A 115,343-nucleotide genomic window follows, 5' to 3' on the forward strand; every position below is an offset into this window, starting at 1 on the left:
CGGAGTCGGTGGAGCTGTAGCCGGGTTCACGAACAGTGGCGTTGGTGTTCCTCCCTGGCGCACAGGGAGGGGCAGCCGAAGCCTCGTGCACGCCGAGACCCTGAAACGAGGGAAGACATGATTCGTACCCATGCCGTTTCCACCGAACTCGCCCCCGAAGGAGCCTGGTTCAAGTCGTCCTACAGCACCCAGGATGGCGGCAATTGCGTTGAGGTCGCTGACTTGAACCCCGAGGGAGCTTGGTTCAAGTCCTCGTACAGCTCCCCCGAAGGTGGCAACTGCGTCGAGGTTGCCGACCTGAACCCCCAGGTCGGCGTCCGGGACTCGAAGAACGTGGCGGGTCCCGCGTTCGCTGTCCGTGCTGGGGCGTGGTCCGCGTTCGTCGGTCTGGCTCGGTCGGAGTCGGTGGAGCTGTAGCCGGGTTCACGAACAGTGGCGTTGGTGTTCCTCCCTGGCGCACAGGGAGGGGCAGCCGAAGCCTCGTGCACGCCGAGACTCTGAAACGAGGGAAGACATGCTCCGTGCTCATGCCGTTTCCACTGAACTCGCCCCCGAGGGCGCCTGGTTCAAGTCGTCCTACAGCAGCCAGGACGGCGGCAACTGCATCGAGGTCGCTGACTTGAACCCCGAGGGAGCTTGGTTCAAGTCCTCGTTCAGCACCCCCGAAGGTGGCAACTGCGTCGAGGTTGCCGACCTGAACCCCCAGGTCGGCGTCCGGGACTCGAAGAACGTGGCGGGTCCCGCGCTCGCCGTCCGCGCCAGCGCCTGGTCCGCGTTCGTCGGTCTGGCCCGGTCGGAGTCGGTGGAGCTGTAGCCGGGTTCATGGACAGGGGCGTCGATGTTCCTCCCCGGTACAGAGCGGGGGAGCATCGGCGCCCTTTGCGTACAGCAGCGACTCCAGGGAGGGACACGTATGCGTGTCTGTATCACCGGGCATCGAGGGCTCCCCGTGCCCGTCGAGAAGCAGGTTCGGGCCGTGCTTGCCGCGAGGGTCGAAACGTTCGACGCCCGTGACCTGGTCGGGATCAGCTGTATCGCGGACGGGCCGGACGCGTGGTGGGCGGAAGCGGTGCTCGACGCGGGCGGACAGATCGAGGTCGTCGTCCCGGCCGAGGAGTACCGCCAGGGCCTGCCGGACTGGCACCACCCCGTCTACGACAGGCTCATGCGGAACGCCTCCGGGGTGCACCGCACGGGGCTACGGGAATCGACCTCCGAGGCCCACCAGGCGGGCAGCGAGATCCTGGTCGGCCTCTGCGACGAACTCACCGCGGTCTGGGACGGTCAGCCGGCCCGCGGCTACGGCGGCACAGCCGACGTCGTCGCCTACGCGCGGCGGACAGCCGTCCCGGTGACCGTGCTCTGGCCGGAGGGCGCCGCCCGCTAATGGGCGGGCTGGAGCAGGCGGTCCAACGGTTGGTTGAGAACAGCCAGGGCTGGCCCCACTCGCCCGATCACTTCAGAGGGGGGTAGGTCTGGGGGTATCCGCCGGTCCGCATACCCAACGACTGGGTGTTCTGGTGCATGGCCGGTTCAGACAAGATGGTGGCCCCGTAGCGCAGTTGGGATGGGCGGGGCTTTTTTGCCGTCTGGTCGGTCGTAGAACGACGCCTTCACGGCGGTCAGGATCGGGATCGATATCGAGGTGAGCGACCTCACCGTGAACCGTCCGATTCCCTCTGAGTCCTCGTTGATCCGGCGATGGGGCGCGGCACGGGACACCGCCCTCTGACCCCGACAGTTCCCCGGCCCGCCGTAGTCCCGCCCGTGCGCCACTTGGAGCAACACGCGGGCGGGACCGGCTAGTTGAGGGCCTACGCGGTGAGGTCTGGTGCGAAGTAGCTCGGGGTGCGGAACAGGCCTGCGAAGGTGCCGGGGCCGTGGCGGTCGTCGAGCCATGACGGTTCCGAGGTTGCGGGTGTGGCGGCTTCCGCGTTGGTCGGTGACTGAGCCAAGTTCAGGCAAACCGAGCACGGGATGAGGCTGTCATGGCGCTACGGTTCGTCGGGATCGACCCGGACACCGATCACGACCACTGCCCTACCGTCTGGGCTGACGAGGAAGCGGGAGAACTGGTCATGCAGGGCTGGAAGGCCAGTCCTGAAATCCGCGCGGCCTGTGAATCAAACACTCCGGCCAACGGGCCGATCCCGGACACCGAAGAAGTCATCAGGATTCCGGCGCGCATGGTACCGATGATCCGGAAAGCGTGCGATGCAGTCGAACGTTCCGCCGTTCAGTGAGCTACTGGCCAACACGCGCGAATCCGCCGTTCATCTGGAAATGCGGGATGCCTACGGCACCAACCCACGGCTAGAAGCATGGCAGCGCGGGGAACGCGTCGACTGGAGTGACCGCGCATCCTGGTGGCATCCATTCCACCAGACCGTTGCGGACGCTGTCGCCCGGGGCGTGGTCGTTCGGCGGGCACGCGTGGTGTCGGAGCCTGTCAGCGCATACATCCGCTGGGAGCACGACGCGACGCAAGGCAACATCGCCGCCGGGGAAGACGTCCGATGGCTTCCGCGGAGCCGGGCAACGGGTTTCCTGATGCCCGCCAACGACTTCTGGCTCTTCGACGGCAATCTGCTCCGTGTGCATCACTTCGCGGGGGATGGACGTCACGTCACCGATGAACTCAGCACGGATGCCGGGACGCTGGAACTCTGCGCTTCGGCCTTTGAGACCATCTGGCAGCACGCGACCCCGCACAGCGAATACACCATCTGAGCGCGACCGGACAGCCAACTCTTGTCATCTCCTTCGTCCAAAGCCCAAGAAGCCAGGGTGGCCGTAGCCGTCCGGTTGCGGGAGATGAGGCTGGACGCAGGAATCACCGGACGTGAGTTGGCTGTCCGGTGCGGATGGGGCGAGTCCAAGTCGTCGCGCATCGAGCACGCCAGGACTCCACCCAGTGACGCAGACATCAGGGCCTGGTGCGCGGCATGCGGCGCACCGGAACAAGCTGACGACTTGATTGCTGCCAACCGGCAAGCGGATTCCATGTATGTCCAGTGGAAGCGGCTACAGAGGACAGGGCTACGGCGACTCCAGGAATCAAGCGTCCCGCTCTACGAACAGACCCGGCAATTCCACGTCTACTGCTCCAACGTGATACCCGGCTTCTTCCAGACTCCCGGCTACGCAGCCGCCCTGCTGACTTCCATCGCACGGTTCCGCGGAACACCGGACGATGTGTCGGATGCCGTGAACGCACGCATGCGCCGATCACACGTCGTCCGCGAAGGTGACCATCAATTCGCGGTGCTGGTCGAGGAATCCGTGTTGCGGTACCGGATCGGCGGACCCGAAGTGATGGCCGCTCAGCTGGGCCGGCTGCTGTCCGTCATGGTGCTGCCGTCGATCTCGCTGGGCGTCATTCCGTTCACGGCGCCCCGGCAGGCGTGGCCGCTGGAAACGTTCACCGTCTTCGACCGCCAGCGTGTCCACGTGGAAACCCTGTCAGCGGCCATCAAGGAAACTCAGCCCAGTGACGTTGCCCTGTACCTCAAGGCGCTCGGGAACCTGAAGCAAGTCGCCGTCTACGGAGCGGAAGCCCGCTCGCTCATCACAGCGGCCATCGACGCCGTGGACTGAGCCGAGGCGGCATGAACTCGTCCCCCGTTGGATACCGGCCTGGACGGCCTCGTCCTCGAACGCCGGAAAGGCTGGCCACTCAGCCCCTCCGGCGTTCGAGGAGCGGGGGAGGGCGGGGGCCAGCCCCCGGCCCCGTCAGCCCTTCAGTTCCGCTGCTACCAGTTCCGCGATCTGGACCGCGTTCAGCGCAGCGCCCTTGCGGAGGTTGTCGTTGGAGACGAAGAGGGCGAGGCCGTGGGCGACGGTTTCGTCGGCGCGGATGCGGCCCACGAAGGACGGGTCCTGCCCGGCCGCCTGCAACGGGGTGGGGATGTCGGAGAGGGCGACGCCGGGGGCGCCGGCCAGCAGCTCGGTCGCGCGTTCCACGGAGATCGGGCGGGCGAAACGGGCGTTGATCTGGAGGGAGTGGCCGGAGAAGACCGGGACTCGCACACAGGTGCCGGAGACCTTCAGCTCGGGGATCTCCAGGATCTTGCGGGACTCGTTGCGGAGCTTCTGCTCCTCGTCGGTCTCGTGCTGACCGTCGTCGACGATGGACCCGGCCAGCGGCAGCACGTTGAACGCGATGGGCCGCTTGTAGACGCCGGGCTCGGGGAAGTCGACCGCGGAACCGTCGTGCGTCAGCTTGTCGGCGTCGGCGATCACCTTCTGCGCCTGCCCGTGCAGCTCGGCCACGCCCGCGAGGCCCGACCCCGACACCGCCTGGTAGGTCGCCACGACCAGCGCTTCGAGGCCCGCCTCGGCGTGCAGCGGACGCAGCACCGGCATCGCGGCCATCGTCGTGCAGTTCGGGTTGGCGATGATGCCCTTGGGGCGGTCGGCGATGGCGTGCGGGTTCACCTCGGACACCACGAGCGGCACCTGCGGGTCCCGGCGCCACGCCGAGGAGTTGTCGATCACGACCGGGCCCTGCGCGGCGACCTTCTCGGCCAGCGCCTTCGAGGTCGCGCCACCGGCGGAGAACAGCACGATGTCGAGGCCGCTGTAGTCGGCGCTCGCCGCGTCCTCCACCGTCACGCCGTCCAGGACCGTCCCCGCCGAGCGGGCCGACGCGAACAGGCGCAGCTCGGCGACCGGGAAGTCCCGCTCCACCAGGATGCGGCGCATGACCGTTCCGACCTGACCGGTGGCTCCGACGATTCCGACCCTCACGGCGACTCCTTCGTGTGTACCTGCGGATGGGGATGTCCGGCGGACGAGGCGTGTCCCGTTCGCGCGACATGTTCTCTGTAACGGACTGCGGCTTTTTCCATCATGCTGCCGGTTCCGGTCCACCTGTCCAATTCTTTGCGTCCCATGCCCGGGAGCCGAGGCACCCGGTCCATCGCGCCTCTCACGAAACTCTCGCCCGGACCCCCACTGACATGCAGATATTCACTCTGCGCGGCTCCTCGACCGCAAGCTGTGCTGCCTCGCGACGCCGATGTGACGTACACCTCTGCCGCCGTTGCACGCGTGCGCCCGAACGTTTTCGAGGGCCCCGGCGTCCAAGAGGAAACGTTGGTGACGGGGGTGGCTGGTGCTGCGTGGAAAGTCCCGCCGCGTCCCGGAGGGCGACGACCCTCTGGACGCGGCCCAGGAACGCCGGGTGCGTGCGGTGCTCGCGCTCGGCGGCGTACCGCGGACGGACCTGTCGGACGGGGTGCAACAGGTCCGTCTGCGGTTGCCGGAGCGTGCGGCGAAGGGCGACGAGGCGCCGCGCGACGTCTCGGCGTGGGCGGCGGTCGTCGCCTCCCACCTCGCCATGGACGGGCACCGCGCCAAGCGCCGCCAGGAACGGATCGGGGAACGGCTGGCCGCCCTGCGCCAGCTCGCGCACCCCTCCGGCGAGGAGACCAGCGTGCTGTCCGTGACCGTCGCCCAGGGCCTGGACGAACTGACCGACCAACAGCGCCAGGTCCTGGTCCTGCGCTTCTTCGCCGACCTGCCGGTCCGCGACATCGCCGCCGAACTGGGTCGAGAGCGCCCTGACCGACCCGGACGCGGGCGAGGCGGACTGCCCCTGACGGAGGACGACGGACGGAAGGAGGGGTGGGAGCCCGCACGGACACCCACCCCTCCCTGTCAGCAGGCCAGTTGGCCCACCCGTCAGCCGAACGAGTCGACCAGTCCGGCCAGTTGGCCCACCCGGCAGCCGAGCCGGCTGACCCGGCCGGTCACTCCGTCAACCCCTCCGGCTCACTCCGTGACTTTGTCGATGCGGACGTTGCCCACGCCCGCTGCCGTGCCGTTGGCGTTGACCAGTCGGACGCGGCCGAAGAACTCGCGGCCGGTCGGGGCCGGGGCGGCGGCGGTCACCGTGCCGGTGAAGGTGCCCGACTGGCCGGTGGCGAGCTGGACGGACGTGGACTCGTCGACGTCGATGGTGCCGAGCTGCGTCGAGAAGTACACGTCCCGGTAGTCGAACTCCGTGGTGCCGGCCGGGATCGAGTAGCCGATGACCTTCACGGTGTACGTGCCGGCGGCGGGGGAGGTGAGGGAGACGGACTCCTCCGAGTCGGCGTCGGCGGAGGTGCCGACGACCTTGCCGCTCGCGTCGGACACGGTCAGGTCGAGGTCGGCGGAGGCGTCGGAGACGTTGCCGATGGCGACGTCGAGGGAGGTGGCGCCGGTCGGCACCTCGACCGTGATGCTCCGCGTCGCGCCCTGCGTGATGCTCGGCCGGTCCGACCTGGCCGAACCCAACGCGCCGCCGCTCAAGTGGCCGTCGAACGCGGCCAGTTGATTGGTGGCCGTCCAGGACACGGCGGCCGGGGTGCCGACCTTCGCCTCGGGGACGGTCACGGTCGCCGGGTCGAAGTCGGCGCCCAGGACAGCGGCGTCGAGCCGGTAGGGGTTGTCGAGCAGCGGCGACGTGCGGCGCGACTCGACCTCGATCTCCCAGACGCCCGGCAGCGGGTCGGCGTAGGAACGGACGTCGGGGCGGCAGCCGTTGCCGTTCTGGTAGTTGCTGTAGCAGCTCGGCGTGGAGGTGACGTCGACGGGGATGCCGTACGGGTTGATGGCGATGAACCGGGTCTGGCTGGTGGCCTTCAGCCCGCCGAGCGCGACCTCAAGCGACGTGGCGCCCTCGGGCACCGTCACGAAGTACGACCGCGTGCTGTTGCGTTGGACCGAACTCGCCCCGGAGTAGGTGTACTTGAGCGGCTCCGAGACGATGACCGTGGTGAGGATCTGTCGGTCGACGCCCTCGGTCCTCGGGTCGTCCAGTTCCAGGATGGCGCTCTTGAGGCCTGCGGTACGGGGGTTGGCCTGCACCTTGACGGACACCGGCTGGTTCAGGGGGAGTTGGACGACGTCGTCACCGAGGACCTTGAAGGTGTTCCCGGCGTTGTTCTCGATGTGCAGCTCGTGCCGGATCGGCCGGTCGGCGCCGGTGGTGCGGGTGATCGTGAGGTCGTACACCTTCTTCTGCCCGGCCTTCAGACCGCCCTCACGGTCGTAGAGCCCGGTGCCGAAGCCCGGCGTCTTCAGCGCGTCGTCGATCGCGGTGTCGACCGGCGCCCTGACCGCGTACTCGTGGGCGCTCGCCCCCTTGCGGATCGACTTCCACGCGTCCGGGACGTTGATGAGACCCGCGCCCTCCTCGTACGCCTGCACGCCCTTGATGTGGTCGGCGGTCGAGGTCAGCGCGGTGCGCAGGGTCGCCGGGGTCAGCGCGATGTCCTTCTGCCGGGCGGCGGAGATCAGCAGCGCCGAGGCGCCCGCGGCCTGCGGGGACGCCATCGAGGTGCCCTGGAGCATCGAGTAACCGGCCGGAAGCTGGTAGCCCGCCTCGGCGACCGGGCCGCCCGGCAGCCAGGTCTGCGTGGTGTTGATCGCGGAACCCGGCGCGGACAGGGTCGGCGTGAACCCGCCGTCCTCACGCGGCCCGCGCGACGAGAACGGCATCATCGCGTACGTACTCGCCACCACGGAACCGTAGTTGGCGGCCCACGTCTCCTTCGAGATCGTCGCGCCGACCGAGATGACCTTGTCGGCGAGGCCGGGGTCACCGATGGTGTTGGTGCCGGGGCCCGAGTTGCCCGCGGAGATCACCAACTGGACGCCGTAGGTGTCGATGAGCCGCGTGTACAGCTCGGCGCGCGCGTTGTTGCCGTCGTTCAGCGCGGGCAGCCCGCCGATCGACATGTTGACGATGTCGACGCCACGGTTGGCGACGATGTCGATCATGCCCTCGGTGAGCGCGACGTTGGTGCAGCCGCCGCTCCAGGTGCAGGCGCGCGAGGAGACCAGCTTCGCGCCGGGGGCCGCGCCGTTCATCGCGCCGCCGAACAGGCCGTTCGCGGCGGTGATCCCGGCCACGTGGGTGCCGTGCTCGGACTCGATGACCCCGATGTTGACGAAGTCGGCCTTGGCGCCGGCGGCGTTGTGGACGACGTCCTTGCGGATCTCGACGACGAACGGCTGGCGCTCCACGACATCCGTCGCCGGGTCGTCGGTGCCGAAGTACCCGACCTGGAAACCGTCCTTGTACGGCTTCATCGGGGTGTCGTCGGTGAAGTCGTGGTTGTTGTTCAGGTCGACGCGGACGGTGCCGGTCGCCGCGTCGTAGAGGATGCCCCAGGAGTCGGTGGTGTCGCCGTCGCGGTTCGCGTTGCCCGCCGCGTCACCGCCGGTCGTGTACGACTCCAGGAACGTGCTGACCTGGTACGAACCCGTCGGCGCCGTCCACGTCCGGCCGCCGTAGGTGAACGACGGTCCGGAGACCGATGTCGTCATCGGACGCCACGTCTGGTCGCCGTCGACCAGCGGGTCGGTCGCCGTCACCCAGTCGACGATCTTCCGCTCGCCCGTGGTGGTCCGCTGGAGCGCGGGGTGGCCGAGGTCGACGCCGGAGTCGAGGATGCCGATGGTGACGCCGCGGCCGTCGGCCTTCGGGTTGTCCCGCACGAAGTCCACGGCGCCGGTCTCGAAGGACGGGTTGTACGGGTTCTCGGCCGGGGTCTTCTTGCCGGGGGCCGGGTAACTCGCCCTGCTGGTCGAGGACTTGGCCGAGGATTTGGCCGATGATGTGCCGGTCGACTGGGCGCCCGAGGCCTTGACGCCGGGCGACTTGTCGGGGTCGGCGGAGGGGGACGGGTCGTCCAGGGGGATGTCCTTGCGCAGGTCGATGCCGTGCACGGAGGACAGTTTCGCCGCTGCGGCGATCGCCGACTCCGCCTTCGAGGTCGGGACGGTGGCACGGACATAGCCGAGCTTGTCGTACGCCTTGCCGACCGAGCCGCCCTTGACGGCGTTCAGCTGGTCGGTGACCTGGGCGGTCGCGCCGGGCGCGGTGGCGATCATCATCGTGACGTTCGCGGCGCCGTCGGCCTCGGCCTCGGCGAGCAGAGCGGCGTCGTCGCTGCCGAGCTTGTCGTGCGCGGACTTCACGGCGGTGTCGGCGGCAGGGGCGGTGGCGGGTCCGTCGGCGGCGAGGGCCAGCGGGATCGGACCGGCCGCGGCGAGGGCGGCCACCAGACCGGCGGCCACGGCTATGCGGGCCGTGCGTCTCGCGGCCGGTATCGGTTCGCGCTGGGGGGTGAAGGTCATCGGCATCCCTTGAACGTCATCAGGACGGGAGTGAAGCCGCCGACGTTCCGGAACTGATCGTTCAAGTCCGGTCGTTGTCGGCGGAGGAACGATCAGCTTTACCCAAACGACAGTTGTTTGGCGAGTGTTGACCCGGATGAGATGAACTCATGGGGAAAACCCGCGATCGGCCGTGCCACCGCCCCGGCGCCGGACTCTTTGCTTCCGATTGCCTCCGAGGTACCGCCGCCCCGTCACGACTCGCCTTCGCGACTCGCCTTCGCGAACGACCGCCTACCCCGTCAGATGAACACCGAGTGACCGACTCCCGGCCGGTGGCGGAGCGGCCGTGGACGCGCGGGGTGGCCCAAGATCGACGTACGGTGATGGGCGTTGCGCGTTGCCGTCTCGTTCACGCGCAGGTCATTCCCGATGCGAAGCATCCAGAGCGAGCGGGAAAGTTCGCGACAGCGACCGACCCCGCGACCACAGCCGACGCGTTCGTACTCGGGGAGACCGCGCCATGTCGCGCACACGCTCTGTCGCCAGCAACACGCTGGGCATCAACCGTCGTACCGTCCTCGCCGCCACCGGCGCGGCGGCCGTCACCGCGGGCGTCGGCTACGCCCTGCGGCCCACCGACAGCGAGGCCGCCACCTCGACCGGCGCGAGCACCGACGTCGTGGCCCAGTCACGCCAGGCCGCCGCCGCGCCCCTCGCCCCCTACACCAAGGGCACCACCCTCGCCACGGTCGCCACCCCGCGCACCTCCTCCGGCTACCGCCGCCTCGGCGACGGCCCCGGCTGGACCCGCGTCGTGCGCGGCGAGCTGGCGGCCGCGAAGTCCGGCCGGGCCGCCCGCAGGACCGCCCTCGCGTCGTTCGTGCAACTCACCGACCTGCACCTGATCGACAGCCAGCACCCGATGCGCCTGGAGTACCTGCGCTCCACCGACCGGCATGCCTGGCGCCCGCACGAGGCGCTGACCGTGCAGGGCGCGGTGTCGCTGGTCGAGCGCGTCAACGCGCTGCGCGGCGCGCCCGTCACCGGAGCGCCGTTGCACTTCGCGATCACGACCGGCGACAACACCGACAACAACGCCAAGACCGAGCTGGACTGGTTCCTCACCATCATGAGCGGCGGCCGGATCACCCCCAACTCCGGTGACCCGCGCCACTACGAGGGCGTCCAGAACAGCGGCCTCACGGAGTACTGGCAGCCCGACTCGGCGGTCCGCGACTCCGACAAGAAGGTCGGTTTCCCGCACCTGTCCGGCTTCCTGGCCGCCGCCATCCGCGAGGTGCGCAGCCCCGGTCTCAACCTGCCCTGGTACTCGACGGTCGGCAACCACGACGCCATGCCGCTGGGCTGCTACGGGCACGGCGACTCCTGGCTCGCCGAGTACGCGGTCGGCGGCAAGAAACTGATGTCGCTGTCCGCGACCGAGGCGGCCAAGCTCCAGAACGCCATCAAGAACGGCGCCGACCCGCAGGGCAAGGCCTTCCGGGACCTCCTCAAGTCCCAGTCCCGCGCGATGCGTTCGGTCACGCCGGACGAGAAGCGCGCGCCGTTCACCCCGGCCGAGTTCCTCAAGGCGCACCTCGACCCGGCCCACCAGGGCATCGGCCCGGTCGGCCACGGCTTCACCGCCGCCAACCTCGCCGCGGGCACCCAGTACTACACCTTCGGCATCTCGGACGACGTCGTCGGCATCAGCCTCGACACCACCGACCCCGGCGGCCACTACGACGGCTCCATCGGCTCGGCCCAACTGCGCTGGCTCGACCAGCAGTTGACGGCGCACAAGGACGCCCACGTCGTCGTTTTCAGCCACCACACCAGCAAGACGATGACCAACACGTCGATCGTCGACCCGGCCCACCCCACGGAGCGCCGCCACAACGGCGACGAACTCCTCGCCCTCCTCGGCAGCCACCGCAACGTCCTGGCCTGGGTCAACGGCCACATCCACCGCAACGACATCACCCCGCACTCGGCGCCCGACGGCGGCTCGTTCTGGGAGATCTCCACGGCGTCGCACGTCGACTACCCCCAACTCGCCCGCGTCATCGAGCTGGTGGACAACAAGGACGGCACGATCTCGCTGTTCACCACGCTGGTCGAGTCGGCGGCCCCGCACCGCACGGACTTCTCCGACCTCTCCCAGACCGGCCTGGCCGCCCTCTACCGCGAGCTGTCCTTCAACGCCCCCGGCGCCAGCACCACGCTCAGCGGCGACCCGCACGACCGCAACACGGAACTGGTCCTGAAGAAGGCCTGACCCCGGCACGACCACTCCGGTGAGCGGAGGCGGGGAGCCCTACGGGGCCCTCCGAGACTCTGCGGGGCCCGGTGAGGCCCTGCGGGGCCCTCCACGGCCCGTCCCGCCCCGGAGCGTTTCCGCACGCCCACGCGACACAAATGACGTAAATGCTTCGGACAGCGACCTGATATGTCGCGTTCATTCGCCTGAAACGTCCGTACCGCCTGATATCGGCTAACCCGCTGATTCACGGGGATGGCTCGATCTGGTGCAAGGCGGGTGGTCGTGTGCGTGCGAGGCGCGGGCTGCGTGTGCTCTCCCTCTACGAGGGGTTCTTCTCCGGGGGCGCCCGGATCGTGCACAGCGATGTGCTCCTCGGCCTGGTGGAAGGCGGCCGACAACGGCACCGGGTGCTGAGCCTGCACAGCGAGGTCCACCGCGAGACCACGGCCCAGCACATGCGCGACGACCCCTGCTACCGGTCGCTCACCGGTGCCGGGATCGACATCACGTCCCTGGGCCGCACGGCGCCCCTCACCGACGGCACGCTGGCCGCATCCGCGTTCACCGGGCCCGAACTGGCCGACACCGCACGGGCGTTGGCGGGCGCCGATGTCATCCTCTCCCTGAAGGAACAGCCCCTCGCGCTGCTCAACCAGGCGGGACTGCCGCGCCGCCCGATCGTGGTCTGCCTGCACCGCTCCGACCCGGAGAACCAGGGCCCGGCCCTGGACGCGCTGCGCACCGCGATCGCCGACGGCAAGGTGGTGGCCTGCGTCTGCTGCGCCGACTCCACCCGCGACGCGTACGCGGCCGCCGGCATCCCGGCCGACCTCCTGCACGTCATCCCCAACGGCGTCGACCTGCTCCGGTTCCGCCCGGACCCGGTGGCCCGGCTGGCGTTCCGCCGCTCCCTGGGCATCCCGGCGACGGCACCCGTGGTGGTCTTCGCGGCCCGCTACGCCCCGATGAAGAACGTCCCGCTCTTCCTGCGCGCCGCCCGTACCTGGCTGGCCCGCGAACCCGCCGGGCACGTCGTGATGTGCGGCGCGGGCATGACGGAGGCGAACGGGGCGCTGCGCGCCGAGGTCACCGACCGCGTCCATCTCCTGGGCGTCCGGCGGGACATGGAGGCGGTGTACGCCGGTTCTGACGTCGTCGCCCTCACCTCCTCCTCCGGCGAGGCGGCCCCCCTGTGCCTCATCGAGGGCATGATGTGCGACGCCGTCCCGGTCACCACGGACGTCGGCGACAGCGCGTCCATCGTCGCGGGCCACGGCATCGTGACCCCGGCCGACCCGGCCGCGATCGCCACCGCCTGGTCGGCGGCGGTGACCCACCGCGCCCACTACACGGCCACGTTGCCGAGGGCCCGGGAACGCTTCAGCCGAACCCGCATGATCGCCTCCTGCGCGGCCCTGCTCGACACGGTGACCACCGAGACCCGCGACGAACTCCGCCCAGGCCTCAGCGGATAACGCCGGCCCGGCCACCCCGTCGGGAGGTCCAGCAGGACGGTCCGCGCCCGGCTCACGGGGCCTCGACGCCGTTGGGCCTCGCACACCCGGTCCGCCAGCCGGTCGCCGAACTCCCTTACCAGGAACCGGAGTTCGCCGGGGAGTCCGATGATGAACGGGCGGTCGAGAAAGGCGAGCGCCCCGTCGTCGCTGAGCGTGAGCGGGGGCGCCGCCTCCACCGGCGCAGCGAGGTCGGTCAGGTGATCCACGTGCCGCCGGACTGAAGCGGTCCGAGCAACGTCAGCACGCGTCCGGTGGGTCGGGACATGCGCCGGACCCCAACGGCGATAGCGGACCGAATCTGTCCTCCATCGGCGCTAACGTGCGCAACGCGGCACCGCACAGGACGCCGCGCACATCCCCTGGGAGGACACCATGGACCTCGTCTCCGTCCGCATCATCACCGCCGACCTCGCCCGCTCCGTCGCCTTCTACGAGCGGGCCACGGGGGCGAAGGCGACCTGGGCCACCGAGGACTTCGCCGAGATCACCACCCCGAGCGCCACCCTCGCCCTCGCGAGCACCCGCACCGTCCCGATGTTCGCGCCGGGCTCCGCCCGCCCGGCGGAGAACCGCAGCGTGATCATCGAGTTCCGCGTCGACGACGTGGACCGCGCCTACGCCGACCTCAAGGACACCGTCCCCGACCTGGTCACCGAGCCCACCACCATGCCCTGGGGCAACCGCTCGTTCCTCTTCCGTGACCCCGACGGCACCCTCGTCAACTTCTTCACCCCGGTCACCCCGGCCGCCAGCCAGAAGCACAGCCGCCCGACCCCGTGACGCGGGCGCCGTGGGGGAGGGGCCCGCACCGGCGGGTCAGCGCGGGTCGGGGCGCGGTGGCCGGGGCTTGCGGTGCCTGCCGGTCCCGGTGCCGAGTCGCGGGGCCGGGCCCGGGGCGGGAGGGTCGGCGGCCTCGGTCTCGTCCGTGGCGTACAGCACCCGTTTCGCCTCCGCGAGGTCGGACGCGAAGGCGTAGGGCTCCCAGAGATGGCCGTTCCACCGTTGGATGATGCGCGGTGCGTCCGGGTTGACGTGGAAGCCCCGGGGGTCGCCCTCCCCGGCGGTGAGATGAACCGCGCGGAGCCGCCCGACCTTGGCGTCACGCCGCTTCGCCCACTCCGACAGCGGTTCGTCGTCCATGTCGTTCCCTCGCACGTTCGGCGGCTGCTCGGCAGGAGGGTAACGGGCCCGCGGGGGTGATCGCTCCGCGTGGAGACGTCCCACGGGTCCGACGGCGCCCCGCACGAGGAGGGACCGCCGGTCCCCCCGCCCCGGCGGCCCCTCCTCTCCCCTCCTGGCGCCGCCCCGTTCGTCCTTACCGGGGCAGCACCACGACATACGCGGCCGGGTCGCGGTCGTTGGACGCCATCAGTGCCGTGCGCACGACCACCGCCTGCTGCTCCAGCGCGTCCCGCAGTTTCCGTGGGGACAGCAGGACGACCGTGATGCCCAGCCGCTCCAGATGTTCCCTCTTGCGGGCATGCTCCGACCAGAGGGCGTCCTCGTCCTGGCGGGGCGCGCGGGTGTCCAGCTCGACCGCGACCGCCTGCTCGGGCCAGTACGCGTCGAGGCTCCCGAGGTGCGGCCCGCCCGGCAACCGCAGGTCGACGTTCCAGACCGGCTCGGGCAGATCGTGTTCGTGGACCATCCGGTAGAGGCGGGCCTCCGCGAGCGAACGGCTCTCGGCCAGCAACGAGTCCACCGCGTCGACCACATGCGGTCGGCCCAGCAGTTTCGCCGCCGTCAACTCCCGTACCACCGCCGCCGGTTCGCAGTGCCCACCGCGCACCGCCTCCGCCAGCAGCCGCCGTACCGTGTCCGCGTCCGACACCTCGGCCACCGCGTCCGCCAGCGCCCGCGCCACCGGCGCCACCGGAACTCCCTTCACCTGTACGGGAGTCGGGAGCTGCGCCGCCCGCACGATCCGCACGCACCCCGTGGAACGCAGTCGGCGCCGACGCGGCACCAGGACGTCGATCCGGTTCACGCAGGAGACCGGCGGGGTGGTGGTGAACCCGTGCAACGACAGCGCCGCGACCCCCGTGATCTGGGCCTCCGGGTAGGCCTCGGCGTGCGGTTCGCCCGCTGCCGGTTGCGTCGGGACCCCCGGTGCCGGTTCCCGTGCCGCGTACAGCAGCACCGCGTGCAGCCGGTCCTCACCGGTCGGCGGGCCCGTGTGCAACAGGAAGACGCCGGGCAGCAGCTGCTGCCAGGGGCCACCGGGACGGCACCGCTCGTTGGTCTGTGCCGACGGCACGCCCCGTGACCGGAGTTGGGCCGCCGTCAGGACCCGGCTGTGCACGTCGGTGAGACGCGCGGGGCGCGGTGCGGCGGGCCGTGGGGGGAGGGGGGTGTTGTGGGTCATGACACCGGTATGCCGCACCCGAATCGCCCTGTAACCGCTGTTACATGCCCGTCGACAAATGCGGACAAGGGGAAACTAAAGGGTGAGGTCGCGGATGCCGAGTAGGCGCCCGAAACCCCTGGTCCCTCACGGGTGGGCCAGGGGTTACGGGGACGAATGACCGCGTTTCGTAACGGTCACCGGCGGCTCAGGCGTTGGCCAAGGCTCGCGTCCCGCGCTTCCTCAGAAGTCCACCGCCTCCTGGGCCCGCAGCGATCGGGCCAAGTCGTCGCGGGCCTCCAGGACCAGCCGCCGCAGGGCCGGGGCCGCGTTCTCGTGGGACGTCAGCCACGCGTCCGTCGCCGCCAGCGTCGCGTGCGCGTCCTCGGGGGCCGGGTGGGTCGGGAAGAGGCCACGGACCACGTCCATGCCGATCTGGATCGACCGCTCGGCCCACACCCGCTCGATCGCCGCGAAGTACTTCTCGGTGTACGGCGCCGTCAACTCCCGTTGCGACGGCTGCGCGAAGCCCCCGATCGTCGCCTCCACCAGCGCGTTGGACAGCGCGTCCGACTCCACCACCTGCGCCCACGCCTGCGCCTTGACGGCGGCCGACGGGCGGGCGGCGAGGCAGCGGACCTGGTGGCGCTTGCCGGACGCCGTGTCGTCACGGGCCAGTTCGGCCGCGAGGACCTTCTCGTCGGCCAGCCCGTGCGCGGTGAGCGGCTCCAGGAACGCCCAGCGCAGCTCCTGGTCCACGTCGAGCCCCTCGATCTCCTCCGTGCCGTCCAACAGGCCCCGCAGCAGCGCCAGATCCTCCGGCGTCGACGCCACCGACGCGAGGAAACGCGCCCACGCCAGCTGCTGTTCGCTGCCCGGCCTGGCGCCCCGCAGGTCCCGCAGCGCGATGTGCGCGAGCAGCTTGCCGCCGGTCGGACGCCATGCCGGAGGCGCGTAGTTGACCAGCGCGGAGTTCGCCCACATGTGCAGCATCTGGAGGACGCCGATGTCGCTCTCGCGGCGCGCGAAGCGCATCACCAGGTCGATGAAGTCCGGCGCGGGCAGCAGCGCGTCCCGCGTCATGTTCCACAGCGCGGACCAGCACAGGGCGCGGGCCAGCGGGTCGGTCATCGCGCCGAGCCGCTCACCGAGGGTCTCCAGCGAGGTCGTGTCGAAGCGCGTCTTGCAGTACGTGAGGTCGTCGTCGTTGACCAGGACCAGTTCGGGCGCGGACGCTCCGGCCAGCTCCTTCACCACCGTGCGCGGACCGGCCACGTCGGCCTCGGCACGCGCGTAGCGGACCAGGGCGCCGTCCTGGAGGCGGTAGAGGCCGATCGCCACCCGGTGCGGGCGCAGCTCGGGATACGCCTCCACGGCCTCCTGGAGCACCGTCAGTTCGGCGACGCGGCCCTCACCGTCCAGGGTCACCTGCGGGGTCAGCGCGTTGACCCCGGCGGTCTGGAGCCAGGAACGCGCCCAGGTGTCCATGTCCCGGCCGCTGGTCTCCTCCAGCACCGCCAGCAGATCGCCCAGGCGGGTGTTGCCGTACGCGTGGCGCTTGAAGTAGCGCCGGGCGCCCTCCAGGAAGGCGTCCTGGCCGACGTACGCCACGAGCTGCTTGAGGACGCTGGCGCCCTTGGCGTAGGTGATGCCGTCGAAGTTGAGTTTGGCGTCCTGGAGGTCGCGGATGTCGGCCGTGATCGGGTGCGTGGAGGGCAGCTGGTCGGCGCGGTAGGCCCACGCCTTGCGGCGGTTGGCGAAGGTGATCCAGCCGTTCTCGAAGCGGGTCGCCCCGACCAGCGCGAACGCGCCCATGAAGTCGGCGAACGACTCCTTGAGCCACAGGTCGTCCCACCACTCCATGGTGACCAGGTCGCCGAACCACATGTGCGCCATCTCGTGCAGGATGACGTTGGCCCGGCTCTCGTACGACGCCCGCGTCACCTTCCCGCGGAAGATGCACTCCTCGCGGAACGTCACCAGGCCCGGGTTCTCCATCGCCCCGAGGTTGTACTCCGGGACGAACGCCTGGTCGTACTTGCCGAACGGGTACGGGTAGTCGACGTGCTCGTGGAAGAAGTCCAGGCCCTGCTTGGTGATCAGGAAGATGTCGTCGGTGTCGAAGTAGGGCGCGAGGCCCTTGCGACAGAGCGCGCCGAGCGGGATCTCCAGGGTGCCGCCGTCGGGCAGCACGCGCGTGTAGGAGTCCGTCACGTAGTGGTACGGGCCCGCGACCACACACGTGATGTACGTCGAGATCGGCTTCGTCTCCGCGAACCGCCACACCCCGTCGGCCTGCTCGCCCACGCCGTTCGACCACACCGTCCAGCCCTCCGGCGCCCGCACCTCGAAGCGGAACGGCGCCTTCAGGTCCGGCTGCTCGAAGGTGGCGAACACCCGCCGGGCGTCGGCCGGTTCGTACTGCGTGTAGAGGTAGACCTCGCCGTCCTCGGGGTCGACGAACCGGTGCATGCCCTCGCCGGTGCGGGAGTAGGCGCACCGCGCGTCGACGATCAGTTCGTTCTCCGCGGCCAGGTCCTCAAGCAGCACGCGCGTGCCGTCGAAGACCGCACCGGGGTCGAGGTCACGGCCGTTCAATGACACCGATGTCACGCCCGGCGCGATCAGGTCGGCGAAGCTCGCCGCGCCCGGTTCGTTGCAGCGGAAGCGGATCGTGGTCACGGAACGGAACGTGCGCGGGCCCTCACCGGCGTGGTCGCCCACCGCCGAGCGCAGGTCGAGGGAGACCTCGTACCCGTCGACGGACAGCAGCGCGGCCCGCTCCCGGGCCTCGTCACGGGACAGATTCTCACCGGGCACGGGGGCACTTCCTCTGCGTGGGGAGCGTGGATCTGCGGACATCACCGATCCTGCCACGCACCACTGACAGCGGGTAGGCGCGACCGTCCCGCGACCGCGGAAACCGGAACCGTCCCGGGCCGGCGGGACACCGGAATCCGGCCCCGGCGGCGGGCGGCCGGGAATGGGGTGAGCGGCGTCCGGTGTTGTCCTCAGAGACACCTGATCACCGAGGAGAACCATGTCCGAGAGCGCGACCACCTCCGCGAAGACCCCCGTCGACTTCTGGTTCGACCCGCTGTGCCCGTGGGCCTGGATGACCTCCCGGTGGGTCCTGGAGGTGGAGAAGGTCCGCGACATAGAGGTCCACTGGCACGTGATGAGCCTCGCCGTCCTCAACGAGAGCCGCCTCGACGAGCTGCCCGAGCAGTACGCCGAGAACATGCGCCCCGGCGGCAAGTCCTGGGGCCCGGTCCGCATCGCGATCGCCGCCCAGCAGCTCTACGGCGACGACGTCGTCGGCACCCTCTACACCGCCTTCGGCACCCGCTTCCACAACGAGGGCCTCGGCGTGAACCCCGAGTCCATCGCCCTCGCGATCGCCGACGCGGGCCTCCCGGCCGAGCTGATCGAGTACGGCGCCAAGGACACCTACGACACCGAGCTGCGCGCCTCCCACAAGGAGGGCATCGAGAAGGTCGGCCAGGACGTCGGCACCCCGGTCATCGCGGTGCCCGGCGCCGACGGCGAGCAGGTCGCCTTCTTCGGCCCCGTCGTCACCCCCGCCCCCAAGGGCGAGCTGGCCGCCCGGCTCTGGGACGGCACCGTCGCGGTCGCCTCGGTCCCCGGCTTCTACGAGCTGAAGCGCTCCCGCTCGGTCGGCCCGGACTTCAGCAACCTGTGAGCCTCAAGAAGACGTCGGCGAACTGCAAGCCTTAAGGAGACGTCGGCGAACTGCAAGCCTTAAGGACGTCATCCAGGCCTTGAGGACGTCCGCCTCGCCTCAAGGACGTCATGCACTCCCGGTGAGCTTCCCCGGTCTCGCGAGCGCGGCGAGGTCGGGGAAGTCGGTCACCACCGCGTCCACCCCGAGCCCGTAGGAGAGCGCGTACTCGGCGAACGCGTCCCCGAAGTCGTTCGCCCCGCTGCCGCGCCGGAAGTCCACCGGCAGGAACCGGTTCTCCGCCCGGAAGGTGTACGGGCCCACCCGCAGCCCCGCAGCCCCGCAGCCCCGCAGCCCCGCAGCCCCGCAGCCCCGCAGCCCCGCAGCCCCGCAGCCCCGCAGCCCCGCAGCCCCGCAGCCCCGCCGCGTGCGCGAGCAGCGCCGTCGGCGTCCCCAGCCGCCCGTCCGCGCCGACCGGCACCAGCGACGACTTGTCCGGACCGATCCACTGCGCGTACCCGGCGATCTCCGCGAGGCCCGCCGGGGTCATCATGTCCGCGTACGTCGTCGGATCGCCCGCCGCGACCAGGTCGTAGGGCCCGCCCGTGGTGCCGAGCGCCTGCCACAGCGGCAGCCCGAGCCGCGCGGCCGCGATCCTTTTCAGGCGGCCGAGGCGAGCGGCACGGTGGCGGTGGCGGTGGCGGTTGCGGCGAGGAGCAGGGCGCGGCGGTTCGGCTCCATGGAACTCCCTTTCGGCCTGTCGATGGAACTCCCTTGGCAGGCAAGGGAGTTGGGTCAGGAGTGCGGGGCTCGGGCGCGGGCCGCCGCCAGCCGGGTCAGATGGTCCGCGTACCCGTCCGTGTAGTACGCGGCCCGCACCGGGTCCGGCTCCACCACCTCCGTCGGCCGGGTCCACCCGGCCACGTCCAGCGCGACCCCGTACCGCTCCGCCGCCGCCAACACCGCGCCCCGCGCCCCGACTTCACCCTCGACGACCCGCAACGGGCGCCCCAGGACATCCGCCAGCAGCCGCATCCAGGCATGCGAACGGGTGCCGCCGCCGCACACCGCGAGGGACCCCGTCAGACCGGCCGCCGCCAGACAGTGCCGGGCCGCGTACCCGATGCCCTCGCAGGTCGCCCGGATCAGATCGCCCTTCGTCGACTCCAGGGACACGCCCGTGAGTTCGGCCCGCAACCCTGGCTCGACGAACGGCGCCCGCTCACCCGACGGCGCGAAGTACGGCAGCACCCGAACGCCGTGCGCACCGGGCGGCGTCGCGGCGAGCAACGCGTCAACCTCCGCGTGCGCGACGCCTGTTGTCGACAGCACCCAGTCCAGGGCCGCCGTTCCGACCATCGCCGGCATCGCGCGCAGCCGGTGTCCCGGCCGGTCGGTCGAGAGGTACACGCCCGCCGGTTCGCCGGTCAGGTCGAGGTCGGTGGTGGCGACCAGGCTCGCCAGACAGGTGCCGACGATCAGCAGCCCGTCGCCCGGCGCGGTGACCCCGGCGCCCAGCGCGCACGCGGGCAGATCGTAGGGGCCGTTGGCGATCCTGGTGCCGGTCGGCAGGCCCTCGCCGCGCGCCGTCGCCGTCGTCACCGGGTCGCCGATGGGGGCGAGCAGACCCCGGCGGTGGGTGAGGCCGAGGAGTTCGACGACGCGGTTGTCGTAGGCGCGGGTGCGCGGGTCGAGGAACGGCATCGACGCGTCCGAGACATCGGTGCTCGCCGGGGCGCCGGTCAGCCGCTGGAACACCATGTCCTTGCAGTACAGGGCGGTCGCCGCCGCGTCCAGGGACCGCGGCTCGTGCCGGTCGAGCCAGGCCAGCAGGGGCCCTGGGCAGCCCGGGAACATCGCGCTGCCGGTGCGCCGGAACACCGCCTCGAACGTGCCGTCCGCCAGCCACTGGTCGACCAGGCCGTGCGCCCGCCCGTCCATCCAGGAGGCGGCGGCCCGCACCGGCAGCCCCTCGGCGTCCACCAGCCACACCCCGTCGCCCTGCCCGGTCAGCCCGGCCAGCTCCACGGGCCCGGGGCAGCGCGCGGTGAGCGCGTCGAGCACGGCGACGACGGCCCCGTACACCTCCGTCATGTCCTGCTCTGCCGCGCCCTCGTGCAGCGTGAGCCCCACCGGCCGTGCCTCCACGGCGAGTTCGGCACCGGACGCGTCGAACGCGGCGGCCTTCACGGTGGACGTTCCTACGTCGATCCCGATGAACATGGCGGCACGCAACTCCTCGGATTCGCAGGGGACTTGGGGTCAGGTGAGGCAGTGCGCCAGGGGTTCGCCCCGGGCCCAGCGGCCGACCTCCGCCGCCGCGATCCGGGCCGCCTTCTCCGCCACCGCCCGGCTCGCGCCCCCCAGATGCGGGGTGAGGACGACCCGGTCGGCCAGCGCGAACAGCCGGGAGTCGGCGGGCAACGGCTCCCGGTCAAAGGTGTCGAGGGCCGCCGCCGACAGGGTCCCGCTCTCCAACGCGTCACAGAGCGCCGCCTCGTCGAGGAGGGGACCCCGGGCGACGTTCACCACCACCGATCCCCGTGGCAGCAGGGCGAGTTCACGCGCGCCGAGCAGCCCTTGGGTCTCCGGGGTGAGGCGGGCGTGCAGGGAGACGACCCGGGAACGGGTCAGCAGGTCGTCCAGGGTCGGCAGGCGCAGGCCGTGGATCTCGCCCCGGGCATACGGGTCGTAGACCATCACCTGCGCGCCGAACGCCGCCAGCGCCCGCGCCACCCGGCTGCCCACCGCCCCGTACCCGACAAGCCCGACCGGCAGATCCTCCAGCTCAAGCCCGCTGTGCTCATACGTGTAGTACGTCGCGCCCCGCCAACTCCGCTGCCGGGCAAGGGAGTCGTGGGCCTGCGGGATGCGCCGCAGCGCCGCCAGCAGGAGCCCCACGGTGAACTCGGCGGTGGCGGCGGCGTTGCGCCCCGGCGCGTAACAGACCCGCACGTCATGGCGTGTGGCCGCGTCCAGGTTGACGTTCACGGGGCCGCCCCGGCAGACGACGACCAGCCGCAGGTCGGGACAGGCGGCCAGGACGCGTTCGGTGACCGGCGCCATCTGGGTGACCAGCACCTCACGGCCGTCGAGCGCCTCGATCACCGCGTCCTCGGCATCGCTCGCCTCCCGCACCTCGGCCACAGGGCCGAACGGCTCCATCGGCCAGCCGAGCGTCAACTCCCGCACATCCAGGGGACGTTGGATCACCTCGTCGGTCAGGGCACGGTCGATCAGCGTGGGCAGTACGAAATGGTCACCGGCGGCCACCACACGGACAGGGGTGTTCATCGCAGGGAGACTCCCGTCTCGGCGTCGAAGACATGGGTCAGTCGGACATCGGCGCTCACCCGCACGAGGTCGTCGTGGGCGAGCCGGACCTCGGGCCCGGTGAGCACCACCACGGGGTCGGTGACCCCGTCGAGGGTGAGGGTCGCCACGCCCGCTTCGAGGAGCGGCTCATGGGCGAGGACCCGGGCGGACATTCCTCCCTCACCGGTGAGTCGGAGGTCCTCGGGGCGGATGCCGACGACGATCTCCCGGCCGGGCGGCAGCGGCACCGGGAGGGGGAGGTGGGCCTCGGCGGAGAGGCGGGCCCGGCCGTCGGGGACGGTCGTCGCGGGCAGCAGATTGATCGCCGGTTCCCCCACGAAGTCGGCGACGAAGACCGTCGCCGGGGAGTCGTAGATCTCGTAGGGCGTGCCGAGTTGCTCGATCACCCCGTCCCGCATCACCGCGATCCGGTCGGCGAGCGAGAGGGCCTCCTCCTGGTCGTGCGTGACGAGGATGGTGGTGTGGCCCAGCTCGCGCTGGATGCGCTTCAACTCCCGGCGCGTGGTGTCCCGTTGCGCCGCGTCGAGATGCGACAGCGGCTCGTCGAGCAGCAGCACGTCCGGCTCCCGCACCAACGCCCGTGCCAGCGACACCCGTTGCTTCTGCCCGCTGGACAACCCCGCCGGACGGGCGTCGAGAACGGCGGTGAGGTCGACGCGTGCGGCGATCTCGGCGACCTTGCGGTCCACGTCGCCCCGGGCCGCCCGGCGTCTGGCCCGCAGCCCGAAGGCGAGGTTCTCGCGGACGGTGAGCGGCGGATAGAGCGCGTAGTTCTCGAACGCCACCCCGATGTTGCGGTGCCGCGCCGGACGGCCGGCCACCGACGCCCCGCCCACCAGGATGTCCCCGCCGCTCACCGTCTCCAGACCGGCGATCATCCGCAGCGTGGTCGACTTGCCGCACCCCGACGGGCCCAGCAGGCCCAGGAGTTCACCCGAGCGCAGCCCCAGATCGAGGCCGCGCACCGCGTCCACCGGGGCCCGCCCGCGCGCCCGGTAGGTCTTGCGCAGATCACGTAGCTCCAGCTCGGTCATGGCCGCCCTTCGTCGCGCAGACCTCGTAACGGACCGTGTGTTCGTCCAGATCCCGCAGCGCCTCGGCCGAGGCCCCGTCGTCCACCAGCAGGGTGTCGAACCGGGAGAGCGGGGCCACCCGGTGCAGGGCGGGCCGGGCGAGCTTGGTGTGGTCGATGAGCAGCACCCCGCGCGCGGCCGAGTCGAGCATCGCCCGCTTCACCGACACGATGTGCTGCTCCTGGTGGTAGGCCCAGCCGCCGTGCACGGCCGACGTCGACGCGAAACAGACGTCCACCCGCAGCGACTGCACCGCCTCCACGCAGGACACCCCGAGGAACGAGGCGTGCAGCGGGTCGTAGTCGCCGCCCAGCGCGATCAGATGGATGCCCCGCTGGTCGGCGAGGAGGTTGAGGGCCTCCAGGAAGTTGGTGACCACCGTGAGTGGCGTGATCTCGCCCATCCGCAGCCGCCGGGCTATCTCCAGGGTCGTCGTCGAGTCGTCCAGCATGATCGCCATGCCGGGCTCGATGGAGCGCACGGCCCGCTCGGCCACCGCCTCCTTCGCCGCCCGCATCGCCTTGAGCCGGTACTGCACGTTCGACTCGAAGACGGCCGACGGCTGCGCGGTCACCCCGCCCCTGAACTTCCGTACGATGCCCTGCCGTTCGAGTTCGTCGAGGTCCCGGTGGATGGTCATCAGGCTCACCCCGAACCGCTCGGCCAGCTCGGCCGCCGTCGCCGAACCGTCGGCGAGCACCCGCTCGGCCATCGCCGCCTGCCGGGCCGCGGGGCCCTGCTGGTGGGGCCCGTGGTGCGGGTGGCTCTGCTGGTGCGGTGCGGCGCTCATCGTGTCCCGATCCGTCGTCCTGGGCGCTGGGGCCGGTCGGCCTCGAACAGCAGCAGGTTCTCAGGCCGGAGGGTGACCCGGACCGGATCGTCGGGCCGCAGCCCGTGCGTGTCGGCGCGCGGGGCCACCAGGGACAGGGGCAGAGCGCCGACCGTCACGGTCACCTCCACCGAACGGCCCAGCACCTCCGTGACATACACCGTGCCGGTCAGCTCGTGTCCGGGCGCGGTGAGGGAGAGGTCCCGGGGGCGGATTCCGGCCAGCACCTCGGTGCCGGGCGGCGCCTCGGCGCGCAACGGCAGCTCGACCGCGCCGTCGGCCGAGCGGAAACCGCCGTCCGCCGTGACCGTGCCGGGCAGCAGGTTGATCCGGGGGCGGCCGAAGGCGCGGGCCACCTCGGTGTCGTGCGGCCGGTACCAGATCTCCTCCCGGGTGCCGGTCTGCACCAGGCGCCCGTCGCGGATCACGCCGATCCGGTCACCGAGCGCCAGCGCCTCCACCGCGTCGTGGGTGACATAGAGGGTGGTGGTGCGGCGGACCGAGCCGATCGCCTTCAGCTCGGCACGCATCTGCTGGCGCAGTTTGGCGTCCAGGTGGGAGAGCGGTTCGTCGAGGAGGAAGGCGCGGGCGGGCCGCACCAGCACCCGGCCGAGCGCCACCCGCTGCCGCTGCCCGTTGGACAACGCCCCCACCGGACGCTCCAACAGGGCGGAGATACCGAGGAGTTCAGCGATCTCCCGCACCCGCGCGCGGGCCTGCTCGGCGGGCAGCCGGTGCCGCGGTGAGCGCAGCGGGGAGGCCAGGTTGTCGTAGGCCGAGCGGTGCGGGTAGAGGGCGTAGCTCTCGAAGCACATCGCCACGCCCCGGTCGTACGGCTCGACCCCGGCCATGTCCCGCCCGTCCAGCTCGACCGTCCCGGCGTCCGGCGGCTCAAGTCCCGCCACCGTCTTGAGGGTGGTGGTCTTCCCGGCACCGGAAGGGCCGAGCAGACAGAAGAACTCCCCTTCCGCCACGTCCAGTTCGAGGCCGTCCAACGCCGTCACAGACCCGTACGCCTTGCTGACCCCCCGCAGCCGGATCACGACTTCACCGCCCCGAACGACAGCCCGCGCACCAGGTACCGCTGGATGGTCAGGGCCAGCAGCAGCGGCGGGACGACGGAGACCAGGGCGGCCGCCGCCGTCAGGTTGTACTTGGGACGGTCGCCGCCCAGGAACGACAGCGCGCCCACCGTCACCGTCTGTGCCTGGCTGGAGGTGAGGATCAGCGGGAAGACGAAGTTGTTCCAGGCGAAGATGAACGCCAGCAGCGACACCGCCGCCACCCCCGGCTTCACCAGCGGCAGCGCCACCTTGAAGAACGCCTGGGTGCGCGAGTACCCGTCCAGCAGCGCCGCCTGCTCCAACTCCGGTGTCAGATCGGCGAAGTAGGACCGCATGATCCACACGATGAGCGGCAGCGTGACCAGTTGCAGCACCCAGATCATGCCGACGTACGTGTCGAACAGACCGAGCTTCTGGTAGAGCACGAACAGCGGGATGATCACGGTGAGTTCGGGCGCGAACCGGAACGACAGCAGCGTGAACATCAGGTTCTCGGAGCCCTTGAACCGCCACCGCGCCGACGCGTACGCGGCAGGCAGCCCCACCAGCAGCGACAGCACGACCGCGCCCACCGACACGACGAGGCTGTTCACGAAGAACCGCGTGAACGGGATGCCCTCGCTGTCCCCGAGCACGGTCCGGTAGGAGTCGAGGGTCGGCGTGAACGAGAAGTAGGTGGAGAAGAGTTGGTCGGCCGGCTTCAGCGACAGGATCAGCATCCAGGCGATCGGGAACAACGCGAAGACGAAGTAGAGAACCAGCGCGAGATCGGCAGCCCACCCCAACAGCCGTGCTCTGAAGCCTAGTTGGCCTTCCTTACGCACTACCTGCCCACCACCGCAAGCTACTTGACCATCCTCGGATGCCACCCGTCCCTCTCTCAGGCTCACTTGGCCTCGGCCGCCTTCCGCTGTATCCGGCCCAGATGACGCACCAGGACCATCGCCGCCAGATACACCACCGCCCACAGCACGATCGTGTAGCTGATCCCGAACGAGTAGCGCTGGAAACGGATCGCCTCCAGATAGGCGCGGATCTGAAGCACCACCGTGGAGTCCCCGGGCCCGCCCTCGGTCAGCGCGTAGATGATGTCGAAGACCTTCAGCGAGTCCATGAACCGGAAGATCACCGCGACCAGCACATACGGCCACAGCATCGGCAACGTCAGCCGCCGGAACGTGTACCACCACCCCGCCCCGTCCACCGCCGCCGCCTCGAACGGCGAGGTCGGCAGCGACCGGAGCCCGGCCAGCGCGAGGATCGCCACGAACGGCGTGTACACCCACACGTCCACCGCGATCGACGACAACAGGGCGCCGGTCGGGGTGTCCGTCCACTGCACCCCGCCGAGCCCGAAGGGCCGCAGCAGATGGTTGACCACCCCGACCGACGGCTGGAGCATCAGCTTCCACATGATCGCCGCGATCACCGGCGCGATCATCAGGGGCAGGATCAGGATCTTCTCCAACACCCGTCCCACCAGCGAGGACCGGTGCAGCAGCAGGGCGACCGAGACGCCGAGGAGGGTCTCGGTGGCGGCGGCGCCGACGGCGTACAGCACGGTCACCCAGGCCGAGTTCCAGAACGCGCCCTCGGTGAACACCGTTCGGTAGTTCTCGAAGCCCACCAGGTCCGGCTGCGGCTTGCTCGCCGAGAAGTCGAACAGCGTGTAGTACAGGCCGAGTCCGAACGGGTAAAGGATGCCGCAGGTGAGCAGCAGCGCCGGCACGATCAGCAGGTAGGGGCGCAGGGTGCCCCGCCGGCCCATCGCGGTCAGCGCACCTTTCGGGCGAGGGAGCCCGCGAGGCCGTTCAGCACCGAGTCCGCGTTCTGGCCGCCGTAGATCTCCTGGAGGGCGGCGGCCCAGCTGGTGGTGGCGTCGAAGAACTGTGCCTGCGGGGTGAATTGGACCCTCGTCCGGTCGACGACGGCGTCGAAGGTCTCCAGGAAGCCTGGCAGATGCCGCATCTTGTCCTTGTACGCGGCGTCCTCGCTGATCGACCTGCGCACCGGGTCGATGTGGTCGTGGTCCAGGGCGCCGCGGCGCAGATGCTCCTTGCCGGTGGCCCACTGGAGGAACAGCCAACTGGCGCTCTTCTTCTTGCTCTTGGCGTTCATACCGAGCGACCAGATCCACATGTTGGTGGCGAGCGACCCGTCGGGCCCCTTCGGCCCCGGATGGAACGCGATCTGCCCGGAGGCGGGCGAAGCGCCCTTCACCGCCTGGAAGTAGGCGGCGGTGTCCGCGTCGAAGAGCATCCCGGCCTTCTTCGCCCCCAGATCGCTGGAGCACTGGTACCAGGTGTACGACGTCCAGGACGGCGGCCCGCCCCGCTTCACCATGTCCGCCCAGTCCCGCGTGAACGCCACCGCCTTCGGCGCGTTCATCGCGGGCTTCAGCACGGAACCGTCGACGGTGAAGTCGCGCAGCCCGTTGCGGGCGTACATCGTCATGAAACCGGGGTGGATGGTCGCCCAACTCCGCGACCCGCGAACGGCGATGCCGTACATGCCGTCCCAACCGGCCCCCGGCGCCTTCTGCTTGACCGCCTCGGACACCTCACGCAGCTCGTCGAAGGTCTCCGCCGGTCTCAGCCCCAACTTCCTGAAGACCGCGGTGTTGTAGGCGACGACGTTGGTCTCCCAGCCCCACGGCAGCGCGTACTGCCCGCCCTGGCCGAGCGGCGCCCCGTCCTTCAGCGACCACTGGTCGGCCTGGAGCAGGTTGGGATAGAAGTCGCCCTGGTCCCACTCGGCGCCGGTCGCCGAGGAACTGCGCATCCACGGGCCGAGATCCTCCAGCCACCCCGGCGGCCCGTACTGCCACACCATGTAGGCGCCCAGCATGAACACGTCGTAGGAGGCACGCCCGCTGGACAGGTCGACGGTGAGCTTGTCGAAGTAGTTGTCCTCGGGGAAGACGTCGTACTCGACCTTGATGCCGGTCTTCTCGGTGAACGACTTCAGGTCGGCGATCAGCGCGTCCGCGTACGGATGCTTGTCGAGCAGGGCTCTGACGGTGGTGCCCTTCTCCCGCTTCCAGTCGAAGGAACCGGTGACGTCGTCGGCGGCCGAACCGTCGCTGGTGCCCCCGCCGCCCCCGCCGAACCCGGCGCCACAGGCCGCGAGCAGGGGAGTCGCGGCGGTCGCGGCGGTCAGGGCGAGAAAGCGGCGTCGGTCGTGCGCGTGCGTGTCCATCCGTGACCTCCACGTGGGGCTCGGTCCGGTGCTCGGTCTCAACACGTCGAGTCGACTGACAACTGAGGTTGTAACGAAGGAAGTTGGGCGTCAATCCCCCGGGAGGGAGAAAATGCGGGTTCGATATCGGCGACAGGTGTGAACTTCACAGCGACACACAGCGCGAAGACGGTTCGCGGACGGGCCCGGCGGAGACGGTTCAGGAAGGACGTCCACGCGGGGCGTCCCGACGACCCTTCCCGGCGACCGTCGACGGAGGGCGGCCATGACGAGCGGTCGCGGAGACGCTCCGCCGAGACGAGCACGGGAGGTCCGGATGGTGGCGCGCGACAAGGGCGACGGACAGGCATGGCTGGGCGTCGACCTGGGCACCCAGAGCGTCCGCGCGCTGCTGGTCACGGCCGACGGCACGGTCCTCGGCAGCGGCACCGCGCCGCTGACCGGACACCGCGAGCCGGGCCGCCACGAACAGGGCCCGGCCCGCTGGTGGACGGCCGTCTGCACGGCCACCCGGCAGGCACTCACCGGTCTCCGCAACGGTGTTCAGGGCCCCGGACCGAACGTGCGGGTCGGCGGACTCGCGGTCTGCGGCACCTCCGGGACCGTGCTCCTCACCGACCCGGCCGGCCACCCGGTGAGCCCCGCCCTGATGTACGACGACCGGCGCGCGTCGGCCGAGACCACCCGCGCCCGGGCGGCCGGGCTCGCGGTGCAGGACAGCTGGGGGCTGCCGAAGGCGCTGTGGCTCCTCGGCACCCACGGCCCCGGCCGGATCACCCACCAGCCCGACGTGATCACCGCACGGTTCGTCGGCCGCCCGGTACCGACGGATTCCAGCCATGCGCTGAAGACGGCGTACGACGGGGAACGGGAGGCCTGGCCCGAGGCGCTGGCCGACGTGCTGTCCGGGATCTCCCCCAGGGGCCGGGGCGCGTCCGGGCTGCGGCTCGATGCCGGGCTCGGCGGGGGAGGCGCGGTGGTGCCCGAGGTCGTACGGCCCGGGGTGCGGCTCGGGGAGGTGTGCGCCGAGGCCGCCGAGGCGACCGGGGTGCCGGTCGGAACGCCGGTGATCGCCGGGATGACCGACGGGTGCGCGGCGCAGATCGCGTCCGGCGCGCTGCGGCCGGGTGCCTGGAACTCCGTGCTCGGCACCACCCTGGTGCTCAAGGGAGCCGCCGTCACGCCGGTCCGCGACGCGACCGGCGTGGTCTACAACCACCGTGCCCCGGACGGGAGTTGGCTGCCGGGTGGGGCGTCGAGCGTGGGGGCCGGGGTGCTGACGGCGGCGTTCAAGGGGGCGGACCCGGCCGCCATGGACGCACGGGCGGCGGCGTTCGAACCGGCCGGTGCGGTGACGTACCCGCTGGTGTCGCCGGGGGAGCGGTTCCCGTTCCTGGCGCCGGACGCGGTGGCGCTGGTGCTGGGGGAACCGGCCGGGGAGGCCGACCTGTGGGCCGCGCTGCTCCAGGGCGTCGCCTTCACGGAACGGCTCTGCCTGGACTACCTCCACCATCTGGGGGCTCCCCTGGGCGGGCCGCTCACCTTCACCGGCGGCGGCGCCCGCAGCCCCTACTGGAACCAGCTGCGCTGCGACATCCTGGCCCGCCCCGCCCGCGTCCCCCGCCAGACCGAGCCCGCCCTTGGCATGGCCGCCCTCGCCGCGCACGGCACCACCGGCACCCCGTTGACCGAGGTCACCGACGCCATGGTCCACACCGGCGCCGCGCTCACCCCCGACCCCGCCCGCACCGCTCGCTTCGCCGAGCCCTACGCCGAACTGGTCGAGGAACTGGAAGCCCGAGGCTGGCTCCCCCCGGACGTCGCCGCCCACGCCAGGACCCGCCTGTCAGCAGACCTGTCCAAAAACTGACCTCCACCATCACGGAAGAGAGCACCCGTCTCCGGCGGCAGAGAACACACCCCGTTCCCGCCCCGAACCGGCCCCTCCCGCCCCGAACCGGCCCCTCCCGCCCCGAACCGGCCCTCCCGCCCCGGAACAGACCCCTCTCCCGCACGGGAACCGGCCCCTCCCGCCCCGAACTGGCCCCTCCCGCCCCGGAAGAGACCCCTCTCCTGCCCCGGAACCGGCCCCTCCCGCCCCGAACTGGCCCCTCCCGCCCCGGAAGAGACCCCTCTCCTGCCCCGGAACCGGCCCCTTCCCGCGCCGAAACCCACTCCACCCCCGCCCCCCGCCGGAACCGATCCGGCCCTCACCACCCCCACCCCGCCGACCCGGAATACTGCCCCCATGACCACCACCACCCCGCCGACGACCCTGCTCCTCGCCCGGCACGGGCAGACCGTCTGGCATGCCGAGAACCGTTACGCCGGGGTCAGCGACGTCGCGCTGACCGACACCGGGCGCGCGCAGGCCGAGGCGCTCGGGCGGTGGGCCGGTGCCCACCCCGTCGACGCGGTGTGGACGTCCCCCGTCTCGCGCGCGGTCGTCACCGCGGAGCCCGCCTGCCGGGCCCTCGGCCTGACCCCGCACCGCGAACCCGACCTGCGGGAGTGCGACTTCGGCGTCGTGGAGGGGCGCACCCTCGCCGAGTTCGCCGCCGAGAACCCCGAGGGCGCGGCGGCGTTCCGGGCCGACCCGGTCGCCCACCCGTTCCCCGGCGCCGAGGACCCGGCGGCGGCGGCCGCACGAGGGGCCGCCGCCCTGCACCGGATCGCCGCCGCTCACCCCGGTGAACGAGTCCTGGTCGTCGCCCACAACACCCTGTTCCGGCTGATCCTGTGCACGCTCCTGTCGATCCCGGTCCGCGACTACCGCCGGGTCTTCCCGAGCCTGCGCAACGCCGCCGTCACCGAACTCCGTTTCACCGCAGGGTCGGTGGGCCTCATCGCCCTCAACGTCCCCTGCGCGTAAGGCGATCGGCGGCGCACCTCGCCAACTGCCGGAAAACCCCCGCGAGTCACGTCCTCGCGGGGGTCTCCGTCTTTCCGCCTGCCAGGTGAAGGGTGAGAAGACGATCACGGGGCAGGACGCTCACACGCCCCGGGTCAGGGGGCCAGCAGCAGGACGTCGGCCCGGGACCGCGCGGCCTCGTAACGCCGGGCCACGTCCTGCCAGTCCACGACGGCCCACATGGCGTCGATGAAGTCGACCTTCTGGTTCCTGTACTGGAGGTAGAAGGCGTGCTCCCAGGCGTCGAAGACCAGGATCGGGGTCGATCCCTGGCCGACGTTGCCCTGGTGGTCGTAGACCTGCTCGACGATCAGCCGACCGCTCAACGGCTCGAAGGCGAGGACACCCCAGCCCGAACCCTGCGTCGTCGCGGCCGCCTTGGTCAGCTGCGCCCTGAACCCGGCGAACGAACCGAACGACTCGGCGATCGCGTCCGCCAACTCGCCCACCCCGTCGGCCTCCAGAGGCTCACCGCCGCCGTCGCCGGTCATGTTGTGCCAGTAGATCGAGTGCAGGATGTGGCCGGACAGATGGAAGGCGAGGTTCTTCTCCAGGCCGTTGACCGACCCCCACGCCTCCTTGTCCCGAGCCTCGGCCAACTGCTCCCACGTGTCGTTGGCGCCCTTCACATAGGCCGCGTGGTGCTTGTCGTGGTGCAGCTCGATGATCTCGGGGCTGATCACGGGCGCGAGCGCGGAGTAGTCGTACGGCAGTTCAGGAAGCGTGTAGACGGGCATGGCAGGGGTCCCCTCCGACCTCGGCACCTTATTGCGAAGGACTTGCAACTACAACCTAGCAACAAAAAGCCCCCCACGGGCGAACCGCGAGGGGCTTGAGGTCGAGCGGGGTGAGCGGGCCGAGCGGGGTGAGTGGGGTGAGTGGGGGCGAGCGGGTCGAGTGGGGGAGGGGCGCCGACGTCAGTTGTTCCCGGCCGCCGCCTCGGCCTCGTTCCCGGCCGCCGCCCCGTTCCCCGCCGTCGCCCCGGCGCCGCCGCCGGCCTCGGCCCCGGCGCCCGAGCCGGCCCGCGTCCGCTGCCACCCGTACCCCACCGCGGCCAGCGCCAGCGTCATCGCGCCGGTGCCGTACAACTGGACCCGGGTGCCGGGCTCGCGGGCCATCAGGACGAAGATGGCCGCCATCCCGGCCAGCGCGACCCACGTCAGCACCGGGAACGCCCACATCCGCACGGTGAGCCGGTCGGGGGACTCGGCCTCCAGGCGGGCCCGCAACCGCAGTTGGGAGACGGCGATGAAGATCCAGACGACCAGGATGACCGCGCCGATCATGTTCAGCAGCCACGCGAACACGTCGTCGGGGCGCCAGTAGCTGAGCAGCACGCACACGAACCCGACGACACAGGAGACCAGCACCGCCACCCGGGGCACCCCGCCGGACACCCGCCCCAGCACCTTCGGGCCCATCCCGCGCTCCACCAGCGAGAAGGCGATGCGCGACGAACCGTAGATGTTGGCGTTCATCGCGGACAGCAGGGCGACCAGGATGACGACGTTCATGAGCTGCCCGGCGCCGTCGACGCCGATGTGCTGGAGCGTGGCGACATAGGGGCCGTTCTCCACGACCGACTTCGCGTTCCACGGGACCAGCGTGACGACGACGGCCATCGAACCGACGTAGAACAGCGCGATGCGCCACATCGCCGTGCGGACCGCCATGGCCACGCCCCGCACCGGGTCCTCGGACTCCGCCGCCGCGATGGTGACCGTCTCCAGGCCGCCGTACGCGAAGATCGACGCGAGCAGGCCGATGACGAGGCCCTCGCCGCCGTGGGGCAGGAAGTCGTCGAGGTTGCCGGTGCCGGGGGAGTCGGTGCCCGGCAGGACGCCCGCGATGGCGAGCACGCCGAGCACCAGGAACAGCACGATCGCGCCGACCTTCAGGGCCGCGAACCAGAACTCGAACTCGCCGAAGTTCTTCACGGCGGCCAGGTTCGTGCAGCAGAACACCGCCATGAACACCGCCACCCACAGCCACTCCGGGGTCCCCGGCAGCCAGCCCGTGACGATGTGCGCCGCGCCGATCCCCTCCAGGCCGACCGCCGTGCACAGCAGCACCCAGAACGCCCAGCCCGCCGTGAACCCCGCCCACGGCCCGATCGCCCGCTCGGCGTGCACCGAGAAGGAACCCGACGAGGGATACGCGGCCGACATCTCGCCGAGCATCCGCATCACCAGCGTCACGAGGAGACCGGAGAGGGCGTAGGCGACGACGATGGCGGGGCCGGCGGCGGCGATCCCGGCGCCGGAACCGACGAACAGTCCCGCGCCGATCACCCCGCCGAGGGCGATCATCGACAGGTGGCGCTGCTTGAGGCCGTGGGACAGGGAGGCGGTGGCCTCCTCCTGCCGGGGCGGCTGCTCGGTGCTGCTACGGGGCATGGCACGCGTCCAGTAGGTGAGAGGGGTGGGGGGCGTGTGACGTGGGCAAAAACGCCCACAGTCTGGGCAGTGGCACGGTCCCGACGGGGAAATTGCCCACCATCCGGACATTTCCCATACGGAAAGTGATCAACTGCTCACACATTAACGCCCGTTCACTCGCACCCGTAAGGGGCTGTGTGGCCCGGGCGCCCGGCCAACGCCCGTTGGCCAACGGGCGTTGGCGGAGCGGGGTGGTCAACGCCCGTTGGTCAACGCCTGATGGCCAACGCCCGTTGGTCAACGCGTGTTGGCGGGGCGGGGTATCAAACGCCCGTTGGCAAACGCCCGTTGGCAAACGCCCGTTGGCAAACGCCCGTTGGCAAATGCCCGTCGGCAAACGCCCGTTGGTCAACGTCCGTTGGTCGGCACCTGTTGGCCAACGCCCGTTGGCAACGCCCATTGGCCAACGCCCGTTGGTAAACACCGGTTGGCCAACGCACGTTGACCGCCGCCCCTCGGCCCGCCATGCCACCGCCCGTTGACCGGACCCGCACCCCGCCCCTAGGCCCGCCGTGCCACCGCCCGTTGACCCGACCCGCACCCCGCCCACGCGCCACCCCTCCCGCCCCGCATCCGCCCCGCGTGACCGAACCGTCGTCGGTTCCGTGACCGGCGTCACCCCGGACCGGGTGTACCCGGCCTTCTTTGTCCGGACCGCACCAAGCCCCCGTTCCCCCCTTTGTCGTCCACGGACGGTGTCCCCCGCCCGCGCCCCGGGTTAGCGTCGCTCTGTCCCCGACCGTCCTCGACCCGCGGAGTCCCATGAGCACCGCCCTCGCCCCCACCACCCGCTCCGGCCAGGTCCTCGCCGACCTGCTCCCGGCCTCCCGCGTCCGTGAGGTGGCCCTCGTCGTCGGTGGCGCCGTGCTCACCGGCGTCGCCGCCCAGATCGCCGTGCCCGTGCCGGGCTCCCCGGTGCCGGTGACCGGCCAGACCTTCGCCGCGCTCCTCGTCGGCACCGCGCTCGGCGCCAGGCGCGGCTTCTTCGCGCTCGCCCTGTACGCGCTGGCCGGTGTCGTCGGCATGCCGTGGTTCGCGGAGGGCGGTTCCGGGGCGGGCGGGGCCGCGTTCGGGTACATCATCGGCCTGATGCTGGCCGCGACGGCCGTCGGCGCCCTGGCCCGGCGCGGAGCGGACCGCTCGGTGCTGCGGATGGCGGGCACGATGCTGGTCGGCGAGGCGATCGTCTACGCGATCGGCGTTCCCTACCTCGCGTACGCCGCTGACCTGTCCACGTCGGCGGCGCTCGCGGCGGGCCTCACGCCGTTCCTGATCGGGGACGCGCTGAAGGCCGTGCTGGCGATGGGCGTGCTGCCGACGGCGTGGAAGCTGCTCGACAGGCGCTGACGTCATCGACGTCGACCGGATGGTGTCGGCATCGACGAACGCGAGAGAGGCTCGCCGGATTCGCTCCGGCGAGCCTCTCTCACGTCGGTGAGTACCTCTAACGACCGTTAGCGGCTCTCAGCCGCCCCCAGGACCACTGCCCGCACAGTCAGGACCACTGCCCTCAGTCAGGACCACTGCCCTCAGTGCTCGGTCGCCCTCAGTGCTCGGTCGCCGACGAGGCGGCCGCGACCTTCGGCCCGTTCGGCCCGTTCGGCCCCTTGGGACCGCCGTCGATGCCGTCACCCCTGCCGCCGCCGCGCACCTTCTCCTTCACGAAGGCGATGACGAGGACGACCGCCGCGACCAGCAGCGACAGCAGCATCGTCTCGCGGCCGTCGTGCTCGGTGTCGGTGAGCATGTAACCGAGGATGAAGACGATCAACGCGGCCGTCGCCCAGGTCAGATACGGGTACAGCCACATCTTCACGACGAGCTTCTCCGGCGCCTCGGCCTGGATGATGCGCCGCATCCGCAGCTGCGAGAAGCAGATGACCAGCCACACGAACAGGGCCACCGCGCCACTGGAGTTGACCAGGAAGAGGAAGACCGAGTCGGGGAACTTGTAGTTGAAGAACACGGCGACGAAGCCGAAGACGACCGATGACACGATGGCCGCCATCGGCACGCCCCGGCTGGTGGTCCGCGCGAACGCCTTCGGCGCGTCCCCGCGCTCACCGAGCGAGAACGCCATCCGAGAGGCCGTGTACAGACCGGAGTTGAGGCAGGACAGCACCGACGTCAGCACGATGAAGTTCATGATCTGACCGGCGTGCGCGATGCCCAGCGAGTCCAGGGCCGCGACGTAGGAGCCCTTCTCGGCGATCGACGGGTCGTTCCACGGCAGCAGCGCGACGACGACGAAGATCGAGCCCAGGTAGAAGACGCCGATCCGCCAGATGATGCTGTTGGTCGACTTCGTCACCGCGCGCTGCGGGTCCTCCGACTCGCCCGCGGCCAGCGTCGCGATCTCGCTGCCCATGAAGGAGAACACCACGAGCAGCACGCCGGTGAGGATCGCGCCGGGACCGTGCGGCAGGAAACCGCCGTGCTCGGTGAGGTTGCCGAGCCCCGCCTTGTCGCTGTGGACGCCCGGCAGCACGCCGAACACCGCGAGCAGGCCGATCACCACGAACGCGCCGATCGCCACGACCTTGATCCCGGCGAACCAGAACTCGAACTCACCGTAGGAGCCCACCGAGATCAGGTTGGTGGCGGTGAGCACGGTCATCACGATCAGCGCCCAGCCCCACTGCGGGACGGCCGGAATCCAGCCCTCCAGGATCTTGGCGCCCGCGGTGGCCTCCACGGCGAGCACCACGACCCAGAAGAACCAGTACAGCCACCCGATGGAGAACCCGGCCCAGCTGCCGAGGGCGCGGTCCGCGTGCGCGGAGAACGAACCGGACGTCGGGTTCGCGGCGGACATCTCGCCGAGCATCCGCATCACGAGCACCACGAGGGTGCCGACGAGGGCGTACGACAGCAGGATGCCCGGGCCCGCGGTGGCGATACCGGTGCTGGAGCCGACGAAGAGTCCGGCCCCGATGACGCCGCCGATGGCGATCATCGACAGATGTCGGTTCTTGAGTCCTGCTTGGAGTCCGGTCATGGGGGGAGTTCCTTTGCGCCGGGGTGAGGTCCCGCGGAGGGCGCGGCTCTACACCTGCGTACGAGCCGCGTACGAATCGGTCCAGTGAATCGGAGGCAAAGGAATAGTTGAACCTTTGAATCCGGATCGTTACTTGAGGTTTATTTGAGGTTTTCCCGAGGTTAGCGTGGGATTGCGCACAGTGGCCGAAACTCTGCGTCCCGGCACCCGACGCTGCTTCCCCGTAACGGCCGTGTCACACTCGGACCCATGCGCGTGTACATCGGCTCCGACCATGCCGGCTTCGAGCTCAAGAACCACCTCGTCGAGTGGCTGACGTCAGCCGGCCACGACCCCGTCGACTGCGGCCCGCACATCTACGACGCCCAGGACGACTACCCGCCCTTCTGCCTGCGCGCCGCCGAGCGCACGGCCGCGGACCCGGACGCCCTCGGCATCGTGATCGGCGGCTCCGGCAACGGCGAGCAGATCGCCGCGAACAAGGTGAAGGGCGTGCGGGCGGCGCTCGCGTGGAGCGAGGAGACCGCGTCGCTCGGCCGCCAGCACAACAACGCCAACGTCGTCGCCGTCGGCTCCCGTATGCACTCGGCGGAGGACGCGACGACGTTCGTGGCGACGTTCCTCGCCACGCCGTTCTCCGGTGACGAGCGGCATGTGCGGCGGATCGACATGCTGACGGCGTACGAGGCGACGGGGAAGCTGCCGGAGATCCCGGCGCATCATCCGCAGGGCAAGTGAGGGCCTTCCGAGCCGAGCCGCTCAAGTAACCGAGACGGACGGTTGTGGGTGGGAAAAGGCTTTTCGAGCCGAGCCCCTCGACTGAGCGGGACGGGCGGTTGTGGGTGGGAAAGGGCTTTTCGAGGTGAGCTGCTCGACTGACCGGGACGGGTGGCTGTGGGTGGGAAGGAACTGGCAACTGTGCCCGAGGGTCACACAATTCACCGGCTGGCCCAGGACTACGAGGCACGGTTCCAGGGCCGCACGGCCCAGGTGACCAGCCCACAGGGCAAGTTCACAGACGGCGCCGAACTCATCGACGGCACGGAACTCACCCACACCGAGGCCCACGGCAAACACCTCTTCCTGGGGTTCAGGAACGAGACCTGGGTCCACATCCACCTCGGCCTCTTCGGCAAGGTCGGCTTCGGCGACGCCCCCGCCCCACCGCCCACGGACACCGTCCGCCTCCGCCTGACGAACAGCACCTCCTACGTCGACCTGCGCGGCCCGACGACCTGCGCGCTGCTCACGGACGCCGAGAAGCAGGCGATACACGACCGCCTCGGCCCCGACCCGCTGCGCGCCGACGCCGACCCGCAGGCGGCGTTCCGGCGCATCTCCCGCAGCCGCACGACCGTCGCCGCGCTCCTCATGGACCAGAAGATCATCGCGGGCGTCGGCAACGTCTACCGCGCCGAGGTCCTCTTCCGGCACGGCATCGACCCCTACCGCGCGGGCCGCGACCTCACCCCCGCCGAGTGGGACGCCGTCTGGTCCGACCTGGTCGCCCTCATGCGCGACGGCGTCCGCGACAACCGCATCGACACCGTCCGCCCCGAACACACCCCGGAGGCGATGGGCCGCCCGCCCCGCGTCGACGACCACGGCGGCGAGGTCTACGTGTACCGCAGGGCGAACATGCCCTGCCACCTCTGCGGCACCCCCGTCCGCACCGCCGAACTCGCCGCCCGCAACCTCTTCTGGTGCCCCACCTGCCAGATCCGCTGACGCTCCGTCAGAACATGTGCGGCAGCCACGGTTTCACCGTCGACGCGAACGCCACCGACGCCCGCTCCAACGCCCCCGCCCGCACCTCCCGCACCAGCCCGGCCGCGCCAAGCGCCCCGAGCGTCGTCCCGCCGAGGTACCCGGCGCCCAACTCCCGTACCGACAGGGCGAGATCGGCCGCGTCCCCGGTGCGCTCGCAGCGCGCCCCCGTCGTATCCCCGGACAGCCGCCAACGCCCCGAGTTCCAGGGGCAGAAGGCGTCCTCCACGTCCAACACCACGTCCACCGGCGCCTGGTAGGCCCGCGCCCCGAGCGCCGCGCCGACGTCCACGAGCCGGACATGCAGCGAGTCCCGGACACGCACCCCGCAACGCCGGATGTCGGACACCAGATACTGCCACGCCTCGTCCAACGGCCGCCCGCGCGCCACGAGTTGAGAGGTCAGGTCGATGTCGAACAGGAACCGCCACACCGCCGCGTGCGCCGCCGGGTCCAGCGCCTCGGTGTCCTGGAGGAGGACCGTCCCATGGTGCCCGGACGTCTCCCACCGGGGCCGCACCCTGAACCGCGCGTACCCGACGACCTCCCCCGCCCGCTCCGCCACCACGCACTGCAACGCCGACGCCCCGTCCCGCCCGCTCGCCGGGTCGAGCAGCCCGAGCCGCTCCCAGCCGGGCAGCCGCGCGACCATCCCGGGACGCCGCCCGACCGTGCGCGCGTACACCGCCTCGCACGCGTCGACGACATCGGCGGGCTCGGCGTACCGCAGCCGTACGCCGTCCGTCCCCGGCGGCACCGACAGCCGCACCCGCGCCGTGTCGACCTCGGCGTTGACGTGATACGTGCCGACGCCGTACCCGAACCGGCCGTAGATCGCCGGCTCCGACGCCGTCAGCACCGCCAACGGCCACCCCAGGGCCCGCACCTCGTCGAGCTGCCGGCGCATCATCGACGTCAGCAGCCCGCGCCGGCGATGCGTCGCGGCGACCGAGACCATCGTCACACCGGCCGCCCGCACCGCCGTTCCACCAGGAACCGTCAGCCGGAAACTGAACGCCCCCGCCGTCCCCACGCACGCGTCGCCGTCCCACGCCCCGAAGCTGTGCTCGAACTCGGTCAGATCACGCCACAGCGCACGTTCCTCGGGCGCTTCGGGAACCCCGCCGAAGGCCCGTTCCAGGGAGGCGTACCAGGTGTCCCATACGTCTCGCTCAAGTGGTCGAAGGATCGTTCCATCGGGGGGCCGTACCGTCGTCTCAGTCGCCATGGATGCATGCCTATCAGGGCATTTCGGGGCGGTCCAGGGAATTTCGCCTTGGGGGCGACGAGAGGGCGTTTCGTGAAGTTCACTGTGAAGTCCAGCCTCGGACGGGGGACAAGTAGGACCTCCCGTGCCAAGCAGCTGGTCCGATGGATAGGGTCCCGAACTAATGCCAGCAGGACGAGAACCGCGCGCGGCGGCCGACACGTTCATGGCCCGGTTGAAGATGCAGTGGCACCGGGCCCGCGTCGGCCTGCGCAGAAGCGCCGTCGACTACTTCCGCGGCGACGGTTCCGACTGGATCGCCCTCGCCGGGCTGCTCCTCACCGTGCCCCTCATCGCGGCCACCACCCTCGTCAACTCGGTCTGGTGCTCGCCCGCCGCCCTGGTCCTGCCGATCGTCGCCGGCGGACTGCTGCTGCGCCCCGCCAGCCTGCTCACCCTCTACGCCGCCTCGGCCACCGCGCTGATCGTCGAGTCCATCCGCCTCGGCCCCTACACCGAGGGCGCCTCCCGGGTCACCCCCGGCGTGGTCCTGGTGGTCGCCGCCTGCGGCTTCTTCGGGCTGCTTGTCGCGCAGTTCCGCAGCCGGGTCGGGGTGCCCTGGCGGCGCGGCGGCACGATGCTCTTCGACCTGCGTGAACGTATCCGGGTGCAGAGCAAGTTGCCCAAGCTGCCGGGTGGCTGGCACCACGAGATGGCGCTGCGCCCGGCCGGCGGCCAGTCCTTCTCCGGCGACTTCGTGGTCGCCGCGCGCACCAACGCCGGCCGGACCATGGAGGTCGTCCTCACCGACGTCTCCGGCAAGGGCATGGACGCGGGGTCGCGTGCGCTGCTGCTGTCCGGGGCGTTCGGCGGGCTGCTCGGTTCGCTGCCGCCGCACGCGTTCCTGCCCGCCGCCAACGGCTATCTGCTCCGCCAGGACTGGGACGAGGGGTTCGCGACCTCCATCCACCTGGTCCTCGATCTCGACTCCGGGGACTACGAGTTGTACTCCGCGGGCCACCCGCCGGGGCTTCAGCTCAGCGCGGGCAGCGGGCGTTGGGAGGAGAAGGCGGCCGAGGGTCCGCTCCTCGGGGTCTACGACGGTGCCCAGTTCGACCCCGTGAAGGGGTCGCTGCGGCCCGGGGACGTACTGATGCTCTTCACCGACGGTCTGGTGGAGACGTCGGAACGGGACATCGTCGAGGGCATAGACCGTCTCACCGGTGAGGCGGACCGCTACGTGGCCGGTGGCTTCCACGGCGCCGCCTGGCACCTCATCGAGGCGGTCGCCAAGGACGTCAACGACGACCGAGCCCTCCTCCTCATCTGCCGAGAAGGCCCAACAGCCCCCCACCCCACCCCCCACTAACCAACCCCCCTCCGCCGGGTACGGCCCCGCGGAGGCTGGCCGCGCAAGCCGCCCTTCAAGCAACGCCGGGCGCCTGTTGAGACACGGCTGGGCAACGCCGTTAAGGGGCGCGGGGCTGTGTCGATATGCGGCTCCGCCGCGCGGGCGCGACCAGCCACGACGCGCCCGCGGTCGACGAACTGGCCGCCACCACATACCCCCCAGGGGCGCGGGGAACTGCGCGCTCAGCCACGACGGACCTGCGGCCAATGAACCGCCCGCCACCAAGTACCCCCCCAGGGGCGCGGGGCTGTGTCGATATGCGGCTCCGCCGCGCGGGCGCGACCAGCCACGACGGACCCGCGGTCGACGAACCTGCCGTCACCACGTACCCCCCCCACGCGCCCGCAGGCGGCGAACCGCCCGGTTTCTACGGGGCCTTGGGGCCGGAGTCCAGGTCCGTGACCAGGCCGCGGAGCAGGGGCCCGTACTCGGGGTGGGCAAGGGCGGAGGCCATCTGCGCGACCAGATAATCCGCAGGGTTACCGGTGTCGTACCAGCGCCCCTGAATCACCTGCCCATACACCGCCCGCGTCGACGCATACGCATTCAACGCGTCGGTGAGATAGATCTCCCCCTCCTGCTTCTCGTACCACCGCCGCGTCTGCTCCCGCAGCTCATCGATGATCCCCGGCGTGACGACATACCCCCCGATCGCCGCGTACGAGGACGGCGCGTCCGCAGGCTGCGGCTTCTCCACCAGCCCGGTGATGCGGAGCAACCCGTCACCGAGGTCCTCCTTGACGATCGGCACGCCATAGCGCTGCGAGTCCACCGGGTCCATCGGCAGCAGCGCCAGCACCGGGCACGCCGTCTGCTCGTACGCCCGGATCAACTGCTGCGCCCGCGGCACCTCGGCCACGAACACGTCGTCCGGCCAGAGCACCAGCACCGGTTCGTCACCGATGTTGCGGGCGGCGTTCAGAACGGGCGTGCCGTTGCCGTACGGACCGTGCTGGTCGAGGTAGGTGATGTGGCCCCGGCGGGCCAGCTCGGCGACCTCCTCCACCGCGTCCGCGTACGCCGTCTTGCCGTCGGCCCGCAACTGGGAGACCAGCGCAGGATTCGGCCGGAAGTGCTCCTGGATGAGGCTCTTGCCGCCGGAGACCACGATCGTGATGTCCGTGATGCCGCTGTCCACCAGCTCACGCACGGTGTGTTCGATCACCGGCTTGTCACCGACCGGCAGCATCTCCTTCGGCGTCGCCTTGGTCAGCGGCAGCAGCCGGGAGCCGAGTCCGGCGGCGGGGATCACGGCCCTGCGGATCGTGGGGGGCATCAGACCACTCTCGTTCGAGGGAAGCCGCGCCGACCGACACGGCCCACGCCGAAGCTACCAACGTCGGCCCCCGCCCCGGACAGGGGACACCGGGCACCTTCCTTGGGCACACTGGCCGGATGAACGATGCCCCCGCCCCGTTGCTGACCACGGCCGAGGTCGAGACGCTCGCCCGCGCCGCGCACGCCGGCCAGACCGACAAGGCGGGCCGCCCCTACGCCGAGCACCTCGCCGCCGTCGCCGCCGGAGTCCGCGCGCGGGGCGGCGACGACGCCCAGCTCGCGGCAGCCTGGCTGCACGACGCGGTGGAGGACGCCATGCTGTCCGAACGGTGGCTCCAGGAGGCCGCGTTGAGCCCCCGCACCAAGGCTGTCGTGCTCGCGGTCACCAAGCGGGCGGGGGAGAGCCCCGAGGCGTACGCGGGGCGCATCCTGGCCACCCCGGGCGCCCTCCTGGTGAAGGAGGCGGACCTCGCCCACAACGCCGACCCGGCCCGCCTCGCCCGTCTCAGCGACGCGGCGACCCGGAAACGACTGACCGAGAAGTACGCACGGATGCGCGCACTTCTCGGTCTGGAAGAGCAGTCGTCCTAGGACCTGTCCGGGCCCTGGCGGCGGGCCCGGTCTAGGACTTCGCGCCGGCCGGTCGGCGGTCGCGGTCACGCTGCTCGCGCTCCCGTGCCCCCTCGGCCGCGTCCTGCTTGAAGGCCCACTTCATCTCGGGCTCCATCACGCACCGGAACACCCGGCGCACCGGCGCCGTACAGAGCAGGGTGACGATGACGCCGAAGGCGACGGTCACGAGGATCTCGCCGAGCGGCCCGTGCAGCCACCCCGGCTCGAACCAGCCGTAGAAGTCACCGGCCTTCACCACGAAGCCGTGCAGCAGATAGCCGTACAGCGTGCCCGCGCCCAGGGTCGTGAACCACATCCTGCGGCCCGGCACCCAGGAGAAGAAGCAGGCGGTCAGCAGCAGCGAGCAGCCGAACAGGGCCAGCACCATGACCGGACCGCTCCACCACGGCGCGTCCAACTCCTGGGCGGCGTCACGGTGGTAGAACCACGCGGTGTTCATGCGGGGCACCGCCCACCAGCCGACGGCCAGCGCGGCGGCGAACACCGGCACCGACAGCATCCGCATCCGGCGGTTGCGCACCATCTTGAAGTGCTCGGGCTTCAGACACAGGCCCAGCACGAAGAACGGCAGGAACTGCAAGACCCGTTGCAGGTCGAGGTCGTCGCCGATCTCCGGCGACACGGACGCCAGCATCGAGACGCCGAGCGCGACCGGCAGCGGCCAGCGCAGGGAATTCCACAGCGGCGTCGTCAGCCGCCAGATGAACAACGCGACCAGGAACCAGGTGAGATACCAGGGGTCGAGCAGGCTGATCGCCATCCCCGGATCATGGTCGCCGTACTTCTTGAAGAGGCTGTACGCGGTCTCGAACACGAGGTACGGGACCGCGACCCCGGTGACCAGTCGGCGCAGACGGTCGGGGCGCATGTCGAAACTGCGGGAGAAATAGCCGGAGATGACGATGAAGGCCGGCATGTGGAACGCGTACACGACGGTGTACACGGCTTCCAGGGTGCGGCTGTCACCCTTGAGCGGTTCCCAGGAGTGGCCCATCGCGACCAGCACGATGGCCAGGTATTTGGCGTTGTCGAAGAACGCGTCCCGCTGCTTGCCGGGGGGCGCGGGTCTGGCCGACTTCGCCGTGCGGGGAGTGGGGTCCGACGCCGTCGACGGCGTGGCCGTGGGCAGTGGTGCGCTGGTATGGCCTGGTGAGCGCAGCGAGTTCGTCACCGAACCTCACCCCGGAAGCCGGGGGAGACGATATCGGCACTCGCTGCGTACGCGGGGGACGAGGCAGCGTTGAACATCTGAGGCACCCTAGCGTTGTCCATGGGATTACGTAAAACCGTCCACGTCATTCGTGGTTCTGCCTCCGTATACCCCGGATTCAGGAAACATGACATCGCGTCGCACCTGACCGTCTTGTCGTGACTCATCCCTACTAAACATCGCATAAGGCCAGCGGGCGACTCCGGTGCAATGACCGTTTGGTCATCCTCCGTTGACCCGTCTGTTGACCCGTCGCGGAAAGCGCCGACCGGTCCGCGGCCCGAATTCGAAATGCCTGCGAACGCGATGTGTGGGCATGGAAACGATCCGGCCTATTTATCCGGACGGCCGTGTCCGGACGGGGTGTTGACCGGCCGGTCGGAGCCGTCGGGGCACACGGCGGGCGCAAAGCTCCGGCACAGGTGTCGCCCCTGATGTCCCACCAGCCGCATACGAGGGCCCTGTTGGTGGCACGATGGTTCTGGCGGGAGTGCACGGGGTTGTCCCCTGTGCCGGGTGAGCGGACAGATCAAGGGTGTGATCAGTTGTGGCCATTTCACTGTCGGTCGTGCTGTTGTTGGCGATCATTCTGGTGGTACTGATCCGGGGAGGTTCCATCAAGGCCGGACCGGCCGTCGTGGCGATCCTCTTCGGGTTCTTCCTCGCGTCGAGCGGCATGGCCCCCTCGATCCAACGCTTCCTGAACTCGATAGCGGAGACGGTCAACTCCATCAGCTTCTGACCAGCGCCCCGGCGGTCCCGGCGGTCCTGTCGGCCTCACCACCCCCGCGCACGCGAACGGGGCCGGACCGGAGGACGTGCCTCCGATCCGGCCCCGGACCGAACAGAGCGGGCGACGGGAATCGAACCCGCGTAGCTAGTTTGGAAGACTAGGGCTCTACCATTGAGCTACGCCCGCACAGTGCGTACCGCGGGTCATCGACCCCGGCACTGAAGGCATCGTAGCGGTTCGACCCCGGTCACCGCACACCCCTTCCGCGTCGGCCTCCCGGCCCTCGCGAGGGCGGCGGACGGAAGGGGGCTGCCCCGCTGTCGCCGGGCATGTACCCTACGTGTCGCACCAGACGGGGTGTGGCGCAGCTTGGTAGCGCGTCCGCTTTGGGAGCGGAAGGCCGTGGGTTCAAATCCCGCCACCCCGACCACGACCGGTCAAGACCGGTCACCCGCGCGATCACCTCGCGTGATCGCCTTTGGGGCGTGTCGCCGCTGCCGTTACTATGCAAGCTGCACGCCCGTGTGCCTCTCCAATGAAGTTCTCCGGGCGGCGATCCGCCGGACCGTTCTGGTTCCGGCAGAAACCGAGAAGTCAGCCACAAGGAGACCGAACCGTGAAGAGCGCCGTGGAGACCCTGAACCCGACTCGGGTTCGGCTCACTGTCGAGGTGCCCTTCGAGGAGCTCAAGGACAGCCTCGACGCGGCGTACAAGAAGATCAACCAGCAGGTCACGGTGAAGGGCTTCCGCAAGGGCAAGATCCCCGCCCGCGTCATCGACCAGCGGTTCGGCCGCGGTGCGGTCCTGGAGGAAGCGGTCAACGACGCGCTCCCGAAGTTCTACACCGACGCCGTCAACGAGGCCGACCTGAACGTCCTGGGCCAGCCCGAGGTCGACATCACCGAGCTGAAGGACGGCGAGACGCTGAACTTCACCGCCGAGGTCGACATCCGCCCCGAGATCGAGATCCCGGACTACTCCGGCATCGCGGTCGAGGTCGACGCCGTCGAGGTCACCGAGGAGGACATCGACAAGTCGGTCGAGCAGCTCCGCGAGCGCTTCGCCACCACCTCCCCGGTCGAGCGCGCCGCCGCCGACGGCGACGTCCTCACGGTGGACCTGGAGGCCAAGGTCGACGGCGAGATCCTGGAGGACGGCGTCGCCAGCGGCGTCTCCTACACGATCGGCTCCGGCGAGCTGCTGGAAGGTATCGACGACGCCGTCAAGGGCCTGGAGGCCGGTGGCGAGACCACCTTCACCTCCGAGCTGAAGGGCGGCTCCGCCGCCGGGCGCGAGGCCGAGGTCACCGTCAAGGTCACCCAGGTCGCCGCCCGCGAACTGCCCGAGCTGGACGACGAGTTCGCGCAGCTCGCCTCCGAGTTCGACACCCTGGAGGAGCTGCGCGCCGACAGCCGCAAGCGCCTGGAGAACATGAAGCAGTACGACCAGGCCACGCAGGCCCAGGAGCGCGTCCTGGAGCAGCTGCTCGAACTGGTCGAGGTGCCCGTCCCCGAGAAGCTTCTCGACGACGAGATCAACACCCGCAAGCACAACCTGGAGCACCACCAGCTCCAGCAGATGGGTCTCGACCTCCCGAAGTACCTGGAGATCCAGGGCAAGACGGAGGAGGAGTTCGACACCGAGACCCGTGAGGCCGCGGTCAAGGGCATCAAGACCCAGTTCGTCCTGGACGAGCTGGTCAAGCGGGAGAAGCTGAACGTGAACCAGGAGGAGCTCACCGAGCACCTGCTGCGCCGCGCCTCCTCCTCCGGCATGTCCCCCGACCAGTTCGCGCAGGCCGTCGTCGAGGGTGGTCAGGTGCCGCTCCTGGTCGGCGAGGTCGCCCGCGGCAAGGCGCTGGCCGTCGTCGTCGAGGCCGCCACGGTCAAGGACACCAACGGCGAGGTCGTCGACCTCGACGACGAGGAAGAGGGCACGGAGGGCGCCGAGGCCGCTGAGGCCGACGCGACCGCCGAGCCGGTCGAGGCCGCCGACGCCGACGCCGTCAAGGCGGACGACAAGGCCGCGGAGAAGACCGAGGGCTGAGTCCCGCGGCGCCTTCTCGAAGGACGGACGACGGGCCCCCGGGGACTTCCCTGGGGGCCCGTCGGGCTACGCCCCCGGCGAACACTCCCATATCCGGGATTCCCCGAAGGGACCAGCGCGTTAGGGTCCATGAATACGAGGGCAGGGGAGTCCCCGATTAGCGCCGGACGGCCCCCAGGCCCCGGCAGAAAACGTGAGACGGCCCGGCGCCGTCGTAAGACGAGCAGGTGGATACGTGACGAATCTGATGCCCTCCGCCGCCGGCGAGCCTTCCTTCGGTGGCCTCGGCGACCAGGTCTACAACCGACTGCTCGGCGAGCGGATCATCTTCCTCGGCCAGGCGGTCGACGACGACATCGCCAACAAGATCACCGCACAGCTTCTGCTCCTTGCCGCCGAACCCGACAAGGACATCTACCTCTACATCAACAGCCCCGGCGGCTCGATCACGGCCGGCATGGCGATCTACGACACCATGCAGTACATCAAGAACGACGTGGTGACGATCGCCATGGGCCTCGCCGCCTCCATGGGTCAGTTCCTGCTCAGCGCGGGAACGCCGGGCAAGCGCTTCGCGCTCCCGAACGCCGAGATCCTGATCCACCAGCCCTCCGCAGGACTGGCCGGTTCGGCCTCCGACATCAAGATCCACGCGGAGCGGCTGCTGCACACCAAGAAGCGCATGGCGGAGCTGACCTCCCAGCACACCGGTCAGTCGTTCGAGGAGATCACCCGCGCCTCCGACCGCGACCGCTGGTTCGACGCCGACGAGGCCAAGGAGTACGGCCTCATCGACGAGGTCATCACGACGGCAGCCAACATGCCGGGCGGCGGCGGCACCGGGGCCTGAGACCCCTGCAAGCCCCCAGCCGACCGCCTCAGCCTCTAGGAGAGAGACAGTGAACGACTTCCCCGGCAGCGGCCTGTTCGACCGCACGCGCGCCGAGTACACGGGCCCCACGGCGGAGTCCCGCTACGTCATCCCGCGCTTCGTGGAGCGCACCTCGCAGGGTGTGCGCGAGTACGACCCGTACGCGAAGCTCTTCGAGGAGCGGGTGATCTTCCTCGGCGTCCAGATCGACGACGCCTCCGCCAACGACGTCATGGCGCAGCTGCTGTGCCTGGAGTCGATGGACCCCGACCGGGACATCTCGATCTACATCAACAGCCCCGGCGGCTCCTTCACGGCGCTCACCGCGATCTACGACACCATGCAGTTCGTGAAGCCCGACATCCAGACGGTCTGCATGGGCCAGGCGGCCTCCGCCGCGGCGATCCTGCTGGCGGCCGGCACCCCGGGCAAGCGCATGGCCCTGCCGAACGCGCGCGTCCTGATCCACCAGCCCTACAGCGAGACCGGCCGCGGTCAGGTCTCCGACCTGGAGATCGCCGCCAACGAAATCCTCCGGATGCGTTCGCAGCTGGAGGACATGCTGGCCAAGCACTCGACCACGCCGATCGAGAAGATCCGCGAGGACATCGAGCGCGACAAGATCCTCACGGCCGAGGAGGCCCTCTCGTACGGCCTCGTCGACCAGATCATCTCCACCCGGAAGATGAACAACGAGTCCGTCCGCTAGCGGAGGCTGTATCGTCTGCCGCTCCTTGGCACGGAGCGCGTGAGAGGGCCCGGTAAACGGGCACCAGGAAGTGAACCGTGCCAAGGGGGGCCCGAACGGGGGGCTCGGCAAGGTACCGTCGGATGAAGGCAGCACCAGGAGCCGCTGGACCTAGGCGTCTCCCAGGCGAAGGGGAAGCACACCGTGGCACGCATCGGTGACGGCGGCGATCTGCTCAAGTGCTCGTTCTGCGGCAAGAGCCAGAAGCAGGTCAAGAAGCTCATCGCAGGGCCTGGTGTGTACATCTGCGACGAGTGCATCGACCTCTGCAACGAGATCATCGAAGAGGAACTCGCGGAGACGAGCGAGGTGCGCTGGGAGGAACTCCCCAAGCCCCGCGAGATCTACGAGTTCCTTGAGGGCTATGTCGTCGGCCAGGAGTCGGCGAAGAAGGCCCTGTCGGTGGCGGTCTACAACCACTACAAGCGGGTCCAGGCCGGTGAGAACAGCGCGGGTTCCGGCCGCGACGACGCGATCGAGCTGGCGAAGTCCAACATCCTGCTGCTCGGCCCCACCGGCTCCGGCAAGACCCTGCTGGCCCAGACGCTGGCCCGGATGCTGAACGTCCCGTTCGCGATCGCCGACGCGACCGCGCTGACGGAGGCCGGCTACGTCGGCGAGGACGTCGAGAACATCCTCCTGAAGCTCATCCAGGCCGCCGACTACGACGTCAAGAAGGCCGAGACGGGCATCATCTACATCGACGAGATCGACAAGGTCGCCCGGAAGAGCGAAAACCCGTCGATCACCCGCGATGTGTCCGGCGAGGGCGTCCAGCAGGCGCTGCTGAAGATCCTGGAGGGCACCACCGCCTCCGTCCCGCCGCAGGGCGGACGCAAGCACCCGCACCAGGAGTTCATCCAGATCGACACGACGAACGTCCTGTTCATCGTGGGCGGCGCCTTCTCCGGTCTGGAGAAGATCATCGAGTCGCGGGCCGGCGCCAAGGGCATCGGCTTCGGCGCGACGATCCGCTCCAAGCGCGAGCTGGACGCCAAGGACCAGTTCGAGGACGTCATGCCCGAGGACCTGGTCAAGTTCGGCATGATCCCCGAGTTCATCGGCCGGCTCCCCGTCATCACCGCGGTCCACAACCTCGACCGCGAGGCGCTCCTCCAGATCCTCGTCGAGCCGCGCAACGCCCTGGTCAAGCAGTACCAGCGCCTCTTCGAACTCGACGGTGTGGAGCTGGACTTCGAGCGGGAGGCGCTGGAGGCCATCGCCGACCAGGCCATCCTGCGCCAGACCGGCGCGCGCGGCCTGCGCGCCATCATGGAGGAGGTCCTCCAGGCGGTCATGTACGAGGTCCCGTCCCGCAAGGACGTGGCCCGGGTCGTCATCACCGCCGATGTCGTCCGCTCCAACGTCAACCCGACGCTGATCCCGCGCGACGCGCGCGGCCGCGGCCCGGGCGAGCAGAAGACGGCGTAACTCCCGCCGCAGGCAAGCGAACACCAGCACAGGCACCCGGACGGGGCCCCGGTCGACCGACCGACCGGGGCCCCTTCTTCCTGTCCGGCGCTGCTTCCTCTCCGGTGCGCTGCGGTCAGGCCTTCACGCGCACGTCGTTGCGGAGCTTGGCGGCGAGGTCCGCGGTGTCGGCGATGGAACCGCCCGAGCCCGTGGCCAACGACGCGAGGCTGAGCGCCGACACATAGGCGGCCGTGCTGTGGTCGCCCCAGACGCACAGGGGCATCGTCACGGTCTTCGGCACGGTCGACGAGGTGCCGCTGTCGACGTTGTCGATCTGCGCCATCTGGCACTTCATGATGCCGCCCGAGAAGCCGGTCGGTGTGACCGTCTCGGGGCTGCCGATCAGCTTGGTGCTGGACGTCGAACTCGACTTCTCCGTCTGCGCCTTGCTCTGCGCGAACATCCCGTCCACGACGGCCTCGGGGTCGTCGATGGTCCCGTAGACCCCGCCGAAGCTCATGCTCTTGGTGGCCGCGCCGGTGCCGGACGTGTACCCGGCGCTGGCCTTCTGGGGGTTCTTCACGCCCCACTTCTCGAAGTCCGCGGTGTCCGAGTCGGTGAGGCTGCTGGAGGAGCTGGAGTTGGCTATCTTCGTGTAGGCCCCGTCGAGCACCGTCTCCGGTGTCGTCAGCTTGTGGGCACCGTCGTTGGGGATGGCCGAGCCGCCGCCGCTGCCACTGCTGCCGCCGAACACGAAGTAGGTGCCCACCGCGATCGCGGCCACGACCGCGAGCCCGCCGACGATCAGGCCCGCCTTCTTGCCGCCCCCGGAGGCCGGCGGCTGCGGGACCCCGTAGGGCTGCTGCCCGTAAGGGCCCTGCGGCGGGACGCCCGGCTGGCCGTAGGGACCCTGCGGATAGGCGTACCCCGGCTGCTGCTGCGGGTAGCCCGGCTGGGCCGGCGGGGCCTGCTGCGGGTAGCCGTAACCGGGCGGCGGCGGGGGAGCCTGCTGGGGGTACCCGTAACCGGGCTGGGGCGCGGGAGCCTGCGGAGGCGCTCCGTACGGGCCCGGCTGGCCGTAAGGACCGGGCTGCTGAGGCTGTCCGCCGTACGGGCCCGGCTGGTTGTGACTCATCTCTGGGTTCCCCTCCAGAAGCTTTATGCGTTCCTGACATCTTTGCTCAGCACCGGTCCCACCAGCGCATCAGGGTGGCCGCCTTTACGAGATGAAACGCGTTTCGGGACTGCCCCGTGACACCCCTAAACTGAGCCCGTGACCGAGAACGCTCAGCAGCAGCCCACCGCGCCCGACTCCGAACTGCCGACCCAGTACGCGCCGGCCGAGGTAGAGGGGCCGCTGTACGAGCGCTGGGTGGAGCGGGGCTACTTCGAGGCGGACGCGACGAGCGACAAGCCGCCGTTCACCGTCGTCATCCCGCCGCCGAACGTCACCGGGAGCCTGCACCTCGGGCACGCCTTCGAGCACACCATCATCGACGCCCTGACCCGTCGCAAGCGCATGCAGGGCTTCGAGACGCTGTGGCAGCCGGGCATGGACCACGCCGGTATCGCCACCCAGAACGTCGTCGAGCGCGAGCTGGGCAAGGAGGGCACGTCCCGCCACGACCTGGGCCGTGAGGCATTCGTCGAGCGGGTCTGGAAGTGGAAGGGCGAGTCCGGCGGCCAGATCAGCGGCCAGATGCGCCGCCTCGGCGACGGCGTCGCGTGGTCGCGCGAACGCTTCACCATGGACGAGGGCCTGTCCCAGTCCGTCCAGACCATCTTCAAGAAGCTCTACGACGACGAGCTGATCTACCGCGCCGAGCGCATCATCAACTGGTGCCCCCGCTGCCTCACCGCGATCTCCGACATCGAGGTCGAGTACCAGGACGACGACGGCGAACTCGTCTCCATGCAGTACGGCGAGGGCGACGACACCATCGTCGTCGCCACCACCCGCGCCGAGACGATGCTCGGTGACACCGCCGTCGCCGTCCACCCCTCCGACGAGCGGTACAAGCACCTCGTCGGCAAGCTCATCAAGCTGCCGCTGACGGACCGTTCGATCCCGGTCGTCGCGGACGAGCACGTCGACCCCGAGTTCGGCACGGGCGCCGTCAAGGTGACCCCGGCGCACGACCCGAACGACTTCGAGATCGGCCGGCGCCACGACCTGCCGGCCCTCACGGTCATGGACGAGCACGCCGTCATCACCGTCCCCGGCCCCTTCCAGGGTCAGGACCGCCTCGAAGCCCGCTCGGCGATCGTCGCCGCGCTGCGCGCCGAGGGCCGGATCGTCGCGGAGAAGCGCCCCTACGTCCACTCCGTCGGCCACTGCTCCCGGTGCAAGACCACCGTCGAACCGCGCCTGTCCATGCAGTGGTGGGTCAAGGTCGGCCCGCTCGCGCAGGCCGCCGGTGACGCGGTCCGCGACGGCCGGGTCACCATCCACCCGCAGGAGATGGAGAAGCGGTACTTCGACTGGGTCGACAACCTCCACGACTGGTGCATCTCACGGCAGTTGTGGTGGGGCCACCGCATCCCCGTCTGGTACGGCCCGAACGGCGAGGTCGTCTGCGTCGGCCCCGACGACGAGGCTCCCAGCGGCGAGGGCTGGCACCAGGACACGGACGTCCTGGACACCTGGTTCTCTTCGGGCCTGTGGCCGTTCTCCACCCTCGGCTGGCCCGAACAGACCGATTCGCTCGCGAAGTTCTACCCGAACTCCGTCCTGGTCACCGGCTACGACATCCTCTTCTTCTGGGTCGCCCGGATGATGATGTTCGGCCTCTACGCGATGGACGGCACCCCGCCGTTCCACACCATCGCCCTGCACGGCATGGTCCGCGACCAGTTCGGCAAGAAGATGTCCAAGTCCTTCGGGAACGCGGTCAATCCGCTCGACTGGATGGACAAGTACGGCTCCGACGCGCTCCGTTTCACCCTCGCGCGCGGCGCCAACCCGGGCGTCGACGTCCCGATCGGCGAGGACTGGGTCCAGGGCTCGCGCAACTTCGCCAACAAGATCTGGAACGCCACGCGCTTCGCGCTCATGAACGGCGCGACGGTCGAGGGGCCGTTGCCGGACGCGTCCGCGATGTCCGCGACCGACCGCTGGATTCTCTCCCGCCTGAACTCGGTGATCGCCGAAGTCGACGCGTTCTACGAGGACTTCCAGTTCGCGAAGCTCTCCGACGCGCTCTTCCACTTCGCGTGGGACGAGGTCTTCGACTGGTACGTCGAGCTGTCCAAGACCACGTTCATGGCGGGCGGCGAGCCCGCGAAGGTCTCCGGCCGGGTCCTGGGCGAAGTCCTCGACGTCACCCTGAAGTTGCTGCACCCGATCGTCCCGTTCGTCACGGAGACGCTGTGGACGACGCTCACCGGCGGGGAGTCGGTCGTCATCGCCGAGTGGCCCAAGGACAGCGGGTTCCGGGACGCGGGGGCGGAGCGGGAGATCGAGTCCCTCCAGTCCGTCATCACCGAGGTGCGGCGCTTCCGCGCGGACCAGGGTCTTCAGCCGGGGCAGCGGGTTCCGGCCCGCCTGGTCCTCGACGGTACGGCTCTCGCGCCGCACGAGGCGGCCATTCGGCAGTTGCTGCGGCTTCAGCCCGAGGGTGACGCGTTCACGGCGACGGCGACCTTGCCGGTCGCGGGGGCCGAGGTCGCCCTCGATCTCTCCGGCACGATCGACATCGCCGCCGAGCGGAAGCGGCTTGCCAAGGACCTCGCCGCCGCGGAGAAGGAGAAGGCCCAGGCGAGTGCCAAGCTCGGCAACGAGGCGTTCTTGGCCAAGGCGCCGGACAATGTCGTGGACAAGATCCGCGGCCGGCTCTCCAAGGCCGACGCGGACATCACCCGCCTCCAGACCCAACTCAACAACTTGCCCAAGGCCTAGCCCACCCGAACCCTTCACAGAACAGACAGCCCGTCCGCCTGCGGGCCCCTGAAGGAACAGGCAGTTCGTCGGGCGCGGGCCCGCTGTGGCTGGTCGCGCAGTTCCCCGCGCCCCTGAAAAACGGGCAGTTCGTCCGCCTGCGGGTCCGTTGTGGCTGGTTGCGCAGTTCCCCGCGCCCCTGGACAGGACGGGTGGTTCGTTGGGTGCGGGCCCGCTGTGGCTGGTCGCGCAGTTCCCCGCGCCCCTGGAAAAGCAGGCTGTTTGTCGGGTGCGGGGCCGTAGTCGGTACGGCTCCGGGCTCCGCTTAAAGCGCGGAGGCCGCTCGGGTTTTGCTTTTAGGGGCGCGGGGAACTGCGCGGGCAACCACGACGGACCCGCACTCGCCCACGGACCGGTCTGTGTCTTTGAGGGGCGCGGGGAACTGCGCGGGCAACCACGACGGGCCCGCACTCGCCCACGGACCGGTCTGTGTCTTTGAGGGGCGCGGGGAACTGCGCGAGTAACCACGACGGGCCCGCACTCGGCCATGGACCGGTCTGTGTCTTTGAGGGGCGCGGGGAACTGCGCGAAAGGCCACGGCGGGCCCGCAGTCGGGCGGCGGCCGTCAGCCCCACCCCGGGGGCGCGGGGAGCTGCGCGGGCGGCTGCGGCGGGCCCGCAGGGGGACAGTGGACGTCAGCCCAGGGGCGGGGCCCAGAGGTGGGCGGTAGGTGGAGGGTGGGGGCTCCGTAGACTGGGGGTGTGAGCACCCTCCCCCCGGATAACGACCCCTTTGATGAGATTGTCGGCGCGGAGACCGACCGCGACCCCGACCTCGCCGTCATCGAGGCCGGCAGCCGCACCCTCCGCACCCAGTCCCCCCCGCCGGAGGCCGACGTCCCGGCCCGCCCCGCCGACCCGGAAGTGGACCGCGCCCTGCGCGAGGTGGAGACGGAACTCGCCGGCCGCTGGGGCGAGACCAAGCTGGAACCGTCCGTCACGAGGATCGCCGCGCTGATGGACGTCCTGGGCGACCCCCAGCGCTCCTACCCCTCCATCCACATCACCGGCACCAACGGCAAGACCTCCACCGCCCGCATGATCGAGGCCCTCCTCAGCGCGTTCGAGCTGCGCACCGGCCGCTACACCTCGCCGCACGTGCAGTCGGTGACCGAGCGGATCAGCCTGGACGGCGCCCCGGTCTCCGCCGAGCGGTTCATCGAGACGTACGAGGACATCAAGCCGTACGTGGAGATGGTCGACGCCCAGCAGGAGTACCGGCTCTCCTTCTTCGAGGTGCTCACCGGCATGGCCTACGCGGCCTTCGCGGACGCGCCCGTCGACGTGGCCGTCGTCGAGGTCGGCATGGGCGGCACCTGGGACGCGACGAACGTGATCGACGGGGACGTCGCCGTCGTCACGCCCATCGACCTCGACCACACCGACCGGCTGGGCGAGACGCCCGGCGCGATCGCGGGGGAGAAGGGCGGGATCATCAAGCAGGACGCCACCGTGATCCTCGCCCAGCAGCCGGTGGACGCGGCCCAGGTGCTGCTGAAGAAGGCCGTGGAGGTGGACGCGACGGTCGCCAGGGAGGGCCTGGAGTTCGGCGTCGTCGCCCGCCAGGTCGCCGTCGGCGGACAACTGGTCACCCTGCGCGGCCTGGGCGGCGAGTACCCGGAGATGTTCCTCCCGCTGCACGGCGCCCACCAGGCGCACAACGCGGCGGTCGCGCTGGCCGCGGTCGAGGCGTTCTTCGGCGTCGGCTCCAACCGCCCCGAGCCGCTCGACCTCGACACGGTCCGCAAGGCCTTCGCGTCGGCGTCCTCGCCGGGCCGCCTCGAAGTCGTCCGGCGCTCCCCGACCGTCGTCCTGGACGCCGCCCACAACCCGGCCGGCGCGCGGGTCACGGCCGAGGCCGTCGGCGAGGCGTTCGACTTCAGCCGGCTCATCGGCGTCGTCGGCGCGAGTGCCGAGAAGAACGTGCGCGGGCTGCTGGAGGCGTTCGAGCCGGTCTTCGCCGAGGTCGTCGTCACGCAGAACTCCAGCCATCGCGCGATGGACACCGACGAGCTGGCCGCGATCGCCGTCGAGGTGTTCGGCGAGGAGCGCGTCCAGGTCGAACCGCGGCTGCCGGACGCCCTGGAGGCCGCGATCACGCTGGCCGAGGAGGAGGGCGAGTTCAGCGGCGGCGGCGTTCTCGTCACCGGTTCCGTCATCACCGTCGGCGAGGCCCGACTGCTGCTGGGAAGGGGCTGAGCCCTGTGCGTACGCTCTGCGCGTCGACGTTGATCGGTGAATTCTTTGTGGTGGGTTTCGCCGGGCTCGTCGCCATGAAGGACCCCGATCTCGCCATGTCCACCGTGTGGACGGTCAGCGGGATCGCGATGGCGGTGTGCGTGCTGCTGTGCGGTGTGGTGACCAGGCCCGGCGGGGTCGCCCTCGGCTGGGCGTTCCAGGTCGCGCTGATCGCCTCGGGGTTCGTCGTCCCCACGATGTTCCTCATGGGCCTCGTGTTCGCCGCCCTGTGGTGGGCCTCCGTCCACTACGGCCGCAAGATCGACGAGGCGAAGGCGAGGTTCGCGGCACAGGCGGCCTCCGTCGAGGCTGACGCTGTGTGACAGAGGTCGCGACACGCCGGGTAACCTCGTCTTCTCCGCACCACTCTTGACTTGAAGGAGCCCGCCCGTGAGCCAGCGCACCCTCGTTCTGCTCAAGCCCGACGCCGTCCGGCGCGGTCTGACCGGCGAGATCATCAGCCGGATCGAGCGCAAGGCCGACTGGCGGATCAGCGCGCTGGAGCTGCGCACCCTCGACCAGGACACGCTGGAGCAGCACTACGGAGAGCACCAGGGCAAGCCTTTCTACGAGCCGCTCGTCGAGTTCATGGCGTCCGGGCCCGTCGTCGCGCTCATCGTCGAGGGGGAGCGGGTCATCGAGGGGGTGCGCGCGCTGGCCGGGCCGACCGACCCGATCGCCGCCGCGCCCGGCTCCATCCGGGGCGACTACGGTGTCATCGTGCGGGAGAACCTGATCCACGCCTCCGACTCCGAGGAGTCCGCCGAGCGCGAGGTGAAGCTGTTCTTCCCTGGCCTGAACTGACCCCCAGAAGGACGGTATGGCGGCGGCGATCGGGGGAACCCACACCCCCGAACGCCCGTCTCCGCAAGCGAAGCCACACATCATCTGCTGACAATGGCGAAGACCCTCACGCAGTGTTCGTGCAGGCGCGTCTACGATGGAAGCCTTCACGCCACAGCACCCACTTCGCCGACCTGAAAAGCCCTCAGAAGCTACCCAGGGAAGGCCAGACGAATCCTGATGGGGAACTCAATGTCGTTCATCGGCCGTGACATGGCTGTCGACCTCGGGACCGCCAACACGCTGGTGTACGTCAGGGGTCGCGGGATCGTCCTCAACGAGCCGTCCGTCGTCGCGATCAACACCAATACCGGTGGAATCCTCGCGGTCGGCGCCGAGGCCAAGAAGATGATCGGCCGCACCCCCGGCAACATCGTCGCGGTACGTCCGCTGAAGGACGGCGTCATCGCCGACTTCGAGATCACCGAGCGGATGCTCCGCTACTTCATCCTCAAGATCCACAAGCGCCGCTACCTGGCCCGCCCGCGCGTCGTGGTCTGCGTGCCCTCGGGCATCACCGGAGTCGAGCGCCGCGCGGTCATCGAGGCGTCGTCGCAGGCCGGCGCCCGCCAGGTGCACATCATCGAGGAGCCCATGGCCGCGGCCATCGGTTCCGGGCTGCCGGTCCACGAGGCCACCGGCAACATGGTGGTGGACATCGGCGGCGGCACCACCGAGGTCGCGGTGATCTCGCTCGGCGGCATCGTCACCGCCCAGTCCATCCGGGTGGCCGGCGACGAGCTGGACAACGCGATCATCCAGCACATCAAGAAGGAGTACTCGCTCCTCCTCGGTGAGCGCACCGCCGAACAGATCAAGATCACCATCGGCTCCGCGTACGACCTCGACGCCGACGAGCACACCGAGATCCGCGGCCGGGACCTGGTCTCCGGGCTGCCCAAGACGGTCGTCATCTCGGCCGGCGAGGTCCGCAAGGCCATCGAGGAACCGGTCAACGCGATCGTCGACGCCGTCAAGACCACCCTCGACAAGTGCCCGCCCGAGCTGTCCGGCGACATCATGGACCGGGGCATCGTGCTGACCGGCGGCGGCGCCCTGCTGCGCGGCCTGGACGAGCGGCTGCGCCGGGAGACCGGCATGCCGATCCACATCGCCGAGGACCCGCTGGACAGCGTCGCGCTGGGCTCCGGCAAGTGCGTCGAGGAGTTCGAGGCGCTCCAGCAGGTGCTGGACGCCCAGCCGCGCAGATGACGTGACTCGTCGATTCCGCCGTACGAGACGAACTCCTCTCGTGCGGCGGATCGTTGATATCGAGGCACCACACACCCGCACATTCCTATGAGGAAGGCACGGCCGCCGCACGTGAGGGACACACGAGAGAGCCGGCTGCTCCTGGTGCTGCTGATCGCCGTCGCGTTCGCGCTGATCACGGTGGACATCCGCGGCGGGGAGGACTCACCGGTCGACGGTGCCCGCCAGGTCGCGGCCACGGTGTTCGGCCCGATCGAGAACGGCGTCTCCACCGCGGTCGACCCGGTCGGCAACGCCGTCTCGGCGATCCGCGACTCCGGGGACCGGCACGACCGGCTCGCCCGCCTGGAGAAGGAGAACGCGGCCCTCAAGGCGAGCCTCGGCAGCGACTCCCGCTCCCGCAGCCGTCTGAGGCAGCTCGACAAGATCCTGAAGCTCTCCGGGGAGGGCCAGTACGGCATCAAGGGCGCCCAGGTCATCGGGATAGGAGCGGCCCAGGGCTTCTCCTGGACCGTCACCCTCGACGTCGGCGCCAGTGACGGCATCAAGCGGGACATGACCGTCCTGAACGGCGACGGACTCGTCGGCCGGGTCACCACGGTCGGCCCGCACACCTCCACCGTGCTGCTCGCCAACGACCCCGACTTCACCGTCGGCACCCGTATGGAGGGCAACGACGAACTGGGCTTCGCCACCGGACAGGGCGACCGCGCCCTGCGCGTCGAACTCCTCAACGGCAAGTCCGAGGTGAAGAAGGGCGACCGGCTGGTCACCTTCGGCTCGCACGCCGACCGCCCGTTCGTGCCCGGCGTCCCGGTCGGCACCGTCTCCCGCGTCGACCCCGCCGGCGGCGGCCTCACCCGCACCCTCTACGTCACGCCGTACGTCAGCTTCACCAACCTCGACGTCGTCGGTGTCGTCGTGGAGGCCCCGAAGCAGGACCCGCGGGACACGGTGCTCCCGAAGAAGCCCGAGCCGACCCCCACCCCGACGGTCACGGTGACGGTCACCCCGTCGGCCGAAGCCCCCGTCGACGGCCAGCAGCAAGAGCAGCAGTAGGAGCTGGAGTTCCCCCATGCGCGTCAACCGGATTCTGCTGTCCTCGGCCCTGGTCGTCGTCGCCCTGGTGCTCCAGGTGAGCGTTCTCGCCCGCCTCCACCTCCCCGGCGCCGTCCCCGATCTGCTCCTGCTCACCGTCCTCGCCCTCGCCATGGTCTACGGCCATGTCGGCGGCGCCCTCGTCGGCTTCGGCGCCGGGCTCCTCGCGGACCTCGCGCCGCCCGCCGACCACGCGGCCGGGCGTTACGCCTTGGTGCTGTGCCTCGTCGGCTACCTGGCCGGCCTGGTCAAACCGGACAACGGCCGGCTGAAGTCGGCCACCGCCCCGATGCTGGTGGTGGCCGCCGCCGCGATCGGCTCGACGCTGCTGTACGCGAGCGTGGGCGCCCTCGTCGGCGACACCGCCGCCCGCCACGTCGGCCTCACCGGGCTGGTGTTCTCGGCGCTCGTGTACGACCTGCTGATCGCCCCGTTCGTCGTCCCGGGCCTGATGGCGCTGGCCCGGCGGGCCGACAACGACCCGCTCGCCGACGCCGGTTCGTCCGCCGCGAACGCCACCGACATCTCCAGCGGCTGGCTCTCCTCCGGCACCGGACTGCGCATCGGCGGACAGCGCGGCGGCGGCCTCAAGATGCGGGCCGTACGGGCCCGGGCCGCCCGCGCGGGGCGGATCAAGGGGGTCAAGCGGCTGTGAGCCGACCAGGGGAGCCGGCGGACCCGAGGGTCACGTCGTTCGAGACAAGTCGTAGCCACAGCGAGAGGGGGAGGCCGCCACAGTGACCAACATTCCCGAGACCGGTCGGACCCCACGGGTCCAGATCAGGCTGGTCGTCATCCAGATCCTCGTCCTCTCCCTCCTCGGCACCCTCGGCGGGCGCCTGTGGTACCTCCAGATCCGGGAGGGCGCCGTCTACGCCAAGAAGGCGTCCGGCAACCACGTGCAGCAGGTCGTCGACCCGGCGCCGCGCGGCAGCGTCCTGGACGCGCGCGGGGTGGCGCTCGCCGACAACGAGACCCGGCTCGTGGTCTCCGCGTCCCGCACCGACCTGCTGAAGATGAAGGACGACGGCAAGGCCGTTCTCACCAAGCTGGCCGGGGTGCTGGGCATGGACCCCAAGGAGATACTCCTCAAGGTCCGCCTCTGCGACGCCAAGACGCCCAAGCCGTGCTGGAACGGCTCGCCCTACCAGCCCATCCCGATCACCGACGAGGCCACCGCCAAGCAGGCCCTCCAGATCCGCGAGCGCGCCGAGGACTTCCCCGGCATCACCGCGGAGCCCGAGGCCGTGCGCCGTTACGCCGCGCCCGGCAACGCCAACACCGCGCAGGTGCTCGGGTATCTCTCGCCGGTCACCGACGACGAGATCACCAAGGCGCAGAACACCGACTCGCCCTACCTGCGCTCCGACCAGGTCGGCCGCTCGGGGCTTGAGCGCCAGTACGACAAGGAGCTGCGCGGCAAGGCCGGCGTCACCCGTTACGAGGTCGACAACCTCGGGCGTGTCATCGGGCAGGCCAAGGCGGACCCGGCGCAGGCCGGCGCCAACCTCGTCACCAGCATCGACTCCCGGGTCCAGCGGGTCGCCGAGTACGAACTCGACACCGCGATGAAGACGGCCCGCCAGCAGTTCGACAAGATCACCGGCGAGAACTACAAGGCGGACTCCGGCGCCGTGGTCGTCATGGAGGCCAAGACCGGCCGGGTCGTCGCCATGGCGTCCGCGCCGACCTACGACCCGAACGTCTGGGTCGGCGGGATCTCCGGCAAGGACTACGCCAAGCTCACCGGCAAGAACTCCGACTACCCGCTCCTCAACCGGGCCATACAGGGTCAGTCGGCGCCCGGTTCGACGTTCAAGGTGGTCTCCACGGCCGCCGCGGTCGAGGCCGGTTACAAGTGGGACGGCGGCTACCCCTGCACGAGTTCGTACTCCGTCGGCGGGCAGGTCTTCAAGAACTTCGAGGGCGAGAGCTTCGGCCCGATCTCGCTGGGCCGCGCGCTTGAGGTCTCGTGCGACACCGTCTTCTACGGGCTCGCCGACAAGGAGTGGAAGCGGGACGGCGGCATCAACCCGAAGAAGGGCGAGCCGAAGGACTACTTCTACAAGGCCGCCCATCAGTTCGGCCTCGGCAAGGAGACCGGCATCGACCTCCCCAACGAGGTCACCGGCCGGGTCCCGGACCGCCAGTGGAAGCTGGACTACTGGAAGGCCAACAAGGTCGCCTGGTGCAAGTCCGGCAAGAAGAACGGCAGTTACGTCGAGAAGATCGCCTACGAGAACTGCCTCGAAGGCAACAAGATGCGTGAGGGCGACTCGATCAACTACTCCATCGGCCAGGGCGACACCCTCGTCACGCCGATCCAGGAGGCCGTGATCTACGGGGCCCTCGCCAACGGCGGCACGATGTACCAGCCGTCCATCGGCAAGGCCATCGTCAGCGCCGACGGCAAGACCGTCCAGGAGATCAAGCCCAAGGTCGCCGGGAAACTGCCGGTCGGCAAGGCCGCCATCAAGGGCATGGGCGAGGCGCTGGCCGGCGTGGTCACCCGGGGTACCGCCGCCTGGAAGTTCACCGGCTGGCCGCAGGACAAGATCGAGCTGCACGCCAAGACCGGTACCGCGGAGGTCTACGGCAAGCAGACCACGTCCTGGCTCGCGACCTACTCCAAGGACTACACGGTCATCATGACCATCTCCCAGGCCGGTACCGGTTCGGGCGCCTCCGGTGAGGCCGTGCGCGGCATCTACAACGCCCTGTACGGCGTCAAGGCGGACGGTTCCATCGACAACAAGAAGGCCCTGCTGCCCACCCCGCAGAAGGGGCTGCCGACGGTCCGCAAGGACGGCACCATCGCCTCCCCGAAGGTCGCCGAGGACCCGGCCAAGGACCTGCTGAAGATGGAGGACGAGGGCGCCACCGCCCCCGACGAGAACCAGCCCGCGGGCACCGCGCCCACCCCCACGGCCACCAACCGTGACACCCGCAGGCGCGGCCGGCGCAGCCGGAGGATGCCGACATGACCGGGAACAGCTTCTCCGTCTCCGGGTACGGGCCGGCGCGCGCGGGCTGGACGCGGATCTTCGCCCGTGACGCGCTCGCCCGCCGCCTGGACTGGCCGATACTGCTGTCGTCGATCGCGCTGTCCCTGATCGGCTCGCTGCTCGTCTACTCGGCGACCCGCAACCGCACCGAGATCAACCAGGGCGACCCGTACTACTTCCTGCTGCGGCACCTGATGAACACCGGCATCGGGCTCGCCCTGATGATCGGCGTGGTCTGGGTCGGCCACCGCACCCTGCGCACCGCCGTGCCGCTGCTGTACGGCGTGTCCGTCCTGCTGATCCTGCTGGTGCTCACGCCGCTCGGCTCCACCGTGAACGGCGCGCACTCCTGGATCGTCTTCGGCGGCGGCTTCTCGCTCCAGCCCTCGGAGTTCGTGAAGATCACGATCATCCTGGGCATGGCGATGATGCTGGCCACCCGGGTGGACGCCGGTGACAAGAAGTACCCCGATCACCGCACGGTCCTCCAGTCGCTGGGCCTCGCCTCCGTGCCGATCATGATCGTGCTGCTGATGCCCGACCTCGGCTCGGTCATGGTCATGGTGATCATCATCCTCGGGGTGCTGCTCGCCTCCGGCGCCTCCAACCGGTGGGTGTTCGGGCTGATCTCCGCGGGCGCCCTCGGCGCGCTCGCCGTCTGGCAGCTGCACATCCTGGACGAGTACCAGATCGCCCGCTTCGCCGCCTTCGCCAACCCGAGCCTCGACCCGGCGGGCGTCGGCTACAACACCAACCAGGCGCGGATCGCGATCGGTTCCGGCGGGCTGACCGGCGCCGGGCTCTTCCACGGCTCGCAGACCACCGGGCAGTTCGTGCCGGAGCAGCAGACCGACTTCGTCTTCACGGTCGCCGGGGAGGAGCTGGGCTTCCTCGGCGCCGGGCTGATCGTGCTGCTGCTCGGCGTGGTGCTGTGGCGGGCCTGCCGCATCGCCCGCGACTCGACGGAGCTGTACGGGACGATCGTCGCCGCCGGGATCGTCGCCTGGTTCGCCTTCCAGTCCTTCGAGAACATCGGCATGACCCTGGGCATCATGCCGGTCACCGGTCTGCCACTGCCGTTCGTGTCGTACGGCGGTACGTCGATGTTCGCGGTGTGGATCGCGGTGGGGCTGCTCCAGTCGATCAGGGTGCAGCGCCCGATGTCGGCCTAGCGCGCCGGTGCCGCAGTGCCGGAGCACCCCGGACGGACCTCGGGAATTCCCTGGTCCGCCCGGGGTTCTCGGGTTCCGGGGAGATCGGCTCCCTGTCGGTGTGGCTGCCCGCGCGTTAGATTCGGTACATGGCGGACACCAAGCGTGAGATCGAGCGGAAGTACGCGTCCGACGACAGCGGGCTGCCCGACCTGACCGGCGTCGCCGGGGTCGTGGCCGTCGTCGACAAGGGGGTCGTCCTCCTCGACGCCACCTACTACGACACCGCCGACGGGCGCCTGGGGGCGGCCTCGCTGACCCTGCGCCGCCGCACCGGGGGTACCGACGCGGGCTGGCATCTGAAGGTGCCGGTGGCGCCCGGGGTCCGCGACGAGATCCACGCCCCCCTCTCCGACACCGTCCCCGACGAGCTGGCGGGCCTGGTCCGCTCCCGGGTCCGGGACGCCGAGCTGCTGCCCGTCATGCGGCTGCGTTCCGAGCGTGACCTGCGCCATCTGGTCGACGCCGACGGCACGCTCCTCGCCGAGGTCAGCGTGGACCTGGTGCTGGCCGAACGGCTCACCGGCGGCGACGGCGTCGCCCAATGGACCGAGATCGAGGTGGAACTCGCCGACGGCGCCGACCCTGCCGTTCTCGACACGCTGGACACGCGCCTGCGGAAGGCGGGCGTACGGCCCGCCGCGTCCGCGTCCAAGGTCGCCAGGGCGCTCGCGGACACCGCACCGAAGAAGAAGCGGGCCGGGAAGCAGAAGCCCGCGCCGGAGCCGGTGACCGCCGGGGACCACGTCCTCGCCTACGTCCGGGAGCAGCGCGAGGCGCTCCTCGCCCTCGACCCCGCCGTCCGCCGGGACGTCCCCGACGCGGTGCACCGGATGCGGGTCGCGACCCGGCGGCTGCGCTCGACGTTCCGCTCCTACCCCGAGGTGCTCGACCGGGCCGCCACCGATCCGCTGGCCGACGAGCTGAAGTGGCTGGCCGGGGAGCTGGGCGTCGACCGGGACCGCGAGGTGGTCACGGAGCGGCTCGTCGCGTCCGTCGAGGAACTGCCCGGGGAGCTGCTCGCCGGACCCGTCGGCACCCGGCTGCGCACCTGGTCGCAGGCCCGGCACGGCGGCTCACGGGAGCGTCTGACGGACGTGCTCGACGGGGCGCGGTACCTGGAGCTGCTGGTCGCGCTCGACGGGCTCGTGGCTGAACCGCCGTTCAGGAAGGCGGCGGGTGGGAAGCCCGGGAAGGTGATCTCGCGGGCCGTGCGCAAGGAGCTGGGGAAGCTGGACGCGCGGGTCCAGGAGGCGCTGGAGCTGGCGCCGGGCGGCGAGCGGGACGTCGCGCTGCACGAGGCCCGCAAGAAGGCCAAGCGGGTCAGATACGCCGCCGAGGCCGCCGTCGCCGCGCTGGACGGGCCCGCCAAGACGCTGGTCAAGTCGGTGAAGTCGGTGCAGAGCCTGCTCGGTGAGCATCAGGACAGCGTGATGATCAGGGCTGCCCTGTGCGAGCTGGCCGAGCAGGCGCACGCCGACGGGGAGAACACGTTCACGTACGGGGTGCTGTACGGGCGTGAGGAGCAGCGGGCGGCACGGGTGGAGACGGAGCTGCCGGGGGTGTGGGCCGGGGTGCGCGGGCTGGGGTGAGGGGGTTCGGGGGCCGGGGAGTGGTGGGGGCCGCGCTAGGCTGGTCGGCCCACCCCCGTCCGTACTGTCCAGCCCGAAGGTCGCGAAATGCCTGCCGAAGTCGCTGCGGTCGTCGAGTCCGTCTTCCCGCGGCTCGAAGCCCTCCTCCCGCATGTGCAGAAGCCGATCCAGTACGTCGGTGGAGAGCTGAACTCCACGGTCAAGCCCTGGGAGGAGTGCGACGTCCACTGGGCGTTGATGTACCCGGACGCGTACGAGGTCGGGCTGCCCAACCAGGGCGTCATGATCCTCTACGAGGTGCTGAACGAGCAGGAGGGCGTCCTCGCCGAGCGCACCTACAGCGTCTGGCCCGACCTGGAGGCGCTGATGCGGGAGCACGGCGTCCCGCAGTTCACGGTGGACAGCCACCGCCCGGTGAAGGCCTTCGACGTGTTCGGCCTGTCCTTCTCCACCGAGCTGGGCTACACCAACATGCTCGCCGCGCTCGAACTCGCCGGTATCCCGCTGGAGTCCAAGGACCGCGGCCTCGACGACCCGATCGTGCTGGCGGGCGGCCACGCGGCCTTCAACCCCGAGCCGGTCGCCGACTTCATCGACGCGGCCGTCATCGGCGACGGCGAGCAGGCCGTCCTCGACATGACCCGCATCATCCGCGCCTGGAAGGCGGAGGGCCGCCCCGGCGGACGCGAGGAGGTCCTCTTCCGCCTCGCCCGCACCGGCGGCGTGTACATCCCCGCGTTCTACGACGTCGAGTACCTCCCGGACGGCCGGATCGCCCGGGTCGTCCCGAACCGCTCCGGCGTGCCGTGGCGGGTCTCCAAGCACACGGTGATGGACCTGGACGAGTGGCCCTACCCGAAGCAGCCCCTGGTCCCGCTCGCGGAGACGGTCCATGAGCGGATGTCGGTGGAGATCTTCCGGGGCTGCACGCGCGGCTGCCGTTTCTGCCAGGCCGGCATGATCACGCGCCCGGTGCGGGAGCGGTCGATCACGGGCATCGGCGAGATGGTCGAGAAGGGCCTCAAGGCGACCGGCTTCGAGGAGGTGGGCCTGCTCTCGCTCTCCTCCGCCGACCACACGGAGATCGCCGACATCGCCAAGGGCCTCGCCGACCGCTACGAGGAGGACAAGGTCGGTCTGTCGCTGCCCTCCACCCGGGTGGACGCGTTCAACGTCGACCTGGCCAACGAACTCACCCGCAACGGCCGCCGTTCGGGCCTGACGTTCGCCCCGGAGGGCGGCAGCGAGCGGATGCGGAAGGTCATCAACAAGATGGTCTCCGAGGAGGACCTCATCCGGACCGTCGCGACGGCGTACGGCAACGGCTGGCGCCAGGTGAAGCTGTACTTCATGTGCGGCCTGCCGACGGAGACCGACGAGGACGTCCTCCAGATCGCCGACATGGCGATGAACGTCATCCAGAAGGGCCGTGAGGTCTCCGGCGCGGGCGACATCCGCTGCACGGTCTCCATCGGCGGCTTCGTGCCCAAGCCGCACACGCCGTTCCAGTGGGCCCCGCAGCTCTCCGCCGAGGAGACCGACGCCCGCCTGACCAAGCTGCGCGACAAGATCCGCGGCGACAAGAAGTACGGCCGTTCCATCGGCTTCCGGTACCACGACGGCAAGCCCGGCATCGTCGAGGGCCTGCTCTCCCGCGGCGACCGGCGGCTCGGCGCGGTCATCCGGGCCGTGTACGAGGACGGCGGCCGCTTCGACGGCTGGCGCGAGCACTTCTCCTACGACCGCTGGATGCGGTGCGCGGACAAGGAGCTGCCCGCGGTCGGCCTCGACGTCGACTGGTACACCACCCGTGAGCGCACCTACGAGGAGGTCCTGCCCTGGGACCACCTCGACTCGGGCCTCGACAAGGACTGGCTCTGGGAGGACTGGCAGGACGCCCTCGACGAGACCGAGGTCGACGACTGCCGCTGGACGCCCTGCTTCGACTGCGGCGTCTGCCCCCAGATGGACACGTCCATCCAGATCGGCCCGACGGGCAAGAAGCTCCTTCCCCTGACGGTCAAGAACGCGGCCCCGACGTCGAACGGCCACACGCACTGAGCGACCGCACGAGCCAACGGGGACCGGGCGTGGAACGACCGATGAGGCTGGGCGGCGCGGTGTCCGTCGCCCTGCTGCTGTGGCCGGCGACGGCCTGTACGACGTCGACGGTCGGGCAGGCCGCCGTGGACGCGAAGAAGCCCACCGCCGCGTCCGCCACGCCCTCGGCGACCGCGCATCCCACGCTGCGGACAGCCCCTCGGCTGGACTCCGACGAGACCCTCGCCGGTCAGCGGAAGCCGACCACGGGCAACGCCGAGATCCTCTTCGAGGCGGGCAAGGAGGGCGACGCGCTGATCGTCGAGCTGAGTTGCCAGGGCAGGGGAACGGTCAAGGTCGCGCTGTGCCCGGTCGACGTCAGCTTCGAGACGAAGTGCGCCGCCGACGAGGTCGGCACCACGCGCAACGAGGTGGCCGTCGGGGCGGTGCACCGGGCCGGAGCCGCCGCTGTCGAGGCACCGGCGGGCGTGCGCTGGGCCCTGACGGTGGGGCGTGGAGAGCGCGCCGAGGGGGAATAGGGGGCGTTTAGCGGGGGGAATTCCTGTGGTGAATCTGTCGGGATTTCTCCCGCCCCGGTGAATGAATGTGGGGATGTCGTTCCCCACGTGTGACGGCGGCTCGGGCGGGCCGGATCGCCGCTCCTGGCAGGGCAGTTCGGCCGTCGGGGGGTGCGGCGGTGCGGTGGCGGCGTCGGGCCGGGCGGGGTTTTCTCCGGGGGCCGGGAAAGCGGGCGGGGGCCCGGGGGGCGGGAATTCCGGCGCCGGGTGTTTCGGGGGTTTGCGCCGGGTGGGCCGACGTCGTCTTCGGGGCGCGGAAAAGGGGCCGGCGGGCGTGACCGCGGGCCTCTCGTGGGCCCGGGGGCGCCGGCGGGGGACCGGGAACTGGTTCTTTTGGGTCGCCGGGTGCGGGCGACGGGGCCCAGGGTGGCGAAGTGGCAGGTCAGGGGCGTGTGGGGCGGGGTGACCGGCGGGGCGCGCGATGTCTTGTCACACAGTGGACGTGTACGGGACGCAGCGGAGGGGACGCGCGTAGGCGCATACTGGGTGGGATGACTAAGCCTGCTGCACCGAAGCGTCATTTGCCCACCAGCCCCTTCAAGGCCCCGGTCGCACCCGCCCCCAAGCACTTCGCCGTGGGCGACCAGGTCACCCACGACATGTACGGCCTCGGCCGGGTGATCGGCATCGAGGAAGGCATCGCGGCACTCGTGGATTTCGGCTCCGCACAGATGCGGATCTTGAGCCCGTACGCCAAGATGACCAAGCTGTAGACCGGCGTGCCCGGTCACGGCGCCTCGGGCCCCTTCAGGGACCCGCAACCAAAGGGAGACCTCTCATCGAACTGACCTCGCTGTTCTCCGCTCCGGAAGGGCAGACCCGCAGCTCCACCGCCGCGCTGCCGACTCCGACGATCACTCCCTTCCAGGCCCCGGACTTCGGGGAGGACGAGAGCTTCCTCTTCGACGACGTGCAGGAGCCCGTCCCGCCGATGCGCTCGACGCGTTCCAGGGCGGCCTGAACTTCGAGCGTGCACACGCGAGTCTCCCGACAGCGGGCGCGAATTCGTTCCTCGTCGCCCGCTCCCGCTGGTGCTCGCCCCCCGACGGACCCCGCACGGTCCGCGCCCGCGTGAGCAGCCGTACCCGCGCTGCGACCCCGCGATGATCGACGCCGACCGCGCCGACGCGACGCGGCCGCCGCCTGAGCCGCCGTTCCGGCCGCGCACCACCTCTGACGTGCGCCGGTCGACCCGCTCCGGCTGATCCCGCCCCCGCCCGGGCCGCCCCGCCCAGGTGCCGCGCATGCTCTTCGGGGAGCGGGGCAGGAGGGGTGTGGCCGAGCGGAGGGAACCTTCGCGGGGGCCGACACGTACTCTTGGTAGCAGTACGACCGCACTCACGAAGGACTGAACGACACTGGGCAAGCGACAGCCCGAAGGCCCACCGCCCGCACCGGCGGTGCAGCGCATCCGACTGCGCTACACCAAGCGTGGCCGCCTCCGGTTCACCAGCCACCGTGACTTCCAGCGTGCCTTCGAGCGCGCCCTGCGCCGTGCCGAGGTGCCGATGGCGTACTCGGCGGGGTTCACTCCGCACCCGAAGGTGTCGTACGCCAATGCCGCACCCACCGGCACGGGCAGTGAGGCGGAGTACCTGGAGATCGCGCTCACCGCAGCGCGCGATCCGCAGACCCTGCGCGCCCTCCTCGACGAGTCGATGCCCGTCGGCCTCGACATCGTCGACGCGGTCGAGGCCCGTACCTCCGGGCTCGCCGACCGGCTGACGGCCTCCGTGTGGGAGCTGCGCCTGACCGGCGTGGCGCCCGCCGACGCCGCACACGCGGTCGCCGCGTTCCTGGGGGCCGAGACCGTCGAGGTCCAGCGCACGGCCAAGAACGGCATCCGCACCTTCGACGCCCGCGCCGCCGTCGTCGCCCTGGAATCACAGGAAACGGCTGCTGATAGGCCGACCGACCAGCCCTGTGCGATACTGCGGCTGGTTGTTCGGCACGTGACGCCTGCCGTTCGACCCGACGACGTCCTGTCCGGTCTCCGCGCCGTGGCCGACCTGGCGCCGCCGGTCCCCGCAGCGGTGACCAGGCTGGCGCAGGGGCTGCTCGATGAAGAGACCGGCACGGTGACCGACCCGCTCGCACCCGATCGCGAGGCGACGACGGCCCCCATGGCCGGTTCAGCCGCCGCGCCGGTGCCGGCGTAAGGAAGGTCCCGCGAAGGACTGACGTCGTAGCGCCGCCCTCGTATCCGGGAGCCACCTGGGTCGGGCAGCGCACCCACCACAAGACTTTCGCCAGGCCGTGCGTACACCGCGTACGGAACCGGCGAGACAGGACACAGAGAGTTCCCGTGCGGCGCCCACGCCCCGGACGGCGGCACCGCGCAACGCGCGAGCCGCGGACGTCAACGGTGATCGAGTCACCGGTGCCGGATCAGGCGCGGCGCCCGGGAGCCTGACGGGAGAAACGCCCGCATGCTCGAACCGACCGAACCCGAGTCGTTGAACGACTCCGAATCGAACACACCCAGCGACACCCTGCCGCCGCGTCGTCGGCGCCGTGCCGCCTCCCGGCCCGCGGGACCGCCCGCCGGGCCCACCGCGACCCCGGACGAGGTCGTCACGCCGGCCATACCGGCCGAGGCGCAGACCCCTGACGAGCCGGACGAGGCCGTGGCGCCCGAGCCCGAGCCCGCCGCGCCCGTACGGCGCCGGGCCACCCGGCGCGCCGCCGCGCCCGCCGGTTCCCCGGCGCCCGCCGAGACCGTCGTCGCGACGGTCACCCCTGATGCCGTCACCCCCGAGGAGAGCGCCGTCGCCGAGACCGAGGCCGTCACCGAGACGCCTGCCGAGTCCGAAGAGGCCGCGCCCGCCGGGCGCCCCCGCCGTCGCGCCACGCGCCGTGCGTCCGCCCCCGCCGGAGCCCCGGCCGCCGCCGAGGTCGTCGAGACCCCGGCGCCCGCCGCCGAGCAGGCCCCGGCCGCCGTCGCCGAGGCGCCCGCCGAGGACACCGCACCCGCCCCGCGCAGCCGCCGCCGGGCCACCCGCCGCGCCTCCGCGCCCGCCGGTGCGCCCCAGGCCGCCGACGAGGCCGCCGCCGTCGAGGCCCCGGCCGCCGAGCCCGTTGCCAGCGAGCCTGTTGCCACCGAGCCCGTCGCGGACGAGGACGCCGGTCCGCGCCGTGGCCGTCGGCGTACCGCCCGTCGGGGCGCCGAGAGCCCCGAGGCGCCGGTCGTCGACGAGGCTCCCGCCGCCGTCGAGGAGCCCGTCGCCGAGGAGGGCGGCCCGCGCCGCGCCCGGCGTCGGTCCGTGCGCAAGGCCGCCACCGGCTTCTCCGCGCCCGCCCCCGCGACCGGCCGCGACGACACCTCGCGTCGGCCCGCGCGGCCCTCGACCGCCGTGTTCCAGGCGCCCGTGTTCACCGAGCCCAGGTTCCAGTTCCAGACGCCCGAGCGGGCCGCCGCCGAGGCCGCCGCAGGGCCCGCCGTGGCCGCCGTGGCCGAGGACGAGGAGATCGGGACCACCGGCGACACCATCGTCGAGGTGGGGCAGGCGCAGCCCGTCGAGGAGCAGGGCGGCGGCTCGCGCCGGCGTCGGCGCCGCGGCCGGGCCGCCGAGGACGAGGCCCCGGCCGCCGAGCCCGTCGTCGAGGAAGCCGTCGAGGAGGCCGAGGAGGCCGACTCCGAGGACGCCTCCGACGGGGACGACGACGCGGAGGAGACCGGCTCGCGTCGGCGCCGCAGGCGGGGCGGCCGCCGTCGCCGTCGCGGCGAGTCCGCCGAGGCCGGTGGCGACGACGAGCACGACGACACCGAGGACGCTCCCGCGCAGGACGCCGAGGAGCGCACGGAAGACGCCGACGACGACGAGGACGACGACCCGCAGGGCGGCGGGTCCAGCTCCAGCAGCCGTCGGCGCCGTCGTCGGCGCCGTCGCGCCGGGGACAGCGGGCACGACGCCGAGCCCGGCGACGGCGACCCCGAGCGCACCGTCGTCAAGGTGCGCGAGCCGCGCGCCAAGAAGGACGAGCACCCCAGCGACGAGGTGCAGTCCATCAAGGGCTCCACGCGCCTCGAAGCCAAGAAGCAGCGCCGCCGCGAAGGCCGCGAGCAGGGCCGCCGACGCGTTCCGATCATCACCGAGGCCGAGTTCCTGGCCCGGCGCGAGGCCGTCGAGCGCGTGATGGTGGTCCGCCAGCACGGCGACCGCACGCAGATCGGCGTCCTGGAGGACGGCGTGCTCGTCGAGCACTACGTCAACAAGGAGCAGTCGACCTCGTACGTCGGCAACGTCTACCTGGGCAAGGTCCAGAACGTGCTGCCCTCCATGGAGGCCGCGTTCATCGACATCGGCAAGGGCCGCAACGCCGTCCTGTACGCCGGTGAGGTCAACTTCGAGGCGCTCGGCATGGCCCACGGGCCGCGCCGCATCGAGTCCGCGCTGAAGTCCGGGCAGTCCGTGCTCGTGCAGGTCACCAAGGACCCGATCGGCCACAAGGGCGCCCGCCTGACCAGCCAGGTCTCGCTGCCGGGCCGGTACCTCGTGTACGTGCCCGAGGGTTCGATGACCGGCATCAGCCGCAAGCTGCCCGACACCGAGCGGGCCCGGCTGAAGACCATCCTCAAGAAGATCGTCCCCGAGGACGCGGGCGTCATCGTGCGCACCGCCGCCGAGGGCGCCAGCGAGGACGAGCTGCGCCGCGACGTCGAGCGGCTCCAGGCGCAGTGGGAGGAGATCCAGAAGAAGGCGAAGAGCGGCAACGCCCCGACCCTGCTGTACGGCGAGCCGGACATGACCGTCCGCGTCGTCCGCGACATCTTCAACGAGGACTTCTCCAAGGTCGTCGTCAGCGGCGACGAGGCCTGGTCGACCATCCACGGGTACGTCGCACATGTCGCGCCCGACCTGGCCGACCGGCTCTCCCGGTGGACCTCCGAGGTCGACGTCTTCGCCACCTACCGGATCGACGAGCAGCTGTCCAAGGCGCTGGACCGCAAGGTCTGGCTGCCCAGCGGCGGTTCGCTGGTGATCGACCGGACCGAGGCGATGATCGTCGTCGACGTCAACACCGGCAAGTTCACCGGGCAGGGCGGCAACCTCGAAGAGACGGTCACCAGGAACAACCTGGAGGCGGCCGAGGAGATCGTGCGCCAGCTGCGGCTGCGCGACCTCGGCGGCATCATCGTCATCGACTTCATCGACATGGTCCTGGAGTCCAACCGCGACCTGGTCCTGCGCCGCCTGCTCGAATGCCTCGGGCGGGACCGCACCAAGCACCAGGTGGCCGAGGTGACCTCGCTCGGCCTCGTGCAGATGACCCGCAAGCGCGTCGGACAGGGCCTCCTGGAGTCCTTCTCCGAGACCTGCGTGCACTGCAACGGCCGGGGCGTCATCGTCCACATGGAGCAGCCGTCCTTCTCGGGCAGCGGCGGCACCAAGCGCAAGAAGCGCGGCCGGGGCGGCGACAGCCACGAGCACGACCACGAGCACGAGGCGTCGCACACGGTCGAGATCGTCGACACCGACACCGACGCCGACGACCTCGACACCGAGCCGGAGACCGCCGCCGAGGTGAGCGCCGAGGCCGCCGCGCCGATCGCGCTGCCCGCGCCGGAGTTCACTCCCGACGAGGAGCTGTACAGCAGCGTCGCCGAGGCCGAGGCCTCCGCGCGTGGCCGTTCGCGGCGCCGGTCGAGCCGGCGGGCGTCGGCTCCGGCCGGGGCGCCCTCCCGCAGCGAGCAGCGTGAGCAGCGGGACCAGCGCGAGCAGCAGCGCGGCCGGCGTGACGAGCAGCCGACGCGTCCGGAGCCCGAGGTCGAGGCGCCGGTCGTCGAGATCCCGGCCGCCGCCGTGCTGGCCGAGCCCGCCGCCGTCGAGGACGCCGTCGTGCCCGCTCCCGAGCAGGCCGAGGTGGCCGCCGAGGGTGCGCCCAAGGGCCGTACCCGGCGCCGGGCCACCCGTAAGGTGTCGGCGCCCGCCGGGTCGCCCGCGGGGGCCGAGGCCGCCGTGGTGACCGTCGCGGAGGCCGCGCCGGTGGCCGAGGCGCCGGTCGCGGAGCCGGTCGTCGAGGCGCCCGCGGTGGTGGAGGACGCGGCTCCGGCCCGCCCGCGCCGCCGTGCGGTCCGCAAGGCCACCGCGCCGACCGCGTCCGAGGAGGCGGCCGTCACGGTCGTCCCGTCGGCCACGTCGGACGCCCCGTCGGACAGCGCGTCCGAGTCGGCGCCGGACGCGGTGACCGCGTTGTCGGAGGAGCCTGTGGAGGAGGCGGCGCCGGTCAAGAAGACGGCCGCCCGCAAGACCGCCAAGAAGGCGCCCGCGAAGAAGACGGCCGCCAAGAAGGCGACGACGGCCAAGAAGACCGCCGCCAAGAAGACGACGACGGCGAAGAAGGCCACCACCACCAAGAAGGCGGCGGCCAAGACCACGGCGAAGAAGGCCGCGGTCGCGTCCGAGGACGCCTGACCCACCGCCTGAACAGGTGAGGTGCGGCCGGTCACGTGGGTTCACGTGACCGGCCGCACTGTTCACCGGGCCGACCCGGTTTGACCCCTTCGGCCGCCGCCCCGTAACCTTGACCGTCGGCGTGTCTGCGGAGATGGACACGCCACATCCCCGTAAACCTCTTCCTCCCAGGTGCCTCGGTGGCCGGGAGAGGTCGTCTGTGTCCGTGTACCGGTCGGCTGGCCTGCGGGGGTGCCGTTCTCCGAGTGAAAGAGAGTCCGCGTGTACGCCATCGTGCGCAGCGGTGGTCGCCAGCACAAGGTTGCTGTCGGCGACATCGTTGAGGTTGACAAGATTTCCACCGCCAAGGTCGGCGACACGGTCGAGCTCTCGACCCTGCTCGTTGTCGACGGCGACGCCGTGACCAGCGACCCGTGGGTGCTGGACGGCATCAAGGTCACGGCCGAGGTCGTGGACCACCACAAGGGCCAGAAGATCGACATTCTGCGCTACAAGAACAAGACCGGTTACCGCCGTCGTCAGGGCCACCGCCAGCAGTACACGGCGATCAAGGTCACGGCGATCCCCGCGGCTGCGAAGTAAGGGACTGAGGAGACATGGCACACAAGAAGGGCGCATCGTCCACCCGGAACGGTCGCGACTCCAATGCCCAGCGGCTCGGCGTGAAGCGCTTCGGCGGTCAGGCCGTCAACGCGGGTGAGATCCTGGTCCGCCAGCGTGGCACCCACTTCCACCCCGGTACCGGCGTCGGCCGTGGCGGCGACGACACGCTGTTCGCCCTCCAGGCCGGTGCGGTGCAGTTCGGCACCTTCCGTGGCCGCAAGGTCGTCAACATCGTTCCGGTCGCCTGACCCGAGCGCGTCGACCGCACGCTTTCCGTGAGGCGGACCTCACTTCCCGGGTGGGAAGGCGGGTCCGCCTTTCGCGTGTTGACATCAGTAACACCCTTAGTTTTCTGGAGGCACTGAACCATGACCACCTTCGTGGACCGCGTCGAACTGCATGTCGCCGCGGGTAACGGAGGCCACGGCTGTGCCTCCGTTCACCGGGAGAAGTTCAAGCCGCTCGGCGGCCCCGACGGCGGCACCGGTGGCCAGGGCGGCGATGTGATCCTCACCGTCGACCAGTCCGTGACCACCCTGATCGACTACCACCACTCCCCGCACCGCAAGGCCACCAGCGGCAAGCCCGGCGAGGGCGGCAACCGTTCCGGCAAGGACGGCGAGGACCTGGTCCTGCCCGTCCCCGACGGCACCGTCATCCTGGACCGCCAGGGCAACGTGCTCGCCGACCTCGTCGGCCACGGCACCTCCTACGTCGCCGCGCAGGGCGGCCGGGGCGGGCTCGGCAACGCCGCGCTGTCCTCCGCCCGCCGCAAGGCGCCCGGCTTCGCGCTGCTCGGTGAGCCCGGCGGCCTCCAGGACATCGTCCTCGAACTGAAGACCGTCGCCGATGTGGCGCTGGTCGGCTACCCGAGCGCCGGCAAGTCCTCGCTGATCTCCGTGCTCAGCGCGGCCAAGCCGAAGATCGCCGACTACCCCTTCACCACCCTGGTCCCCAACCTCGGTGTGGTCACCGCGGGCGGCGCCGTCTACACCATCGCGGACGTGCCCGGACTCATCCCGGGCGCCAGTCAGGGCAAGGGCCTGGGCCTGGAGTTCCTGCGCCATGTGGAGCGGTGCAGCGTGCTGGTGCACGTGCTGGACACGGCCACCCTGGAGTCCGAGCGCGACCCGGTCTCCGACCTCGACACCATCGAGGAGGAGCTGCGCCAGTACGGCGGCCTCGACAACCGGCCCCGGGTCGTCGTCCTCAACAAGATCGACGTCACCGACGGCAAGGACCTCGCCGAGATGGTGCGGCCCGAGCTGGAGGCGCGCGGCTACCGGGTCTTCGAGGTGTCGGCCGTGGCCCATCTCGGGCTGCGGGAGCTGTCGTTCGCGCTCGCGGAGCTGGTGGGCAAGGCCCGCGCGGCCCGGCCCCAGGAGGAGGCGACCCGTATCGTCATCCGGCCCAAGGCGGTCGACGACGCCGGCTTCACCGTCACCCGCGAGGACGAGGGCCTGTACCGGGTGCGTGGCGAGAAGCCCGAACGCTGGGTGCGCCAGACCGACTTCAGCAACGACGAGGCCGTCGGCTACCTCGCGGACCGGCTCAACCGCCTCGGTGTCGAGGAGTCGCTGATGAAGGCGGGCGCCCGCTCCGGTGACGGCGTCGCCATCGGCCCCGAGGACAACGCCGTGGTGTTCGACTGGGAGCCGACCATGATGACCGGCGCCGAGATGCTCGGCCGACGTGGCGAGGACCATCGTTTTGAAGCACCGCGTCCGGCCGCTCAGCGGCGCCGGGACCGGCAGGCCGAACGGGACGAGTCCCAGGAGGAGTTCGACGGCTTCGAGCCGTTCTGACCCCACCCCGGCCGCCCTGACCCTCCCCGGGTCGGCGCGGCCCACCCCGGCCTGGCTCGGGCCACCGGCTGTTCCCGACACCCCCGCAGCGGACCTCCGCCTCGGGGGTGTCGGCGTTGCGGCGGGCGGTGGTGAGGGGGCGTTCGCGTGCGGTGCGGTGGGCGGTTCGGCGGGTGCTCTGGTGGGTGGGGAGATCGGGGACGTTCGGCCTGTGTCGCCGCCTCGATCCGCCGTCCGGGTGCGGCAGGATCACGTCGTCGTGAATTCCCCTGGCGCGACGGTGCTTCCGTTGTCTTCCTAATTGTCATGCACGCGAAGGGGAGCGTTCAGCGGGCGGTCCGCCCGACTGCGTGAGCCTTCATGTGTCCACGAGGCCAGCGAGGCAAGGGAGTTCGTCGATGACCGTCGCAAGCTCGCCCGACCGACGCCGTTTTCTCACCGGGGGAGCCGCCGTTCTCGGCGCCGCCGCCTCCGCGCAGCTGTGGCACCCTGCCAGCGCCCGCGCGGCCGACGACCCGCTGCCCGACGGTGTGTTCAGCCTCGGCGTGGCCTCCGGCGACCCGCTGCCCGACGGCATCGTCCTGTGGACCCGGCTGGCGCCCGACCCCCTGCACGGCGGCGGCATGCCCGACCAGGACGTGTCCGTCGAGTGGGAGATCGCCGAGGACGAACGGTTCCGCAGAGTCGCCCGCAGAGGCGTCGCCCGGGCCCGCACGGCGTCCGGGCACAGCGTCCACGCCGACGTCCGGGGGCTGCGCCCGGGCCGCGCGTACTGGTACCGCTTCCGCACCGGCGGTCAGATCTCGCCGGTCGGCCGCACCCGCACCGCCCCGCACCGGGAGGCCTCCGGCGGCTCCCTGCGCGTCGCCCTCGCCTCCTGCCAGAACTGGCAGCACGGCTACTTCACGCCGTACGCCGACATGCTGGACCAGGACCCCGACGTCGTCCTGTTCGTCGGCGACTACATCTACGAGTCGACGCCGTCCTCCGCCGGGCCGCGCCGCCACGAGGGCACCGGGGAGCCGGTCACCCTGGAGCAGTACCGCAACCGGTACGCCCAGTACAAGACCGACCCGGACCTCGTCGCGATGCACGCCGCCGCGCCCTGGGTGGTCACCTTCGACGACCACGAGGTGGACAACGACTGGGCCGGGGAGATCCCGCAGGACCCCGACAAGCAGTCGCACGACGCGTTCGTGGCCCGGCTGACGGCGGCCTTCCAGGCCTACTACGAGCACATGCCGGTGCGTGCCTCGGCGATCCCCGACGGACCGCACATCCAGATGTACCGCCGCCTGGAGTTCGGCCGGCTCGCCCGCCTCAACGTCCTGGACACCCGGCAGTTCCGCACCGACCAGGCCACCAGCCAGGCCGGCGCCCAGGACCCGGCGATGACGATGCTCGGGGCCCGGCAGAAACAGTGGCTGCTCGACGGACTGCACCACTCCTCGGCCCGCTGGAACCTCATCGCCTCGCAGATCATGATGGCGGAGACCGACCTGCTGCCCGGCGACGGCAAGCTCTGGTACTACGACGCCTGGGACGGCTACCAGGCCGAACGCAACGCCCTGCTCCAGGAGTTCCAGGAGGTCCGCAACCCCGTGGTGCTCAGCGGGGACCGGCATCTGACGATGATCAGCGACCTCAAGGAGGACTTCGCCGACCCGGACTCCGACACCGTCGGCGCCGAGTTCGTCGGCACCTCCATCTCCAGCAACGGCGACCAGGACCAGGCCGCCTTCCACGCCGAGTGGGACCCGCTGAAGGCCGACAACCCGCACTGGAAGGTCATCGACGCCCACCGCGGCTACCACCTCTTCGACATCCGGCGGGACGGGATCGACGCCCAGGTACGGGTGGTGGACACGGTGACCCGCCCGCAGGCCACACCGAGCACGCTGTCGCGGCTGCGGGTGGAGAACGGGCAGCCCGGGGTCCGCGAGGTCTGACCCGGGGGAGGCGCGGGGGACATGAGCGGTGTTCCCCGATTCCCACCTGAGAGGAAATGCCCCGGAATTCGCCAGAGGAATTCCGGGGAATGCAAGGAACGCGGGGGAACACGGAGGGCCGCAGAGGAACGCGGAGGAACGCGGAGGGCCGCAGAGGAACGCAGGGGACTGTAGGGGAAATCGGCTCCGGGTGCGCTGTATTCAGTGCGCGCCCGGAGTTGCGCCGTTACGGACGGTCCTGAATGATCCCCGCCCGGGTCCTCGCGGCCGCCGCCGGTATCGGCGCCGGGGTGGGTGTGCCGGGTGGGTGACCGGGTCGGTGGGCCCGGCGGGCGGGATGTGAGGACTCCGTGCCGCTGCCCGCCGTTGCACCGGCGTTCGAGGGGGCGCATCGTGTGTGACACGGTGTGTGCAGCCGCCGTTGTCCAGGGCACCCGGAAGGCAGTCGTCGCCGTTGCCCGTAGGGGGACGCGTGGCGTCGACCAACCCTGTGCGGTTACTCACAGCAACCGGACCGGCGTTCGGGAAGCCGTTCGGCCGGTCACCAGCAGGGCGAGGTGAATACCGGGTGGCGCGCACATATGCGGCGGGCGGCGCTCACCTTGCACTGTGGTAACCGCAAGTGGGACCATTTCCCCGTTCCCTGTCGCCCCAAGGTAGGTCCTCTGTGTCCCAGCACATAGCCAAGCCCCGTACCACCGCAGTGATCCTGGCCGGTGGCACCGGCCAGCGGGTGGGTCTGTCGATCCCCAAGCAGCTGCTGAAGATCGCCGGCAAGGCAGTCATCGAGCACACGCTCACCACGTTCGAGCGGGCGGACTCGATCGACGACATCATCGTGCTGATGGCGCCCGGTTACGTACCGGACGTCGAGAAGATCGTGGCCAAGGCCGGTTTCACCAAGGTCAAGAAGGTCATCGAGGGCGGCTCCACGCGGAACGAGACGACCGAGCGCGCCATCGAGGCGCTCCGTGAGGGCCTCGCCGACGGCGACGACCTCAACGTCCTCTTCCACGACGCCGTCCGCCCCCTGCTGTCGCAGCGTGTGATCGACGACTGCGTGGCCGCCCTGGACCGCTACGAGGCGGTCGACGTCGCCATCCCGTCCGCGGACACCATCATCGTGACCCGCACGCACGGCTCGGACGGCGAGTTCATCACCGAGATCCCCGACCGGTCCCGGCTGCGGCGCGGCCAGACCCCGCAGGCCTTCAAGCTCTCGACCATCCGCCGCGCCTACGACGTCGCCGCCGGCGACCCGAACTTCCAGGCCACGGACGACTGCTCGGTCGTGCTCAAGTACCTGCCCGACGTGCCGATCCACGTCGTCGCGGGCGACGAGTACAACATGAAGGTCACCCAGCCCGTCGACGTCTTCATCGCCGACAAGCTCTTCCAGCTCGCCTCCACCGCCGCCCCCGAGCAGGTCGACGAGGCCGCCTACCGCGAGCTGCTCGGCGGCAAGACGGTCGTGATCTTCGGCGGCTCCTACGGCATCGGCAAGGACATCGGCGAGCTGGCCGAGTCCTACGGCGCCCGGGTGTACGCCCTCGGCCGCTCCACCACCGGCACCCATGTGGAGAACCCGGAGGAGGTCGACGACGCGCTGTCCAAGGCGTACGGCGAGACCGGGCGCATCGACTACGTCGTCAACACCGCGGGCGTCCTGCGCATCGGCAAGCTCGCCGAGACCGACAACGCGACCATCGAGGAAGCGCTCAAGGTCAACTACCTCGCGCCGGTCCAGATCGCCCGTTCGGCGTACAAGTACCTCGCCGAGACCAAGGGCCAGCTGCTGCTGTACACCTCCAGCAGCTACACCCGGGGCCGGGCCGAGTACAGCCTCTACTCCTCGACCAAGGCCGCCATGGTCAACCTCACCCAGGCCCTGTCCGACGAGTGGGCCGGCGACTCCATCCGGGTCAACTGCATCAACCCCGAGCGCACCGCGACGCCCATGCGCACCAAGGCGTTCGGGCAGGAGCCGACCGGCAGCCTGCTCTCCTCCGAGGCCGTCGCCCGCACCTCCCTCGACGTGCTGCTGTCCGAGCTGACCGGCCATGTCATCGACGTCCGCCAGCAGGACCCGACGGCCGGCGCGGCCACCGCGTCCGGCTTCGAGGCGGCGCTGGCCTCCGTGCTCGACCGTCAGGACGGCGTGTAATACTTGCTCTGATTAGTCTTCGCCGGTAATTCAGGCCTCTGAGATTGCTCGTCCACCGAGCGTTCACAGAGGCCTGAATCCGTACCGTGGCGCATTCTCCACAAACCCTGCGCACAACTTCAGATTCACTTCAGAAGTACTCCAGCAGGACCCCGCAGGGGCAGGCCCGGGCGCTCCGGAAAAGCCCCTTCAGAACAAACCGGCACTCCCCCTCCCAGAGCAGGTTTCTCCGTGATATCCACCGCTATTCGCGTCGCCCGGGTGGGCAGCGCGGCCGAGCTGGCCGCGGCGGCGCTCATGATGCTGGGCTACCCGGCCCTCATGCTGGCCGCGCTCATCCCGAGCGTGTACGCCTTCGCGGCGGCAGCCGCCGTGACGTACCTGGCGGACCACTATCTGCACCGCAAGGGCAGCTACCTGGTCAACCGGCTCAGCAAGGTCAGGGCCGGCCTGTCGATCCGCTTCCTGATCCGGCAGCTGCTGCTGATCCTGCTGCTCGCCCGGCTGTCCCTCGCGGACAACCTGATCTACTACGGCGCGGTCGCCTGCTTCATCGCCTTCTACGGTCTCCAGGCCCCGCAGGGCGCCCTGGTCACCCTCATCCGCAACCGCCGCCGGATGCCGGTCGCCACCCGCAACGTCGACCTGAAGTCCCGCATCCGCATCCCGGACGCCCCGCCGCGCGGCCTGCTGAACCGCTCCGCCGAGAAGATGCTCCACCTCGACCTCGCGGCCGTCGCCGGCATCCTGGTCTCCGGCGTCGTCGACACCTCGGTGCCCGGCTTCATCGGGATCGGCGTCACCCTCGGCCTCGGCCTCGTCTACGTGCTCGCCCTGGTCCGCTACCTGCGCGGCCGCAAGGTGCCGCCGAACGCGGAGACCGTGCTGGCCGCCGTCGACGACTGGCTCGGCGCGTACCGGCCCGAGACGGTGCTGTACTTCTCCGGGTCCAAGGACTCCGCCTACCAGCTCAACATGTGGCTGGAGACGATGGAGCAGCTGGACTCCCGGCCGCTGGTGATCCTGCGGGAGCGGGTCATCCTCGCCAACATGGCGCCGACCACCGTTCCGGTGATCTGTGTGCCCGGTGGCGTGCACCTGATGAACATGGACCTGTCGCATGTGCGGGTCGCGCTGTACGCGGCGAACGTCGGCAAGAACATCCACCTGCTGCGCGTCCCCACCATGAAGCACGTCTTCATCGGCCACGGCGACAGCGACAAGCTGGCCAGCGTCAACCCGTACAGCAAGGTCTACGACGAGGTGTGGACCGCGGGCCGCGCCGGCCGCGACCGGTACGCGATAGCGGACGTCGGGGTCCGCGACGAGGACATCGTCGAGGTCGGCCGCCCGCAGCTGGCGCCGATCGAGCCGCTGGGGGGCCCGGCGCAGGGTGTCCCGACGGTGCTGTACGCGCCCACCTGGGAGGGCTGGGACGGCAACCCGGGCAACACCTCGCTGGTGCTCGCCGGTGAGAACATCGTCAAGAAACTCATCAAGGCCGACCCGCCGGTACGGGTGCTGTACAAGCCGCACCCCTTCACCGGCACCGTCAGCGCCGCCGCCGGCGCCGCGCACCGGCGCGTGGTGGCGCTGGTCGAGAAGGCCGCCGCCGAGCGCACCGCCGACTCCCGGTTCACCGTGGACGCCGCCGACCAGGCCCGCGCCAAGGCTGACCTGGCCCGGATCGAGGCCCGCCTCGCCGAGCTGTCCGGCTCGGCCGGGGACAAGCGTGACGAGGCCGAGGCCAGCCGCGACGGCGTCGTCGACCTGGAGCGGCACGCCGAGGTGGCCCGGCTGCGCGGGGAGTGGAACGACGCCTACTGGCGCTCCTTCGGCAGCTTCGAGCACCGCGTCATCACGGGCTCGGAACCCCGCCTCTACGACTGCTTCAACGTCTCCGACGCGATGGTCTCCGACATCTCCAGCGTCGTCTCCGACTTCATCGCCAGCGGCAAGCCGTACGCCGTCACCGACTCGGCCGAGCTGGGCGTCGAGGAGTTCAAGCGGCAGAACACCGCCGTACGGGCCGCGGTGATCCTCTCCAACGGCGCCGCCGAGCTGGGCGAGCTGCTCGGCGCGGTGCGCGACCCGGCCGGCGACCGGCTCGCCGAGGACCGCAAGGAGCTGAAGCAGTATCTGCTGGGCCCGGACGAGCCGACCTCGATCGTGCAGTTCAACACCGCGGTGTCGGACCTCGCGCTGAAGGCCCAGACCCGCAACCTGGGCCAGGAGTCGCGGGCCGCCGCAGCCGGGACGCCCGGCGCGGACGAGCTGTCGGACGCCCTGTCGCCCGCGCAGCCCGCACCGGCGACCGGCGAGGCGGACGGCGCCACCAGCCCCCGCTGACGGCACCCACCGGCACGTACGGGAAGGGCCCGGCCCCGAGGACACTCTCGGGGCCGGGCCCTTCTGTCGTGCACCCGTTCCTGGCGCCGGCGCGGGGCTCGGCCGCCGGGGTCGGGAATCGGCCGTCTCTTACCCGAACGGCCTAACATTCGCGCCTACCTAGGAAAGACCTCGGCCATTCCTGTGACCTCAGTCACGGTTCCCTGTTAAGGAGGCAACCAGACGTGTTCATCGGCCGTCTACCAGTTAGCCGAATAAGACCATTCGGGGGAAATGTTCTGTGAACAAGGGGGAAACGTGACCGTGACGCAGCCTGATGTGAGCGTCGTCATCGGGGCGTACGAGGCCATGCCCTACCTCGTCGAGTGCCTGGCGTCCGTGGAGGCGCAGACCCTCGACCCGACGCGCATCGAGGTCGTCGCGGTGGACGACGGCTCCACCGACGGCTCCGGGGAGTACCTGGAGGAGTTCGCCGCCCGCGTGCCCTTCCCCGTCACGGTGATCCGGCAGGCCAACTCCGGCGGCCCCAGCGGCCCCCGCAACGTCGGCCTCGGCAAGGCCACCGGACGGTACGTCTTCTTCCTCGACGCCGACGACCGGCTCGGCCCCGAGGCGCTGGAGCGGATGGTCGCGATGGCCGACCGCAACGGCACCGACGTGGTCCTCGGCCGCGTGGAGGGCGTCAACCGCACGGCGCCCAAGTCGATGTGGCACACGACGCTGGAGCGCACCGACGTCTACTCGTCCAACATCAAGTTCACGCTCAGCGCCCAGAAGCTGTTCCGGCACGCCTTCCTGGACCGGCACGGGATGCGGTTCGACGAGTCCCTGTGGACCGGCGAGGACGCCCTGTTCACCATGGAGGCGTATCTGCGGGCCGACGGCGTCTCCGTGCTCGCCGACTACACCTGCTACTACCTGGTGGGCCGCGAGGACGGCAAACACGTGACGAAGAGCGGGAGTTACACCCTGCGCTTCGACTCCGCCCGCGCCCTGATGAACCTGATCGCCACCCTCGTCCCGGCCGGCGACCGGCGTGACCTGCTGATGGTCCGGCCCTTCCTGGTCACCCTGCTGCCGCAGTTCGGCCCCGTCTTCGCCAAGGACGCCGAGGACGTGCGCAAGCGGAAGTTCGAGCTGGCGAAGCCGTTGATGGAGCAGTACTGGGGCGAGGGCGTCGCCCGCAAGCTCAAGGTGGAGGAGCGGCTGCGGCTGCACCTGGTGGCGGCGCAGCGCCCCGAACTCCTCCTGGACGTCGTCAAGTTCGTCAAGGCCAAGAAGCAGGCGGCGGCCCTCCTGGAGAAGAAGGGCACCCGCGTCTACCTCGTCTACCCGCACTTCCGCGACCGCTCGGCCGGTGTCCCCGACGCCGTCTACCTCGCCGAGCCCCGGGAGGCCCGCGGCTTCCACGGCTACCGCGAGAACGCCCCGCTCTCGCTCGCCCGCCGCGCGGTCCGCAAGGCCCGCCGGATGGTCAACTCCCGTACTACGCCGGGCGGGACGGCGGCCGCACTGTGACATCCCGCCGCTGCCCGGGGATCTCCGGCGCCGCCCGCTCGGCCATCCGGGCCCGGTGCTCCCGCGCGGTGGCGGCCAACGCCCGTACCGCCCCGGCGAACCGTTCCTGAGCGGACGGCTCGTCGGGGCCCAGCAGCCGCACCCGCAACGCGCCCCGGGCCTCGGCCAGTTGATCCCGGCCCGGGTCGCGCACCGCCGCCAGCAGGGCGGGCACCCCGGCCGCGTCCGGCGTCAGCACGGTCGCCGCCGCCACCGTCGGGAACGCCGCGCGAAACGCCTCCTCGTCCAACTCCCCGGTGTTCACGACCGCGTAGGGCTTGCCGCTGGCCAGGAAGTCGCCGACCACGCTGGAGACATCGGTGATCAGCAGGTCGGCCCGGTCGAAGCAGGCGTACAGGGTGGGCCGTTCCTCGGTGACCACCAGGTGCGCGCCCTCGGGCAACGACGCCCAGTAGGCCCGTTCCCAGGCCGCCGTGGCCCGGGCCACCGCCGCCGCCCGGCCCGGCTCGGGCGCCGACTGCCACAGCATCAGCTCCGCCTGATCGGCACCGGTCGGCCGCCCGGACGTCGTGAAGTGGTCCAACTCCTCGGTGCGGCGGGCCAGTTCCTCGCAGACGAAGGGGGAGTGGTCGGGTCCTGCGGCGCGGATCAGCTGCCGGATGCGCCGGTCGGCCGCCCCGGCGCGGGGATCGACGGAACCGGTCAGCGGATGCGGCTTGTACAGCAGGCGTACGCCCGGGTCCGCGAGGAGCGCCCGCACCAGCCGCTCACCGGCCGCGGTGACCGACGTGTTGCCCGGGTTGCCGTCCCAGCCCTCCCAGGTCGGCGCGTACAGCACCGTCGTCCAACGGCCCGTCGGGGCGCCCGAGTGCGGCTTGACGGCGTCCAGTTGGGGGCGGCCGATCTCCACGACGTCCTTGTCCTCGACGCCCACCTCGGCGAGCGCGTACCGCTCGCGCGCCGCGGGTCCGGCCACCCACACCTCGTCGTAGGCCTTCGCGTACGGGTTGCAGGACGACAGCTTGTCGCTCTCCCCGTGGTTGACGAAGGCGTGCTTGATGGTCGGGATGCGCAACACCTGGGAGGTCTTGCCGGAGTTGGAGGGGTGGATGAGGACCTGGAGCGTGGAGTGTTCGAGCCGCAGCAGCGTGGAGACCTTCGGCAGACAGACGATCGGGAGGTCGGTCGGCGCCAGACTGTCGACCATGAACCGCTCCCGCAACACGATCAACGGCCGTTCCGCCAGGGCCGCGAGGGGCTCCAGCCACATGTTCGCCTGGTACGCGGAGGCGGCGCCGCCGGAGAAGTAGAGGCCGACGGTCGGCCGGTACGCGGCCAGCCACGCGTCGAACCACTCCAGCGTCTCCCGCTCACCGGCCGGCCGGCGGCGCGGCAGCAGCCGTACCAGCAGGTCGTACAGGCCGGTCAGGGCCAGGCCCACGGAGAGCAGGATGCCCGCGCTCGCGTACACGCTCTCGCCGGTCGCCGCCGTGGCCAGCAGCCCGCAGGTCGCGGGCAGCCCGAACACGATCAGCCGGTGCCCGGCCCGGCGCAGCAGCGTGGGCGGGGCGGGGGACAGGCGCAACGCGGTGGCGTCGATGTTGCGGGTGACCACCGGCAGCGTGCGGGTGCGCCGCACCAGCACCGAGACCGCCTGCACCGCGCAGTGCAGCGCGTAGAACGCCAACAGCCCGCCCACCAACGGCTCGTAGGCCGTCTCCCGGTCCGGCCCCTCAAGCCGCAGCAGGCCCACCACCAGGAGCAGGTCCCGCAGCACATGGCGCACGGTGACATCCGCGTGCGACTTCGCGAACAGCGACAGCATGCCCCGCTGCCACCGGTACAGCACGCCCTCCACGGCGATCGAGACGGCCGTGGCCACCAGCAGCAGCGGGACGTACGGGCGCAGGGCGGCCAGCGCCTGGACGACGAAGGACGCGGCCAGAACGGCCCCGACCAGCGCCTTCGCCAGGATCTTCCGGTGGGGCAGGGGTACGGACACCAGGTCACTCCAAGCTCGACACACGCCGGACGACCGGGTTAACGCGAGGCGAGGGGTGGACGACACGCGGGGTCGGGTTCCGCTAGGAGCGGCCGCCCTGGAGTGCGCGCCGGATCGGCCGGCCCACCACCGTGCGGGCCCGCCGGTAGACCGACTTGGAGGAGGCCGTGGGTGCCGCCACCGCGCCCCGCGCCGCCCCGCGCGCCACCTCCCGCCTCAACTGGGCGTTGTCCAGCGACAGTTCCGCGATCCGGCTCTGCAACCAGCCGAACCGTGAGGTGAGCGAGGCGACGTCGGTGTCGTTCCAGGGGCCCACGCCCGCCGGGAAGTCCAGCTCGGCGAGGCGGGCGTCGAAGGCGGCGCCGGAGTCCCCGTGGCTGAAGGTGTTGCGCAGGCCGTTGCGGTCCAGGAACCCGGTGAACCGTTCGAACCGCTCCCGGTGGCCGCCGGTCAGACCGCTGAAGTCGGCCTCCTCGTACAGCGCGGCCGGGTCGAGGTCCTCGGGCAGCCTGTCGATGCGGCGGTGCGGTATCTCGAAGTACCGGCACAGCTCCAGCGTGCGCGAGTCGCCGCACAGCACGGTGGCCGGGGTGCCCGCGAGCAGCGCCGCGATGTTGCCGTGGATGCGGGAGCCGTAGGAGAAGTCGAAGGCGCGCAGGTCGTCGATCCAGGTGACCGGGTCGATGTAGACGCGGACCTTGTCCTCGCGGTACATCGGGTGGTCGGGGTGGGTCGGCATCGCGGTCACGGCGGCGTTCGGGTGGGACAGGTCCCGCCAGTGCAACTGCCGTGCGTCGCTGAGGTTCTGGCCGATGAACCGCAGCTGCGGATAGCGCGCGTGGGCGTACCGGACGACGCGGTCCAGGCCCTGTCTCTGCATCGCGTTGTGCGAGCCGTTCACCGCGATCCGGGACTCGGCGTCCAGCTCCGGCCGTCGTTTGACGACGCTGAGGTCGTCGCCGTTCATGAACAGCGAGGGACAGCCGATCAGTTCGACGTCCCGGTAGCCGAGGCCTCTGAGGTACGTCTCGGTGAACTCGCCGCGCACGCCGATCGACGCGCTGCGCTCCAGCACCGCCGAGACGAACGCGCGCACCGCGGGCTCCATCGGTTTCAGCCGCGCCGCGTCGTAACTCAGCCCGGCCTGCGCGCCGATGCCGAGCACCACCACCGGGATCTTCAGCCGTGAGATGAGCCGGGTCAGCCGTTTCAACTGCGGTTCGAACGACGGTCGGAAGGCGTTCGCCAGCGGGACGACGAACGCGTCGAACTCGTCGTTGATCCGGCCGGCCGCGGACACATCGGTGCGGATGCCGTTCGAGACGACCTCCGTGTCCGGGGTCTGGAGGATCTTGTGGGAGGCGTCGCTGAAGATCAGGTTGCCCGAGTTGGTGGCGATGACGTCCTGATGGAGGGCCTCCTCCACCGGGACGACGTCGAACGGGCTCTTGCCGGAGCGGAGGAGTATGCGCTGCACGCGGCGAACATTAGATGACACGGAGTGGGAAATTACTTTGAGAACCCTTTAATTTCTATAAGCACCCCATGCAACCTCTTTGCCGACTGCGGGCCGTGAGGGCAAGATCACCGGAGCGTGTCCGGGGAGTGGAATCGACGCGCGCGAGCGGGCCCCGTTCGCGTAAGTTGCCTCCCTGGTGCATCGGACCTACGCGAGGGGCAGCAGCACAGTGGCAGGGGCAAGGCAGGCCGTGGGCGAGGCCCGCAGGATCGTCGTCAAAGTGGGCTCCTCCTCGCTGACCACCGCCTCCGGCGGACTGGACGCGGACCGGGTCGACGCCCTCGTCGACGTCCTCGCCAAGAGTCGCGGCGGCGGCGAGAAAGAGGTCGTCCTCGTCTCCTCGGGCGCCATCGCCGCGGGCCTCGCCCCGCTCGGCCTGCGCCGCCGCCCGCGCGACCTGGCCCGCCAGCAGGCCGCCGCCTCCGTCGGCCAGGGCCTGCTGGTCGCCCGCTACACCGCCTCCTTCGCCCGCTACGGCGTCCGCGTCGGCCAAGTCCTGCTCACCAGCGACGACATGAGCCGCCGCAGCCAGCACCGCAACGCCTCCCGCACCTTCGACAAACTCCTCGCGATGGGCGCCGTCCCGGTCGTCAACGAGAACGACACCGTCGCCACCGACGAGATCCGCTTCGGCGACAACGACCGCCTCGCCGCCCTCGTCGCCCACCTCGTCCACGCCGACCTCCTCGTCCTGCTCTCCGACGTCGACGGCGTCTACGACGGCGACCCCAGCAGGCCCGGCACCTCCCGGCTCGCCGAGGTCCGCGGCCCCGAGGACCTCGCGCACGTCGAGATCGGCAGCGCGGGCAAGGCCGGCGTCGGCACCGGCGGCATGGCCACCAAGGTCGAGGCGGCCCGGATCGCGGCGGCGGCCGGCATCCCCGTCGTGCTCACCAGCACCGTGCACGCGGCCGACGCGCTCACCGGCGGCGACACCGGCACCTACTTCCACCCGGCCGGCAAGCGCTCCGCCGACCGGCTGCTCTGGCTCCAGCACGCCTCCACCCCGCAGGGCGCGCTCACCCTCGACGACGGCGCGGTCCGGGCGGTCGTCGAACGCCGCACCTCGCTGCTGCCGGCCGGGATCGCCGCCGTCGAGGGCGACTTCGTCGCCGGGGACCCGGTGGAGCTGCGGGACACCGAGGGGCGCGCGGTGGCCCGCGGGCTCGTCAACTTCGACGCCAAGGAGCTGCCCCGGCTGCTCGGCCGCTCGACCCGGGAACTGGCGCGCGAACTGGGCCCCGCCTACGAACGCGAGGTCGTCCACCGTGACGACCTGGTGATCCTCCACCCCTGACCCCGAACACCCGCCGAAAATAGGGGCAAACGCCCCGCACATCCGGTCGCCGCGAGGTGGACGTTCCGCAAAACACCCCCGCGATCCCGTGCGGCCTGCTCAACTTTGTCTCAGGGACCGAAGCAGGTCCGCAGCCGTGCGGACCACCGCGAGAAGGAGGCCGTCGTGAGACGAGTGCGCCCAGGGGCGGTGCCCCGCGGCGGCACCGAGAGCGCCTCCCGGGCGGCCGGCGAGGAGCGCGCCCTGACCAGCGTCGCCGCCGGTGACCTGTACGAGGAGCCCAAGGACCTGCCCCGGCTGTGGCACGTCACCCTCAGCGTCTCCGGCCAGGAGGCCCCGCTGAAGGAGGTGCGGCGCGGACTCGAACAGCTCGCCCACGACCACCCCTTCCTGCTGACCAGCCGCTACGCCAACGACCACGCGGAGATCCGCTACTGGGAAGAGGCCCGCGACCTGCACGACGCGGCCGCCGTCGCGCTGCGGCTGTGGGGCGAGCACCGGCAGACCTCCCGGCTGCCCCCCTGGGAGATCGTCGGCCTGGAGGTCATCGACCGGGAGACCTACCACCAGCGGATCGCCGAGGGCTACGGCCCGCCGCCCGCCCGCTCGGTCGGCGTCCACCCCTTCTGACGGGCCGTCTCGGGGGGTGGGACATCCGAGGAACGCGGCCGCGCGGCGCACTACCCTTTCGGACATGACCACGCTCTCGCCGTACGACTCCCTGACCCCGGTCACCCGGGCCGCCTACCGCGCCAAGGCCGCCGCCGCCGACCTCGCCCCGCTGCCGCGCGCGGTCAAGGACGACGCGCTGCTGGCCATCGCGGACGCCCTGGAGGTCCGCACCGGCGAGATCATCGAGGCCAACGCCGAGGACGTCGCCAAGGCCCGGGAGGCCGGTACCAGCGAGGCCATCGTCGACCGGCTCACCCTCACCCCGGAGCGGGTGCGGGCCATCGCCTCCGACGTCCGGGACGTCGTCGCGCTGCCCGACCCGGTCGGCGAGGTGGTGCGCGGCTCCACCCTCCCCAACGGCATCGACCTGCGCCAGGTCCGCGTCCCGCTCGGCGTCGTCGGCATCATCTACGAGGCCCGCCCCAACGTCACCGTGGACGCCGCCGCGCTCTGCCTGAAGTCCGGCAACGCCGTCCTGCTGCGCGGCTCGGCCTCCGCCTACGCCTCCAACACCGCGCTCGTCCGGGTGATCAGGGACGCCGTCGGCGGCGCCGGACTGCCCGCCGACGCCGTCCAGTTGGTGCCCGGCGAGAACCGCGAGAGCGTGCGCGAGCTGATGCGGGCCCGCGGCCTGGTCGACGTGCTCATCCCGCGCGGCGGCGCCTCGCTCATCCAGACCGTGGTCACCGAGTCCACCGTCCCCGTCATCGAGACCGGCACCGGCAACTGCCACGTCTACGTCGACGCCGACGCCGACCTCGACATGGCCGTCGAGATCCTCATCAACTCCAAGGCCCAGCGGGTCAGCGTCTGCAACTCCGCCGAGACCCTCCTCGTCCACCAGGACATCGCCGACGCGTTCCTGCCGCGCGCCCTGGACGCGCTCGCCGAGGCCGGCGTGACCGTGCACGCCGACGAAAGGGTCCTCGCGTACGCCGAGGGCTCCCGGGCGACCGTCGTCGAGGCGACCCCGGAGGACTGGGAGACCGAGTACCTCTCCTACGACATCGCCGCCGCCGTCGTCGACTCGCTGGACAAGGCCGTCGAGCACATCCGGCTGTGGACCTCCGGGCACACCGAGGCGATCGTCACCACCTCGCAGCAGGCCGCCCGCCGTTTCACCCAGCTGGTCGACTCCACCACGGTCGCCGTGAACGCCTCCACCCGCTTCACCGACGGCAGCCAGTTCGGCTTCGGCGCCGAGATCGGCATCTCCACGCAGAAGCTGCACGCCCGGGGCCCGATGGGGCTGCCGGAGCTGACCAGCACCAAGTACATCGTCACCGGCGACGGACACACCCGGCGCTGACGCCCCACCGCCCTCCCGGGGGCCAATCGTCTCGGCCGACGGCCCGATGTCGCGACCGTCTGCCCAAAACGACCCCCCAGGTCTACTCTGGAAGCGTGCCGGAGGACGTGGGGGGCACGCCGTTCCCTGACGGCTGGGACCCCGACGACGACCACGACCGCGGAGCGCCGGACGAAGAGTTCGCCTCCGTGGTCTTCGACGAGGCCTTCGTACAGGCGGCCGTGGTGCACGAGCCGACCGCCGTCGAACGCCTCCTTGCCGCGGCCCGCGCCAGAGCCGAGGCCTCCGAGGCCGAGGCCCGCCGCGCCGCCCACCGCAGAGGCGAACGGCCCGACCGCGACGCCGGGTACGGGCGGCACCGTTTCAGCCATGATCCGCACTTCGACGACCTGGACGACGGCGACGACCTCGACGTTCTCGACGGCCCGTACGGGGCCACCGGGTGGTTCGGCAGGAAGGTCCGCTGGCACCGTCCGGTGGCCTGGCTGCTCGCCGTGGCGATGGGGATCGGCATGGTCGCACTGGCCTTCGCCGCCGTCTACCGGGGCGGTTCCGCGGGCCGCCAGGACCAGGTCCCGGCACCCGCCTCCACCGGTCTGGAGCAAGGCGGTGCAACGGTGCCGTCGGCCGCCGCCGATACATCCCGGCCACCGGTGTCCCTGGTACCGCGCAGCCCCTGACGGCGCTGGGGGGCGGGTCCGGCGGAAGTTCTGGGGTCACCGGGCGTTTACCGGGGCGCCGGGAGACCTACTCTGAAGATATGGGCGGGCCCGCAATCCCCCCGGAGGGGACACCCGAGGGCATCCCCGGGGGTGGTGAGGACGAGTACCGATCCGTCGTGTTCGACGAGTCGTTCGTTCGCGCTGCCCGCCTCCAGGAATCCTCCGCGCGCGAACGCCTCGGCGACCACGCCCCCGCCGTCCGTCGCCGGGCGCCGCTGCACCGGGGGCTGTCCCGGCAGGCGCTGGTCCTCGTCGTCCTGATCGCCGTGGCCTTCGGGACCGCGATCTACATGGGCATCCGCCACCCCTACCAGTCGGCCGTCGCGACCCGGCCCGCCGAACCGCTGCGGATGACGGTCGTGCCGCTCGCCCCCATCGGCAAGGTGCCCGGCGCGACCGACCCCGAGGACCTGTACGCGCACAGCCCGGCCGCGGAGTTCGCCATCGGCGCCGAGGGCATCCCGCTGCCCGCCGTGCGGCGCACCGCGCACTTCTCGGACAGCCAGGTGGTGGCCGCCCTGACCACCGCCAAGGACTACCTCGTCCGCTCCTCGCTCTACCCCGAGGTCATCGACGGCCGGGACGTGCGGCCGGTGCGGATCATGCTGGACTCCCGCCAGCTCGAACAGTTCGACCAGAGCTTCAGGCACCCGGTCGCGGACGGGCGGCACGCGCCGACGGGGTGGCTGGTCCGCTTCGACTCCACCGAGGCCCAGCTCGCCGACCGCAGCATCCGGGTCCGGGGCACCCTGCGGGTCACCGAGACCGACGCCGCGACCCTGGACGTCACCGCCGACCACACCTTCGTCTACGCCGTGCGCCCGGCCGGAGCCGGTGCCGAGGCCGCCGCGTCGCTGCTCACGGTCCGGCGCGTGCTGCACTTCCGCATGGACCGCAACGACCTGCGGCTGCACCAGGCCCAGCTGCTGGGCTCGTCCGTGCAGGCGGGGCCGCTGTCCTGCGGTGTGGACGCCGCGAACCACCTGCACCCGCTGCTCGCGGGCCGCACCGCAAAGCCAGGCGGCCCACCCGGCACCGACCCCTACACCCCCGACACCCCAACGTCCCTCTGCGGCTCCCTGGCAAGGGCAGCCCAGCCGAAGATCTAACGGGGTAGGGGGGCGCTGGCCCCTGGGGCCATAGGGCGCGGAAGGGGCCACCCCAAGGGTGCCAACGGCGGCCCAGAGCCTCAGCCCCGGTCGCTCCGAGTCCCGGGGCTCCGCGCCCAAGCCGCTCCGAGTCCCGGCGGCCCAGAGCCTCAGCCTCAGCCGTTCCGAGCCCGGCGGCCCTGCGCCCGAGCCCCGGCCGCCCCTGGCCCCCGGCTGATCTGTGCCCGGGCCCTCAGCCGCTCCGAGCCCCGGCGCCCGTGCCCCAGTTGCCCGGTCCCCGGCCGACCCGTGCCCGGTCCCCGGCCGACCCCGCGTCCTCCCCGTCCCCCCCCAGCGGCAGCGCCCCCTCAGTTGTTCTCGTGTGGTGGGGTCTCGTTCGTCGGCCGGTTCTTGGGCGGGCTGTCCTTCGGGGGGTGGGCGTCCTTGGGTGATGAACCGTCCGTCGAGGTGCCGAAGCCGCCGAAGCCGCGTCGGACCCGGCCGCCCAGGTCGCCCGCGCCGCCCGCGAGGTCGGAGACCAGCTTCATCAGCGGGTCCTTGGAACTCTTCACGTCGCTGGCGTAGCTCGCCGCCGACTCGCGGAAGGAGTCCGTGACCGAGGTGTCCTTGTCCTCGTCGCGGCGCGGGTAGTGGCCGTCCATGATCCGCTGGTAGTCCCGGGTCTCGGCCCACTTCTTCAACTCGGCCGCGCGGACCGTGGTGAAGGGGTGGGACCTCGGAAGGACGTTCAGGATCTTCAGGACCGAGTCGCGCAGGTCGCCGCCCGCCTCGTACTCCTCGGCCTGCTCCAGGAACGCGTCCACGTTCATCTCGTGCAGGTGGTTGCCGCCCGCGATCTTCATCAGGCCGCGCATCGAGGCCCGCAGATCCTGGCCGACGAGCAGCCCCGCCCGGTCCGCCGACAGCTCCGACTTGCGGAACCACTCGCGCAGCGCGGTGACGATCGCCATGATCGCCAGGTTCCCCAGCGGAATCCAGGCGACCCGGAGCGCCAGATTGGTCAGGAAGAGCAGGATCGTCCGGTACACCGAGTGGCCGGAGAGGGCGTGGCCCACCTCGTGGCCGACCACCGCCCGCATCTCCTCCTCGTCGAGCAGCTCGACCAGGCCGGTGGTGACGACGATGATCGGCTCGTCCAGACCGATGCACATCGCGTTCGGCCGCGGGTCCTGGTTCACGTACATCGGCGGGACCTTCTCCAGGTCCAGGATGTGACAGGCGTCCCGCAGCATGTCGTTCAGGTGGGCGAACTGCCGCTCGGACACCCGCACCGAGTCGGACAGGAACAGCAGCCGCAGACTGCGCTCCGGGAGCAGACCGCTGAGCGCCTTGAACACGACGTCGAAACCGGTCAGCTTGCGCAACGCCACCAGCGCGCTGCGGTCGGCCGGGTGTTCGTACGCGCGCGACGAGATCCCCGGAAAGCGCCTGCGCTGCCTGCTCGGTACGTGCTCGTGCGCCTCGTGCTCGTGACCGTCGTCGGACATGTGGTCCCCCATGTGCGTCTGTGTCCCATAAGTGCCCCCGAAGCAGGGCCCAGCCTAGGCGGAGATACCGTGGTCGGGCAGTACAGCGAAGGAGTCATGCCATGGCACAGCACACTCGGGCCACCTGGCTCGCCCAGGCCGTCCAGCACCAGGGGTCGGGTGACCTGCTGCGGGTCGTCCTGATCGTGATGGTGGTGGGCTGTGCGCTCACCGGATGGGTCCTGCTGCGCGGGTACAAACGGAACGACGACTGAGCCCGCCGGAAAGTTCCCGGCCGGCTCCGGTTCTCTCGGGGTCTCTTCGGCCGACTCCGGTCCGCCCGGGCCGACTTCGGCCGATCCCCTGCTGACCTGCGGCTGACCTGCGGCTGCTCTCCGGTGGGCGGCGGCCGGCCCCCCCAGGCTGCGCGTCGGTCGGGCTGCGGCTGGGCCGGGGGCGGGCTGCGGTCGGGCTCGGGTGGTGCGCCGGTCGGGCTGCGGTCGGGCTGCGGTCGGTCGGGGGTCGGCGTCCCGACCGCCTCCTGACGGCGGAGTCGGCGTGATCGCCGGTGAGGCGCCCGCTTACCATGAGCCGACGTGTTTATCCCGCCCACACCGGATAGGTCCTGCCGAAGATGAGCATCCAGAACGCTGCTGCCCAGCTGGTCACCCTCGCCGCCGAGGGCGAGGGGCACGGAGGCAACCACGAGAGCCTCAACCCCTACCTCACCGGCGGCAGCGCCTTCGCCATCCTGCTGATCCTGCTGTGGATCACCACGCGCTTCAACCGCGACCGCTGACCGGCCCCGGGCGACTGCCTGACATGCCCCTCACACCGGGCCGGTAGGGTCTGCACGCATGGGAGAGCAGGACATGCCTACCGGTCCGGCGAAGGACACGGCGAACGGCCAGACCGGCGGCGCGCGGCGCCTCGTGAGCGGCCCCTCCAACCCGGGCAAACGCCGCCTGGGTGTCATGGGCGGCACATTCGACCCGATCCACCACGGGCACCTCGTGGCGGCCAGCGAGGTCGCCGCCCAGTTCGCCCTGGACGAAGTGGTGTTCGTCCCCACGGGCCAGCCCTGGCAGAAGAGCCACCGCCATGTCTCCCCGGCCGAGGACCGCTATCTGATGACGGTCATCGCGACCGCCGAGAACCCGCAGTTCTCGGTCAGCCGCATCGACATCGACCGGGGCGGCGCCACCTACACCGTGGACACCCTGCGCGACCTGCGCGCGCTCAACCCCGACACGGACCTCTTCTTCATCACCGGCGCCGACGCCCTCGGCCAGATCCTCAGCTGGCGGGACTCGGAGGAGCTGTTCTCCCTCGCGCACTTCATCGGCTGCACCCGCCCCGGTCACCAACTGACCGACCGCGGGCTCCCGGAGGGCGGCGTCTCGCTGGTCGAGGTTCCCGCGCTCGCCATCTCCTCCACAGACTGCCGTGCGAGAGTCGCCGGGGGTGACCCGGTCTGGTATCTGGTGCCCGACGGAGTCGTGCGCTACATCGACAAGCGCGAGCTGTACCGCGGCGAGTGAGCCGAGAGGGGCACCCGGTGAACGACCGATACGACGCGGGCTACGGGAACGACCAGAACGACCCGTACGAGATCGTCGGCTACGACGCGTACGGCCAGCCCGTCTACCGGCAGGTCCAGCCCCCGCAGCCGTACGACCCGTACGCGCAACAGCAGCATCAACAGCAGCCCCAGCAACAGCAGTCCCACCAGCAGCAGCACCCGCAGTACCAGCAGCAGTCCCCGCAGCAGGGATACGGCTACGACCCGTACGCCGCCGGGGGGCAGCCCTCGTACGACCCCTACGGGACGGGCGACGGCGGGCAGCAGGCGGCGCCCGGCTACGACCCCTACGGACAGCAGGCGGCCCCGTACGACCCCTACGGGCAGACCGCCGCCGGCGGACAGCAGCCCCGGGTCGCCGAGCAGACCGCCTACATCCCGCAGCAGGCGGGGCCCGTCGGACATCCCGAGGAACCCGACACGCCGACCGCACCGCCGGAGCAACAAGGCCAACCCGACTACAGGACCGAGCAGTTCGCGTTCGTGGAGGAGCCCGACGGCGACTCCGAGGACGTCATCGACTGGCTCAACTTCACCGAGAACCGCACCGAACGCCGCGAGGAGGCCAAGCGCCGCGCCCGCAGCAAGGTCGTCGCCCTGGTCGTCGTCCTCGCCCTGGTCGCGGCCGGTGGCGTCGGCTATCTCTGGTACGCCGGGAAGCTGCCCGGCCTGTCCTCGTCGGGCGCCGGCACGGGCACCGCGACCGCCACCGGCGCCCAGAACCGGGACGTGGTCGTCGTCCACCTGCACAACACCACGTCGGGCGGCACCTCGACCGTGCTGCTCGTCGACAACACCACCACCAAGCAGGGCACCACCGTCCTGCTGCCCAACTCCCTCTCCCTGACCGACGACGACGGCACCGCCACCACCCTCGCCAAGTCGGTCGAGGACGACGGCTCCTCCGGCACCCGGGACGCCCTCAACACCGTTCTCGGCACGGACATCCAGGGCACCTGGCGCCTGGACACGCCCTACTTGCAGAACCTCGTCGACCTGGTCGGCACCATCTCCGTCGACACCGACGCGTCCGTGCCCGACCCGGACGCGACCAAGAAGGGCGCCGCGCCCCTCGTCCACCAGGGCAAGGACCAGGCCCTCAGCGGCAAGATGGCCGTCGCCTACGCCACCTACCGTGCCTCGGGCGAGGCGCAGAACGCTCAGTTGGAGCGGTTCGGGCAGGTCATGCGGGGTGTCCTGCGCAAGGTCTCCTCCGACCCGCAGGCCGCCACGGTCACCGTGCAGTCGCTGGCCCAGATCCTCGACCCCTCGCTCACCGACAAGGACCTCGGCAGCTTCCTCGCCAAGCTCTCCGACCTCGCCAAGGGCGGCGACTACAAGACCGCGCTGCTGCCCGTCCGCAGCGACGGCACCCTCAGTACCGAGGCGAGCGCCGGCGTCGTCAAGGACGTCCTCGGCGGCACCGCCAAGAGCCCCGACCAGGGCTCCGCCGTCCGCGTCTCCGTCCAGAACGCCAGCGGCGCCAAGGACGACACCGAGAAGGCCCGCGTGGTCCTGCTCAACGGCGGCTTCACCTTCCTCGACGGCGGCACCGCGGGCACTGCGCAGGCCACCTCGCAGGTCCTCTACACGGACGCGAAGGACAAGGAGAACGCCACCGAGGTCGCCAAGACGCTGGGCCTGCCGAGCGGCTCCGTGGCCAAGGGGAAGGCGTCCTCCAACGCGGACGTCACCGTCGTCCTCGGCCAGGACTACAAGCCGTCCTCCGGGTCCTAGCGGGCCCTCGCACCCCACGTGCAGCGGGAATCACGTGGGGTGCTGTCAGTGCGGCGTGAGACCCTTGGGGTCAATCCGTCCACCGACCGAAAGCCATGTAGTGACCGCCACTGACCGCTCCATCGAGCTCATCAACGCCGCCGCCCAGGCGGCCGCCGACAAGCTCGCGCACGACATCATCGCCTACGACGTCAGCGACGTCCTGTCGATCACGGACGCCTTCCTGCTGGCCTCCGCGCCCAACGACCGCCAGGTCAAGTCCATCGTGGACGAGATCGAGGAGCGGCTCCAGAAGGAACTGGGCGCCAAGCCGGTCCGCCGCGAGGGCGACCGCGAGGCCCGCTGGGTGCTGCTCGACTACGTCGACATCGTCGTCCACGTCCAGCACAGCGAGGAGCGCGTCTTCTACGCCCTCGAACGCCTGTGGAAGGACTGCCCCGAGCTGGAGCTGCCCGCCGACGCCAAGGCCACCCTCGGCAAGGCGGCGGAGCACGCGCGGCTCGCGGACGCCGAGGAGGCGGACCGGCCGGGCGGTGACTGGTGATGAGCGTCACCGGTGAGGTGTCCGCCGGCCCCTCGGGCCGGGGGCGCCGCGTCATCCTGTGGCGCCACGGACAGACCGCGTGGAACGTGGAACGCCGCTTCCAGGGCACCACGGACGTCGAGCTGACCGAGACCGGCGTCGCCCAGGCCCGCCGCGCCGCCCGGCTGCTGGCCTCCCTCGGCCCGCACAGCATCGTCGCCTCCGACCTCAAGCGCGCCGCGAACACCGCCGCCGAGCTGGCCGCCCTCACCGGCCTCGACGTCACCCGCGACGAGGGCCTGCGCGAGACCTACGCGGGCGTCTGGCAGGGCCTGAGCCACACCGAGATCATCGAGCGCTACGGCGACGAGTACGCGGCGTGGAAGCGCGGCGAACCGGTCCGCAGGGGCGGTGGCGAACTGGAGACCGAGGTCGCCGACCGCGCCGCCCCCGTGGTGCTCCGGCACGCCGAGAAGCTCCCGGACAACGGCACCCTCGTCGTCGTCAGCCACGGTGGCACGATCCGCACCACCATCGGCCGGCTGCTCGGTCTGGAATCCCACCACTGGGAGAGCCTCGGCGGCCTGTCCAACTGCTGCTGGTCCGTCCTCGGCGAGGGCGCGCGCGGCTGGCGCCTGCTCGAACACAACGCGGGCACGCTGCCGGAACCGGTCCTCGGCGACGACGACTGACGGCCCGGTGGGCCGCCCGGCACCGGATTTCACTTTCCGGCAGGTCACAGGCTAAAGTTCTTCTTGTTCGCCCCGCGGAGCGGGACAACGCGAGGGGCTATAGCTCAGTTGGTAGAGCGCCTGCATGGCATGCAGGAGGTCAGGAGTTCAATTCTCCTTAGCTCCACAGGACAAGATCCGAGAAGATCCCGTTCCCCACGAGGGGGGACGGGATTTTTCGTTCCCGTCCTTGAGCGGTTCGGCGTCCACGGGCGTATACCTCTCAGACGAGACGTCCCGGGCATGCTGTGTCCGGACTGGTACTGAGGCGTCGCTGACCGTATTGGTCCGGCCGTGGCAGAATCAAACGGCCGGAAGGGAGCGCGGCCCGACGGGAGGGAGTAGCGATGCCTGCGAGCATCCTCGGGGAGGTCGGTGGCGTCCTCGACGCGGCGTCGACACGGTCCACGGTGACCCGACTCAACTGCCCTTCCTGCGGTTCCGGCCATGTCGCCCAGGTTCTCGGGGACAACGGCGGAATCTCCTACGTGTGCACGGCCTGCGGCCACAGCTGGAGCTGAACGATGGGTGCACACAGGCGGAAATGCGACTGGTGCGGCATAGGAACGCCGATCGTGCGGGACATGGAGCCCGTCAACGCCGACTACCAGTACTGGTGCGAGGACTGCGCCCAGGCGCTGATCATAAAAGGCGACCCGATCGAGACGTACCGCGAGCTGGAGGGCGAGCCCATCTACGGCCGCCTCCTGGAGGAGCACTGCACGCTCAAACGGTTCTACTCGTTCGTGACGGCCTGACCGGCGCCCTGCCCGACGCCCGTGCCGACGGCCCGAGTTGGCGGTGCGTCAGCAGTCCCGGCGGACGGGCGGTCGCGGCACCGGCGAGCATCAGGAAGAGGCAACCGGCCGCACAGTAGAGGGCGGACAACGTCAACTCGGCGCCGCTCTGCTGCAATTCGGGCCGCCCCTCGCCGTGCGGCACCCACCACAGGGCGTACGAGCAGAACACCAGCGCCGTCGCCACGGCCGCCCGGCGCCGCCCCCGCGTCCACAGCAGCAGCACGACCGGCACGCACCACACCCAGTGGTGGGACCAGGACACCGGACTGACCAGCAGCGCCGTCACCGCACACGCCGTCACCGCGCGGGCCCGCCGCCCCCGTGACTCCGCCACGACGGCCACCGCGAGGCCGCCCAGCGCCGTCAGGGCCGCCAGGACGGCCCACGCGAGCCCGGGCTCGGGAGTGTGCAGGACGCGCGCGAGAACGCCGCGCAGCGCCTGGTTCGCGGTGTCCTCGGGCCGCCCGACCCGGCCCGCCTGGAACAGCGCCTCGGTCCAGAACCGCCGTGAGTCGTACGGCAGGAGCGCCGCCGCCAGCAGCGTCGCCCCGGTGAACACCAGGGCCGCCCCGCGCGCGTGGCGCAGATACGGGCGCCCACTGCCGCCCCGGACCCGGGCCGTGACACCGACGGCGAGCAGGAACACCGCGAACAGTGCGGGCGTCAGCTTCACGGCCGCCGCGAGCCCGATGCCGACGCCCGCCCACCGGTCCGGCCCGCGCCGCGTCAGGTCCCACAGGACCAGCACCGCGAGCAGCAGGTTGACCTGTCCGTAGCGCAACGTCGTCCACACCGGCTCGCACCAGACGGCGCCGGCGGACACCCACCAGACGCCCTCCACGCGCGTGTGCCCGACGAGCCGTAGCGACAGCCGCACGAACAGCACCAGCAGCACGAGGTTCCCGGCCCACCCCAGCACCCGCAGCTGAGCCGTGTCGAACAGCGTCAACGGGGTGAACAGCAGGGCGGCGAACGGCGGGTAGGTGGTGGGCAGTCGGGCCGCCGTCGTCCGCAGCGCGTACAGGTCGCCGCCCGCGCGCACGGTGGCGCCCTCGGCCCGGTACACCAGCAGGTCGATCATCGACACGTGCGCGGCCCGCTGGGCGACCCAGAACGCGGCGAAGGACAACAGGCAGACGCCCAGGGCGGTCGGCATCCGCCGGACCCCGGAGAACGCGATCACGGTCACAAAGGGCGACATTAGACCCCGTACCCGTGCGGAACGGAAACGATTTGGTGGTGGGCCCGGTCGACCGTGTAATGTTGGCGTCGCCGCCAGGGAAACCCGGCGGAACACAACAAGGGGCTATAGCTCAGTTGGTAGAGCGCCTGCATGGCATGCAGGAGGTCAGGAGTTCAATTCTCCTTAGCTCCACAGGAATCGAAAGCGGACCATCCTCACGGGTGGTCCGCTTTTGTTTGTGCGCACTTCTTTGCCGCCGTTTGCCGCGGCGACGACGAAGGGGCCGTTCCCCCAGCGGGAACGGCCCCTTCGCGCGTGCGTGCGGGACGTCAACGCCCCAGTGCGCGGCGGCCGCGGCCCTGGGAGAGGACCGGCAGATTGCGCGAGGGCGCCTGCGAACGGTTGTCCTCCTCCAGACGCAGCGCGAGCGCGGGGCAACGGCGCACCGCGCGCAGCGCCTTGGCCTCCGCGTACTGCGGGACCTTCGCCTGCGCGACGGTCGGGAAGCCGTCCGCGCCCAGCTGGAACACCTCCGGGAGGATGTCCGCGCACAGCCCGTGGCCCCGGCACAGCGTCCAGTCCACGTAGATCTTCTGCCGGCTGGCGCCGCCGTCCTCGGCCGCCTCGCCGCCGGTGATGCCGCTGGGCGCCCTGCCCCCTTCGAAGAGCGGCAGCACGCCCTCCACGGGCCGCCCGCAGCCGTTGCCGAGGACATGCGCGGCGAGGTCGTCGGTGAACGCCTTGATCGTCGACTCCAGGAACATCGCGGAGCCGTCCGGGTGCGAGCACGCGCCGCGCCGCTTCACGTTCTTGGCGACCTGCTTGAGCGCCTCAAGAGCGGCCGGGCCGCCGCCGTTGAGGATGTCCTCCATGCCGCGCGCGGCGGCCGGCAGGCCCAGATAGCAGGGGCCGCACTGGCCCGCGCTCTCCTCCGCCAGCCACTGCGCGACCCGCAGCGACTCGCCCAGCGGGCAGGTCTCCTGGGTGATCGGCAGGATCGCGCCCGCACCCAGCGCGCCGCCCACCGCGTCCAGCGAATTGCGGGAGACGACCGCCTCGTTGACCGTCGCCGCGTCGATCCACTTGCCGTGGTAACCACCCGTCAGCACGCCCTGCGGCACCGGCGGGGCGCCCGCCAGCTGGAGCACGTAACGCAACGGCACGCCCGTGGGGACCTCGATGACCATCGGGCGGGCGACCGCACCGGAGACCGTCAGCATGACCGTGCCCGGCTCGTCGTACAGGCCGGTGTTGCCGTAGCGCTCCGGGCCGATGCGGGCGGCGATCGCCAACTGGGCGAACGTCTCGGCGTTGGAGAGCAGCGTCGGGGCGCCGCCGACGCCGTTCTGCGAGGCGCTGACCTTGCGGCCGGGCGGGACCGCGGGGCCGCCGTCGACCGAGCGGATCAGCGACGCGGCGGCGCCGGTGACCATGCGGACCGGGTTGCGCTGCACGAACGCCTTCAGCGCCGAGCGGCGGCTGTTGCTGAGGCCGCGCTCGGCGAGGGCCGCCTCCATGGAGCGCTGGGTGGACTCCCGGGTGACGCCGATCACCAGGGTGCGGGCGCCCAGGGCTTCGGCGCACAGCAGGGCGCCGTCCAGGATGAGGTGCGGGGCACGGTTGATCATCACCGTGTCCTTGCGGCACGCCGGTTCGTCCTCGCTGCCGTTGACGACGACGACCGGGCGCACGCCGCGCTTGATCGCCGCGTCGGCCACCGAACGCAGCTTCTTGTGGAAGGGGAAGCCGGCGCCGCCGCGCCCCTTGAGGTTGATGCGTTCGGACAGCTGCGCGAGCTGTTCGCCGCCCAGGGGTTCGAGCGGGCCGTGCACCTTCAGGTGCATCGGCAGGTCAAGCCGTTCGACAAGGTCGAAGCCCGACGTGAGCTGGGGAAGGCCGACCACGCGGACTTCTGGGACGTCGGGCAGGGCCTCGTTCACCTATAGCCTCCGGAAGGCGTGTTCCAAGGTTCGCCCGAACCCGGTGCGTCGAACGACGTGCCGGGTGCTGGTTCGTTGGCGGGACCGCTGTTGTACGTGTCCTGGGGGTTGTACGTGCCGAAGGCGGCATTCGTCTCACCCGTGTTGTACGCATCACGTGCCGGGTATCCGGGCGCGCCCTGATTGCCATAGGCCGGGATGTTGAATCCCGTGTCCTGCATCGGGTCGTACGCCGACGGGGGCGCCTCGCCGACCGGCGGCGGCGACGGGACCGGCCAACTGCCCGAGGTGCTGGAGGCGTTGTCGACCCGCGGCATCGCCGTCGTCGCCCCCAGGTCCGTCCGGGCGGTCGGGTCGGCGGCGTACGGAGGCTGCCCCTGCGGGGGCGTGGCGGCCCGGTAGGCGGCCGCGAAGCCGTCCGAGGGGTCCGGGGTCATCGTGCGCGTCGGAGCGTCGTAGAACGGCGACTGGAAGCCTCCGGTGGCCTCGGCGGGCGCGGCCTTGCGCTCCCGTTCCCGCTCGCGCGGCTTGTCGAAGCCGGGCCGAGCCGAGGGACCCTCGGCCATCCGGGCGCGGCTGGCCTCCAGGTCGTCGCGGCCCATGCGGTCGCCGGTGCCCACCACGCCCATGATCCGGTCGGCGACCATCCGCTTGACCGGGCGGGGCGCGGCGCGCAACGCGAGGGCGCCCATCACGCCGAGCAGGGAGAGGCCGTAGAGGATCACGAAGATCGGCTTCGCCGCGCGGCCCGCGTACAGGCCGTGCACCAGCGCGAGGCCCCAGGCCGGGTAGGCCAGCATGTGCATCGCCCGCCAGCGCGCGGCGACCGGCGCCGGGGAGGCGAAGTTGCTGCGCAGGGCGCCGGTGACGCCGACGAAGATCATCAGCAGGCCGGCCAGGGAACCCATGCCGATCAGACCGGCGCTGCCGGAGATGCCGAGCGAGAACGGGATGAGCGCGGCGATCAGCACCGTGTGATCCAGCGCGATCTTGGTGGTGATGTGCAGCAGCAGGAACGCGATGGAGGCGACCGCGGTCGTGCGGTGCACCGCCTGACCGACGATCCGCTGGCGGGTGTTGAGGAAGATCCGGTCCTGGGCGGTCAGGCCCCAGATCACCGAGCAGCTGAGCGAGACGAGGGACAGCACGCCCGCGCCGAAGTTGAGGAAGTCGCGGAGCCAGTCACCTCCGACCAGCACCACCACGGGTATGAGGACCAGGACGACAGCGCTCGCCACCCCATAGGCCGACCGGCCCGGCTTGGGGAGCGTGCTGTTACTACGACGAGGATTCATGGGGGCAACTCCGAGCAGTTCGGGAAAGCGGTCCCGCTGCCGCACTTTAAGTGGCGCCATACCGATGGGTACGAGGTTTCAGTTATTGCGTTGTTATCAAAGGACGATGCGACTGGCGCGGTGTCCCTTAGCGACTGTTACGCGAAGTAATCCTTGACCTGGGGTCGGGTTCCGGTCGTGCGACGGTGGTGTCCCCCCTGCATACGCACGCGCGTGGCACCTTGCTCAAGGGCTGCGGTACTCTGACGCCATGCGTGCTGTACGCCTTCTGCTTAGCGGGCCGCGCTGATCAGTCCCGACGGCCGGGTGACCCGGCAGGTCGGCATCGGCGCGGCGTCCCCTCCTGTGCGAGGGGCTTTTTCATTTCCGAATGTCGCGGCCGCAGGCAGAGACGACCGATGGAGCTTTGAGGATCATGAGCGAGACGAACCCCGCCGCCACCGCCGAGGTGGTCGCGCCGCACCGCTACACCGCGGCCATGGCGGCCGACATCGAGGCACGCTGGCAGGACTTCTGGGACGCCGAGGGCACGTACGCCGCACCCAACCCCACGGGTGACCTGGCGGGCGACCCCGAGATCGCGGCCCGGCCCAAGAAGTTCATCATGGACATGTTCCCGTACCCCTCGGGCGCGGGCCTGCACGTCGGACACCCCCTCGGGTACATCGCCACCGACGTCCACGCCCGCTTCCAGCGGATGAACGGCCACAACGTCCTGCACACCCTGGGCTTCGACGCCTTCGGCCTGCCCGCCGAGCAGTACGCGGTGCAGACCGGCACGCACCCGCGCGTGTCGACCGAGGCCAACATGGAGAACATGAAGGCGCAGCTGCGCCGCCTGGGTCTGGGCCACGACAAGCGCCGGTCGTTCGCCACGATCGACCCCGAGTACTACAAGTGGACCCAGTGGATCTTCCTCCAGATCTTCAACTCCTGGTACGACCACGAGGCGCGCACCGCCCGCCCGATCGCCGAGCTGGCCGCCCAGTTCGAGAGCGGTGAGCGCGCCGTACCGGGCCACACGCGCGCGTGGAGCGAGCTGACCGCCGCCGAACGCGCCGACGTCCTGGGCGAGTTCCGCCTCGCCTACGCCTCCGACGCGCCGGTCAACTGGTGCCCCGGCCTCGGCACCGTGCTGGCCAACGAGGAAGTCACCGCCGACGGCCGCTCCGAGCGCGGCAACTACCCGGTCTTCAAGGCCAAGCTGCGCCAGTGGAACATGCGGATCACGGCCTACGCCGACCGCCTGCTCGACGACCTGGAGGCGCTGGACTGGCCCGAGGCCATCAAGTTGCAGCAGCGCAACTGGATCGGCCGCTCCGAGGGCGCCCGCGTCGACTTCCCCGTCGGCGACGACCGCATCACCGTCTTCACCACCCGGCCCGACACCCTGTTCGGCGCGAGCTACATGGTGCTGGCGCCCGAACACGAGCTGGTCGGCAAGCTCACCCCGGCCGCCTGGCCCGAGGGCACCCACGAGGTCTGGACCGGCGGCCACGCCACCCCGGCCGAGGCCGTCGCCGCGTACCGCGCGCAGGCCGCAGCCAAGTCCGACGTCGAACGCCAGGCCGAGGCCAAGGACAAGACCGGTGTCTTCATCGGCGCGTACGCGACCAACCCGGTCAACGGCGACCAGATCCCCGTCTTCATCGCGGACTACGTCCTGATGGGCTACGGCACCGGCGCGATCATGGCCGTTCCGGCGGGCGACCAGCGTGACTTCGAGTTCGCGCGCGCCTTCGAGCTGCCGATCCACTGCATCGTCGAACCGACCGACGGGCGCGGCACCGACACCGCCACCTGGGAGAACGCCTTCGCCTCGTACGACGCGAAGATCATCAACTCCGCCAACGACGACATCTCCCTGGACGGCCTGCCCGTCGCCGAGGCCAAGGCCCGCGTCACCGACTGGCTGGCCCGCCACGGCATCGGCGAGGCCACCGTCAACTTCCGGCTGCGCGACTGGCTGTTCAGCCGCCAGCGCTACTGGGGCGAGCCCTTCCCGATCGTCTACGACGAGGACGGCATCGCCCACCCGCTGCCCGCGTCGATGCTGCCGCTGGAGCTGCCCGAGGTCGAGGACTACTCGCCGCGCACCTTCGACCCGGACGACGCCGACACCCGCCCCGAGACGCCCCTCTCCCGCAACGAGGACTGGGTCAACGTCACCCTGGACCTCGGCGACGGCGCCGGTCCGCGACGCTACCGCCGCGAGACCAACACCATGCCCAACTGGGCGGGTTCCTGCTGGTACGAGCTGCGTTACCTGGACCCGCACAACGACCGTCAGCTGGTCGACCCGGAGATCGAGCGCTACTGGATGGGCCCGCGCGAGGGTCAGCCGCACGGTGGCGTCGACCTCTATGTCGGCGGCGCCGAACACGCCGTGCTGCACCTGCTGTACGCGCGCTTCTGGTCCAAGGTCCTCTTTGACCTGGGGCATGTGTCGTCGGTCGAGCCGTTCCACAAGCTCTACAACCAGGGCATGATCCAGGCCTACGTCTACCGGGACAGCCGCGGGATCGCCGTACCGGCCGCCGAGGTGGAGGAGCGTGACGGCGCGTACTACTACCAGGGCGAGAAGGTCAGCCGCCTGCTGGGCAAGATGGGCAAGTCCCTGAAGAACGCGGTCACCCCGGACGAGATCTGCGCCGAGTACGGCGCCGACACGCTGCGCCTCTATGAGATGGCGATGGGCCCGCTGGACGTGTCCCGGCCGTGGGACACGCGCGCGGTGGTCGGCCAGTTCCGGCTGCTTCAGCGGCTGTGGCGCAACATCGTCGACGAGCAGACCGGCGAGGTCACCGTCGTCGACGTCGCGGACGCCGACATCGACGAGGCCACGCTGCGTGCCCTGCACAAGGCGATCGACGGGGTCCGCCAGGACCTGGACGGCCTGCGCTTCAACACCGCGATCGCCAAGGTCACGGAGTTGAACAACCACCTGACCAAGACCGGCGGGGCGCTGCCGCGCACGGTCGCCGAGCCGCTGGTGCTGCTGATCGCCGCGCTGGCCCCGCACGTCGCCGAGGAACTGTGGCGCCTGCTGGGCCACACCGACTCGGTCGTCCACCAGGACTTCCCGGTCGCCGACCCGCGCTATGTCGTCGACGAGTCGGTGACCTGCGTCGTCCAGATCAAGGGCAAGGTCAAGGCCCGCCTGGAGGTGTCCCCGTCGATCTCCGACGAGGAGCTGGAGAAGGCGGCCCTGTCCGACGAGAAGGTCGTCGCGGCGCTGGAGGGCGCGGGCATCCGGAAGGTGATCGTCCGGGCGCCGAAGCTGGTCAACATCGTTCCGGCGTAGGGCGATTCGCGGGCACCGGGTGCGAATTCCGGTGCCCGTGCCCTGTGCCCCGTGCCCGTACCGGGGTGCCGGGTTCTGTGGCGGCTCGGCGGGCGGTGCCGGGGGTGCGGGGTTCCGTGGCAGGAACGGGGCTCGGCGGGCCGTTGCGTGTGGGCGGGCGGGTCGTTTGTGCTGGCTAGCGCCTTGCCCGGGGCCCTGGTCCGGAGGCTTGGTGGCTCGTGCGGAGTCCGGGTGTCTGGTCCGGGGGCTCGTCGGTCTGGTGCGGAACGGTGTTCCGGTGGGCCGGGTTTCTGGGTGACGGTGGGACCCGGTGCCGTGGGGCGTGGTGGGGGTGGGCGCCGGTTTCGTTGGGTGTCGGGGTAGTCCCCTACGGGAAGGATCGGGGTTCCGTTTGGAACTCCGGGCCTTTCCTTTGCGTTTACCGTGGAAGAGGCGGCGTCGTGCGTGCCGCGGCCGTTCTGAGGAGGCGCGCAGTGGAAGCGGTGATCGGGGTGCTGGGCCTGCTCTTCGTGCTCTTCGTCGTACTCGGCGGGTATGCCGTGGTGAAGGCGGTCGGCGCCGCCAGCCGAGGCGTGGACCGCACCATCACCCAGGCCCGCCGCACGGTCGAGGACCACACCCTGCGGGCCAAGTCGTTCGCCCAGCCCGGCGCGGCCGGTGAGCTGGCCCAGCTGCGGCTGAGACTGCGCACGTCGATGCGGGCGACCCAGGACGCGCTGCACGCGGGCGTGGCGCAGGACGAGTCCCTCAAGGAGTCCCTCGGCCTCTTCGAGCGCCTGAGCGCCCACGGCCACGAGCTGGACGACGAGCTGCGGCGCCTGGAGTCCGAGCCGGACCGTGTCAGGCTGGCCGAACGGCTGCCGGGCCTGCGTGAGCGCACGGTGCGCGTGATCGACTCGGCCGACTCGCTGCGCTGGGCCGCCCTCGACCGGGCCCAGCGTTTCGCCGACGACGATCTGGACAGCCTGAGCGCGCAGATAGACGTGGAGGCGGGGGCGCTGCGGCACTGGACGACCGAGCCCCGGCCCGCCGGCCGCACCGAGCCCACCGCGTCGCCCTGGCCGGAGACGCCCTCCGCGTCCAGCGCCGGGTCCCCCCACGCGTCCGGTGCTGAGGAACGGACGCGTCCGGCGATCACGCCCACGGGTCCACGCCCCACCTATCCCTGGCAGAAGAAGCCCCGTCCCGAGAGCACGACGTGATCCGGTCAAGCCCTCGTCAGGTGCCAGGGGCCGGACTGCCGCGCGGCTGCTACGGCAGGTAACCTCCAGCTCATGTCCCGCCATGTCGCGATCGTCACCGATTCAACGGCCTACCTGCCGCCGCGGACGATGGAACGGCACGGCATCACCGCGGTTCCGCTGACGGTGGTCCTCGGCGACCAGGCGCTGGAAGAGGGCACCGAGATCTCCACCCGCTCGCTGGCCCAGGCGCTCCAGAAGCGTCGCCCCGTCACGACCTCGCGCCCCAGCCCCCAGCTCTTCGCCGACACCTACCGCAAGGTCGCCGAGGCCGGTGCCACCGGGATCGTCTCCCTCCACCTCTCCGCCGAACTCTCCGGCACCTACGACGCCGCCGTCCTCGCGGCCCGCGAGGCGCCGATTCCGGTACGGGTGGTGGACACCGGCATGATCGCGATGGCCCTCGGCTTCTGCGCGCTCGCCGCGGCGGAGGTCGCGGGGGCGGGGGGCACGGTGGACGAGGCGGTGGTCGCGGCGGAGAAGCGGGCGGCTGGGACGGCCGCGTATTTCTATGTCGACACGCTCGACTATCTGCGGCGGGGTGGGCGCATCGGGGCCGCGCAGGCTCTGTTCGGCTCGGCGCTCGCGGTGAAACCGTTGCTTCAGCTGGAGGGTGGGCGGATCGAGCCGCTGGAGAAGGTGCGTACGGCGGCGAAGGCGATTGCTCGGCTGGAGGAGTTGGTCGCTGACCGTGCGGGTGCTGCGGCGGTCGATATCGCCGTCCACCATCTTGCTGCGCCTGACCGGGCGGCGGCTTTGGCGGAACGTCTCCGCGAGCGGGTGCCTGGGCTGGTTGATCTGCATGTGAGTGAGGTGGGGGCGGTGATTGGGGCGCATACGGGGCCGGGGTTGTTGGGGGCGGTGGTTTCTGTGCGGGGCGGTTTGTAGGGGGCGGGGCGCGTCTGCGCGGGGTGGTGGGCGGGTGCGGCGGCGTCGTGGCTGGTCGCGCAGTTCCCCGCGCCCCTTAGCGGGGTTGCCCGGGCGTGGGTTGCAGGCCTGGCCTGGTTGGGCTTGGTGCTGGGGGTAGTTGGTCGGGTGCGGCGCCGTCGTGGCTGGTCGCGCAGTTCCTCGCGCCCCTGAAAACAGGTGGGTTTGAGCGGTCCGGGGTGAGAGGGCCGTCCCCTGGGGCCTGTTGCGCCTGCGGGGCGGAGCCGCATGTCGATCAAGTCCCGCGCCCCTGAAAACAGGTGGGTTTGGGCGGTCTGGGGGTTTCGCTCGTGTGGGTGGTGGGGTTGTCCACATGTTGGGGGTTTTCCACGGGAATTGAGCAAGATCATCGGGGATCTGTGGAGTGGGCGATCCTCGGGGTATGGCGATTCGATCTAGCTCACGGGTGGGGATGGCGACCAGTGGACCGGGGAGGGGGGCTGGTTCTGATGGGCGGGTGCGGCGGCGGGCTGCGCGGTCTGCCTCGGGGGAGGAGCTTCGGCGGCGGGCTGAGGTGTTGTTCGGTCAGGGGGTGGGGGAGCCGGCGGCGTCTGGGGGCGGGGTAGGGGGAGTTGGGGCCTTCGGGGGTGGGTCTGTTCTTGGTGCTCCGGCTGGTGGTGTTGATGAGGTGAGGGGTGGGGGCTCGCCTTGTTCGGAGGGGTTGTTGCCGCCGGTTCGGGATCGTGGGGGTGGGCGGTTCGGGGCGGCGTTGCGGGAGCGGATGCCGTTGTGGGTGCAGGCGCGGTGCGGGTTGGAGCGGCGGCACGTGGTCGCGCTCGGGGTGCTGCTCCTCGTGGGTGTGCTGTTCGCCGTTCAGCATTTCTGGGCGGGGCGGACGCAACCCGTGCGGGCGCCGGAGGTGGTGCGGGCCGCTGTGGCCGGGGGTGAGGAGCGGAAGGGGGCCGGTGGTTCGGGTGCCTCTTCCGGTGTTGTGGCCACGCCGGGGGCCGAGATCGTGGTGGACGTCGGGGGCAAGGTTCGGGAACCCGGGGTGCATCGGCTGCCGCCTGGCTCGAGGGTCGCTGACGCGTTGCGCGCGGCCGGGGGAGTGCGGCCCGGCACGAACACCGAGGGGCTCAACCGGGCTCGGTTCCTGGTGGACGGCGAGCAGGTGATCGTCGGTGCGGCGGCTGCCGGGAGTGGGGCCGGGGCCGACGGTTCGGTTCCGGCGCCGGGCGGGGGAGCCGGGGTCGGGGCAGGAGGGGCTGCGCCTGGAGCGCCGGTTGCTCTGAACACGGCCACCGTCGAGCAGCTCGACTCGCTGCCGGGTGTGGGGCCGGTCCTGGCCCAGCACATCGTCGACTACCGCACCCAGCACGGCGGTTTCCGCTCGGTGGACGAACTGCGCCAGGTCAACGGCATCGGCGACCGCCGTTTCGCCGACCTCAAGAATCTTGTACGGCCGTGAGCGAGGAGGAACGGCCCGTCGACGCGTCCGGTGGGCCTCGGCGCGGGCGGGCGGCCGTGCACGCGGCGTCGGGGCACCGGCTCGGTGAGGCTCACCCCCGGCAGGAGGGGCCGACGGATCTCAGACTGGTGCCGCCGGCGCTGGCGACCTGGGCGACGGCCGCGTCGACGCTGGACGCGTCACCCCGGTGGGTCGGCGGGGTGGTGGGGGTGTGCCTCGTCGCGGCGGTGATCGTGCTGGTGGTGGTGCCGAGGTGCGCGGGGCGCGTCCGGGCCGGGGTTGCGGGAGGTGGCCGGTCGGGGGCGGTCCGGCAACGGTGGTCGCTCGCCGCCGTGCTGCTCTGCGTGGCTGCGGCTGCCGGGTCCGCCGGTCTGCACGGGGCGGATGTGCGGAGCGGGCCGGTGCCTGAGCTGGCGCGGGAGTTCGTGACGGTGACGGCGGAGGTCGAGGTGACGTCCGATCCGCGTCTCACCCGGCCCCGGGTCAGCGGGGATCACCTGATGCCCTCCTCCGTCCTGGTCAAGGGCGAGGTGCGGAAACTGACGAAGCCGGACGGGACGGAGGTGGTGACCCGGGCGCCGGTGCTGGTGCTCGTGGACGCCGGGGGCAAGGCGGGGCGGGTGGCCGCTGAGGGGGATGCGCGAGCCCCCGGCCAGGCATCCTTCTCCGACGGTGGTCCCCGTTCCTCGCCCTGGCTGGGCCTGCTCCCGTCGACCAGGGTTCGGGTCGTCGGGCGGTTGGTGCCGGGGCTGGGCGGGGGCGATTCCGTCGCCGGGGTGCTGCGGGTGCGGGGGCAGCGGGTGCCGGAGGTGGTGGGCGGGGCGTCCGGGGTGCAGCGGTTCGCCGGGCGGCTACGGGGTGGGTTGCGGGAGGCGACCGACGGGTTGCCGTCAGACGCGCGGGCGTTGCTGCCGGGGCTGGTGGTCGGGGACACCTCGCGGGTCGACCCGGATCTGGAGGAGGCGTTCAAGGAGACCGACCTCGCGCACACGCTGGCCGTGTCCGGCAGCAACCTCACGATCATTCTCGCCCTGCTGGTCGGGCCGCCGGGGCTGGCCCGGCTTGCGGAACGGCGGGGGCTCGCACCCCGGTTGGGACTGTCCCTGCGGGCGACCGCGTGGGGCGGGGGAGCGCTCACGCTCGCGTTCGTCGTGGTGTGCCGGCCCGACCCGAGCGTGTTGCGGGCGGCGGCCTGCGGGGCGGTGGCGTTGCTCGCGCTGGCGACCGGGCGCCGCAGATCGCTGCTGCCCGCGCTGGCGACGGCCGTACTGCTGCTCGTGCTCTACGACCCCTGGCTGTCGAGGAGTTACGGCTTCCTGCTCTCGGTGCTGGCCACCGGCGCGCTGCTCACCCTCGCGCCACGGTGGAGCGCGGCACTGCGCCGACGCGGGGTGCCGTCGAGACTGGCGGAGGCGTTGGCCGCCGCCGGGGCCGCGCAGGCGCTGTGCGCTCCGGTCGTCGCGGTGCTGTCGGCGCGGGTGAGCCTGGTGGCGGTGCCGTGCAACCTGCTGGCGGAGTTCGCGGTGGCGCCGGCCACGGTACTGGGGTTCGCGGCGCTGGCGACGGCGCCGATGCTGATGCCGGTCGCCAAGGCGCTGGCGTGGTGCGCGAGTTGGCCGGCCGGATGGCTCGCGTCGGTCGCCCGCACCGGGGCCGCGCTGCCGGGCGCGGGGGTGGACTGGCCGGGGAGTTGGACGGGGGCGCTGCTGCTGGGGCTGGTCACCGTGGCTGCCGTGGTCGTGGGACGGCGCCTGCTGCGGCATCCCTGGTGGTGCGCGGTGTGCGGGGTGTTGCTCCTGCTGGTGGTCGTGCGGCCGACGCCGTTGACGCGGGTGATCAGCGGGTGGCCGCCGCCGGGTTGGCGGTTCGCGATGTGTGACGTGGGGCAGGGTGACGCGACGGTGCTGGCGGCGGGGGAGGGTACCGGCGTGGTCGTGGACGCGGGGCCCGACCCGGCACTGGTCGACCGGTGCCTGCGGGCGCTCGGCATCACCAGGGTCCCGTTGGTCGTGCTGACCCACTTCCACGCCGATCACGTGGCCGGGCTGCCGGGCGTGCTGCGGGGGCGCACGGTCGGGGCGATCGAGACGACGGCCCTTGAACAACCCGTCGAGCAGGCCGAGTTCGTACGCCGGGAAGCGGCGGCGCGACACGTGCCGCTGGTCCGTGCCGTCCCCGGCGAGGAACGGCGCACCGGCCCCCTGTCCTGGCGGGTGCTGTGGCCCCAGACCGGCCAGGTGTTGGAACCGGACGGTCCGAACGACGCCAGCGTCACCCTGCTCGTCCGCACGGCCGGACTGCGCCTGCTGCTCCTCGGCGACCTCGAACCCCCGGCCCAGCAGGCCCTGTTGAGATCGCCCGAGGGAGAGTCGCTGAAGGGGGTGGACGTACTGAAGGTGGCTCACCACGGTTCGGCGTATCAGGACCCGGAGCTGATACGGAGGGCGGCGCCGAGGCTCGCCTTGATGTCCGTCGGCGCGGACAACACGTACGGGCATCCGGCCCCCGGCACGGTCGCGGCGTTGCGGGCGGCGGGCGCGGTGGTACAGCGGACGGACCGGGACGGTGCGCTGGCGGTCACGGGCAGCGCCGGGAACCTGGAGGTGGCGCGAGACTGAGGGCATGGACACCACACAGGTCGACGCCTATCTCCGCCGGCTCGGGATCGAGCGGCCGGGGTGGGACCTCGACGGGGCCGGGGCCACGATCGAGGTACTGCGTGAGTTGCATCTGCGGCACCTGAAGGCTGTGCCGTTCGAGAACCTCTCCGTCCATCTCGGCGAGGAGATCGTGCTGGAGGAGGGGCGGCTGTGGGAGAAGGTGGTGGCGGGGCGGCGAGGCGGGTTCTGTTACGAACTCAACGGCCTGTTCGGGGAGTTGCTCGGGGCGCTCGGCTTCGGGGTCACGTTGCTGGCGGCGCGGACGTACGGGGGGCGCGGGCGGTTGGGGGTTCCCTACGACCATCTCGCGCTGCTGGTGCGGACGGTGGACGGGGGTGAGTGGTTGGCGGACGTGGGGTTCGGGGCGCACAGTCACCTGCCGCTGGCGTTCGGGGAGCGGGGCGAACAGGTCGATCCTGCGGGGACGTTCCGGATCGCCGATGCGGAGCCGGACGCGGCGGGCGTGGGCCTGGATCTGGTGGTGCTGTTCGACGAGGAACCCCAGTACCGGCTGGAGCTACGGCCCCGCGTGCTCGACGATTTCGTCATCGGCGCCTGGTGGCAGGCCACCGCACCGACCTCGCACTTCATGCGCTCACTGGTGTGTTCGCGGATCACCGAGGACGGCGGCCGGATCACCCTCAGCGGACGCACGCTCAAACAGACGGGACCGGACGGCAAGCGACAGCAACGGGAACTGGGGAACGACGCCGAGGTACTCGCCGCGTACTGGGAACGGTTCGGCATCGTGCTGGACCGGGTGCCTGCGGTGGCGGAGAGGGGGAGGGCGGCTGGGCGGGTCTAGCGGGCCAGCTACGAGGCGGGGAATGGGGAGGGCGGGGTGGGGGTGGGGAGGGGGGAGGGGGAGGGGGACCCCCCTCGGCTGGCGTTCTCGCCTAGTGTTGCCGCCCAGCGTCCCCACCTTCCGGGCATGTCCGAGAATGGTTGGCGTGAGTGATGTGAGACATGTGTTGGTGCTGCCTGATCGTGATGCGGCGGAGGCGGTGGCCGAGGCGTTGGCCGAGCGGTTCGGGATCGTGGAGGAACCGCGGTTGGTGCGGGATGCGCTGGCCGGTGAGGACGATGCCGAGGACGCGCAGTGGCTGCTCCTGCTGCGGGACGAGGAGGGGCGGCTCGGCGCGGGGGAGCTGGATGAGTTCGCGGGGGAGTGGGAGGGCTGGCGCGAGGAGCCGTAGCCTCGGCCTGCGAGGCCTGGCTCGGGCACGTGAGCCCGGGCGTCCGTGGGTGAGAACGCAGCCCACCCGCAACGGGCC

The 115,343-nt window shown here is 70.9% G+C and carries 91 protein-coding genes, 4 tRNA genes and 2 pseudogenes; 69 read left to right on the forward strand and 28 right to left on the reverse strand.

Going from position 1 to position 115,343, the window contains the following annotated elements:
- The first annotated feature begins 117 nt into the window (after nucleotides 1-117).
- From ACIQOU_RS18545 to ACIQOU_RS18570, 6 genes are all read left to right on the forward strand, one after another.
- Nucleotides 118-417, forward strand: coding sequence for a DUF397 domain-containing protein (locus tag ACIQOU_RS18545; RefSeq protein WP_401537818.1), 300 nt, complete (start codon nucleotides 118-120; stop codon nucleotides 415-417).
- 97 nt (nucleotides 418-514) lie between these two features.
- The gene (locus ACIQOU_RS18550) at nucleotides 515-814 is read left to right on the forward strand and encodes a DUF397 domain-containing protein (RefSeq protein WP_401537819.1); all 300 of its coding nucleotides are present in this window, start codon (nucleotides 515-517) and stop codon (nucleotides 812-814) included.
- 99 nt (nucleotides 815-913) lie between these two features.
- A complete protein-coding gene (locus ACIQOU_RS18555; RefSeq protein WP_401537820.1) occupies nucleotides 914-1,387 on the forward strand; it encodes a hypothetical protein in 474 nt (157 codons plus the stop codon).
- Nucleotides 1,388-1,988: 601 nt separating this feature from the next.
- On the forward strand, nucleotides 1,989-2,243 hold the full coding sequence (locus tag ACIQOU_RS18560) for a hypothetical protein (RefSeq protein WP_401537821.1): 255 nt from the start codon (nucleotides 1,989-1,991) through the stop codon (nucleotides 2,241-2,243).
- Entirely contained in the window at nucleotides 2,215-2,730 is a 516-nt protein-coding gene (locus ACIQOU_RS18565) for a DUF6879 family protein (protein ID WP_401537822.1), read from the forward strand. Before ACIQOU_RS18560 ends, ACIQOU_RS18565 begins: the two co-directional genes overlap by 29 nt.
- A 21-nt stretch (nucleotides 2,731-2,751) precedes the next feature.
- Nucleotides 2,752-3,597, forward strand: coding sequence for a helix-turn-helix domain-containing protein (locus tag ACIQOU_RS18570; RefSeq protein WP_401537823.1), 846 nt, complete (start codon nucleotides 2,752-2,754; stop codon nucleotides 3,595-3,597).
- A gap of 135 nt (nucleotides 3,598-3,732) precedes the next feature.
- Here ACIQOU_RS18570 and ACIQOU_RS18575 read toward each other — a convergent pair whose 3' ends face one another.
- Entirely contained in the window at nucleotides 3,733-4,749 is a 1,017-nt protein-coding gene (locus ACIQOU_RS18575; protein WP_401537824.1) for an aspartate-semialdehyde dehydrogenase, read from the reverse strand.
- 367 nt (nucleotides 4,750-5,116) lie between these two features.
- Here ACIQOU_RS18575 and ACIQOU_RS18580 point away from each other — a divergent pair.
- Nucleotides 5,117-5,554 (forward strand): annotated as a pseudogene (locus tag ACIQOU_RS18580) (sigma-70 family RNA polymerase sigma factor); the annotation flags it as partial.
- 221 nt (nucleotides 5,555-5,775) lie between these two features.
- Here the strand turns inward: ACIQOU_RS18580 and ACIQOU_RS18585 are convergent.
- Nucleotides 5,776-9,132, reverse strand: a complete 3,357-nt coding sequence (locus ACIQOU_RS18585; protein WP_401537825.1) for a S8 family serine peptidase — start codon at nucleotides 9,130-9,132, stop codon at nucleotides 5,776-5,778.
- 502 nt (nucleotides 9,133-9,634) lie between these two features.
- On the opposite strand from ACIQOU_RS18585, the gene ACIQOU_RS18590 reads away from it, so the two are divergent.
- The 4 genes from ACIQOU_RS18590 to ACIQOU_RS18605 all read left to right on the forward strand — a co-directional run bounded on the left by ACIQOU_RS18590 (nucleotide 9,635) and on the right by ACIQOU_RS18605 (nucleotide 13,674).
- A complete protein-coding gene (locus tag ACIQOU_RS18590) occupies nucleotides 9,635-11,392 on the forward strand; it encodes a TIGR03767 family metallophosphoesterase (protein WP_401537826.1) in 1,758 nt (585 codons plus the stop codon).
- A gap of 293 nt (nucleotides 11,393-11,685) precedes the next feature.
- Nucleotides 11,686-12,852, forward strand: a complete 1,167-nt coding sequence (locus ACIQOU_RS18595) for a glycosyltransferase (protein ID WP_401538206.1) — start codon at nucleotides 11,686-11,688, stop codon at nucleotides 12,850-12,852.
- A 71-nt stretch (nucleotides 12,853-12,923) separates the two neighbouring features.
- Complete coding sequence (locus ACIQOU_RS18600) at nucleotides 12,924-13,115, forward strand: hypothetical protein (protein WP_401537827.1); 192 nt, start codon at nucleotides 12,924-12,926, stop codon at nucleotides 13,113-13,115.
- Between the two features lie 151 nt (nucleotides 13,116-13,266).
- Nucleotides 13,267-13,674: a VOC family protein gene (locus tag ACIQOU_RS18605; RefSeq protein ID WP_401537828.1), complete on the forward strand. Its 408-nt coding sequence runs from the start codon at nucleotides 13,267-13,269 to the stop codon at nucleotides 13,672-13,674.
- Between the two features lie 36 nt (nucleotides 13,675-13,710).
- On the opposite strand, the gene ACIQOU_RS18610 is transcribed toward ACIQOU_RS18605, so the two are convergent.
- The 3 genes from ACIQOU_RS18610 to pepN all read right to left on the reverse strand — a co-directional run bounded on the left by ACIQOU_RS18610 (nucleotide 13,711) and on the right by pepN (nucleotide 18,058).
- Nucleotides 13,711-14,034, reverse strand: a complete 324-nt coding sequence (locus tag ACIQOU_RS18610) for a DUF6087 family protein (RefSeq protein ID WP_401537829.1) — start codon at nucleotides 14,032-14,034, stop codon at nucleotides 13,711-13,713.
- A gap of 175 nt (nucleotides 14,035-14,209) precedes the next feature.
- The gene (locus tag ACIQOU_RS18615) at nucleotides 14,210-15,259 is read right to left on the reverse strand and encodes a hypothetical protein (RefSeq protein WP_401537830.1); all 1,050 of its coding nucleotides are present in this window, start codon (nucleotides 15,257-15,259) and stop codon (nucleotides 14,210-14,212) included.
- Between the two features lie 222 nt (nucleotides 15,260-15,481).
- Complete coding sequence (gene pepN / locus ACIQOU_RS18620; RefSeq protein ID WP_401537831.1) at nucleotides 15,482-18,058, reverse strand: aminopeptidase N; 2,577 nt, start codon at nucleotides 18,056-18,058, stop codon at nucleotides 15,482-15,484.
- Between the two features lie 220 nt (nucleotides 18,059-18,278).
- On the opposite strand from pepN, the gene ACIQOU_RS18625 reads away from it, so the two are divergent.
- Nucleotides 18,279-18,941, forward strand: coding sequence for a DsbA family protein (locus tag ACIQOU_RS18625; RefSeq protein WP_401537832.1), 663 nt, complete (start codon nucleotides 18,279-18,281; stop codon nucleotides 18,939-18,941).
- 108 nt (nucleotides 18,942-19,049) lie between these two features.
- Here ACIQOU_RS18625 and ACIQOU_RS18630 read toward each other — a convergent pair.
- The 9 genes and pseudogenes from ACIQOU_RS18630 to ACIQOU_RS18670 form a co-directional block, all read right to left on the reverse strand.
- A pseudogene (locus tag ACIQOU_RS18630) lies at nucleotides 19,050-19,584 on the reverse strand (hypothetical protein); the annotation flags it as partial.
- A 131-nt stretch (nucleotides 19,585-19,715) separates the two neighbouring features.
- Nucleotides 19,716-21,143 carry an FGGY family carbohydrate kinase gene (locus ACIQOU_RS18635; protein ID WP_401537834.1) on the reverse strand — a complete coding sequence of 476 codons (1,428 nt, stop codon included), beginning with the start codon at nucleotides 21,141-21,143 and terminating at the stop codon, nucleotides 19,716-19,718.
- Nucleotides 21,144-21,182: 39 nt separating this feature from the next.
- Entirely contained in the window at nucleotides 21,183-22,214 is a 1,032-nt protein-coding gene (locus tag ACIQOU_RS18640) for a 2-hydroxyacid dehydrogenase (protein WP_401537835.1), read from the reverse strand.
- A complete protein-coding gene (locus ACIQOU_RS18645; protein WP_401537836.1) occupies nucleotides 22,211-23,290 on the reverse strand; it encodes an ABC transporter ATP-binding protein in 1,080 nt (359 codons plus the stop codon). Before ACIQOU_RS18645 ends, ACIQOU_RS18640 begins: the two co-directional genes overlap by 4 nt.
- Nucleotides 23,268-24,041 (reverse strand): DeoR/GlpR family DNA-binding transcription regulator, encoded by a 774-nt coding sequence (locus ACIQOU_RS18650; protein WP_401538207.1) that lies wholly within the window; start codon nucleotides 24,039-24,041, stop codon nucleotides 23,268-23,270. Before ACIQOU_RS18650 ends, ACIQOU_RS18645 begins: the two co-directional genes overlap by 23 nt.
- A gap of 74 nt (nucleotides 24,042-24,115) precedes the next feature.
- Complete coding sequence (locus tag ACIQOU_RS18655; RefSeq protein ID WP_401537837.1) at nucleotides 24,116-25,201, reverse strand: ABC transporter ATP-binding protein; 1,086 nt, start codon at nucleotides 25,199-25,201, stop codon at nucleotides 24,116-24,118.
- The gene (locus tag ACIQOU_RS18660) at nucleotides 25,198-26,046 is read right to left on the reverse strand and encodes a carbohydrate ABC transporter permease (RefSeq protein ID WP_401537838.1); all 849 of its coding nucleotides are present in this window, start codon (nucleotides 26,044-26,046) and stop codon (nucleotides 25,198-25,200) included. Before ACIQOU_RS18660 ends, ACIQOU_RS18655 begins: the two co-directional genes overlap by 4 nt.
- Before the next feature lie 62 nt (nucleotides 26,047-26,108).
- Complete coding sequence (locus tag ACIQOU_RS18665; RefSeq protein WP_401537839.1) at nucleotides 26,109-26,990, reverse strand: carbohydrate ABC transporter permease; 882 nt, start codon at nucleotides 26,988-26,990, stop codon at nucleotides 26,109-26,111.
- Between the two features lie 5 nt (nucleotides 26,991-26,995).
- Complete coding sequence (locus ACIQOU_RS18670; protein ID WP_401537840.1) at nucleotides 26,996-28,420, reverse strand: ABC transporter substrate-binding protein; 1,425 nt, start codon at nucleotides 28,418-28,420, stop codon at nucleotides 26,996-26,998.
- Nucleotides 28,421-28,736: 316 nt separating this feature from the next.
- Between ACIQOU_RS18670 and ACIQOU_RS18675 the strand changes: the two genes are divergently transcribed.
- Both ACIQOU_RS18675 and ACIQOU_RS18680 read left to right on the forward strand, forming a co-directional pair.
- Nucleotides 28,737-30,290 carry an FGGY-family carbohydrate kinase gene (locus ACIQOU_RS18675; RefSeq protein ID WP_401537842.1) on the forward strand — a complete coding sequence of 518 codons (1,554 nt, stop codon included), beginning with the start codon at nucleotides 28,737-28,739 and terminating at the stop codon, nucleotides 30,288-30,290.
- Nucleotides 30,291-30,668: 378 nt separating this feature from the next.
- The gene (locus tag ACIQOU_RS18680) at nucleotides 30,669-31,292 is read left to right on the forward strand and encodes a histidine phosphatase family protein (RefSeq protein ID WP_401537844.1); all 624 of its coding nucleotides are present in this window, start codon (nucleotides 30,669-30,671) and stop codon (nucleotides 31,290-31,292) included.
- A 134-nt stretch (nucleotides 31,293-31,426) separates the two neighbouring features.
- Here the strand turns inward: ACIQOU_RS18680 and ACIQOU_RS18685 are convergent, their stop codons facing one another.
- Nucleotides 31,427-32,068 carry a superoxide dismutase gene (locus tag ACIQOU_RS18685; protein WP_401537845.1) on the reverse strand — a complete coding sequence of 214 codons (642 nt, stop codon included), beginning with the start codon at nucleotides 32,066-32,068 and terminating at the stop codon, nucleotides 31,427-31,429.
- A 180-nt stretch (nucleotides 32,069-32,248) separates the two neighbouring features.
- A complete protein-coding gene (locus ACIQOU_RS18690) occupies nucleotides 32,249-33,727 on the reverse strand; it encodes an amino acid permease (protein ID WP_401537846.1) in 1,479 nt (492 codons plus the stop codon).
- 804 nt (nucleotides 33,728-34,531) lie between these two features.
- Here ACIQOU_RS18690 and ACIQOU_RS18695 point away from each other — a divergent pair.
- Nucleotides 34,532-35,116 (forward strand): biotin transporter BioY, encoded by a 585-nt coding sequence (locus ACIQOU_RS18695; RefSeq protein ID WP_401537847.1) that lies wholly within the window; start codon nucleotides 34,532-34,534, stop codon nucleotides 35,114-35,116.
- 199 nt (nucleotides 35,117-35,315) lie between these two features.
- Here the strand turns inward: ACIQOU_RS18695 and ACIQOU_RS18700 are convergent, their stop codons facing one another.
- Complete coding sequence (locus ACIQOU_RS18700) at nucleotides 35,316-36,767, reverse strand: amino acid permease (protein WP_401537848.1); 1,452 nt, start codon at nucleotides 36,765-36,767, stop codon at nucleotides 35,316-35,318.
- A 249-nt stretch (nucleotides 36,768-37,016) separates the two neighbouring features.
- Here ACIQOU_RS18700 and ACIQOU_RS18705 point away from each other — a divergent pair, with 249 nt between their 5' ends.
- On the forward strand, nucleotides 37,017-37,505 hold the full coding sequence (locus ACIQOU_RS18705; RefSeq protein ID WP_401537849.1) for a ribose-5-phosphate isomerase: 489 nt from the start codon (nucleotides 37,017-37,019) through the stop codon (nucleotides 37,503-37,505).
- Nucleotides 37,506-37,685: 180 nt separating this feature from the next.
- Complete coding sequence (locus ACIQOU_RS18710; protein ID WP_401537850.1) at nucleotides 37,686-38,495, forward strand: Fpg/Nei family DNA glycosylase; 810 nt, start codon at nucleotides 37,686-37,688, stop codon at nucleotides 38,493-38,495.
- Nucleotides 38,496-38,502: 7 nt separating this feature from the next.
- On the opposite strand, the gene ACIQOU_RS18715 is transcribed toward ACIQOU_RS18710, so the two are convergent.
- On the reverse strand, nucleotides 38,503-39,762 hold the full coding sequence (locus tag ACIQOU_RS18715; protein ID WP_401537851.1) for a GNAT family N-acetyltransferase: 1,260 nt from the start codon (nucleotides 39,760-39,762) through the stop codon (nucleotides 38,503-38,505).
- A 163-nt stretch (nucleotides 39,763-39,925) separates the two neighbouring features.
- Between ACIQOU_RS18715 and ACIQOU_RS18720 the strand changes: the two genes are divergently transcribed.
- Nucleotides 39,926-41,110, forward strand: coding sequence for a PP2C family protein-serine/threonine phosphatase (locus tag ACIQOU_RS18720; protein WP_401537852.1), 1,185 nt, complete (start codon nucleotides 39,926-39,928; stop codon nucleotides 41,108-41,110).
- A 409-nt stretch (nucleotides 41,111-41,519) separates the two neighbouring features.
- Here the strand turns inward: ACIQOU_RS18720 and ACIQOU_RS18725 are convergent, their stop codons facing one another.
- Nucleotides 41,520-42,428 (reverse strand): UTP--glucose-1-phosphate uridylyltransferase, encoded by a 909-nt coding sequence (locus tag ACIQOU_RS18725; protein ID WP_401537853.1) that lies wholly within the window; start codon nucleotides 42,426-42,428, stop codon nucleotides 41,520-41,522.
- A 119-nt stretch (nucleotides 42,429-42,547) separates the two neighbouring features.
- Between ACIQOU_RS18725 and ACIQOU_RS18730 the strand changes: the two genes are divergently transcribed.
- On the forward strand, nucleotides 42,548-43,021 hold the full coding sequence (locus ACIQOU_RS18730) for an HD domain-containing protein (RefSeq protein ID WP_401537854.1): 474 nt from the start codon (nucleotides 42,548-42,550) through the stop codon (nucleotides 43,019-43,021).
- Nucleotides 43,022-43,052: 31 nt separating this feature from the next.
- On the opposite strand, the gene ACIQOU_RS18735 is transcribed toward ACIQOU_RS18730, so the two are convergent.
- The gene (locus ACIQOU_RS18735) at nucleotides 43,053-44,234 is read right to left on the reverse strand and encodes an acyltransferase family protein (protein ID WP_401537855.1); all 1,182 of its coding nucleotides are present in this window, start codon (nucleotides 44,232-44,234) and stop codon (nucleotides 43,053-43,055) included.
- A gap of 586 nt (nucleotides 44,235-44,820) precedes the next feature.
- Between ACIQOU_RS18735 and ACIQOU_RS18740 the strand changes: the two genes are divergently transcribed.
- A complete protein-coding gene (locus ACIQOU_RS18740) occupies nucleotides 44,821-45,015 on the forward strand; it encodes a hypothetical protein (protein ID WP_401537856.1) in 195 nt (64 codons plus the stop codon).
- A 106-nt stretch (nucleotides 45,016-45,121) separates the two neighbouring features.
- Here the strand turns inward: ACIQOU_RS18740 and ACIQOU_RS18745 are convergent.
- Nucleotides 45,122-45,192 (reverse strand) — tRNA-Gly (locus ACIQOU_RS18745).
- Between the two features lie 167 nt (nucleotides 45,193-45,359).
- On the opposite strand from ACIQOU_RS18745, the gene ACIQOU_RS18750 reads away from it, so the two are divergent.
- The 5 genes from ACIQOU_RS18750 (at nucleotide 45,360) to clpX (ending at nucleotide 50,103) form a co-directional block, all read left to right on the forward strand.
- Nucleotides 45,360-45,436, forward strand: a tRNA-Pro gene (locus ACIQOU_RS18750).
- A gap of 186 nt (nucleotides 45,437-45,622) precedes the next feature.
- Entirely contained in the window at nucleotides 45,623-47,053 is a 1,431-nt protein-coding gene (gene tig / locus ACIQOU_RS18755; protein ID WP_401537857.1) for a trigger factor, read from the forward strand.
- A gap of 247 nt (nucleotides 47,054-47,300) precedes the next feature.
- A complete protein-coding gene (locus ACIQOU_RS18760; protein WP_401538208.1) occupies nucleotides 47,301-47,903 on the forward strand; it encodes an ATP-dependent Clp protease proteolytic subunit in 603 nt (200 codons plus the stop codon).
- A 49-nt stretch (nucleotides 47,904-47,952) separates the two neighbouring features.
- Nucleotides 47,953-48,633 carry an ATP-dependent Clp protease proteolytic subunit gene (locus ACIQOU_RS18765; protein WP_401537858.1) on the forward strand — a complete coding sequence of 227 codons (681 nt, stop codon included), beginning with the start codon at nucleotides 47,953-47,955 and terminating at the stop codon, nucleotides 48,631-48,633.
- Nucleotides 48,634-48,816: 183 nt separating this feature from the next.
- Nucleotides 48,817-50,103 (forward strand): ATP-dependent Clp protease ATP-binding subunit ClpX, encoded by a 1,287-nt coding sequence (gene clpX, locus ACIQOU_RS18770; protein WP_401537859.1) that lies wholly within the window; start codon nucleotides 48,817-48,819, stop codon nucleotides 50,101-50,103.
- A gap of 115 nt (nucleotides 50,104-50,218) precedes the next feature.
- On the opposite strand, the gene ACIQOU_RS18775 is transcribed toward clpX, so the two are convergent.
- Entirely contained in the window at nucleotides 50,219-51,220 is a 1,002-nt protein-coding gene (locus tag ACIQOU_RS18775; RefSeq protein WP_401537860.1) for a hypothetical protein, read from the reverse strand.
- 138 nt (nucleotides 51,221-51,358) lie between these two features.
- On the opposite strand from ACIQOU_RS18775, the gene ACIQOU_RS18780 reads away from it, so the two are divergent.
- The 22 genes from ACIQOU_RS18780 to ACIQOU_RS18885 all read left to right on the forward strand — a co-directional run bounded on the left by ACIQOU_RS18780 (nucleotide 51,359) and on the right by ACIQOU_RS18885 (nucleotide 84,642).
- Nucleotides 51,359-53,983 carry a valine--tRNA ligase gene (locus tag ACIQOU_RS18780; RefSeq protein WP_401537861.1) on the forward strand — a complete coding sequence of 875 codons (2,625 nt, stop codon included), beginning with the start codon at nucleotides 51,359-51,361 and terminating at the stop codon, nucleotides 53,981-53,983.
- 740 nt (nucleotides 53,984-54,723) lie between these two features.
- Nucleotides 54,724-56,220: a bifunctional folylpolyglutamate synthase/dihydrofolate synthase gene (locus ACIQOU_RS18785; RefSeq protein ID WP_401537862.1), complete on the forward strand. Its 1,497-nt coding sequence runs from the start codon at nucleotides 54,724-54,726 to the stop codon at nucleotides 56,218-56,220.
- Nucleotides 56,221-56,225: 5 nt separating this feature from the next.
- Entirely contained in the window at nucleotides 56,226-56,582 is a 357-nt protein-coding gene (locus tag ACIQOU_RS18790) for a DUF4233 domain-containing protein (protein ID WP_401537863.1), read from the forward strand.
- Between the two features lie 67 nt (nucleotides 56,583-56,649).
- Nucleotides 56,650-57,063, forward strand: coding sequence for a nucleoside-diphosphate kinase (ndk, locus tag ACIQOU_RS18795; protein ID WP_401537864.1), 414 nt, complete (start codon nucleotides 56,650-56,652; stop codon nucleotides 57,061-57,063).
- 231 nt (nucleotides 57,064-57,294) lie between these two features.
- A complete protein-coding gene (locus ACIQOU_RS18800) occupies nucleotides 57,295-58,314 on the forward strand; it encodes a rod shape-determining protein (RefSeq protein ID WP_005479350.1) in 1,020 nt (339 codons plus the stop codon).
- 111 nt (nucleotides 58,315-58,425) lie between these two features.
- Nucleotides 58,426-59,373 (forward strand): rod shape-determining protein MreC, encoded by a 948-nt coding sequence (mreC, locus tag ACIQOU_RS18805; RefSeq protein WP_401537865.1) that lies wholly within the window; start codon nucleotides 58,426-58,428, stop codon nucleotides 59,371-59,373.
- Nucleotides 59,374-59,389: 16 nt separating this feature from the next.
- Nucleotides 59,390-60,067: a rod shape-determining protein MreD gene (gene mreD / locus ACIQOU_RS18810; protein ID WP_401537866.1), complete on the forward strand. Its 678-nt coding sequence runs from the start codon at nucleotides 59,390-59,392 to the stop codon at nucleotides 60,065-60,067.
- A gap of 82 nt (nucleotides 60,068-60,149) precedes the next feature.
- A complete protein-coding gene (gene mrdA, locus ACIQOU_RS18815) occupies nucleotides 60,150-62,396 on the forward strand; it encodes a penicillin-binding protein 2 (RefSeq protein WP_401537867.1) in 2,247 nt (748 codons plus the stop codon).
- Entirely contained in the window at nucleotides 62,393-63,589 is a 1,197-nt protein-coding gene (gene rodA / locus ACIQOU_RS18820) for a rod shape-determining protein RodA (protein ID WP_401537868.1), read from the forward strand. The genes mrdA and rodA overlap by 4 nt, the downstream gene beginning before the upstream one ends.
- Before the next feature lie 128 nt (nucleotides 63,590-63,717).
- Entirely contained in the window at nucleotides 63,718-65,220 is a 1,503-nt protein-coding gene (locus ACIQOU_RS18825) for a CHAD domain-containing protein (RefSeq protein WP_401537870.1), read from the forward strand.
- Between the two features lie 87 nt (nucleotides 65,221-65,307).
- Entirely contained in the window at nucleotides 65,308-67,281 is a 1,974-nt protein-coding gene (locus tag ACIQOU_RS18830) for a TIGR03960 family B12-binding radical SAM protein (RefSeq protein ID WP_401537871.1), read from the forward strand.
- 29 nt (nucleotides 67,282-67,310) lie between these two features.
- The gene (locus ACIQOU_RS18835; RefSeq protein ID WP_401537872.1) at nucleotides 67,311-67,799 is read left to right on the forward strand and encodes a hypothetical protein; all 489 of its coding nucleotides are present in this window, start codon (nucleotides 67,311-67,313) and stop codon (nucleotides 67,797-67,799) included.
- A gap of 530 nt (nucleotides 67,800-68,329) precedes the next feature.
- Nucleotides 68,330-68,551, forward strand: a complete 222-nt coding sequence (locus ACIQOU_RS18840; RefSeq protein ID WP_359280535.1) for a hypothetical protein — start codon at nucleotides 68,330-68,332, stop codon at nucleotides 68,549-68,551.
- A gap of 687 nt (nucleotides 68,552-69,238) precedes the next feature.
- Complete coding sequence (locus ACIQOU_RS18845; RefSeq protein WP_401537873.1) at nucleotides 69,239-69,997, forward strand: TIGR03936 family radical SAM-associated protein; 759 nt, start codon at nucleotides 69,239-69,241, stop codon at nucleotides 69,995-69,997.
- 270 nt (nucleotides 69,998-70,267) lie between these two features.
- Entirely contained in the window at nucleotides 70,268-74,254 is a 3,987-nt protein-coding gene (locus ACIQOU_RS18850; RefSeq protein ID WP_401537874.1) for a ribonuclease E/G, read from the forward strand.
- A 261-nt stretch (nucleotides 74,255-74,515) separates the two neighbouring features.
- Nucleotides 74,516-74,836, forward strand: a complete 321-nt coding sequence (rplU, locus tag ACIQOU_RS18855) for a 50S ribosomal protein L21 (RefSeq protein ID WP_401537875.1) — start codon at nucleotides 74,516-74,518, stop codon at nucleotides 74,834-74,836.
- Nucleotides 74,837-74,850: 14 nt separating this feature from the next.
- On the forward strand, nucleotides 74,851-75,105 hold the full coding sequence (gene rpmA / locus ACIQOU_RS18860) for a 50S ribosomal protein L27 (RefSeq protein WP_401537876.1): 255 nt from the start codon (nucleotides 74,851-74,853) through the stop codon (nucleotides 75,103-75,105).
- A 120-nt stretch (nucleotides 75,106-75,225) separates the two neighbouring features.
- Entirely contained in the window at nucleotides 75,226-76,662 is a 1,437-nt protein-coding gene (gene obgE / locus ACIQOU_RS18865; protein ID WP_401537877.1) for a GTPase ObgE, read from the forward strand.
- A gap of 398 nt (nucleotides 76,663-77,060) precedes the next feature.
- Nucleotides 77,061-78,611 (forward strand): alkaline phosphatase D family protein, encoded by a 1,551-nt coding sequence (locus ACIQOU_RS18870; RefSeq protein ID WP_401537878.1) that lies wholly within the window; start codon nucleotides 77,061-77,063, stop codon nucleotides 78,609-78,611.
- Nucleotides 78,612-79,278: 667 nt separating this feature from the next.
- Nucleotides 79,279-80,775, forward strand: coding sequence for a D-ribitol-5-phosphate cytidylyltransferase (locus ACIQOU_RS18875; RefSeq protein ID WP_401537879.1), 1,497 nt, complete (start codon nucleotides 79,279-79,281; stop codon nucleotides 80,773-80,775).
- Nucleotides 80,776-81,006: 231 nt separating this feature from the next.
- Nucleotides 81,007-83,124 (forward strand): hypothetical protein, encoded by a 2,118-nt coding sequence (locus tag ACIQOU_RS18880; RefSeq protein ID WP_401537880.1) that lies wholly within the window; start codon nucleotides 81,007-81,009, stop codon nucleotides 83,122-83,124.
- Nucleotides 83,125-83,421: 297 nt separating this feature from the next.
- Nucleotides 83,422-84,642 carry a glycosyltransferase family 2 protein gene (locus ACIQOU_RS18885; RefSeq protein ID WP_401537881.1) on the forward strand — a complete coding sequence of 407 codons (1,221 nt, stop codon included), beginning with the start codon at nucleotides 83,422-83,424 and terminating at the stop codon, nucleotides 84,640-84,642.
- On the opposite strand, the gene ACIQOU_RS18890 is transcribed toward ACIQOU_RS18885, so the two are convergent.
- Nucleotides 84,611-86,644, reverse strand: a complete 2,034-nt coding sequence (locus tag ACIQOU_RS18890; RefSeq protein WP_401537882.1) for a hypothetical protein — start codon at nucleotides 86,642-86,644, stop codon at nucleotides 84,611-84,613. The genes ACIQOU_RS18885 and ACIQOU_RS18890 overlap by 32 nt on opposite strands.
- Before the next feature lie 82 nt (nucleotides 86,645-86,726).
- Nucleotides 86,727-88,121, reverse strand: a complete 1,395-nt coding sequence (locus ACIQOU_RS18895; RefSeq protein WP_401537883.1) for a polysaccharide pyruvyl transferase family protein — start codon at nucleotides 88,119-88,121, stop codon at nucleotides 86,727-86,729.
- A gap of 232 nt (nucleotides 88,122-88,353) precedes the next feature.
- Between ACIQOU_RS18895 and proB the strand changes: the two genes are divergently transcribed.
- The 5 genes from proB (at nucleotide 88,354) to ACIQOU_RS18920 (ending at nucleotide 93,272) form a co-directional block, all read left to right on the forward strand.
- Entirely contained in the window at nucleotides 88,354-89,460 is a 1,107-nt protein-coding gene (gene proB, locus ACIQOU_RS18900; protein ID WP_401538209.1) for a glutamate 5-kinase, read from the forward strand.
- Between the two features lie 174 nt (nucleotides 89,461-89,634).
- A complete protein-coding gene (locus ACIQOU_RS18905; RefSeq protein WP_401538211.1) occupies nucleotides 89,635-90,090 on the forward strand; it encodes a hypothetical protein in 456 nt (151 codons plus the stop codon).
- Nucleotides 90,091-90,154: 64 nt separating this feature from the next.
- A complete protein-coding gene (locus ACIQOU_RS18910) occupies nucleotides 90,155-91,441 on the forward strand; it encodes a glutamate-5-semialdehyde dehydrogenase (protein WP_401537884.1) in 1,287 nt (428 codons plus the stop codon).
- A gap of 95 nt (nucleotides 91,442-91,536) precedes the next feature.
- Complete coding sequence (locus ACIQOU_RS18915; protein WP_401537885.1) at nucleotides 91,537-92,121, forward strand: hypothetical protein; 585 nt, start codon at nucleotides 91,537-91,539, stop codon at nucleotides 92,119-92,121.
- An 80-nt stretch (nucleotides 92,122-92,201) separates the two neighbouring features.
- Entirely contained in the window at nucleotides 92,202-93,272 is a 1,071-nt protein-coding gene (locus ACIQOU_RS18920; protein WP_401537886.1) for a hypothetical protein, read from the forward strand.
- 347 nt (nucleotides 93,273-93,619) lie between these two features.
- Here the strand turns inward: ACIQOU_RS18920 and ACIQOU_RS18925 are convergent, their stop codons facing one another.
- Nucleotides 93,620-94,759: a M48 family metallopeptidase gene (locus ACIQOU_RS18925; RefSeq protein ID WP_401537887.1), complete on the reverse strand. Its 1,140-nt coding sequence runs from the start codon at nucleotides 94,757-94,759 to the stop codon at nucleotides 93,620-93,622.
- Nucleotides 94,760-94,860: 101 nt separating this feature from the next.
- Here ACIQOU_RS18925 and ACIQOU_RS18930 point away from each other — a divergent pair, with 101 nt between their 5' ends.
- The 9 genes from ACIQOU_RS18930 to ACIQOU_RS18970 all read left to right on the forward strand — a co-directional run bounded on the left by ACIQOU_RS18930 (nucleotide 94,861) and on the right by ACIQOU_RS18970 (nucleotide 100,069).
- Complete coding sequence (locus tag ACIQOU_RS18930) at nucleotides 94,861-95,013, forward strand: hypothetical protein (protein WP_401537888.1); 153 nt, start codon at nucleotides 94,861-94,863, stop codon at nucleotides 95,011-95,013.
- 359 nt (nucleotides 95,014-95,372) lie between these two features.
- A complete protein-coding gene (locus tag ACIQOU_RS18935) occupies nucleotides 95,373-95,537 on the forward strand; it encodes a hypothetical protein (protein WP_401537889.1) in 165 nt (54 codons plus the stop codon).
- A gap of 58 nt (nucleotides 95,538-95,595) precedes the next feature.
- The gene (nadD, locus tag ACIQOU_RS18940) at nucleotides 95,596-96,279 is read left to right on the forward strand and encodes a nicotinate-nucleotide adenylyltransferase (protein ID WP_401537890.1); all 684 of its coding nucleotides are present in this window, start codon (nucleotides 95,596-95,598) and stop codon (nucleotides 96,277-96,279) included.
- A 17-nt stretch (nucleotides 96,280-96,296) separates the two neighbouring features.
- Nucleotides 96,297-98,057, forward strand: a complete 1,761-nt coding sequence (locus ACIQOU_RS18945; RefSeq protein WP_401537891.1) for an LCP family protein — start codon at nucleotides 96,297-96,299, stop codon at nucleotides 98,055-98,057.
- A gap of 100 nt (nucleotides 98,058-98,157) precedes the next feature.
- Nucleotides 98,158-98,601, forward strand: a complete 444-nt coding sequence (gene rsfS, locus ACIQOU_RS18950) for a ribosome silencing factor (RefSeq protein WP_401537892.1) — start codon at nucleotides 98,158-98,160, stop codon at nucleotides 98,599-98,601.
- Nucleotides 98,601-99,272 (forward strand): histidine phosphatase family protein, encoded by a 672-nt coding sequence (locus tag ACIQOU_RS18955; protein ID WP_401537893.1) that lies wholly within the window; start codon nucleotides 98,601-98,603, stop codon nucleotides 99,270-99,272. The genes rsfS and ACIQOU_RS18955 overlap by 1 nt, the downstream gene beginning before the upstream one ends.
- Before the next feature lie 93 nt (nucleotides 99,273-99,365).
- Nucleotides 99,366-99,438: transfer RNA gene (locus tag ACIQOU_RS18960), tRNA-Ala, on the forward strand.
- 220 nt (nucleotides 99,439-99,658) lie between these two features.
- The gene (locus ACIQOU_RS18965; protein WP_401537894.1) at nucleotides 99,659-99,832 is read left to right on the forward strand and encodes a hypothetical protein; all 174 of its coding nucleotides are present in this window, start codon (nucleotides 99,659-99,661) and stop codon (nucleotides 99,830-99,832) included.
- Between the two features lie 3 nt (nucleotides 99,833-99,835).
- The gene (locus ACIQOU_RS18970) at nucleotides 99,836-100,069 is read left to right on the forward strand and encodes a hypothetical protein (protein WP_401537895.1); all 234 of its coding nucleotides are present in this window, start codon (nucleotides 99,836-99,838) and stop codon (nucleotides 100,067-100,069) included.
- Here the strand turns inward: ACIQOU_RS18970 and ACIQOU_RS18975 are convergent.
- The gene (locus ACIQOU_RS18975) at nucleotides 100,038-101,300 is read right to left on the reverse strand and encodes a glycosyltransferase 87 family protein (RefSeq protein WP_401537896.1); all 1,263 of its coding nucleotides are present in this window, start codon (nucleotides 101,298-101,300) and stop codon (nucleotides 100,038-100,040) included. The two genes, ACIQOU_RS18970 and ACIQOU_RS18975, sit on opposite strands and share 32 nt — an antisense overlap.
- Nucleotides 101,301-101,413: 113 nt before the next feature.
- Here ACIQOU_RS18975 and ACIQOU_RS18980 point away from each other — a divergent pair.
- Nucleotides 101,414-101,486, forward strand: a tRNA-Ala gene (locus ACIQOU_RS18980).
- Nucleotides 101,487-101,623: 137 nt separating this feature from the next.
- Here the strand turns inward: ACIQOU_RS18980 and ACIQOU_RS18985 are convergent.
- A complete protein-coding gene (locus ACIQOU_RS18985; protein WP_401537897.1) occupies nucleotides 101,624-103,234 on the reverse strand; it encodes an NADH-ubiquinone oxidoreductase-F iron-sulfur binding region domain-containing protein in 1,611 nt (536 codons plus the stop codon).
- Complete coding sequence (locus ACIQOU_RS18990) at nucleotides 103,231-104,529, reverse strand: cytochrome b/b6 domain-containing protein (RefSeq protein WP_401537898.1); 1,299 nt, start codon at nucleotides 104,527-104,529, stop codon at nucleotides 103,231-103,233. Before ACIQOU_RS18990 ends, ACIQOU_RS18985 begins: the two co-directional genes overlap by 4 nt.
- Nucleotides 104,530-104,944: 415 nt before the next feature.
- Here ACIQOU_RS18990 and leuS point away from each other — a divergent pair, with 415 nt between their 5' ends.
- The 7 genes from leuS to ACIQOU_RS19025 all read left to right on the forward strand — a co-directional run bounded on the left by leuS (nucleotide 104,945) and on the right by ACIQOU_RS19025 (nucleotide 115,265).
- Nucleotides 104,945-107,833 carry a leucine--tRNA ligase gene (leuS, locus tag ACIQOU_RS18995; protein WP_401537899.1) on the forward strand — a complete coding sequence of 963 codons (2,889 nt, stop codon included), beginning with the start codon at nucleotides 104,945-104,947 and terminating at the stop codon, nucleotides 107,831-107,833.
- A gap of 473 nt (nucleotides 107,834-108,306) precedes the next feature.
- A complete protein-coding gene (locus ACIQOU_RS19000) occupies nucleotides 108,307-109,035 on the forward strand; it encodes an SPOR domain-containing protein (protein ID WP_401537901.1) in 729 nt (242 codons plus the stop codon).
- A 72-nt stretch (nucleotides 109,036-109,107) separates the two neighbouring features.
- Nucleotides 109,108-109,962, forward strand: coding sequence for a DegV family protein (locus ACIQOU_RS19005; protein WP_401537902.1), 855 nt, complete (start codon nucleotides 109,108-109,110; stop codon nucleotides 109,960-109,962).
- Nucleotides 109,963-110,383: 421 nt separating this feature from the next.
- Nucleotides 110,384-111,409, forward strand: coding sequence for a helix-hairpin-helix domain-containing protein (locus tag ACIQOU_RS19010; RefSeq protein ID WP_401537903.1), 1,026 nt, complete (start codon nucleotides 110,384-110,386; stop codon nucleotides 111,407-111,409).
- Nucleotides 111,406-114,027: a ComEC/Rec2 family competence protein gene (locus ACIQOU_RS19015; RefSeq protein ID WP_401537904.1), complete on the forward strand. Its 2,622-nt coding sequence runs from the start codon at nucleotides 111,406-111,408 to the stop codon at nucleotides 114,025-114,027. The genes ACIQOU_RS19010 and ACIQOU_RS19015 overlap by 4 nt, the downstream gene beginning before the upstream one ends.
- A gap of 4 nt (nucleotides 114,028-114,031) precedes the next feature.
- Nucleotides 114,032-114,874 carry an arylamine N-acetyltransferase gene (locus ACIQOU_RS19020; protein WP_401537905.1) on the forward strand — a complete coding sequence of 281 codons (843 nt, stop codon included), beginning with the start codon at nucleotides 114,032-114,034 and terminating at the stop codon, nucleotides 114,872-114,874.
- A gap of 145 nt (nucleotides 114,875-115,019) precedes the next feature.
- Nucleotides 115,020-115,265, forward strand: coding sequence for a hypothetical protein (locus ACIQOU_RS19025; protein WP_401537906.1), 246 nt, complete (start codon nucleotides 115,020-115,022; stop codon nucleotides 115,263-115,265).
- Nucleotides 115,266-115,343 lie beyond the last annotated feature (78 nt).

This window comes from Streptomyces sp. NPDC091279 (genome assembly GCF_044757465.1).
GTDB lineage: Bacteria > Actinomycetota > Actinomycetes > Streptomycetales > Streptomycetaceae > Streptomyces.

Coding starts and splice junctions, on each gene's coding strand:
- ACIQOU_RS18930 (WP_401537888.1), top strand. CDS start 94,861: ATGGCACAGCACACTCGGGCCACCTGGCTCGCCCAGGCCGTCCAGCAC.
- ACIQOU_RS18800 (WP_005479350.1), top strand. CDS start 57,295: ATGTCGTTCATCGGCCGTGACATGGCTGTCGACCTCGGGACCGCCAAC.
- mreD (WP_401537866.1), top strand. CDS start 59,390: ATGCGCGTCAACCGGATTCTGCTGTCCTCGGCCCTGGTCGTCGTCGCC.
- ACIQOU_RS18605 (WP_401537828.1), top strand. CDS start 13,267: ATGGACCTCGTCTCCGTCCGCATCATCACCGCCGACCTCGCCCGCTCC.
- leuS (WP_401537899.1), top strand. CDS start 104,945: ATGAGCGAGACGAACCCCGCCGCCACCGCCGAGGTGGTCGCGCCGCAC.
- ACIQOU_RS18715 (WP_401537851.1), bottom strand. CDS start 39,762: ATGGCGACTGAGACGACGGTACGGCCCCCCGATGGAACGATCCTTCGA.
- ACIQOU_RS19020 (WP_401537905.1), top strand. CDS start 114,032: ATGGACACCACACAGGTCGACGCCTATCTCCGCCGGCTCGGGATCGAG.
- ACIQOU_RS18705 (WP_401537849.1), top strand. CDS start 37,017: ATGCGCGTGTACATCGGCTCCGACCATGCCGGCTTCGAGCTCAAGAAC.
- ACIQOU_RS18730 (WP_401537854.1), top strand. CDS start 42,548: ATGAACGATGCCCCCGCCCCGTTGCTGACCACGGCCGAGGTCGAGACG.
- ACIQOU_RS18910 (WP_401537884.1), top strand. CDS start 90,155: ATGACCACGCTCTCGCCGTACGACTCCCTGACCCCGGTCACCCGGGCC.
- ACIQOU_RS18760 (WP_401538208.1), top strand. CDS start 47,301: ATGCCCTCCGCCGCCGGCGAGCCTTCCTTCGGTGGCCTCGGCGACCAG.
- ACIQOU_RS18920 (WP_401537886.1), top strand. CDS start 92,202: ATGGGCGGGCCCGCAATCCCCCCGGAGGGGACACCCGAGGGCATCCCC.
- ACIQOU_RS18925 (WP_401537887.1), bottom strand. CDS start 94,759: ATGTCCGACGACGGTCACGAGCACGAGGCGCACGAGCACGTACCGAGC.
- ACIQOU_RS18560 (WP_401537821.1), top strand. CDS start 1,989: ATGGCGCTACGGTTCGTCGGGATCGACCCGGACACCGATCACGACCAC.
- ACIQOU_RS18670 (WP_401537840.1), bottom strand. CDS start 28,420: ATGGACACGCACGCGCACGACCGACGCCGCTTTCTCGCCCTGACCGCC.
- ACIQOU_RS19010 (WP_401537903.1), top strand. CDS start 110,384: ATGGCGATTCGATCTAGCTCACGGGTGGGGATGGCGACCAGTGGACCG.
- ACIQOU_RS18955 (WP_401537893.1), top strand. CDS start 98,601: ATGAGCGTCACCGGTGAGGTGTCCGCCGGCCCCTCGGGCCGGGGGCGC.
- ACIQOU_RS18550 (WP_401537819.1), top strand. CDS start 515: ATGCTCCGTGCTCATGCCGTTTCCACTGAACTCGCCCCCGAGGGCGCC.
- ACIQOU_RS18645 (WP_401537836.1), bottom strand. CDS start 23,290: ATGACCGAGCTGGAGCTACGTGATCTGCGCAAGACCTACCGGGCGCGC.
- ACIQOU_RS18965 (WP_401537894.1), top strand. CDS start 99,659: ATGCCTGCGAGCATCCTCGGGGAGGTCGGTGGCGTCCTCGACGCGGCG.
- ACIQOU_RS18935 (WP_401537889.1), top strand. CDS start 95,373: ATGAGCATCCAGAACGCTGCTGCCCAGCTGGTCACCCTCGCCGCCGAG.
- ACIQOU_RS18565 (WP_401537822.1), top strand. CDS start 2,215: ATGCAGTCGAACGTTCCGCCGTTCAGTGAGCTACTGGCCAACACGCGC.
- ACIQOU_RS18825 (WP_401537870.1), top strand. CDS start 63,718: ATGGCGGACACCAAGCGTGAGATCGAGCGGAAGTACGCGTCCGACGAC.
- ACIQOU_RS18990 (WP_401537898.1), bottom strand. CDS start 104,529: ATGAATCCTCGTCGTAGTAACAGCACGCTCCCCAAGCCGGGCCGGTCG.
- ACIQOU_RS18640 (WP_401537835.1), bottom strand. CDS start 22,214: ATGAACACCCCTGTCCGTGTGGTGGCCGCCGGTGACCATTTCGTACTG.
- ACIQOU_RS18695 (WP_401537847.1), top strand. CDS start 34,532: ATGAGCACCGCCCTCGCCCCCACCACCCGCTCCGGCCAGGTCCTCGCC.
- ACIQOU_RS18775 (WP_401537860.1), bottom strand. CDS start 51,220: ATGAGTCACAACCAGCCGGGCCCGTACGGCGGACAGCCTCAGCAGCCC.
- ACIQOU_RS18840 (WP_359280535.1), top strand. CDS start 68,330: ATGACTAAGCCTGCTGCACCGAAGCGTCATTTGCCCACCAGCCCCTTC.
- ACIQOU_RS18970 (WP_401537895.1), top strand. CDS start 99,836: ATGGGTGCACACAGGCGGAAATGCGACTGGTGCGGCATAGGAACGCCG.
- ACIQOU_RS18625 (WP_401537832.1), top strand. CDS start 18,279: ATGTCCGAGAGCGCGACCACCTCCGCGAAGACCCCCGTCGACTTCTGG.
- ACIQOU_RS18700 (WP_401537848.1), bottom strand. CDS start 36,767: ATGACCGGACTCCAAGCAGGACTCAAGAACCGACATCTGTCGATGATC.
- ACIQOU_RS18720 (WP_401537852.1), top strand. CDS start 39,926: ATGCCAGCAGGACGAGAACCGCGCGCGGCGGCCGACACGTTCATGGCC.
- ACIQOU_RS18665 (WP_401537839.1), bottom strand. CDS start 26,990: ATGGGCCGGCGGGGCACCCTGCGCCCCTACCTGCTGATCGTGCCGGCG.
- ACIQOU_RS18870 (WP_401537878.1), top strand. CDS start 77,061: ATGACCGTCGCAAGCTCGCCCGACCGACGCCGTTTTCTCACCGGGGGA.
- ACIQOU_RS18690 (WP_401537846.1), bottom strand. CDS start 33,727: ATGCCCCGTAGCAGCACCGAGCAGCCGCCCCGGCAGGAGGAGGCCACC.
- ACIQOU_RS18590 (WP_401537826.1), top strand. CDS start 9,635: ATGTCGCGCACACGCTCTGTCGCCAGCAACACGCTGGGCATCAACCGT.
- ACIQOU_RS18585 (WP_401537825.1), bottom strand. CDS start 9,132: ATGACCTTCACCCCCCAGCGCGAACCGATACCGGCCGCGAGACGCACG.
- ACIQOU_RS18675 (WP_401537842.1), top strand. CDS start 28,737: ATGGTGGCGCGCGACAAGGGCGACGGACAGGCATGGCTGGGCGTCGAC.
- ACIQOU_RS18725 (WP_401537853.1), bottom strand. CDS start 42,428: ATGCCCCCCACGATCCGCAGGGCCGTGATCCCCGCCGCCGGACTCGGC.
- ACIQOU_RS18555 (WP_401537820.1), top strand. CDS start 914: ATGCGTGTCTGTATCACCGGGCATCGAGGGCTCCCCGTGCCCGTCGAG.
- ACIQOU_RS18545 (WP_401537818.1), top strand. CDS start 118: ATGATTCGTACCCATGCCGTTTCCACCGAACTCGCCCCCGAAGGAGCC.
- ACIQOU_RS18635 (WP_401537834.1), bottom strand. CDS start 21,143: ATGTTCATCGGGATCGACGTAGGAACGTCCACCGTGAAGGCCGCCGCG.
- ACIQOU_RS19005 (WP_401537902.1), top strand. CDS start 109,108: ATGTCCCGCCATGTCGCGATCGTCACCGATTCAACGGCCTACCTGCCG.
- nadD (WP_401537890.1), top strand. CDS start 95,596: ATGGGAGAGCAGGACATGCCTACCGGTCCGGCGAAGGACACGGCGAAC.
- ACIQOU_RS18615 (WP_401537830.1), bottom strand. CDS start 15,259: ATGACCCACAACACCCCCCTCCCCCCACGGCCCGCCGCACCGCGCCCC.
- rpmA (WP_401537876.1), top strand. CDS start 74,851: ATGGCACACAAGAAGGGCGCATCGTCCACCCGGAACGGTCGCGACTCC.
- ACIQOU_RS18650 (WP_401538207.1), bottom strand. CDS start 24,041: ATGGCCGAGCGGGTGCTCGCCGACGGTTCGGCGACGGCGGCCGAGCTG.
- ACIQOU_RS18680 (WP_401537844.1), top strand. CDS start 30,669: ATGACCACCACCACCCCGCCGACGACCCTGCTCCTCGCCCGGCACGGG.
- ACIQOU_RS18830 (WP_401537871.1), top strand. CDS start 65,308: ATGCCTGCCGAAGTCGCTGCGGTCGTCGAGTCCGTCTTCCCGCGGCTC.
- ACIQOU_RS18850 (WP_401537874.1), top strand. CDS start 70,268: ATGCTCGAACCGACCGAACCCGAGTCGTTGAACGACTCCGAATCGAAC.
- ACIQOU_RS18610 (WP_401537829.1), bottom strand. CDS start 14,034: ATGGACGACGAACCGCTGTCGGAGTGGGCGAAGCGGCGTGACGCCAAG.
- ACIQOU_RS18685 (WP_401537845.1), bottom strand. CDS start 32,068: ATGCCCGTCTACACGCTTCCTGAACTGCCGTACGACTACTCCGCGCTC.
- obgE (WP_401537877.1), top strand. CDS start 75,226: ATGACCACCTTCGTGGACCGCGTCGAACTGCATGTCGCCGCGGGTAAC.
- rodA (WP_401537868.1), top strand. CDS start 62,393: ATGACCGGGAACAGCTTCTCCGTCTCCGGGTACGGGCCGGCGCGCGCG.